Below are 115343 nucleotides of genomic sequence, written 5' to 3' on the forward strand. Positions count from 1 at the left end.
TACCACGCCTTGAGCACCTTGATGCCGTTGGCCCGGAGGGTCCACTCCTCCGCTCGCTCCGGTCGGAGCGTAGGGGGAGGCGTCCATACCATCTGTTCACGATCTCCGCGTAGCCCGCGCCGGGAGCTGTTTGCGCGCAGGCCAAGGAAGAGCGAAGGCGTGGATGTCCGTCCACGACGGAGCGATGACGCCGGCCTGTGGGCCAACAGACCCGGCCCTCCGGGTTGCCTTGCTTTGGCCGCCATGCGGCAACGCGCGGCTTGGCCTGCCAGCCAGGCAGGCCGGCACCACGCACCACCACCTGACGGCCATGCGAGGCCAACGCGAGGTGCCTGGAGATCGTGAACAGGCTCGGAGCCGAAGCCGCGCCGACGATGGGTGCGCGGCGTGGCGCATGCGCGTCCCGCGCATGCCGCATCCACCCTTGGAAGATGCAGGCGCGGTCGCTACAGTCGGCGGTCACGACTCACGCGTCCGCCGCGCGGACGCCATCGCCAAAGGACTCCCCATGCCACGCCTGCGCCTGCTCGTGATCGCCACCTCCATCGCCCTTGCCGCCTGTTCCCAGACGTCCTCCGACGAGGCCGCGAAGAACGCGCCGGCACCCGCCGCCACCGCGCCGGCCAAGGCCGCCAGCGCCGCCGCGCCGACCGCCGAGGCGAGCGCCAGCAACCCGTTCCTCGTCGCCAGCACGCTGCCGTTCCAGGCGCCGCCGTTCGACAAGATCAAGGACGGCGACTACCAGCCGGCGATCGAGGAGGGCATGAAGCAGCAGCTCGCCGAGGTCGAGAAGATCGCCGACAACCCCGAGCCCGCCACCTTCGAGAACACCTACGTGGCGCTGGAGAAGACCGGCGTGCTGCTGAACCGCGTGATGGCGGTGTTCAACGGCGTCACCGGCGCCAACACCGACGACGCGCTGCAGAAGGTGCAGGAGGAGGAGGCGCCGAAGCTCGCCGCGCACGAGGACGCGATCTACCTCAACGACAAGCTGTTCGCGCGCATCCAGAAGGTCTACGACGAGCGCGCCTCGCTGAAGCTCGACCCCGAGTCGCAGCGCCTGGTCGAGGTGGTCTACCGCAACTTCGTGCATGCCGGCGCCAAGCTGTCCGAGGCCGACAAGGCCAAGCTGAAGGCGCTGAACAAGGAGGAGTCGACCCTCAGCACCCAGTTCACCAACAAGCTGCTCGCCGCCACCAAGGACGGCGCGCTGGTGGTGGACGACAAGGCCAAGCTGGCCGGACTCTCCGATGCCGACATCGCCGCCGCGGCGCAGGCCGCCAAGGCGCGCGGGCTGGACGGCAAGTGGGTGATCCCGCTGCAGAACACCACCCAGCAGCCGGCGTTGCGCGACCTGCAGGACCGCGACACCCGCAAGGCGCTGTTCGAGGCCTCGTGGAACCGTGCCGAGAAGGGCGGCGCCGACGACACCCGCGACACCATCGAGCGCATCGCCCAGCTCCGGGCCGAAGAAGCCAAGCTGCTCGGCTTCCCCAACTACGCCGCGTGGAAGCTCGACGACCAGATGGCGAAGAACCCCGCCACGGTGATGAAGTTCATGGCGCAGCTCACGCCTGCCGCCGTGGCCCGCGCCAAGGCCGAGGCCGCCGACATCCAGCAGCAGATCGACAAGGACCAGGCCGCGCTGCACCAGCCCAGCTTCAAGCTGGAGCCGTGGGACTGGCAGTACTACGCCGAGCAGGTGCGCAAGGCCAGGTACGACCTGGACGAAAGCCAGATCAAGCCCTACTTCGAGCTGGACAACGTGCTGCAGAACGGCGTGTTCTACGCCGCCAACCAGCTCTACGGCCTCACCTTCAAGGAGCGCAAGGACATCCCGGTGTACAACCCGGACGTGCGCGTGTTCGAGGTGTTCGACAAGGACGGCAAGTCGCTGGCGCTGTTCTACTGCGACTACTTCAAGCGCGACAACAAGAACGGCGGCGCCTGGATGGACAACTTCGTCGGCCAGTCGAAGCTGCTCGGCACCAAGCCGGTGATCTACAACGTGGCCAACTTCACCAAGCCCGCCGACGGCCAGCCCGCGCTGCTGTCGTGGGACGACGTGATCACCATGTTCCACGAGTTCGGCCATGCCCTGCACGGCATGTTCGCCGACGAGCAGTACCCGACCCTGTCCGGCACCAGCACCGCGCGCGACTTCGTCGAGTTCCCCTCGCAGTTCAACGAGCACTGGGCCAGCGACCCCAAGGTGTTCACCAACTTCGCCAAGGACTACAAGACCCACCAGCCGATGCCCAAGCCGCTGGTCGAGAAGATGAAGAAGGCCGGCATGTTCAACAAGGGCTACGACATGACCGAGCTGGTCTCCGCCGCCCTGCTCGACATGAACTGGCACATGCTGCCGGCCGATGCGCCGAAGCAGGACGCCGACAAGTTCGAGGCCGAGGCGCTGAAGCAGGACGGCGTGGACCTGAGCTACGTGCCGCCGCGCTACCGTTCCAGCTATTTCCAGCACATCTGGGGCAACGGCTACGCCGCCGGCTACTACGCCTACCTGTGGACCGAGATGCTGGCCGACGACGCCTTCGAATGGTTCAAGGAGCACGGCGGCCTCACCCGCGCCAACGGCGACCGCTTCCGCGGCATGGTGCTGTCGCGCGGCAACACCGAGGAACTGGCGAAGATGTACAAGGACTGGCGCGGCCAGGAACCGAGCATCGAGCCGATGCTGGAGGACCGTGGCCTGAAGGCGGCGCCGAAGAAGTAGCGGCGGAGAGGTGAATCGATTTTCCGGCCGCGCGTCGAATCCCGATGCGTGGCCGGAGAAGGTGGCCCGGGGATCAGGGCTGCCGCTGCAGTGGAAGTTGAAGTCGAACGGGAAAACGCATGATGCATTCACTTAAGGAGAAAGTTATGCAAAAGCTACCGTTTCTACTGATGTCCGTTGCCGTTTCAGGAGCCATGGCAATGGTTGGGATCGTGCCGAAGGCGTACGCGCAGTCGCAGACTGGCGTTTCGCTCTCGTGCGGTACCAACTTCTGCCAGGCATCGGTATCCAGCCCGGGGTCGCCGTTGCCTTTCACCTACAGCTGGTCGTATACGGGCACCGCACACCTGGTGGCGCCTTTCAGCTGCAACGGGAGACTGCAACAGCACAGCGGGAGTTGCCGTTTCCTGTGCCAGCAGCCTTATTCGGACCATATCACCATGCATGTGAGTGTGTCCGACGCGAATGGCGCCTTCCTCGGCTCCGCATCGGCCAATGCCATCTGCGATGGCAGTGCCGGGGATGGTTAACCTACTCGTCGCGTGAATGCGCGGTCGATCGAACGGGCCGGCAGAAATGCCGGTCCGTTCTTCTTCAAGGCCTCAGTACGCGAACTCGCGGAACACCGGGTCCACGCTGCCGCCCCAGGCGCCGTGGAACAGTTCGAGCTTGCGTTCGGCCGGGGTCTGGCCGGCCTCGACGATCTCCAGCAGCGGCTCGAGGTAGATGCGTTCGTCGGCGCCGTTCCTGTTCAGGCGGGCGCGGCGGGCGAGGCCCTGGGCGGCGATCTTCAGCGTCTCGCGGGCCAGATCGCGCACGCTGCCGCGGCGGAACGGCAGCTTCAGCGCCTGCTTCGGCACGCCGTTGCGCAGGGTGTGGCGCTCGGCCATGGAGAAGTCCTTGACCAGGTCCCAGGCGGCGTCCAGCGCGTCGTCGTCGTAGAGCAGGCCCACCCACAGCGCGGGCAGGGCGCACAGCCGGTTCCACGGGCCGCCGTCGGCGCCGCGCATCTCCAGGTACTGCTTCAGGCGCACCTCGGGGAAGGCGGTGGTGAGGTGGTCGGCCCAGTCCTTCATGGTGGCCTTCACGCCGGGCAGGGCGGGCAGCTCGCCGGCGAGGAAACGCTTGAAGTCCTGCCCGGCGAGGTCGACGTAGCGGCCGTCCTGGTAGCTGAAGTACATCGGCACGCCGAGGATGTAGTCCACGTAGCGCTCGTAGCCGAAGCCGTCGGCGAATACGAAGTCCAGCATGCCGGTGCGGTCGGGATCGGTGTCTTCCCACACGTGCGAGCGGTAGGACAGGTAGCCGTTCGGCCGCCCGTCGGTGAACGGCGAATCGGCGAACAGCGCGGTGGCGATCGGCTGCAGCGCGAGGCTGGTGCGGAACTTCTTCACCATGTCCGCCTCGCTGGAGAAGTCGAGGTTCACCTGCACGGTGCAGGTGCGCGTCATCATGTCCAGACCGAGCGAGCCGACCTCCGGCATGTACTCGCGCATGATCCGGTAGCGGCCCTTGGGCATCCACGGCATCTCGTCGCGCCGCCACTTTGGCTGGAAGCCCATGCCGAGGAAACCGAGGCCGAGGCCCTCGGCCACCGAGCGCACTTCCTCGAGGTGGCAGTTCACCTCGCAGCAGGTCTGGTGGATGGTCTCCAGCGGCGCGCCGGAAAGTTCGAGCTGGCCGGCCGGCTCCAGCGTGATCGAGGCGCCGTTGCGGGACAGCGCGACCGGCGTCTCGCCCTCGCGTGCGATGTCCCAGCCATGGCGCGCGGCGATGCCTTCGAGCAGTGCGCGGATGCCGCGCTCGCCTTCGAACGGCGGCGGCTTCAGATCGTCGGTGCGGAAGCCGAACTTCTCGTGCTCGGTGCCGATGCGCCAGGCCTCGCGGGGCTTCTCGCCCGCGGCTAGGTAGTCGACGAGCTGCTGGCGACCCGCGATCGGGGTGCTCTTGACGGCACTGGGGATGGACACGGGCGGTTCCTCGTCGGGGAAGCGGACACAGTGGGGGCGGCTGGCGGCGATTCAACGTACCACCGGTCGCGGCCGGGCCGGATGACCGGGATCAGCCGGTGGCGGGGAACGCCACCCGCATGCGGGCACCGCCGGCAGCGCCATCGAGGATCAGCAGCCGCGCCCGGTGCGAGCGCGCGATCTCCTCCACGATGGCCAGTCCCAGCCCGCTGCCCTGGCCGTCGCCGTGGTAGAAGCGTTCGCGCACGCGCTCGCGCTCGGCCGGCGGGATGCCGGGCCCGTCGTCCTCCACTTCCAGGAACGGCACGCCGGTCTCCGTGCCGCAGCGTACCGTGACCTGGCCGCCCGCCGGCGCGTGGCGGATCGCGTTGTCCACCAGGTTCACCAGCAGCTCGTGCAGCAGCCAGTACACGCCCTCGGCCTGGGCCGGGCGGCAATCGGCGCCCAGGTCGACGCCGCGCGCCAGCGCGCGGTCCAGCATGGTGGTGACCACCGCGCCGACCAGGCCGGGCAACGGCAGGGGCGCGAAATCGCCGGGACGCTGCGCCGAGGGCTCGGCGCGGGCCAGCGCCAGCAACTGGTCGGCGGTGCGCGCCAGCCGCGCGATACCGCCATGCAGCACCGCGATGCGCTCCTGCAGCGGGCCGCCGGCGCTCTCGCGCTCCAGCACCTCGAGCTGTGCCTTCAGCCCGGTGAGCGGAGTGCGCAACTGGTGCGCGGCGTTGGTGAGGAAGTGCTGCTGTGCCTGCGCTGATTCGCGCACGGTGACCAGCAGGCCGTTGAGCGAGGCGACCAGCGGCTGCACCTCGCCCGGCACGGATTCGACCGGCAATGGCTTCAGCGCCTCCGGCGGCTGGCTGGCGATGCGTTCGCGCAGGCGTTGCAGAGGGCGCAACGCCACGGTGATGCCGAGCATGGCGATCGCCAGCACCAGCACCAGCTGCAATCCGTCGCTGAAACCGAGGGTGGTGTCGAGCCGGCGCACCACGTGGTCGCGCCAGTGCATGGTCTCGGCGGCGCTGACCAGCAGCGACTCACCGCCCACGGTGATGCGCAGCGTGGCCACGCGCACGGGCAGGCCGCGGTATTTCGCATTGCGGAAGCCGGGGCCAGCGTCGCCCGGCTGCGCCGTGGGCAGGTCCGCGGTGCCGGCGAGCGTGGCGCCGTCCTTGCCGCTCACCCGGAACAGGAAGCTCTCGCGCGGGTGCCGGTACGCGTGCGGGGGAGGCGTCAGGAAATGCGGCGGACGCATCGGCGGGCCGGGCAGGCCGTACGAACGCGGCGGCTCCGGCCAGTGGATGTCCAGACGTCCGTCCGGCAGGCGTTCGACGTGCATGGCGATCTCGCCGGCGCTGCGCGCCAGCGCGCGGTCGAAGGCGGCGTAGACCGGCGTGACCAGGGTGCGGTGGTCGAGCCAGGCGCCGGCCGCCATCAGCAGCAGCAGCGGCAGCAGCAGGTAGCCGAGCAGGCGGCCGCGCAGGCTGCGCGCGCGCGGGCGCTCAGGCGTCTTCAAGGCGGTAGCCGAGGCCACGCACGCTGCGCACGGTGGCGTCGTCGCCCAGCTTGGCGCGCAGCCGCGACACGTGCACCTCGATGGCGTTGCCGGAGATTTCCTCGTCCCAGCCCACGATGGCCTGCATCAGCCGTTCCTTGCTCACCACGCGGCCGCTGTGCAGGCTGAGGCATTCGAGGATGGACCACTCGCGCCGGGTCAGGTCCAGCGCCCTGCCGTCGCCGCCCAGCACGCGCTTGCCGGCCAGGTCGACGCGCAGCGCGCCGATGCTCAGCTCGCTGGCCCCGGCCACGCTGGCGCGGCGGATCAGCGCGCGGCAGCGCGCGGCCAGCTCCGGCAGGGCGAAGGGTTTGGTCAGGTAGTCGTCGGCGCCCAGATCCAGCGCGCCGACACGGTCGTCCAGGCCATCGCGCGCCGTGACGATCAGCAGCGGCAGCGGGCTGCCCGCACCGCGCAGCCGGCGCACCAGCTCGAAGCCGTTCATGCCCGGCAGGCCCAGGTCGACGATGGCCAGGTCGTAATGGCTGGCCGCCAGTTGCGCCGGCGCGCCTTCGGCGCGATCCAGTGCGTCGACCACATAGCCCTCCGTCGACAGGCCACGGGCGATGGCATCGGATACCAGGGGGTCGTCTTCGACGAGCAGGATGCGCATGGTGGGTCGCCGTGGCTACCGGCCCATTCTACGTGCCGCCGGCCATGCGCGAAAACAACGAGGCCGGCACGGGGCCGGCCTGTCGTGACGAGCCGCGGGAAGGCCGGGGCGTCGCCCCCGCCCGCCCGCCGCCGGTGCCTATCGCTTCATCGAATTGAAGAACTCGTCGTTGGACTTGGTGTTCTTCATCTTGTCGAGCATGAACTCCATCGCGGCCAGCTCGTCCATCGGATGCAGCAGCTTTCGCAGGATCCAGATCTTGGCCAGCATGTCCGGATCGATCAGCAGGTCCTCGCGGCGGGTGCCGGAGCGGTTGATGTCGATGGCCGGGTACACGCGCTTCTCGGCGATGCGGCGGGACAGATGCACTTCCATGTTGCCGGTGCCCTTGAACTCCTCGTAGATCACTTCGTCCATCTTCGAGCCGGTGTCGATCAGCGCGGTGGCGATGATGGTCAGCGAGCCGCCTTCCTCGACGTTGCGCGCGGCGCCGAAGAAGCGCTTCGGGCGCTGCAGCGCGTTGGCGTCCACGCCGCCGGTGAGCACCTTGCCGGAGCTGGGCACCACGGTGTTGTAGGCGCGGGCGAGGCGGGTGATCGAGTCGAGCAGGATCACCACGTCGCGCTTGTGCTCGACCAGGCGCTTGGCGCGCTCGATCACCATCTCGGCGACCTGCACGTGGCGCACGGCCGGCTCGTCGAAGGTGGACGAGATGACCTCGGCGCGCACGGTGCGGGCGATCTCGGTCACTTCCTCCGGCCGCTCGTCGACCAGCAGGATGATCAGGTGCGCCTCGGGGTGGTTGTACTGGATCGCCTGGGCGACGTTCTGCAGCATCATCGTCTTGCCGGATTTCGGCTGCGAGACGATCAGCCCGCGCTGGCCCTTGCCGACCGGCGCGACCAGGTCGAGGATGCGGCCGGTGATGTCCTCGCTGGAACCGTTGCCGCGCTCCAGCTTGAACGCCTTGCGCGGGAACAGCGGGGTGAGGTTCTCGAACAGCATCTTATTCTTGGACGCTTCCGGCGGGTCGCCGTTGATGTCGTCCACGCGCAGCATCGCGAAGTAGCGCTCGCCTTCCTTCGGATGGCGCACGCGCCCGGTGATGTAGTCGCCGGTGCGCAGGTTGAAGCGGCGGATCTGGCTGGGGCTGACGTAGATGTCGTCCGGGCCGGCCAGGTAGCTCTCGTCGGCCGAGCGCAGGAAACCGAAGCCGTCCTGCAGGATCTCCAGCACGCCCTCGGCCCAGATGCCGCCGCCGGAGCGGGCGTGCGCCTTGAGGATGTTGAAGATCACGTCCTGGCGGCGCTGGCGGGCCACGCCCTCGCGGATGCCCAGCGACTCGGCGAAGGCCAGCAGCTCCGGCGCCTTCATCCGCTTCAGCTCGGTGAGGTTGATCAGGCGGTCGTTGCTGCCGGCGTCGGCGTTCTCGTCGTCGTCCATCGGCAGCCCGTTCGGATTGCGCGGATGGCCGTTGCCCTGGTTGCCCGGGTTGCCGTTGTTGCCCGGGCGCTGGCCGCGCTCGTGGCGGCGGCGGCGGCCGCGGCCGTCCCGGTCGTTGCGGCGGTCGTTGCCCCCGCCCGGGTTGCCGCCCTGGTTCGGCTGGCCGCCCTCGCGGGCTTCCGGCGCGGGGCGCGGGCCGCCGGCGTCGCCGGCAGGCGGCGCGCTCTCGGCGGCGGCCGGGGCGGGCGTCGGGGCCGGCGCCGGGGCCTCCACCGGCAGGCTGGACTGCACCGGCGCCTCGCCGGCCGTTTCGGCGGCCTTGTCGGGGCGGGCGGTGCGGCGCGGCGCGCGCGGGCGCGGCTCGGCCGCAGGCTTGGCATCGGCGCGCTTGGCGTCGGTCGGTTCTTGGCTTTCGATATCGGACACGGGCAAACCTCGTGGGGCGCCGTTGGTAGAGAAGGGAGGGGTGCGACGTACGCGCGGTGCGCGCAGGGGGACAGGACAGTCCCGTCGGACTTGCGGAATCTAGCACCCGCCGCGCGGCGGCGTAAAGCGCGGCGCGGCGGGGCGGGCGGCGGTCAGATCGCCTTGTCGATCATCTGGGCCAGCTGGCCCTTGCTGACGGCGCCGATCTGGGTGGCCTCGACCTTGCCGTTCTTGAACACCATCAGGGTGGGAATGCCGCGCACGCCGTAGGTGCGGGGGGTCTTCTGGTTGTGGTCGATGTTGAGCTTCACCACGCGCAGCTTGCCCTGATACTGGGTCGCCAGTTCGTCCAGGATCGGCGCGATGGCCTTGCACGGGCCGCACCATTCGGCCCAGAAATCCAGCAGCACGGGGGTGCCGGACTGGAGCACCTCCTGTTCGAAGGCGTCGTCGCTCACATGGGTAATCAGGTCGTTCACCGGAGTCTCCGAAAGACGGGCGGAAGGAAGATTTGACGACCGCGCGCCCAGCATCGGCTACACTGGGGCGCCCATGAAGCGCGGGTCGGACCGGGAATGGGAGGTGGCCGTTGCGGCCCTGGCCTCCATTGCAACGTAACTCGGGGCGCGATTCAAGCGATTCAAGGGCGGCAACGGACAGTTCCGTTGACATAGGCGAGACGACTGCGCAGGCCGCCCCGTCCTTTCGCCTATGCCAGCGGGACTGCCGGTTGCGCCGCTACCGCTTCGGCGCCCTGCGTGGCTGCGGATCGCCGGCCGCGGGCTCAGGCCCGCGCCGTCGCGACCGCGCCGCCGCGCGCCGTCCACCCACCTGTCCGCGCCCGCCTCGTGCCGGCCGGGCCGGGCCGGCCGCAGGGCCCATGCCCGCTTCCCATCTGGTTTTCCATGTCGCAGACCGTACTCACCGATACCTTCTTCACCAACTTCGAACTTCATCCCCTGCTGCAGCAAGGCCTTGCCGAGGCCGGCTTCACCCGCTGCACGCCGATCCAGGAACTGACCCTGCCGGTGGCGCTGGCCGGGCGCGACGTCGCCGGCCAGGCGCAGACCGGCACCGGCAAGACCTGCGCCTTCCTGGTCGCGCTGATGAACCGCCTGCTGACCACCCCGGCGGTGGCCGAGCGCAAGGACACCGACCCGCGCGCCCTGGTGATCGCGCCGACCCGCGAGCTGGCCATCCAGATCGACAAGGACGCCCGCAACATCGGTCGCCACACCGGCCTCAGGACCGCCCTGATCTACGGCGGCGTGGACTACGACAAGCAGCGCCAGCAGCTCAAGGACGGCTGCGACATCATCATCGCCACCCCGGGCCGCCTGCTCGACTACTACAAGCAGCAGGTGTTCGGCTTCAACGGCGTCGAGGTGATGGTGGTCGACGAGGCCGACCGCATGTTCGACCTCGGCTTCATCAAGGACGTGCGCTACATCTTCCGCCGCCTGCCGGCGCGCGAGCAGCGCCAGGTGCTGCTGTTCTCCGCCACGCTGAGCCACCGCGTGCTGGAACTGGCCTACGAGCACATGCACGAGGCCGAGAAGCTGGTGGTGGAGACCGACAACGTCACCGCCGACAAGGTGCGCCAGGTCGTCTACTTCCCGGCCAAGGAAGAGAAGATGCCGCTGCTGCTGAACCTGCTGGAGCGCGAGAACCCCAGCCGCAGCATCGTCTTCGTCAACACCAAGGCCGCCGCCGAGCGCATCACCGAGCGGGTGAAGCGGCAGGGCTACCGCGTGGGGGCGCTGTCCGGCGACGTGCCGCAGCTGAAGCGCCAGAAGCTGCTGCAGCGCTTCCAGGACAGCCAGCTCGACATGCTGGTGTGCACCGATGTGGCCGCGCGCGGCCTGCACATCCCCGCGGTCAGCCATGTCTTCAACTACGACCTGCCGCAGGACGCCGAGGACTACGTGCACCGCATCGGTCGCACCGCGCGGCTGGGCGCCGAGGGCGACGCGGTCAGCTTCGCCTGCGACCTGTACGCGATGAGCCTGCCCGAGATCGAGGCCTACATCGGCCAGAAGATCCCGGTCGCCACGATCGGGCCGGAGCTGCTGGTGATGCCCAAGCCGCGCGAGATCGACCCGGAATACGCCGCCGCGGCCGCCGCCGACAGCGCCGCGTTCGGCGACCGGGTGGAGTCGCGCCACGACGACCGCAAGCCCGCCCGCGGCGGCCCGCGCCGGCGCGACGAACGTAGTGGCCGGGACGGTACGCGCGCGCCGCGCGAGCGCTCGGCCCGTCCGCCCCGCGCCGCGGAAGCGGCCCCGGCGGAAGCCGTCGCGACCGCCGTCGCCGTGGTCGACGCCGCCCCGCAGGGCGACGCCGGCGCAGCTTCGGCCGAGGGCGCGGCGAAGCGTCGTCGCCGGCGTGGCGGGCGCGGCCGGCGCCGTGGCGGCGAAGCGGCGGGCGCCGCCCCGAACGCCGCCACGCAGGCCGCGGGGGTGGCCCCGGCGGGCACTGGCGCGGGGCGGGGCGGCAATCGCGGCCCGCGCGCCGAGCGCGCGCCGCGCGAACCGGCGGCCGCCGTGTCCGGCCAGCGCCCCTCGCGGCAGGTGGAAGTGCAGTCCGGCGTGGCGTCCGCCGCGAAGAAGCCGGGCCTGTTCCGTCGCCTCAGCCGGTTGTTCACCGGCCGCTGAGCGCCCGGCCGGGGCTTGCGTGACGACGGGTCGTGCCGCCGCGCCCTGACCCGTCGTCCCGATCCGAAATGCGGGCTTGGGGACTTCCGGCCGCGATCGTGCGCGCGTTGGTTCTGGTTTCATGCGCGCTCCCGTATCCTTGGCGTCATTGCGGGCTGAACGGTTCCGGGGACGCGCGGTGATCCGCTTCGATCAAGTGAGCAAGCGCTACGAGGGCGGGCACGAGGCGCTCTCGCAGCTTTCCTTCGAGGTGGCGGAGGGCGAGATGGCCTTCGTCACCGGCCATTCCGGCGCCGGCAAGAGCACCCTGCTCAAGCTGCTGGCGCTGATCGAGCGGCCCACGCACGGTCATATCGTGCTGGACGGCCAGCCGCTGGCGAAGATCCGCGCGGCCGGCATCCCGAAGCTGCGCCGGCGCATCGGCATGGTGTTCCAGGACCATCGCCTGCTGCTGGACCGCAGCGTGTTCGCCAACGTCGAACTGCCGCTGGTGATCGGCGGCATCGCGCCGCAGGAACGCGGCCGTCGCGTGCGCGCCGCGCTGGAGAAGGTGGGCCTGCTCGACTACGAGCGGCAGCTGCCGGTGTCGCTGTCCACCGGCGAGCAGCAGCGCGTGGGCATCGCGCGCGCCATCGTGGCGCGGCCGGCGCTGCTGATCGCCGACGAGCCCACCGGCAACCTCGATCCGCAACTGGCGGTGGAGATCATGGAACTGTTCGCCGGCTTCCGGCAGGTGGGCACCACCGTGCTGGTCGCCAGCCACGATCTGCCGCTGATCAAGCGCATGCGCAAGCGCGTGGTGGTGCTGGACCACGGCCGGCTGGTGGCCGACGTGGCCGCGGAGGAGGTGCTGTGAACGCATCCGTCGAGACCCCCGCCGGCGAAGCGCCGGAAGCCGAACGCAGCCGGCACAGCCGCGCGCGGCCGGTCGCCAGCTGGCGCGAGCACCACGGCTGGAGCGCGGCGGCCAGCCTGCGCCGGCTCGCCGCGCGGCCGTTCGGCACCCTGCTCACCGTCGCGGTGATGGGCCTGGCGCTGGCCCTGCCGCTGACCTTCTACCTGCTGCTGGGCAACGTGCAGCACCTGGGCGATGCGCTGGGCCGCAACCCGGCGATCGGCGTGTTCCTGCAGCCGGGCCAGCCCGGTGCCACGGCGCAGTTGCTGGCGAAACAGATCGGCGAACGTCCCGACGTCGCCACGGTGACGCTGAAGACGCCGCAGCAGGGCATGGACGAGCTGTCGAAGATGCAGGGCTTCTCCGATGCGCTGCGGTCGCTGGACGACAACCCGCTGCCGTACGTGCTGGTGGTGCAGCCGAAGGACGGCCTCGACGCGACCGCGGTCGGCCACCTCACCGACGACCTGCGCGCCCTCCACGGCGTGGACATGGTGCAGGACAGCGGCAGCTGGCGGCAGCGGCTGGATGCCCTGCTCGGCGTGGGCGACCGCGCCGTGCTGATCCTCGCCGGCCTGCTGGCGCTGGCCGCGTTGCTGGTGGTGGGCAACACGGTGCGGGTGGACATCGCCAGCCGCGCCGAGGAGATCGGCGTGCTGATGCTGGTCGGCGCCAGCCGCGCCTTCGTGCGCCGGCCGTATCTCTACGCCGGGATCTGGTACGGCCTGTTCAGCGGCGTGCTGGCGGTGCTGCTGGCGCTGCTGGTCGAATGGTCGCTGGCGGGACCGGTGGCGCAGTTGAGCCAGGCCTACGGTGGCACACTGCGCGTGGGCGGCCTGCCGCCGTGGCTGCTGCTGGCGGTGCCGCTGGCGGCCGCGGCGCTGGGCTGGCTGGGGGCGCGGCTGGTCAGCGCATGGCAACTGCGCAAGGCCGCCTGAGGCGGCCCGGCCGCGAACGGACGGCGGTGCCGGGAGGGCATCGCGCGATGCATCGGCAGGGACGTCCGTACGAGCAGGTGGACAGGGGATGAGTGGAAGCATCAGCAATCGCCTCGCCAGCGCCGCACCCCGCGTGCTGGTGGTCGATGGCTCGAAAGTGGTGCGGCAACTGATCGCACGCGTGCTGCGCGCCGAGTTGCCCGAAGCCGAGGTGGTGGACTGCGGCAGCGGCGCCGAGGCGCAGCGGCTGCTCGACGGCGGCGTGTTCGACTTCATCACCATCGCGCTGCGCCTGCCCGACATGGACGGGCTGGAGCTGGCGCACTACGTGCGCGAGTCCGCGCCGCAGATCTACGTGCCCATCGTGGTGGTGTCCGGCGACGTCGACGCGCGCCTGCACCAGCGCACGCTGGGCGAGGACGTCACCGACTACTTCGACAAGTCGCTGGGCTTCCAGGCGCTGGCCGAGTTCATCCGCGGCTACGTGCGGCCGGAGAGCGCCGCCGAAGGTACCGTGCTGTACGTCGAGGACAGCCGCGTGGTGGCGCTGGCCACCCGCCGCATGCTGGAGAAGATCGGCCTCACCGTGCGCCACGTGGTCAGCGTGGAGGACGCGCTGGCGTTGCTGGAGACCGAGCGCGCGCTGGGCCGGGTGGGCGCCGACGTGGTGCTCACCGACGTCAGCCTGAAGGGCGACCTCACCGGCGGCGACCTGCTCGAGCATGTGCGCAACCGGTTCGGCTACGGCAAGGGCAGGCTGCCGGTGCTGGTGATGACCGGCGACGAGAACCCGGCCAACCAGGCGGCCCTGCTCAAGGCCGGCGCCAACGACCTGGTGGAGAAGCCGGTGGAGGAGCGACTGCTGGTCACCAAGCTGCTGTTCCAGTTGCGCGTGGCGCGGCACCTGCGCCAGCATGACGCGACGACATGAGCGGCGACCACATCAAGCTGGAACCTTCCTGGAAGGCGCGCATCGGCGACTACCTCGAGCGCCCCGAGATGCGCGCGCTGGCCGAGTTCCTGCGCGCCGAGAAGCGCGCGGGCAAGGTGATCTACCCGCCCGGGCCGGAGATCTTCAACGCGTTCACGCACACCCCGTTCGAGGCGGTGCGCGTGGTGATCCTGGGCCAGGACCCGTACCACGGTCCCGGCCAGGCGCACGGGCTGTGCTTCTCGGTGCGCCCCGGCGTGCCGCCGCCGCCCTCGCTGGTGAACATCTTCAAGGAGATCCAGCGCGACCTGGGCATCCCGCCCCCCGACCATGGCTGCCTCACGCCGTGGGCCGACCGCGGCGTGCTGCTGCTCAACAGCGTGCTCACGGTTGAGCGCGGCCGTGCCGCCTCGCACCAGGGCAAGGGCTGGGAAGGTTTCACCGACGCGGCCATCGACGCGCTCAACCGCGAGCGGGAAGGCATCGTGTTCATGCTCTGGGGCAGCTACGCCCAGCGCAAGGGCCAGCTGATCGACCGTCGCCGGCACTGCGTGCTGAAGTCGGTGCATCCCTCGCCGCTGTCCGCGCACCGGGGTTTCCTCGGCTGCGGGCACTTCTCCGCCGCCAACCGCTACCTGGAAGGCGAGGGGCAGGCGCCGATCGACTGGTCGCTGCCGCCGCGCGCGGAACTGCCGGGCTGAGCCTGCCCGGAGGACGCCGGGCGTGGCCTATGCCACTTCCGCCCACATCCGCAGCAGGTTCGCGTGCGAACGGCTGACGGCGTCGAAGGCCGCGCTCTTGCCCTCGCGGCCGAAGATGTCCCGCTTGGCGTTCTCCAGGTCCCACAGCAGTTCGCGGCGGGCGGGGTCGCGCACCATGCTCTGCACCCAGAGAATGGCGGCCTGGCGCGCCCCCCGGGTCACCGGCTTGACGTGGTGCAGCGTGTTGGCGGGGTAGGCGATGGCGGCGCCCGCTTCCAGCTTGAATTCGTATTCCATGCCGCCGCTGTTGCACATGACCAGTTCGCCGCCGGCGTAACTCTGCGGATCGGACAGGAACAGGGTGATCGCGATATCGCTGCGCACTGCGCTGCCCATGCCGCCCATCACGGGGGAATCGACATGCGGTCCGTACTCCATGCCGATGTCGTAGCGGTTGAACATCACCTGGGTGGCCGACGCCGGCAGCAGTGCCGCCTGCAGCATGCCGTTGCGCATGAAGGCGTCGCGCACGACGTCCGCCAGCCGGGCGTAGTTGTTCGTGTTGGGAGCGACCTGCCGGTTCTTCTTCACGCCGCGGGCGGACCAGCCGGCGGTGCTGGCGCCGTCGACATAGGGGGCGGACTGGAGCTCGGCGTGGATCGTGCCGAGTTCCCCGGCGGTCAATACGTTGGGGACGCAGATGATCAAGAGGACTCCCCCAGGGATGCGGCCGGACGGCCGGATCGCACCATTGTAATTAGCCCGGGCCTGCACGGGGAAACGGGCGTGCCGGTATGGCCAGGGCCACCCCCGTCCCTGCGCCGGGACGATGTTCCTTGGCCCGGTTCTTTTTCGGGCGCGACCTGGTGCTTATTGCAAGCCGTCGTCCGCTCTCTGGTTGCGGACGGCCGCGACGATGTCCTCCGGTGAGGGGAAATATCCCCTGGCGCGTGAGATGGCTTCCTTTCCGTTCACGCTGACGCGGAACACGCCGCCCTTCCCGGGCACGAGTCTGGCGGACACGCCCAGCTGCTGCCCCAATGCGGCCGCCGCCGCATCGGCGCGCTTCCTGTAGCCGCAGGGCAGGCAGTATTCGATTTCGACGTTCATGCGGCGACCGGCTGCCCGCGTTGCATTTCCGCCCGCTCGATCAGCGTGACCACGCCCTCGGCAATCGCCTGCGGATGGTCTTCCTGGAGGTAATGCGCGCCGGCGCCCAACTCGACCAGGTCGCAATTCTTCAACCTGGCCGCGAAGGATCGCGCGAACGCGGGGGAAACCAGGGCTCCCGGATTGCCGACGAAAAGCGTCTTCGGGTAGGTCGATGCCGCGAGTGCGGCATGGGCCTTGGTGAGGCTGTCGTGCACGTCCCGCGGGTTTCCCGCGATCGGAAGTTCGTTCGGCAGCCGGAGTGTCGGGATCCTCGACGTTTCATCCGGGAATGGCGCGCGATACACCGCCATTTCCTCGTCGCCGAGCTTCCGGTGGACCGAGCCGGGCAGGATCTTCTCGACGAAGAAATTCTCGCGCAGCACCAACTGCTCGCCGACTCCCGGGGTCCTGAGCTTCATGAAGATGTCCCGTGCCTGCTGCGTCTGGTGGAACGCGTCCCAGGATTCCATGGGGCGGATGAATTCCATGAAGCCCAGGCTGCGGACGAGCGGAGGCCGCCTTGCCGCCAGCTCGAACGCCAGGGCCGTGCCCCAGTCCTGCGCGATGAGGTGGGCCTGGTCGATGCCGAGTTCCACGAGGAAGCGGTCCAGGTAGGCGATATGGTCCGCGAAGCCGTACCGGATGCCGGGCTTGTCCGACTGGCCGAAGCCGATCAGGTCCGGCGCGATGCAATACGCGACCTCGGACACCACCGGCATGATGTTGCGCCAGATGTACGACGACGTCGGATTGCCGTGCAGGAACAGGACGACCGGCTTGCTCCGGTCGCCCATGGACCGGTAGGCCATGTTCGAGCCGTAGACGCTGACCCTGGGAAGCAGAACGTCATTCATGTCGAGGCTCCACTGTTTGAGATGGTCGAGAAGAAAATCGTCCTGAACCGGTCCAGTGGCGCGATCGAGCGCTCCACCTTCATCCGGAGAATCGCCCCCTCCCAGGAAGCGAGGAAGTACTCGGCGAGCTCCCGGGCGTCGAATCGCGCGTCGAATTCGCCCAGCGCCTGGCCCTCCGCGAGGCATTCCGCGAAGGGCTGCAGCCATTGCCTGAACACGACCTGCAGGCGTTCGCGGATGAGATCGCTGGTCTGGGTCACCTCGATGCTCAGGTCGCCGATCAGGCAGCCGCGCTCGAACCCGTCGGCCCGGAGCCGTTCGACGATCAGGTCGAGGTACCGCTCCAGCCGCGCCCGTGGACTCAGGCCGCGGTCTTCGAGGGAGGCCCCGAGGAGTTGCCGGACGTGGTCGAAGTACTGGTCCAGGACTTCCCTGCCGAACTGCTCCTTCGACGGGAAGTGGTTGGTGAACGAACCGTGCGGGACCCCGGCCGCCGCGACGACATCGCGAACGGCGGCGCCGACGAATCCCTGCTTGAACATGACCCGGAGCCCGGCGTCCAGCAGCGCTTGCTTGTTCGAGTGTCTGGCCATGGCAGAAAGAATATGTACGTACGTACATATTGTCAAGCGCGATTTTCAAGACTCCAGGCCTGATCGTCCAAGCCGGGACACCGGCCACGGAGACGGGGACATGACCCGGCGGGACGTGTCCGGCGCTTTTCAAGCCTGCCGGACAGGCCATGCTCGGCGGTGCCGGCGCGCGCGAGTATGGACAAGGCGGCCATATTTCTGTACCATATGGTTTAGAAAAAGCGGCAGGAACTCCCCGCCGCCTTTAGCACTCCAAGTACCAGAGTGCTAAGCTGACCCCTCATTCCGGAGGTTCCACATGTCTCAAGCCTTGGTGACCGCCAATCTCCCGGTACCCAGCGTCGTCGGCAGCCTGGACGCCTACATCTCGGCGGTGCATCGCATCCCGGTGCTCAGCCAGGACGAGGAGCAGGCGCTGTCGCGCCGCTACCAGGAAGAGAGCGATCTCGGTTCCGCCAGGAAGCTGGTGATGTCGCACCTGCGTTTCGTGGTGCACGTGGCGCGCGGCTATTCCGGCTACGGCCTGCAGCTGGCCGACCTGATCCAGGAAGGCAACATCGGCCTGATGAAGGCGGTGAAGCGCTTCGACCCCGACCAGGGCGTGCGGCTGGTCAGCTTCGCGGTGCACTGGATCCGCGCCGAGATGCACGAGTTCATCCTGCGCAACTGGCGCATCGTCAAGGTGGCCACCACCAAGGCGCAGCGCAAGCTGTTCTTCAACCTGCGCAAGAGCAAGAAGCGCCTGGGCTGGATGAACGCCGAGGAAGTGCGCGTGGTGGCGAAGGATCTGGGCGTGCCCGAGGCGACCGTGCGCGAGATGGAGTCGCGCCTGTCCGGCCGCGACATCGGCTTCGAGGCCCCGGCCGACGCCGACGACGACGCCAAGCCCGCGCCGGAGGCCTTCCTCGTCGACGAGGGCGCCGATCCCTACGACAACGTGGCCGACGCCGACCAGGCCGACAACCGGCTGGAAACCCTGTCCAATGCGCTGGCCAAGCTGGACGACCGCTCGCGCGACATCATCCAGCGCCGCTGGCTGAACGAGGACAAGGCCACGCTGCAGGACCTGGCCGACGAATACGGCGTCTCGGCCGAGCGCATCCGCCAGGTCGAGGCGAATGCAATGAAGAAGATGCGCGGGCTGTTTGCTTGATGGGTGCTTGACGGGTGCGTTCGTCCATGGACGCGAGGGTCGAGAAGCGGCTATCCATGGCCGCACGCTTCGGATGAAGGATGAAGCACGCTCGAATGAGCTCCGCGCGATAGCGACGCCCGTGCGGTAAACCCCGTGACTGGCAACGGCCCGCTTTGGCGGGCCGTTCGCTTTTCAGCGGTCGCGTGCGTCGTCGCCGGGTTGGTCGCGGCCGGTGATGATCCGGGCGTGCCGCGCCTGGGTCCAGTACGCCATCGCCCAGTCCAGCATCACCACCAGGCGGTTGCGGAAGCCGATCAGGAACCAGATGTGCGCGCCCAGCCATACCCACCAGGCAAACAGGCCGGACAGCCGCAGCCGGCCGAACTGGGCAACCGCCGCCATGCGGCCGATCGTCGCCAGCGAGCCGGCGTCGCGGTAGCGGAAAGGGCGCGGTCGGCGGTCGCCACGCAGGCACGCGGCAAGCAGCCCGCCCACGTGCCCGCCCATCTGCTTGGCGGCGGGCGCCACGCCGGGCACGGGGCGGCCGTCCTGCATGACGCTGGCGAGATCGCCGACCACGAACACCTCCGGATGGCCGGGCAGGCTGAGGTCGGGCTGCACCAGCACGCGGCCGGCACGGTCCAGCGGCGCATCCAGCGCGCGCCCCAATGGCGAGGCGGCCACGCCGGCGGCCCACAGCACGGTGCGCGCCGCGATCCGCTCGTCGCCGAGGGTCACGCCCTGGTCGTCCACCGCCGTCACCGCCTGGCCCAGGCGCACCTGCACGCCCAGCCGCTCCAGTTGGCGTTGTGCCTTGGCCGACAACACGGGGTCGAACGCGGCCAGCACCCGCGGTCCGGCTTCCACCAGCAGGATGTTGGCCGCGCTGGGCTGCGCGCGGCGGAACTCGCCGGCCAGGGTGCGCCGCGCGATCTCGGCCAGCGTGCCGGCCAGCTCCACCCCGGTGGCGCCGGCGCCCACCACCACGAAGTTGAGCCAGGCCTGGCGGGAGGCACCGTCCTCCTGCTCGGCGCGCTCGAACGCGGTGAGCACGCGGCGGCGGATCGCCAGCGCATCGTCCAGCGACTTCAGCCCGGGCGCGTCGGCGGCCCAGTCGCCGTGGCCGAAATAGGCGTGGGTGGCGCCGGTGGCGACCACCAGCCAGTCGTAGTCCAGCCGTTCGCGGTGCAGTTGCACCCGGCGGTTGGCGAGGTCGATGCCGGTCGCCTCGTCCATCAGCACGGTGACGTTGCGCTGGCGGCGCAGGATCTGCCGCAGCGGCGCCGCGATCGAGGGCGCCGCCAGCCCGGCGGTGGCCACCTGGTACAGCAGCGGCTGGAACAGGTGGTGGTTGTGGCGGTCGACCAGGGTGATCCGCGCCCTGGCGCCGGCCAGCGCGCGCGTGGCGGCCAGTCCGCCGAAGCCGCCGCCTAGGATCACGATATGGGGCAGGGCATCGGGCATGGCGGTTCTCCAGGCAGGGGGATTCAGTAGAGGTCGACCGGGTCCACGTCCAGCGACCAGCGCACCTTGCGCGCGGCCGGCAGCTCCGCCAGCTGCAGCGACCAGGGGCGCGCGATGCGGTGCAGCTCGCCGCGCCGGGGCGCCTCCAGCAGCAGCTGGCCGCGTTGCCGCCCGGCGCGCATCGGCATCGGCGCGGGCATCGGGCCGGCCAGCTGCAGGCCGTGGCCGGCGGGCAGCGCGTCCACCGCGGCGGCGAGGAAGGCGTCCACGGCGGCGCGCTGGTGCGCCTCGGCGCGCAGCAGGACCTGGTGGCCGAACGGCGGCAACCCGGCGAGGCGGCGTTCGGCCAGCAGCGTCTGCGCCGCGGCGGCGTAGCCCTCGGCCAGCAGCTGGCGCAGCAGCGGGTGCTCGGGATGGTGGGTCTGCAGCAGCACCCGGCCCGGTCGCGCCGCGCGCCCGGCGCGCCCGGCCACCTGCACCACGGTCTGCGCCAGCCGCTCGCCGGCGCGGAAGTCCACGCTGAGCAGGCCCTCGTCCACGCCCACGATGGCGACCAGGGTGAGCCGGGGCAGGTCGTGGCCCTTGGCCAGCATCTGCGTGCCGACCAGGATCGCCGGCTTTGCCGCGTTGCGCAGCCCGTCGAGCAACTGTTCGAAGCTGTCGCGGCGGCGGGTGGTCTCGCGGTCGATGCGCAGCACCGGTACGTCCGGGAAGCGAGCGGCCAGGGCTTCCTCCAGCCGCTCGGTGCCCTGGCCCTGCGGTTTCAGCTCGGCTACGCCGCAGGCCGGGCAGGCGGCGGGCACGGCGCTGCGGTAGTCGCAGTGATGGCAGAGCAGCGTGCGGCGTCCGGCGTGCAGGGTGAGCGGGTGCTCGCAGCGCGGGCAGTCGGCGTGCCAGCCGCAGGCATGGCACAGCAGCACCGGTGCGTAGCCGCGGCGGTTCTTGAACACCAGCGCCTGCTCGCCGCGCGCCACGGTGTCGGCCACCGCGGCCAGCAGCGTCGGCGACAGGCCGTGCTCCAGCCGTTGCGCGCGCATGTCCACGATCTGCACCTGCGGCGGCCGCGCGGCGCCGGGCCGCGCGCGCAGGTGCAGCGCGCGGTAGCGGCCCGCCTGCACGTTGGCCAGCGACTCCAGCGAGGGCGTGCCCGAGCCCAGCAGCACCGGCACACCCAGCGCCCGGGCGCGCACCACGGCGAGATCGCGCGCGTGGTAGCGGAAGCCTTCCTGCTGCTTGTAGGCGCCGTCGTGCTCCTCGTCGACGATGACGAGGCCGGCCTGCGGCAGCGGGGTGAACACCGCCGAGCGGGTGCCCAGGATCACCTTCGCCTCGCCGCTGCGCGAACGCAGCCAGGCGCGGGCGCGCTCGCCTTCGGCAAGGTTGGAGTGCAGCACCTCCACCGGCACGCCCAGGCGTTCGCGCAGGCGGCGCACGGTCTGCGGGGCCAGGCCGATCTCCGGCACCAGCAGCAGGCTCTGCTTTCCCTGCGCCAGCGCCCGGGCGATCAGCGCCAGGTAGACCTCGGTCTTGCCGCTGCCGGTGACGCCGTCGAGCAGGAACGGCTGGAAGCGCCCGAACGCGTCGGCGACGGCGGCGATGGCGGCCTGCTGTTCGGCGCTCGGCACCGGGGCGGCGGTGGCGACGGGGATTGCCGTCGCGGCCGCCGTCGTGCGCTCGATCAGCCCGGCCGCGTCGAGGCGGCGGGCGGCGGCGCGCCAGTCCGGCAAGGCCGCGGCGAGGGCGATGGCGTCCAGCGGGCCGGCGGCCAACGCCTGCAGCAGCGCCCGGCTGCCGCCACGCCGGCTACCTGCGTCCAGCGCGCTGCGGCCGGCCACGGTCAGCGCCCAGGCTTCGCCGCGGGTGTCGGGCAGCGGGCGCGGTTCGCGCAGGGCCAGCGGCAGGGCGTTGGCGTAGGCTTCGCCGGGGGCGCCCAGCCAGTAGTCGGCGGCCCAGGCCAGGGTGGCCATCAGTTCGGCATCGAGCAGCGGGGCATCGTCCAGCACGCGCAGGGCGCGTTTCAGCCGGGCGGGGGCGACCGCGCTGTCGCCGGGGGCGTCGACCACCACGCCCACCGCCCTGCCGCGTCCGAACGGCACCAGCACGCGGCTGCCCGGCGCCGCCCGGCCGGTGGCCGGGGGCAGGTAGTCGAACAGGCGGGGCAGGGGAACCGGCAGGGCGACGCGGAGTACGGCTGGCATGCGGACCTCGTGGCGCCCAGTGTAACGCGTGGCCGATGCCGGCCGGCCGGAGGGAAGCGCTGTAGGTGACGGGCGCTTGCCGGGCCTTGCTGCCGGACACGGCAGGAAGCTTGGGTAAGTGACTCTGTGCCAGTGGGTTTTCCGTTTATCCACAAGTCCTGTGGATAAGTCTGTGGATGCGCCGGGGAGAGACGTCCCGAAGGCGCATGGGAACGGCGCCCGGGACGCCTTGGGCAAGTTTTAATCAGGAATGAATAAGCTTTTCCATCAATGACTTGCAACATGTGCCGGGGCGTGGTGAAAGGGCGTCGCAAGGCTTGACAAGCCCGGATGTCAAGCACTTGCTGCTGTGCAAAACCCGTCGGCGGGCGGCCCGGCCGCCTGCCGAAATCGTGCATGGGCCACGGTGGGGGCTCTCAGTACGCGGCGCCCAGCAGCATCGCGCCGACCAGCACCCACAGCAGCAGCCAGAAGTAGCACCAGCCCACGCACCAGTACTTCACCAGGGTCATCGGCCAGCCCTGGTGGTAGATGCGCTTCTGCATCAGCAGCAGGTAGGCCATCGACCACAGCGCCAGCCCCCATTCCAGCCAGTGCAGCGGGGTCTTCACCCAGGCCGCGTGCGGCGCCAGCCCGCCGGCCAGCAGGTCCAGCAGCACGCCCAGCAACAGGCACAGGAACAGGAAGGCATGGCTGTGCAGCGCCACGATCAGGTGTTCCATGTACAGCCGCCGCTTGAACACGTAGAACAGCTTCAGCAGCAGCGCAAACAGCGGGATCATCACCAGCATGGCCTGCGGCAGGCGGCCGAAGATGCCCGCCTCGAGCCGCTCGATGGCTTGCGCGCGCTCCTCGCCGGTGCCGTGGAAGGCGGCGTGCATGTTCTCGCCCGCGCGCTGCCCCGCCTGGCTCAGCCAGGCATTGGCGAAGGCAGGCAGCCAGGGTACGTGGGCTTCGAAATGGTCGGGTTGGTCGTCGTTTCCGGCGGGGAACGGGGGCACGGGCACGACCTTGGCCGAGGCCAGCGAAGGGTCGGCGTGCAGCGCGGTCAGCCGGTCGGTGGCCTGCTTGCGCAGCGTCGTCTCGGCGGCCTGCATGCAGTTGCCGTAGATCAGGTCGCCGAGCTTGACGCAGGCCTGCTGGGCGTTCTTCAGCTGCTTGCCCAGCAGGTCCTGCACGTCGTCGGCATCGTCGGCGTGGGCGAAGTCCGCGCCGCTCGTGTGCACGTGGAGCGGCGACGGCTGCAGGCCGATGCGGTCGATCGCCAGGTGGCACAGGAAGAACGCCAGCAGGCACAGCACGAACATCAGCCGGAACGGCGCGATGTAGCGCATGCGCCGGCCGGAGAAGTATTCCAGGGTGAGGAAGCCGGGCTTGAGGAACAGCGGCGGCAGCGTGTGCAGGATGCGGCCATCGATGTGCAGGATGGTCTCGATCGCTTCCTCGGTCATGTGGTGCACCGGCTTCAGCACGCTGTGCACGGACTGCCCGCAGTGGTGGCAGAACTCGCCCTGCAACGCATGGCTGCAGTTGGCGCAATGCAGGCCTTCGTACGACACCAGTTCCTTCATTCCCCTTACCCCATGCGACGCAACGGATGATCTTGGCACACCTGGCCGGCGGCGCGGCAGTGCGCAGCCGGCTCGGCTACAATCGCGGCACCCGAGACCCTGCCCTATGAATGCCTTCCGTCCCGATCGCGCCCGCCTGGCGCGCGAGATCGGCGCCACCGTGCGCCTCGCGCTGCCGCTCATCCTGGCCCAGCTCGCCGCCATCGGCAGCAACGTCATCGACGCCATGCTGTCCGGCCACTACAGCGCGCACGTGCTGGGCGCGGTGGCGGTCGGCGCCAGCATCTGGTCGCTGGCGATCGTCAGCGGCATCGGCGTGATGATGTCGGTGCCGCCGTCGGTGTCGCAGCTCGACGGCGCCGGCCGCCGGGCCGAGGTGGGCGGGGTGTTCCGCCAGGCGTTGTGGCTGGCGGCCACGCTGGGCGTGCTGCTGTGGTATGTGGTGCGCCATGCCGAGCCGCTGATCAAGCTGATCGGCGTGGCGCCGAGCCTGTACACCTCGGTGGGCGAGTTCCTGCGCGCGATCAGCTGGGGCGCGCCGGCGCTGACCTGCTACTTCGCCCTGCGCGGGTTGTCCGAGGGGCTGTCGCTGACGCGGCCGTCGATGTACTTCAGCTTCGGCGGCCTGCTGCTGCTGGTGCCGCTGGGCTACGTGTTCATGTTCGGCCGGCTGGGCCTGCCGCCGCAGGGCGCGCGCGGCTGCGGCATCGCCACCGCCACCGCGCTGTGGGTGGAGATGCTGGGCTTCGCCACCTACGTGCTGTACCACCGCAACTATCGCGGGCTGAACCTGCTGGAACGCTTCGAGTGGCCGCACTGGCGACGCATCGGCCAGTTGCTGCACATCGGCCTGCCGATGGCGGTGACCCTGCTGGCCGAGGCCGGCCTGTTCGTGGCGGCGGCGCTGCTGATCGGCACGTTGGGCGAGGACGTGGTGGCCAGCCACCAGGTGGCGCTGAACGTGGCCTCGCTGTTCTTCATGATTCCGCTGGGCCTGGCGATGGCGATCACGGTGCGGGTGGGCAACGCGGTGGGGCGCGGCGATCCGGCCGGCGTGCGCTATGCCGGCTTCTGCGGCATCGGCCTCACCCTGGTCACTCAACTGGTGTCGGCGGGGTTGATGCTGGCGCTGCCGCATTTCATCGCCTCGTTGTACACGCACGATGCGAAGGTGACCGCGCTGGCCGCGCAGCTGCTGGTGCTGGCCGGGCTGTTCCAGTTCTCCGACGGCATCCAGGTGGCGTCCAACGGTGCATTGCGGGGGCTGAAGGACACCCGCGTGCCGATGGCGATCACCCTGTTCGCCTACTGGGGAGTGGGCATGCCGGTGGGCTGGTGGCTGGCGTTCCGCCACGGGCTGGGCGCGCGCGGCATGTGGATGGGGCTGATCGCGGGGCTCTCGGTGGCGGCGGTGCTGCTGTTCGCGCGCTTCTGGCGCAGCTCGCGGCACCCGCACTTCGTGGGCGAGAGCTGCCTGGACGAGCTGCCCTACATCCCGCCCAGCCCATGACCTGCTGACGGCCTTCACGCGAACAGGTAGGCTGCAGCCTTTCGCAAGGACATCCCATGCCGCCTCCGCCCCTGCGCCAGCCGCGCCGACCGAATGGATTCTGGGCCTTCCTGCGCGTGATCGGACGCGGGATCAATGCGGTGCGGCTGGTGATCCTGAACGTGGTGTTCTTCGCCGTGCTGTTCCTGCTGCTGTTGCTGGTGCTGGGCGTGTACGCGGGGCGCGGCGACAACGCGGTGATGGACGGCAGCGTGCTGGTGCTGCAACCGCGCGGCAGGCTGGTGGAGCAGTACAGCGTGGAGCCGCTGCAGCGCGCGCTGGCCGGCCTGTCCGGCGAAGCGCCCAAGCAGGTGCAGGTGCGCGATCTGGTGAGAGCCATCGACGCCGCGGCGAAGGATCCGCGCATCAGCCGCATCCTGCTCGACCCCAGCCAATTGCGCAGCGGCGGCTTCGCCGCGCTGCGCGAGGTGGGCGCGGCGCTGGACCGTTTCCGCGCCGCCGGCAAGCCGGTGGTTGCCTGGGGCGCCAGCCTGGACCAGTTCCAGTACTACCTCGCCGCCCATGCCGACCGCGTGCTGCTCGATCCCAGGGGCGAGCTGATGCTCACCGGGCTGGCCAACTACCGGCTGTTCTACAAGGACCTGCTGGACAAGCTGGGCGTCGAGGTGCACCTGTTCCGGGTGGGCCAGTTCAAGAGCGCGGCCGAACCCTACGTGCTCGACCACGCCTCCGACGCGGCCAAGCAGGCCGACAGCTACTGGATGGGCGGGCTGTGGGACGACTACCTGGCCGAGGTGGCGAAACTGCGCAAACTCGATCCGGCCGCGCTGCGCGCCGACATCGACCAATTGCCGGAGAAGCTTGCCGCCACGCAGGGCGACCTCGCCAGGCTGGCGCTGGACGAACACCTGATCGACGGCACCGCCACCCGTGCCCAGCTGATCGCGATGTTGCGCAAGCAGGGCGTGCCGGCCGGCAAGCAGGGGCATGGTTTCCGCCAGGTGGATTTCGCGCAGTACGCGTCCGGCCTGCCCGGTCCCGACCCGTTCGCGCCGGGCGTGACGGTGGTGGTGGCCGAGGGCGAGATCGGTTCCGGCCGCCAGCCGCCCGGCGAGATCGGCGGCGAATCCACCGCCGCGCTGATCCGCGCCGCGCGCCACGACAAGCGCACCCGCGCGATCGTGCTGCGCGTCGATTCGCCCGGTGGCGAGGTGTACGCCGCCGAGCAGATCCGCCGCGAGGTGGAGCTGGCGCGCCAGGCCGGCATCCCGGTGGTGGTGTCGATGGGCGACGTGGCGGCCAGCGGCGGCTACTGGATCTCGATGAACGCCAATCGCATCGTGGCCGAGCCGAATACCATCACCGGCTCGATCGGCATCTTCGGCCTGTACTACACGGTGCCCGGCACGCTGGCCAAGCTCGGCGTCGCCAGCGACGGCGTGGCCACCGGCCCACTGGCCGGCGCGTTCGACATCACCCGGCCGCTGGACCCGAAGGTGGGCGGCGTGATCCAGGCGATCATCGACAAGGGCTACCGCGACTTCGTCGGCGGCGTGGCCGCGGCGCGCGGCAAGAGCTACGACGCCATCGACGCGATCGCCCAGGGCCGCGTGTGGACCGGCCGCCAGGCCCTGCAGCGCGGCCTGGTGGACCAACTCGGCGGCCTCGGCGACGCCGTCGCCGACGCGGCGAAGCTGGCCGGCCTCGGCAGCGACGCGCCGGTACGCTACGAGGAGGCGCCGCTGGGCACCTTCGAGCGCTTCATGCTCAACCTCAACCGCAGCGCGACGGCCGCCACCCTGCGCGGCTACGGCATCCATCTGCCGGCCTGGGTGGCGCAGGCCGGCATGCTGGCGGCGCCGGACCTGGCCCTGCTGCGCCAGGCCGAGCCGGGCAAGCCGAACGTGTACGCCTACTGCTTCTGCACGCCGCACTGACGCCGTTGCGGCCAACCGGCGCCGCAGCGGGAGGCCGCGCGCAGCGTCAGTCGACGGCTGCGCTGTACCAGTCGCCCTGCCGCCGCACGCGGATCGGCATGTCGAACGTCTCGCCCAGCGCGGCGTCGGTGAGCGTGTCGGCCTTGCCGCCCTGGCGCAGCACGCGGCCGTCCCTGAGCAGCAGCACGTGGCCGATCTCGGGAACGATCTCCTCCACGTGGTGGGTCACCAGCAGCAGGGTGGTGCCGCCGCGGGCCAGCGCGCGCAGGCTTTCCAGGAAACGGCGGCGGCTGGCCAGGTCCAGTCCCGCGCAGGGTTCGTCCAGCAGCAGGGCGCGCGGACGGTGGACCAGGGCGCGGGCGATCAGCACGCGGCGCGCCTCGCCGGTGGACAGGCTGGCCATCTCGCGGCCGGCCAGGTGCGCGGCGTCGAGCTGGTCCAGCGCCGCCTGCGCGCGTTCGCGCATGGACTCGTTGACGTGGTGGTCCAGGCCCAGCCCGCGCGCGGCGAAGAAGCCGGAGACTACCGCGTCGAACACCTCCAGCGGCGCCTCGCTGGTGTAGTCGCGCTGCAGCGCCGGCGAGACGATGCCGAGCAGGCCGCGCAGTTCGGCCACGTTCCAGCGTTCGCGCCCGAACACCCGCACCGGGCTGCGGCCGTCCCCGTGCGCCAGCGGATAGAGCTGGCGCGCGACCAGCTTCACCAGGGTGGACTTGCCCGAGCCGTTGGGCCCGAGGATGGCGGCATGCTGGCCCTGCGCGATGCACAGGTCGAGGCGGTCGAGGATGGCGCGCCCGTCACGCAGCACGGTGGCGCGGTCGATCTCCAGCAAGGGTACGGAAGCGTCGGCGATGGCGGTTTCGGCGGTCATGCCGGCACCATGCCCGCAAACGCGGCGGCTGGCAAGGATGGACGTCCAGACGTCCGGACGTGCGGGAGGTCTACTGCGTTTGCGCCTCGATCTGCTTGCGCTGCTGCTCGGCCTGCTTGTTCACCAGCTTCTGCACGTCCTTCGCGCGCTGCTCGTCCTGCTTCAGCGCGTCCCACGGCGTGGCGACGGAAGCGGCGCGGGCCTGGCCGGTGCCGCCGGCCTGCGGTTCGGGCGGCTTGCCGGTGCAGGCGGCGAGGGCAAACAGGCACAGCAGCGGCGGCAGGGTCTTCATCGCGGTGTCCCGGTAGCGTCGATGCCGCCAGTGTCCCGCCGCGGGAGGCCGGGGGCAAGGCGGTTCGTGTAAGCTCTGGCGCATGAACAGCCGCATCGACGCGTGGCAGCTGCAAGGCCACACCGCATTGATCACCGGCGCCAGCAAGGGCATCGGCCTGGCCGCTGCGCGCGAGCTGGCCGGGCTGGGCGCGAACCTGCTGCTGGTGGCGCGCGACGAGGACTACCTGGAGCAGGTGCGGGTGGACCTGGCCGACGACTTTCCCGGCGTGGACGTGCTGGCCTTCGGCGCGGACCTGGCCGAGGCGGAGGATCGCCTCGCGGTGTTCGACTGGGTGGCCGACCTGGGCCTGCCGCTGTCGCTGCTGGTCAACAACGCCGGCGGCAACCGGCCGATGGCCACGCTGGACTACGCCGCCGCCGACTACCGCGCGATCTTCGAGCAGAACCTGTTCTCCGCCTACGAGATGTGCCGCCTGGCGCACCCGCAGCTGGTGCAGCACGCCAACGCGGCGATCGTCAACGTGGGCTCGGTGTCCGGCGCCACCCACGTGCGCACCGGCTCGCCCTACGGCATGAGCAAGGCCGCGCTGCACCAGCTCACCCGCAACCTGGCGGCCGAGTGGGCGGTGGACGGCATCCGGGTCAACGCGGTGGCGCCGTGGTACATCCGCACCCAGCGCACCGATCCCGCGCTGGCCGACGAGGACTACCTGGAGGAAGTGCTGGACCGCACCCCGCTGCGCCGCATCGGCGAACCGGAGGAGGTGGCCGCGGCGATCGCCTTCCTGTGCCTGCCCGCGGCCAGCTACGTCACCGGCCAGGTGCTGGCGGTGGACGGTGGCTTCCTCAACTACGGGTTCTGAGGCGTTTTCCACAGCCGCTGGGGAAAGCCTGGTGGCAAGCCTGTGGACAAGCGACCGGCGGCCTTGCGCATCAGGCGCTTGCCTTGCCTTGAGCAGGAAGTGATCAGCAGTTCGTCAGCTGCGCGCGCAGCTCGGCTTCGCGCTGGAGCAGGGGCGGCTGGTCGCTCTGGAAGGCGCGGCGGAGCTTGTCCTCGTTCTCGTCCCAGGCGTCGCGCAGGGCCTGGCAGGTTTCCCGCGGGCCCAGCTCGCGGCAACTGTCCTGGACCCAGGTGTAGTGGCTGGCGACCAGTCCCGCGGTGACCTTGCCGTGGCCCATGTGGTTGGCCGCGCCGTAGGTGTCGGCCAGTGACGACGGCAGTACCCCGAGCATGCCCAGCGGCGCGAGGTAGGGCGCGGGCTGGCCGTTGCCGCTGAGGTAGGTCTTGCCGTCGGTGGCGCGCACGCAGCGGTACAGCACCGGCAGCGGCGCCGCGGGTGGCGGCGCTGCCACCGGGGGCGGGGCGGACGGTGCGGGCGCCTGGGTTGCGGCGATGGGCAGCGGCGGCGGCAGCGCGACCGGCGCCGGGTCCGCGAGCTGCATGACCTGCTGGCGCTGGCCGGCGGCGCAGGCGCTGCCCTGGTAGCTCACCCGGCCGTCGGGGGTAATGCACTTGTAGACCGTGGTGGCCGCCGCGCCGGGGGCGGCGGCCAGGAGCAGCAGGAGCAGGATGCCGTGACGGGTCATGCGGCGATTCTATGCGGCCCGACGGCAGGCCGCGACGACGCGGATCAGAACTCGGCGTCGTGTTCCTCGGCGGCGAAGCCCAGCGTCACCGCGCCTTCGCCCACGTTGACCATGCCGGTGATGCTCATCGGCGCCTCCAGCAGGGCCACGTTGCGTTCCTCGCAGGCCGCGCGCAGGCGTTCGTAGCCGGGCAACTGGTGCAGCTCGGCGAGGTCGCCGCCGTAGCTGAGGCACACCACCGGCACCAGCAGGCCGGCGTGCACGCGCCGGGCGGCGTAGCCGAACAGCGCCTGGGTGCCCTGCTCGAAGCCGCGCACCTTGCCCACCGGGCCGGTTTCGCCGCGGTAGCCGCGCAGGATCGGCTTGATGTCCAGGGTGGAGCCGAGCACGGCGCTGAACAGGCCCACGCTGCTGTCGCCCTTTTTCTTGGCGCGGGCGCGCAGGTAGTACAGGTCGCGCGGCAGCATGTAGCCGTAGGCGTTGTTGGCGACGTGCGCCAGCCGTTCGCGGATGGTGGCCGGCGGCTCGTCGGCGGCCACCAGCCGGGTCGCTTCCACCACCACCGGGCCGGCGCCGGCGAACATGGTGCGGGTGTCGATCACCCGCAGCAGGAACGGCCCGGCCAGCCCCGCCGGCTCGCGCACGGCGCGGTAGCCCTTCAGCACCGCGAAGCTGGCCTTGGTGACGTTGTCGAAGATCGGGCTGCGGGTGGCGGTGATGGTGAGGCAGAACACGCAGTCCCGTTCCAGCACCAGCTTGTCCAGGAACAGCTTCTGCACGTCCTCCGCCGGGCAGGGTTCGGTCTCGGCGCTGTGGCTGCGGCTGCCCAGTTTCAGGTCCAGGAAGCGGTGGACCTCGGCGGGCGCGCGGTCGTCCTTGAAAGTGTCGCCGTCCACGCGCACGGTGATGGGCAGGACCGTGATGTCGTGCTGCTGCAGGAAGGCCTGCGGCAGGTCGCAGGACGCGTCGATGGCCACTCCCATGCGCATGGCATACCCCTCCGTCGGTCGGCGCGGCGACCATAGCACGCACGTCGGCGCCGGAAACTCGGAAAAATGGAAAGGTGGCGCGCAGGAGAGTGCGGCGGCGCCGGGCCAGGCGTTATCATGCGCGCGCATCTTTTGGCATCTCGCCGGCGTGGCGTCGCCGGTAACGCGCAGCGGAGGCCCGCCGCGCCGACCAAGAGCCACCATGAAAGACAAGCACGAGATCGTCTCCAACTGGCTGCCGCGCTATACCGGCACGCCGCTGGACCAGTTCGGCCAGTACGTCCTGCTCACCAACTTCGGCCACTACGTGGAACTGTTCGCGCAGTGGCACGGGGTGGAGGTGCGCGGGCGCGACCGGCCCATGCCCAACGCCACCGCCGACGGCATCACCCTGATCAACTTCGGCATGGGCAGCCCCAACGCCGCCACCGTGATGGACCTGCTCGCCGCCGTCGAGCCGAAGGCCGCATTGTTCCTGGGCAAGTGCGGCGGGTTGAAGAAGAAGAACCAGATCGGCGACCTGATCCTGCCGATCGCGGCGATCCGCGGCGAGGGCACCAGCAACGACTACCTGCTGCCGGAGGTGCCGGCGCTGCCGGCGTTCCAGCTGCAGCGCGGCGTGTCCACCATGATCCGCGACCTCGGCCACGACTACTGGACCGGCACCGTCTACACCACCAACCGACGCGTATGGGAGCACGACGACGCGTTCAAGGACTACCTGCGCCGCACCCGCTGCATGGCGATCGACATGGAGACCGCCACCATCTTCGCGGCGGGCTTCGCCAACGGCATCCCCTGCGGCGCGCTGCTGCTGGTCTCCGACCAGCCGATGATCCCGGAAGGCGTGAAGACCGAGGCCAGCGACCGCAGCGTCACCGCCAACTTCGTGGAGTCGCACATCCGCATCGGCATCGAGGCGCTGAAGCTGGTGCGCCGCAACGGCCGCAGCGTGAAGCACCTGCGCTTCGAGGGCGACAGCGAAGGGGAGTAAGGGGTGTTCCGGCCGCTCGCGCGACTTCGCGCGGGCGGTTGGTGCGGTGCTCCGGGTGTTGCAAGGGCATCCGTGGCGACGACACGGTATCCGTTCGCAAGATTTTGTTGCAAAAAGCAAATTACTATTGTTGATTTTTCGTTACGAGATGATCTACCCTCAAGTTAGATCGATCTAATCATCCCGGAAGATTGCGGATCGGGCGCTTGCCGGATCCGCCGGTCGATCACCTGCACGCCTCCGTCGCTCTTGCGACCGGGAGCCACGAAGTCGTCCCGCGGCCATGGTGCGTGGCCGTTCTCCCCGGCTCTTCGTGGCGTGCACAGCCACCGCACCTCCGAATTCCGGACGGTGTCACTACAACCGGAGGGGTCTCTCCCATGAGTATCAAGAAAGTCACGCGCGTGTCCCAGGGGAATGCGCAGCGCACGGTGCTGGCATTGGCCATCGCGGCAGGTTTCGCCCTGTCGGGGCAGGCTTCCGCCCAGGCCACGACCGGCACCATCTTCGGCACGGCGCCTGCAGCCAGCGGCACGGCCATCCAGGTGTCGGGTGGTTCGGGCTTCAACCGCACCGTGCAGGTCGATCCGTCGGGCCATTACTCCATCAACGTCCCGGTAGGCTCGTACACGGTGAGCCTGCTGCAGAACGGGGCGGTCGTGCAGACGCACGAGCACGTCAGCCCGGTGGCCGGTGGCGCGCTCGAGGCCGATTTCGCCGGGGCCGGCGCAGGTGCCGCCAGCGCGAACGCGAAGAACCTGGCGGCAGTGACGGTGTCGGCCAGCGCGTTGCCGGCGATCGACGTCACCTCGACCACGCAGAACACCACGATCACCTCGCAACAGCTTGCGCGGCTCCCGCTGGCCCGGACGTCCGCGGCCATTGCCCTGCTGGCTCCCGGAACCACCCAGGGCGCGGCCCGGCTGGGCAACGGCCCGATGGGCGACCCGCTGGTTTCCTTCGGCGGCTCGACGGTCGTCGAAAACGCGTACTACATCAACGGGTTCAACACCACCGATCCGCTCTCGGACACCGGCGGCATCACGCTGCCCTACGGCTCCATCGATCAGCAGCAGACGCTGACCAGCGGCTACGGCGCCCAGTACGGCCGCTCGGCCGGCGGCGTGATCAGCCAGATCGGCAAGAGCGGCACCAACGAATGGCACTTCGGCGGCCAGGTGCTGTGGCAACCGGCGTTCGCGCAATCGGACTACGTCAACTACCACTACGCGAATCCGCGGGTGACCACGCCGGGCCAGCAGTACGGCGATCTCTACCGCTATCGCCAGGCCAGCAGCACCTGGAACACGGTCTACGACGTCTACGCGGGTGGCCCGTTGATCAAGGACAAGCTGTACATGTTCGTGTCGGCCGAGGCCAACAAGACGAGCAACAGCAACGTGCAGCCGATCACGTCCGGCGGCGGCCAGGTGGATTTCTCGACGACCAAGGCGCCGAAGTACTACGCCAAGCTCGACTGGAACATCAACGAGAACAACATCCTCTCGCTGACCGGCATCCAGAACTCGTACCAGACCAGCGCGCCGGAAATCTACGGCTTCGACTACGACACGAAGCAGCAGGGCGCGTTCCAGAGCTACGGTCAGTACACCAAGGACACGTCCAAGATCTGGATCGCGAAGTACACCTCGTACCTCACCGACAACCTGACCATGACCGCCATGGTCGGCAAGATGCACAACAGCTACTACGTCGAGCAGCCGCCGGTCCCGGGGCTGGCTCCCGACACGGCGAACGTGCTCGGTTCGGGCAACGAAAACCCGCTCTATGGCGGCCCCGGCATCACCAGCCTGAACACCAGCACCAATATCGCCAACCCAAGCCACAAAGCCACCGTCACCAACTACCGCCTGGACCTGGACTGGAGGCTGGGCGACCACGACCTGCAGTTCGGCATCGACAACGACAACGACGTCGACAGCGATGACGGCAGCCTGATGACGGGCCCGGGCTTCGCCTGGGACTACCACCACGTCGATGCCGGCAAGCCGGTCGCTTCAGGCGTCTACAACGTGGCGGCACCCAATACCCAGCCGGGCGGCGAAGACGGCTACATTGTCTCCAAGTACGTCTATGTCACCAGTGCCACCGTCAAGGTGGCGCAGCGCGCGCAGTACATCCAGGACAACTGGCAGGTCACGCCCAACCTGCTGCTGAACCTCGGCCTGCGCAACGACCAGTTCACCAACTACAATCCGGCCGGCGTGGCCTACCTGCGGGAAACCAGCCCGCAGTGGGCGCCGCGGCTCGGCTTCAGCTGGGACGTGCTGGGCGACTCGAGCCTGAAGGTGTTCGGCAACGTGGGCCGCTACTACATCGCGATGCCCAGCAGTGTCGCCCTGCGCGCCGCCGGCGCGCCGCTCTACACGCAGCAGTACTTCACCTACGAAGGTATCGATCCGCAGACCGGCGCGCCGCTGGTCACGTATCCGCTGGCCACCAACGCCCCGGGCGGCGTGGTGCCGATCAACAACTCGGACGGTACGCCCATCGACCCCAAGACGGTGGCCGCCACCAATCTCAAGCCCGAGTACCAGGACCAGTTCGTACTGGGCATGCAGCAGCAGATCAACCAGTCCTGGGTCTATGGTGTCACCGGCATCGTCAACCGCATGGGACGTGCGATCGACGACTGGGGCGACCAGCAGATCATCTACGACCAGCTGATCGCCCAGGGCGCCGACCCCGCGACCCTGAAGATCGGCGACCTCAACGGTTCCTACCTGATCAACCCGGGCCAGACCAACACCATCCGGGTGAAGAACGAGGTGGGCGGCTACGACGAGGCCACCATCACGCGGGAGCAGATGGGCTTCCAGAAGCTCAAGCGCAAGTACTACGCGCTGGACATGTACCTGGAGCATCCGTTCGACGGCACGTGGTACGGCAAGGTGGACTACACCTTCTCGCGCAGCTATGGCAACACCGAGGGACCGGTGCAGTCGAGCATCGGCCAGGGCGGCAGCTCGCAGTCCGCGACGGAACAGTGGGACTTCAGCCAGCTCATGGAATACGCGGGCGGCGTGCAGGCCAACGACCAGCGGCACCAGTTGCGCGCCTACGGCTACTACCAGCTGACGCCGGAGTGGACCGTGGGGGCGCAGTTGCGGATCGCCTCGGGGTATCCGAAGTTCTGCCTGGGCGCCTACGGCACGGACGAGATATCCGGCTTCAACAACTACGGCAACACCGACTACCACTACTGCGGTGGCAAGCCGATGCCGCCGGCCGCGAACGGCCGTACCCCGTGGACGCACCAGCTCGACCTGCAGGTGGCCTATCGGCCGCTCTGGGCGGGCAGGAAGCTCGGCTTCCAGGTCCAGGTCTTCAACGTGCTCAACGAGCAGAAGGCGACCCAGTACGACTACGGCTATGGCCTGACCGCCGCGCCGGAGCCCACGTACATGCTCACCGCGGGCAGCGAGCTGCCGCGCTACGTGCAGCTCGGCGTGACCTACGACTGGTAAGCGGATCGCCCCTGGACCGGGCATCCATTGCAGTGCCCCGAAGCCGCCGGATTCGTCCGGCGGCTTTTTCATGGGGGCGATGTGCCAGTGGTCATGTCGCGGGCCGGCCGCGTTAGCAAGGTGACAAGGTCACGCCCGCCTGTCGCAGGCGGATGCGAAGCGGCTCGAGTTCGCCGGCGTAGAAGCGGCCGCGCGCGGTGTCCTTGCGCATCGGTTGCCGGACCTGGGCTGCGCTGGCGGTGCTGAGCACGGGCCGTTCGGTGGCATGGAATGCGAGGCAGGCCGGGTCGAACTCCAGATCGCAGAAACGCAGAAGCTGCCGGATCTGCCCCTCGGGATCATCCTGCAGGTCCTCGTACCGCTGGTCGCGATAGTCTTGCGGGAAGCGTTCCTTCCAAAAGCGGCTCAGCCGGTCGTAGGCCGCATAGTGCAGGGCCATGTCGTCCAGGTCGTAGCTGAAGTTCGCACCGGCGCGGAACAGCTGGCGGTAGCAGGCGAAGCAGGTTTCCACCGGGTCGCGTCGTGAATTGACGATCTTCGCGCCCGGCAGCATCGCCCTGATCGCACCGACGAAGGCCCAGTTGTCCAGGTTCTTGTCGGTGAAGCGCGGGCGCTGCCGCCGCCAGCGGCGGGTGCGCTCGAGGTATTCCCCGCCCAGCCGTGCCCAGTCTTCGGCAGTGGCCGCGGGGACCCATTGCGGGAACGGCAAGCCGCGACGTTTCGATTCCTCGCCGAGGATCCAAGGTAGATCGTCGATCTCGTTGGCCCCTTCGACCAGGGGATGCGAGGCCAGTATCTGTTCGAGCAGGGTCGAGCCCGACCGCGGCAGGCTCACGATGAAGATCGCCTCTTCGCCCAGGGAGCCGCGCAGCGGGCGGGGCGGTGTCGTGCCGAACGCGCGCATGATCGATTCGACGCGCGCCGTTTCCTCCGCGGCGTTCCATGGCGAGGAACGGCGCTTGATGCCGTTGGCCTGGCGGAGGACGTCGAAGGCGGCGGGGTAATCTTTCTGGTCCTCCAGCGCCTTGGCCAGCGCGAAGCCGAACTGGGCGCGCGCGTCGGCGGGTGATTCTTCCCGGCGGAACAGTCCGCGGAGCCTAGTCACGTCCTCCATGGCAAAGGCTACGGTCTTCAGGTTGGCGAGCGCGAACCATGCCTTGGCGTTTGTGGGTTCCTGGCGAAGGACTTCCCGGTAATGGCTTACCGTCGACGCCGTATCGCCGAGGTTGGCCAGCACGTCGGCAAGCGTGATGCGTGCCTTGACGTGCGTGGGAGCGAGCGAGAGCGCCTTCTCGAGTGCGCTCCTGGCCTCCGGGATACGGGCCGCGGCCTGCAGCGCGCGACCGAGGTTGTACCATGCCGCAGGGGCAAGCGGGGCCAGGTCGCAGGCTTCTTGCAGGCAGGCCAGCCCTTCTTCGGTGGCGCCACTGTCGAACAGGGCGCTGCCCAAGGCCATCCGGATGGTCGAATCGCGGGGTAGTGCCGCGCTGGCGTGCCGCAGATGCTCGATGGCCACGGCGCTTTCGTCGCGGACGAGCGCAATGAAGCCCAGCAGGCGATGGGCTTCGGGGTTGCCGGGTTCCAGCGCCAGCAGGCCTGTTGCGGCGCGTTCGGCGACATCGAGACGCTGCTGCCTGAAGGCGTCGCCGGCTTCGCGCAACAGGCGCGCGGCAGGGGGGGAAGCCGCCCCGGCCGCGGCGCCGCGCAAGGGCGAAGGGTTGTCTCCGATGGCCATGGTGATGGTTTCAGTGCATCGCCGGCGCCAGGCGGTGGTGGATGCCTCCGAGCGACTCAGTGCCGGGACGCATCGGGTCCGGCCCCGGCCGCCCACGCCTCCATGCCGCCTTCCACGTTGTGCACCTGGCTGAAGCCGTGTGCCGCGAAGCGTCCGGCCACGCCTTGGCTGGAGATGCCGTGCTGGCAGATGAAGGCCAGCGGGGTGTCCTTGGGCAGGGCGGCCAGCGCTTCGTAACCCTCGTCCTCCAGGATGCGCGCCTGCGGCAGCGCGGGCAGCTGGGTGCGGACGGCGGCGGGGCGCACGTCGATCAGGGTGATGCTGCCGTCGGCGAGGCGCCGCGCGAGTTCGTCCACGGCGAGCGGCTTCACTTCGTTCGCGCCGGGGAACTTCAGGCTCAGGCCCTCGCCCTGCACGGTGGAGACCCAGTCGATCACGATGCCCTTGGCGCGCTGGGCGCTGGCGGGATCGAAGTGCACTTCCAGCCCGTTCGCGTGAGCCACGATGTCGTGCTCGCCGGCGGGGGCGAGCTGGAAGCCGGCGCTGTGGTCGGGGCCGATCTCCAGGTGCAGCGCCAATCCTTCGGCGTTGGCCGTGCCCTGGCGGATCGCCTCGGCGGCCGGGTCGGTGATGGTAATGTCCGGCGGCGTGCGGTCAGGGGCGGCCAGGCCGAACAGCTGGTGCAGTTCGCCGCTGCCGTACATCTGGCGGATGATGTCGGCACCGCCGACCAGCTCGCCGTCCACGTACAGCTGCGGGATGGTCGGCCACTGGCCGAATTCCTTGATGCCTTCGCGGATCTCGGGGTCGTCCAGCACGTTGACGGTGTGGTAATCCGGCAGCAGTTCGTTGAGCGTGTTGGTGGCGGCGGCGGAAAAACCGCACATCGGCTGCATGCGGTGGCCCTTCATGAACAGCACCACGCGGTGGTCCTTGAGCAGGGTTTCGATACGTTCGCGGGTGGTGGCGTCGAGGGACATGGGAGGCTCCGGCAGGGAAACGCAATGATACCGCCGATATGCCGGCACGACGGCGTGGCTTCAAGCCGCAGCGTCAGGACGACGACAGCGCGTGCCGGGCGGCGGGCAGCGCCGCGGCGGCCCATAGGGCGTACTGCCCGGCATCGGGGTGAAGCCCGTCGTCGACCAGCAGGCCGGGATGGGAGCGCGAGATCGGCGTCACGTCGACCCAGGGGGCGCCCAGGCGCCGTGCCTCGTCGCGGGCGATGGCATTGTAGGCGTCCAGTTCGGCGGCGATGCGCGCGGGGTCGCGGTCCTGCCCGCGGGCGAACGCGGTGACGCCCCAGTCGGGAATCGACAGCACCAGCGCGCGCGCGGCGCGCCCGCCGGCGAGCGCCGCGGCCCGTTCCAGCAGGCGTCGGAATTCGCCGCGGTAGTCGTCCGCCGTGCGGCCACGGTACTGGTTGTTGACGCCGATCAGCAGGCTGACCAGGTCGTAGGGCGGGTCGAACGCGGCGGCGTCCATCGCCGCGGACAGCTCGTCGGTGGTCCAGCCGGTGGTGGCGAGGATGCGCGGTTCGGCCAGCGGCACGCCTTCGTCGCGCAGCATGGCGGCCAGGTGCACCGGCCAGCGCCCGGCCGGCTCGACGCCTTCGCCGATGGTGTAGGAGTCGCCGAGGGCGAGGTAGGTCAGGGGCATGGCGGGTTCCTTCCTGTTCTTTTTCCTGCGCCGGGTGGCGTTGGCTCGAACGGTGGACGAAGGAGCGGGGCAAGGGCGGTCCCCGCCCCCTCTCCCGCAAGCGGGAGAGGGATGCGAGTCATGCGACGGCGACGGCGCGCTGCGGCCGTTCGGCGGCCAGGCGGGCCAGCACGCGTTCCATGCGCACGAACACCTCGGCCAGGTCGGCTGGCTGGGGCAGCAGGGTCAGGCGCAGGTGGCGGCTGGCCGGCACGTTGAAGCTGCTGCCGGGCACCACCAGCACCGATTCCTCCTCCAGCAGGCGCAGCGCGAAGGCCTCGTCGTCGAAGGCGGCGATGCGGTCGGCGCGCACCTGCGGGAAGGCGTACAGCGCGCCGGCGGGCGCGACCACGTCGAGGTAGTCGCTGGCGGCGACGCCTTCCAGGACCGTCCGCCGGGCCTCGTGCAGCCGCCCGCCGGGCGCGGTGAGCGCCTGGATGGTGGGCGCGCCCTGCAGCGCGGCGGGCACTGCCCATTGCGCGGTGACGTTGGCGCACAGGCGCAGCGCAGCCAGCAGCTGCAGCGCATCGCGGTAGTCGGCGCCCGCCGCCGGGGCGCCGGACAGGCTCAGCCAGCCGACCCGGTAGCCGCAGGCGCGGTACACCTTGCTGAGGCCGCCGAAGCTGACGCAGGGCAGCTCGCCGGCCACCTCGGCCAGCGGCTGGAACGGCGTCCCGTCGTACAGCACCTCGTCGTAGATCTCGTCGGACAGCAGCAGCAGGCCGTGCCGCGAGGCCACCGCCACGATGCGCTCCAGCAGCGCGCGGGGATACACCGCGCCGGTGGGGTTGTTCGGGTTGATCAGCACCAGCGCCCGGGTACGCGGGGTCACCAGCGCCTCGATCTCGTCCGGGTCGGGCAGGTGGCCGTTCTCCGCCAGGCAGCGGTAGTAGCGCGGCACGCCGCCGTTGAGGATGGTGGCGGCGCTCCACAGCGGGTAGTCGGGGCTGGGCAGCAGCACCTCGTCGCCGGGTTGCAGCAGGGCGCGCAGGCTGAGGTCGATCAGTTCGCTGACGCCGTTGCCGACGAAGATGCGTTCCACCTCCACGTGCCGGGCGCCGCGGGCGCGCTGCTGCGCGGCGATCGCCTCGCGCGCCTGGTCCAGGCCCTGCTCGTGGCCGTAGGCCTCGCTGTCGCGCAGGTGGGCGGCGATCGCCTCGCGCAGGTGCGCCGGCGTCTCGAAGCCGTAGCGGCCGGGGTTGCCGATGTTGAGCTTGATGATCGGCCGACCGGCGGCCTCCAGCTCGCGCGCGCGGCGGGTCAACGCGCCGCGGATCTCGTAGCGCACGTCCGCCAGGTGCGCACTGGGTCTGATCGAAGCCAACGCCGGCATCCCTCTTTGGTCCCGCCGGCGCCACTGCCGGCGTGCCGATGCTAGCAGCGTGATGCACCGCAGCGCGAGGCGCACGCCGGCGCGATTCCGGGCTATCCTCGGGCAACCCTGCCGGAGCCACGAACGCCCCCATGACGGACGCCCAGACCCTCGAGCGCCTGCGCCGCATCGGCTGGCGCGGCGAGCAGCTGCCTGCCGCCGGCCTGCGCGTGGCCCGGGTGGCGGCGCAGCACCGTGCCGGCTACGAGCTCCACGACGGCGAACAGAGCTTCGGCGCGCAGCCGGCCGGGCACTTCCTGAAGCGCGGGCTGGACCCGTCCGAACGTCCGGCCGTGGGCGATTTCGTGGAAGTGGAGACCGGCCATCCGCCGCACATCGTGCGCGTGCTGCCGCGGCGCACGATGCTGTTGCGGGCCGCCGCCGGCGAGCGCTACGAGCGCCAGCTGATTGCCGCCAACATCGACTACGTGCTGGTGCTCACCGGCCTGGACGGCGACTTCAACCCGGCGCGGATCGAGCGCTACCTGTCGCTCACCGAGGATTCCGGGGCGCAGCCGGTGGTGGTGCTGAGCAAGCTGGACGTGCACGCCGACGCCGCCGGCCGCATCGACGCACTGCGCGCGCGCCTGCCTGGGGGCACGCCCGTGCACGCCGTCAACGGCAAGGACCCGGCCAGCGTGGCGGTGTTGGCGCAGTACCTCAAGCCGGGCGACAGCGCGGTGCTGGTCGGTTCTTCCGGCGCCGGCAAGTCCACCCTCACCAACACCTTGCTCGGCGTGGACCGGATGGCCACCGGCGCGGTGCGCAGCCACGACAGCCGCGGCCGCCACACCACCACCCACCGAGCGCTGCTGCCGCTGCCCACCGGCGGCTGCCTGATCGACACGCCCGGCATGCGCGAGCTGAAGCTCACCGGCGAGGAAAACCTCGACCTGTTCGCCGACATCGAGGCGCTGGCCGAGACCTGCCGCTTCGCCGACTGCGGCCATGGCAGCGAGCCGGGCTGCGCGGTGCAGGCCGCGCTGGACAGCGGCGAGCTGGCGCCCGAACGCTGGCGCAACTACCTCAAGCTGCGCGACGAGCGCGAGGAGCAGGCGGCCACGCTGGAGGCGCGCCTGCGCCGGCAACGCGGCGGCCGGCCGATCGACCGGCCGCACACCACGCGCGGCAAGCGCGAGCGGGAGTGAGGTCCTTGCCCTGCGGTTTCCATGCCCGTCATTCCGGCGCAGGCCGGAATCCAGTGCCGACAGTGCACGGTTGTCGCGAAAACCTGCCGCTCCCGCTGCTGGATTCCGGCCTGCGCCGGAATGACGGTTCGGGGCTGAGCCTGGCTCGTGCCGGAAGACTATCGGCATGAGCGTCGCCCCCGCCCTGCAACGCTACGCCGACCTCGACCGCCGCCTGCTGGCCGCGGTGAAGGGCATCCACATCCTGCCCACCGTGGCGTGGCCAGCCTCGCTGGAGAACCGCCTGATCGCGGATTACGCCGAAGGCCGCCACACCTTGCCCCGGGTGGACTACGCCCGCCCCGACCTGGCCGGGGCGCGCGCCGAGCTGGCGGCGATCGAGCGCACGGCGGACGACGGCGACCCGCTGGGCGACTACCTGCGCCGCACCGCCGAGTCCTGGCGCATCGCGGCGGAAATGCTGGAGGCAGTCGGCGGCGCCGGCGTCACCGCGCCGTCGATCGCGCTGTACGGGCGGCCGGGTGATCCGATCCCTGGCAGCGCGCGCAGCAACCTCGACGCCGCGCGCTACTTCGTGGAGCTGTCCGACGAACTGGGCGCCGACCTGCTGGCCGACGACGTCAGCGTGGACATCCCTGCCGCCGGCCTGCGCGACGAGCTGGCGACGACGCTGGACGGCTTCTTCGGCCCCGGCGTCATCGTGGTGGAGGTGGACCCGGAACTGACCGCCAAGGCGGCCGCGGGCGCCACCCGCATCCGGCTGCGCGCCAACACCTGCTTCAGCGAATACGACCGCCACCAGCTGCTGGCGCACGAGGCCTTCGTGCATTCGCTCACCGCGTTGAACGGCCGCGAGCAGCCGCTGCTGGCCTCGCTGGCGCGCACTTCGCCGCGCGTCACCGCCACCCAGGAAGGACTGGCGGTGTTCGCCGAGCTGATGTCCGGCGCGATCGACATCGCGCGCCTGAAGCGCATCAGCCTGCGCATCCTGGCCATCGACATGGCGCTCTCCGGCGCCGACTTCGTGGAGGTGTACCGCTTCTTCCACGAGCGCGGGCAGAGCGTGGCGGACAGCTTCCATTCCGCGCAGCGGGTGTTCCGCGGCGTGCCGACCACCGGCGGCGCGGCGTTCGCCAAGGACAACGTGTACCTGTCCGGCCTGCTCGACGTGCACACCTTCTTCCGCTGGGCGTTCCGCGAGCAGCGCATGGACCTGCTGCGCTACCTGTTCGCCGGCAAGCTGGCGCTGGCCGACGTGCTGAGCCTGGAGCCGCATTTCGCCAGTGGCGCGCTGGCGCCGCCGCGCTGGCTGCCGCCGTGGATGCGCCACGCGCACGGGCTGGCCGGCAAGCTGGCGTTCTCGGTGTTCGTCAACGGCATCCGCATGGGAAGGGTGGGTCCGGACGACCTGCTGCGCGAGCCGCCGGCCACCGCATAGCGACACGCGCGGCGCCCGGGCGGGGCGGGCCCGGTGCTACCATGGCGCGGCGCCGCCGAGGCGGCGGCTTCCCTCCTCACCGCATCGATCCGACACCCCAGATGGCCCACTCCGAAGACCTGCGCCACGCCGCGCTCGAATACCACCGTCATCCGCGCCCGGGCAAGATCAAGGTCACGCCCACCACCGCGCTGCTGACCCAGCGCGACCTGTCGCTGGCCTATTCGCCGGGCGTGGCCTATGCCTGCGAGGCGATCGTCGAGGACCCGCAGGCGGCCAGCGAGATGACCGCGCGCAGCAACCTGGTGGCGGTGATCACCAACGGCACCGCGGTGCTGGGCCTGGGCGACATCGGCCCGCTCGCCGGCAAGCCGGTGATGGAAGGCAAGGGCGTGCTGTTCCAGAAGTTCGCCGGCATCGACGTGTTCGACATCGAACTGGCCGAGCGCGACCCGGACAAGCTGGTCGACATCATCGCCGCGATGGAGCCCACCTTCGGCGGCATCAACCTCGAGGACATCAAGGCGCCGGAATGCTTCATCGTCGAGCGCAAGCTGCGCGAGCGGATGAAGATCCCGGTGTTCCACGACGACCAGCACGGCACCGCGATCATCGTGGGTGCCGCCATCGTCAACGCGCTGGAAGTGGTGGGCAAGAAGATCGAGGACGTGCGGATCGCCACCACCGGCGCCGGCGCGGCCGGCATCGCCTGCCTCGACATGCTGGTGGCGCTGGGCGCGAAGCCCGAGCACATCCTCGCCTTCGACCGCGAGGGCGTGATCTACCAGGGCCGCGACCAGCTCGACCCGGACAAGGCGCGCTACGCGCGCGACACCGACAAGCGCACGCTGGCCGAGATCGTGGCCGGTGCCGACGTGTTCCTCGGCCTGTCCGCCGGCGGCATCCTGAAGCCGGAGATGGTGGCCACGATGGCCGACAAGCCGGTGATCCTGGCGCTGGCCAACCCGAACCCGGAAATCCTGCCGGAAGACGCCAAGCAGGTCCGCCCGGACTGCATCATCGCCACCGGCCGCTCGGACTACCCGAACCAGGTCAACAACGCGCTGTGCTTCCCGTACATCTTCCGCGGCGCGCTGGACGTCGGCGCCACCGTCATCAACGAGGCGATGAAGACCGCCTGCGTGCGCGCCATCGCCGAGCTGGCGCGGATGGAGGCCTCGGACCTGGGCAGCGCCTACGGCGGCGACGTGCCCTCGTTCGGCCCCGACTACCTGATCCCGCGCCCGTTCGACCCGCGCCTGCTGGTGATGCTGGCGCCCGCGGTGGCGCAGGCGGCGATGGACTCCGGCGTGGCCGCGCGGCCGATCGCCGACATGGACGCGTACAGGGAGAAGCTCGGCCAGTTCATCTACCGCACCGGCCTCATCATGAAACCGGTGTACGACCGCGCCCGCGCCGACCGCAAGCGCGTGGTCTACGCCGAGGGCGAGGAAGAGACCGTGCTGCGCGCGGTGCAGTCGGTGATCGACTACAAGCTGGCCTTTCCCATCCTGATCGGCCGGCCCGACGTGATCGACATGCGCATCCATCGCCTCGGCCTGCGCATGCGCCAGGGCGTGGACTTCGAGCTGACCAACATCAACGACGACCCGCGCTTCAACGAGTACTGGCAGCAGTACCACGCGATGACCGAGCGCCGCGGCGTCACCCCGGACGCGGCGAAGAGCCTGATGCGCTCGCGGCCCACCCTGATCGCCGCGATGATGGTCAAGCGCGGCGAGGCCGACGCGATGATCTGCGGCCTGGTCGGCCGCTACCACAAGAAGCTGGGCTACGTGCGCAGCGTGTTCGGGCTGGACCCGGGCGTGCAGTGCACCTCGGCGATGACCGGCGTGATCAACGACAAGGGCGCCTGGTTCTTCCTCGACACCCATGTGCAGCTCGACCCCAGCGCCGAGCAGATCGCCGAGGCCACGCTGCAGGCCAGCTACCGGCTCAAGCTGTTCGGCATCGAGCCGAAGGTGGCGCTGCTGTCGCACTCCAACTTCGGCAGCCACGACAACCCCAGCGCCGGCAAGATGCGCAAGGTGTGGGAAATCCTCAAGGTGCGCGCGCCGAAGCTGGACATGGGCGGCGAGATGCAGGCCGACACCGCATGGGACGAGGCGCTGCGCCGGCGCATCTTCCCCAATTCCACCCTCACCGGTCGAGCCAACCTGTTCGTGCTGCCCAACCTGGACGCCGCCAACATCGTCTACAACATGGTGCGGGTGATGACCGACGGCGTGGCGATCGGACCGATCCTGATGGGCGTGGACAAGCCCGCGCACATCCTCACCTCGGCCTCCAGCGTGCGCCGCGTGGTCAACATGACCGCGATCGCCGCGGTGGACGCGCAGATCCGCGCCGCGCGCGCCTAGCGCGCGCAAAACAATGAAGCTGGCCTCGAAGCCGGGTACAGCTTCATCCGGCAGCGTCTGGCAGGCGAACCCGCCTACCACCTTCGCCTCCTCTCCCCTCCGGGGAGAGGGCGTAGCGCTTCGCTACATCGCGGCCATCGGATGAAAACCACACCCCATGCGCCGCCGCATGGACGACCATCGACGGACGTCCAATTGGCAGCCAAGCCCCGCGAGGGCTAGACTTGGCTGTCAGCCCGCTGCATCCCCGGCGGCAGGCTCCCTTCATCAGCATCTGCGCCGCACGGCGCCGCGGAGAATCTCCCATGGATCAGCTCGACGACATCCTCAACCAGGACCTCGATCCCACCGAAACCAGGGAGTGGATCGAATCGCTCGACGCAGTGATCCGCCACGACGGCACCGAGCGCGCCCACTTCCTGCTGGAACGCATGGTGGACACCACCCGCCGTTCCGGTGGCTACCTGCCGTTCGACCCCACCACCGAGTACGTCAACACCATCGCGCCGGCGAACGAGGCCAGGAGTCCGGGCGACGCGGCGATGGAATGGCGCATCCGCTCGATCATCCGCTGGAACGCGATGGCGATGGTGGTGCGCGCCAACCGCAAGCCCGGCGAGCTGGGCGGCCACATCGCCAGCTTCGCCTCCAGTGCCACGCTGTACGACGTGGGCTTCAACCACTTCTGGCGCGCGCCCAGCGCCGAGCACCCGGGCGACCTGGTGTTCCATCAGGGCCATTCCAGCCCGGGCATCTACGCGCGTTCCTTCCTCGAGGGCCGCATCGGCGAGGAGCAGCTCGACCTGTTCCGCATGGAAGTGGCCGGCAAGGGCCGCGGCCTGTCGTCCTACCCGCACCCGTGGCTGATGCCGGACTACTGGCAGGTGCCCACCGTGTCGATGGGCTTAGGTCCCATCCAGGCGATCTACCAGGCGCAGTTCTGGAAGTACCTGGAACACCGCGGCCTGATGCCCAAGACCGACCGCAAGATCTGGTGCTTCATGGGCGACGGCGAGACCGACGAGCCGGAGTCGCTGGGCGCCATCGCGCTGGCCGGCCGCGAGAAGCTGGACAACCTGATCTTCGTGATCAACTGCAACCTGCAGCGCCTGGACGGCCCGGTGCGCGGCAACGGCAAGATCATCCAGGAACTGGAAGGCGTGTTCCGCGGCGCCGGCTGGAACGCGATCAAGGTGGTCTGGGGCAGCTACTGGGATCCGCTCCTGGCGCGCGACACCGACGGCACGTTGCGCAAGCTGATGATGGAGACCGTGGACGGCGAGTACCAGGCCTGCAAGGCCTTCGGCGGCGCCTACACGCGCGAGCACTTCTTCGGCAAGTACCCGCAGACCCGCGCGATGGTGGCCAACCTCAGCGACGACGACGTGTGGCGCCTCAACCGCGGCGGCCACGACCCGCACAAGGTGTACGCCGCCTACCACGCCGCCGTGCACACCGAGGGCATGCCCACGGTGATCCTGGCCAAGACCGTGAAGGGCTACGGCATGGGCCTGGGCTCGGGCGAGTCGCAGAACCCCACCCACCAGCAGAAGAAGCTGGACGACGAGGCCGTGCGCGCGTTCCGCGACCGCTTCAACATCCCGCTCAGCGACGAGCAGATCAAGGACGTGCCGTACTACCACCCCGGCAAGGACTCGGAGGAAGTGCAGTACATGCTGGAGCGCCGCCGCGCGCTGGGCGGCTTCCTGCCGCAGCGCCGGCGCAAGGCGGACGAGAGCTTCAAGGCGCCCGACCTCAAGGCCTTCGAGCAGATCACCAAGGGCACCGGCGACCGCGAGATCAGCACCACCATGGCGCTGGTGCGCGGCATGAACCTGCTGCTGCGCGACAAGCAGATCGGCCCGCGCGTGGTGCCCATCGTGGCCGACGAGGCGCGCACCTTCGGCATGGAGGGCATGTTCCGCCAGATCGGCATCTACGCGCCGTTCGGGCAGAAGTACAAGCCGCAGGACGCCGACCAGCTGCTGTACTACCGCGAGGACCAGAAGGGCCAGGTGCTGCAGGAAGGCATCTCCGAGGCCGGCGGCATGGGCGCATGGATGGCCGCGGCCACCAGCTACAGCGTCAGCAACCAGCCGATGCTGCCGTTCTTCATCTACTACTCGATGTTCGGCTTCCAGCGCATCGGCGACCTGGCCTGGGCCGCCGGCGACTCGCGCGCGCGGGGCTTCCTGGTCGGCGGCACCTCCGGCCGCACCACGCTCAACGGCGAGGGCCTGCAGCACGAGGACGGCCATTCGCACCTGCTGGCCGGCGCCATCCCGAACGTGAAATCGTACGACCCCACCTTCTCCTACGAGGTGGCGGTGATCCTGCAGGACGGCGTGCGCTCGATGATGCAGGACCAGGAGGACCACTACTACTACATCACCGTGATGAACGAGAACTACGCGCACCCGGACATGCCGGAAGGCTGCGCGGAGGGCATCATCAAGGGCATGTACCTGTTCAGGGACGCCGGCAAGCCGAAGAAGGGCGAGCCGCGCGTGCAACTGCTGGGCTCGGGCACCATCCTGCGCGAGGTGATCGCCGCCGCCGAGCTGCTGGAGAAGGACTTCGGCGTCAGCGCCGACATCTGGTCGGTGCCCAGCTTCATCGAGCTGCGCCGCGACGGCTTCGACACCGAGCGCTGGAACCGCCTGCACCCCGAGGACAAGCCGCGCGTGCCCTACGTCGCCAGCCTGCTGGACGGCCGCCAGGGCCCGGCCATCGCCGCCACCGACTACGTGCGCGAGTACGCCGACCAGATCCGCGCGTTCCTGCCCGACGGCATGCGCTACACCGTGCTGGGCACCGACGGCTACGGCCGCTCGGACACCCGCGAGCACCTGCGCGACTTCTTCGAGGTGGACCGCTACTGGATCGCCCACGCCGCGCTGGCCGCGCTGGCGAAGGAAGGCAAGGTCAACGCCAAGGACGTGGCCCGCGCGATCAAGGAGTACAGGCTCGATCCGGAGAAGCCCAACCCGCTCACCGTCTGAGCGGAGGCGTCGTCCCTGCCGGAAAGGCCGCCGCGAGGCGGCCTTTCCTTTTGCCGCATCGGAGTCCCGGGCGGCGCCGTGGCGGGCCCTGACGTGCCGCGGCGGCGTTCACGCGGCGGCGTTCAGTCCTCGTCGCTGTCGCGGAAGACCCGGCGCAACAGCAGGAAGGCGCCGACCGTGCCGGCGACGATCGCGGCGGTGGCGACCGGGTGGCGGTTCACGTGGCGCTTCAGGCGACGGTACTGGTAGCTCGCCTCGTCGCCGAAGTCCTCCGCCGCGCGCGACAGCCGGCGTCCGTAGCCGCGGCCGTTGAGGCGCGTCGCCGCCTGCCTGCCGCGCGCGATCCAGCCCTGGGCGGTATCGCCGGCGTCGTCGGCGTAGCGGCGCACGCGCTCGCCCAGGTCCTCGACATGGCGTCCGAGCTCGCGTTGCCTGCTCATCGTCGTTCTCCTCCGGTGGGGCGGACCACGTTGCCAGCGGCGTCGTGAGCCGGGCGTAAACAGGGCCGGGCACGGGCCGGGCGCGGTTCAGCCGGCCCTCGTGCCTACAGCGCCTCGGCCACCGGTTCCGCGCCGGCCGGCTCCACGTGCAGCTTCTGGCGCCGGCGCAGGGTGGGGAACATCGCCATCCACAGCCCCACCACGACCAGGGTGCCGAGGCCGCCCAGCACGGTGGCGTTCACCGCGCCCAGCCAGGCGGCGAGCATGCCCGACTCGAATTCGCCGAGCTGGTTGGAGGTGTTGATGAAGATCGAGTTCACCGCGTTGACCCGGCCGCGCATCGCATCGGGCGTGTCCAGCTGCACCAGCGAGCCCCTGATCACCATGCTCACCATGTCGAACGCACCCAGCATGAACAGCGCCGCCAGCGACAGCCACAGCGCGGTGGACAGCGCGAACACCAGCGTGCCCACGCCGAAGCCGGCCACCGAGGCGAACATGATCATGCCCACGCGCCGCTGCAGGTCGTGCCGGGCCAGCCACAGCGACATCAGCAGCGCGCCCACCGCCGGCGCGGCGCGCAGCAGGCCCAGGCCCCACGGCCCGGTGTGCAGGACGTCGCGCGCGAAGATCGGCAGCAGCGCGGTGGCGCCGCCCAGCAGCACCGCGAACAGGTCCAGCGAAATCACGCCCAGCACGTCCTTGCGCGCGCGGATGAAATGCACGCCGGCGAACAGCGTCTCCAGCGTGGCCGGCTCGCGCTTGGGCGGCGCCTGCTCGTAGCGCAGCCGCGCCATCATCGTGGCGGCCACCAGGTACAGCGCCGCGGCGGCGAGGTACACCACGCCCGGCCCCGCCACGTAGAGCAGGCCGCCGATGGCGGGGCCCAGGATCATCGCCATCTGGAACGCCGAGCCGCTCACCGCCACCGCGCGCGGCAGGATCGCCGGCGGCACCAGCGCCGGCAGCAGCGACTGCATCGACGGCGCCTCGAACGCCTTTGCCACGCCGATCGCGAACACCAGCAGCAGGATGCCGATCTCGTGGATGCGCCCCAGCAGGGTCAGCGCGGCCAGCAGCGCGATCGCGATCCATTCCACCACCTGTCCGGTCAGCACCACGCGGCGCCGCTCGTACTGGTCGGCCACGTGCCCTGCCGGCAGCGCCAGCAGCACCGAGGGGATGAACTGCACCAGGCCGATCAGGCCCAGGTCGAAGGCGCGGCCGGTGATCGCGTAGATCTGCCAGCCCACCGCCACCGACAGCATCTGGAAGCCGAAGCCGGAGCAGACGCGCGAGAACCAGAACGCCACGAAGGCGCGGTGTTGCAGCAGCGATGATTCCGGCGCCGTGGCGCGGGGTGAGGGCGGCATGGGGGAAATCCTGGGCGGGCGGCGCATTATCGCCTGCCGCGGGACGCACGGACAGCACGGGAGCCTGGTGGACCCAGGACGCGCCGCCCGTCCGGACGCGCGCCTCCGGTCATGCCGTGCGCGTGAAGCCGTCCGCGCCCCATGCCTCGCTGCCGACGCCGTGGTGCACGAAGAACAGGCCGTCCGGGTCGTACTTGCGCTTTGCCGCGGCGAGCCGCGGGTAGTTGCCGCCCCAGAAGCCCTGCTGCCAGTCGCGCAGGAAGTAGTCGCTTTCCGAGACGTAGGAGCCGGCGCCGGGCGCCACGGCGCGGATGGCGTCCATCGCCCGGTCGATGGACGCCGCGTCGTGCCGCGCCCTGGCCAGATCGGGCTTCGCGCCGGGCATGCCGGGGAAGGCGGGTGGGCCGCCGTGGGCGCAGATCAGCAGGGCGAACGCCTCGAGCACCTGCGGATGGGTGGCGGTATCGCGGGCGCGGGCGATCGCGTCGGCCGGCGCGCCGGCCAGGCCCTTGTTGAAATGCAGCGTGACGCCCCAGTGCCGTGCGGCCTCAAACAAGGCATCCGCCAGCGACGCCTGCCGCCCCGGTTGCAGCAGCGCGGCCGGCAGCCAGGCCGACTGGTAGCCGTGGATGAACCAGCCCACCTGGTCGCGGTCGCCGGCCCACAGCATGTGATGGCGAGGCGCGCCCGGCCGGTCGTCCGACACGATCAGCGAAGGCGCGTGCTGGCGGAAGAACTCGGCGTCCCAGAAGTGCCGGGCCGGCATGGCCATGGCCTGGAAGGGCTTGGCGAAGCGGCAATCCCCGCGGGCGTGTACCCAGTCGAGGAAGGGGGCCCAGACCTGTTCGGCCTGCTGCCGGGTCAGGTCCTGGAACAGCATCATGATTTCAAGCGTGCGGCCGTAGAACCTCAGCTGTTCACCCCAGTGCGGGTTGAGTAGCGCGCGCTGGTAGAAGCCCATCGCCTGGGCGATCAGTGCACGGTAGGCGGCGTCTGAGTCGGCCTCGATGGTGCCGGCCACCACGCCGAACTCGGCCGGCAGCTCGAAGGTGCGCAGGGTCAGCCGCGTGACCACGCCGAGGCTGCCGCCACCGCCGCCCTTGAGCCCCCAGAACAGCTCCGGGTTCGTACGGGCGTTGGCGATGCGCACCTGGCCATCGGCGGTGACGACCTCCGCTTCGAGCAGGTTGCACGCCGCCGTGCCCCAGCGCTTCGAGAAGCTGCCGAAGCCGCCGCTCTGCACCAGCCCGGCCACGCCCACCGTGCTGCATCCCCCGCCCTGCACGTAGCGGCCGCCGCGGGTGGTCACGGCGTCGTAGGCGTCGATCCACATCGCGCCGGCCTGCACGCTCACCGCGGGCAGCGGCGCCGCGTGGCCGGCGCAGCCTTGCGGCACGAAGGCGTCGTGCAGGTCGACCCGGTTCATGTGGCGCGTCCACACCAGCAGCGAATCGGGCGCGTCCGAGGTGCCCTGGTAGCTGTGGCCACCGCCCTTCACCACCAGCCGCAGGCGGTGCCGGCGCGCGAAGTCGACGGCGGCGACCACGTCGGCGGTGCCTTCGGCTGCCACGGCGTAGGCGCTGGGCCGGGAGGCCCAGGCGTCGGCCCAGCCGCTGGTCTGGGTCAGCGCGGGGTTGTCGCCCACCGCGAACGGGTTGTCCAGTTGCTTGAGTGCCGGCGAGGCGTCGCCGTGGGCGAACGGCGGTTCCAGCTTCAGCAGCCGGCCGCCGACCTGTTGTTTCAGCCGCTCCCATTCCGCGGCCGCGGGCCAGCCCGGCTGGCCCGGGCGCAGCCGCGAGCGCAGGCTCGTGGCGAGCGTCCCGGCGCCATGCGCCAGGACCGTGCCGCTGCGCATCAGCAGGGGCAGCAGGGGCAGGCTGGCGGCCGCCTTCAGCAGGTCGCGTCGTTTCATGGGATGGCTCCAGGGGTGGTGGAATCGGGTCGTGCGTGCATGCCCTGCATGGCGTTGGCGGGCACGGACGCCCGCGCCCGGTACGGGGAGTCGTTCGCCAGCAGCCTTGCCAGCGCAAGGATGGACGCGCGGCTCCAGTCCTCGGCCGCCGGCAGCACGATGTCGACGTCGAGGCCGTAGCCGTTCGCGGAGCGGCCGTCGCCGTAGGCGTCGGTGAGGCTGGTCGACAGCTCGAACCCCAGGCGCGTGTGCGGCAACACCACGAAGCCGGGCTGGGTGAAGCCGATCAGCCCGTTCGTGTTGCTGCCCGCAATGACGGTGCCGGGCAACTGGGCGAGCGCGAAGGTCGTGTATTCGCAGTCGCTGGCGCAGCCGTTGTCCACCAGCACCAACAGCCGCGGGCGCCGGCCGCGCCAGTGGCGCACGAAGCGGTGCGCCGCGTAGTGCCAGCCGCCGCGGGTGGCGTCGAAGCCGACCGGGCAATGCGTGGACGACGGTGGGGCGTCGATCATCCGCATGGCATGCGCCTCGCTGCCGCGGTAGGCCGCGGTGGTGGGCGCGTGGACGTCCCGCGACAGGAACTGGAACAGGTTGAACCACAGGCCGGGATACAGGCACGAGGATTTCCGTATCTGGTCCAGTTGCGGGTGGATCCGTGCCACGGGGATCCAGCGCGGCGGCGATCGGCGCGGCCCCGCCGCTGTTGCCGCGCAGGTCGACGATCAGCAATCGTTCGTGGCCGGCCGTGGCAGGCAGGCTGCCGGACAGTTTGCGCAACGCCTCGTCGCCCGCCTCGTTGAACGCCGCCAGGCGCAGGTAGCCGATGCCGGGTGCGGGCGTGTCGTAGACGGCCAGTCCCTTGCGGTTTCCGGCGAGGGCCGCGAACGAGGCTTCGAGGGCCTTGCCGGGGCGATCCGGGCCGAGGTAGCCCGTCCACGTCGGTGTCGCCGCAATGCGCGTTCCGCCGCAGACGATGCCGTCCACCTCGCCGCGCGAGGATGGATAGGCGATGTAGCTCGCCGCCCGCAGCGCATGGCCGTCCCAGCGCCAGGCCGCGTGCGGCTGTTGCGCGGGGTCGTCCGGGTTCAGCGGATGGCGCTTGCCGTCGGCGGTGACCAGCGCGCTGCACGCGGCGGTGGGCGCCCGTTGCAGCACGGCGCTGCGCGAGACGATCAGTAGCTGGAACTGTTCCGGGATCCCGGGGCCGGAATGGCTGTCGATCTGGAAATCCTCGTAGGCGTACCACGGGGCGAAGGCGGTACCCGTGGGGATCGGCTGCGTGCCGTGGCCGGCCAGCATCGCGTCCCAGCGCCGGAACCAGTCGTCCCAGTCCCAGCCGCGTTTCGCGGCGCTCTCCCAGCCGCTGTAGTTCTTCTCCATCACGAAGTGCAGGATCGGCAGGTCGGCGCGCAACGCGGCCGCGTTCACCTGCATGTCGGTCCGGTCGGCGAGGTGGGCCATGATCCGGCGGTAGCCGTCGGCCAGCCACGCGGCGGGCACCACCAGCGAGCGCCCCGACCACGGCGGCGACCACGGGTGCGCCAGCATCACGCCACCCCTGGGCAAGGGTGCGCCGAGCCGCTGCCAATAGGCGTTTTCGGCGGCGATGTCGCTGGCCGGCACGGTCAACGCGTCGTTGCCGGCCACGGCCGCGTTTTTCTCCGGGCGCGCGCCAGTCGCCAGGCAAGGCAGGCCGGCGCCGAGGAACGCGCAGACACACAGGGCAACGAGCCGATCCACGATGAGACGCCTCCCGGTCGTCCGGATGCGGCCAGTTTCGGCCACGTGCACGCGATCGTCGCCCCGGAAGTGACCGATGGCAGGGCGGCGGGGACGAATCGCGGACGGCGGGGGCGGGCAGGGCGACGCCGGCGCCGGCGCGTAGAATCCACGCAATGGACATGGCGCTTGCCCCCGACCCTTCCCCGCGCTGGCGGCGGCCGCTCGAGGCCGGCTTCTGGCTGTTGCTCGTCACCCTGAATGCGGTGTTCAACAGCGTGGATGCGCAGCTCGGGCACCCGCAGCTGCCGGCCTGGATACCGTGGACGTGGGAGTTCAGCAGCGCGCTGCTGGTCCTGGCGCTGCTGCCCGCGGTGATCGCCTTCGAGCGGCGCTGGCCGATCCGCCTCGACGACTGGCCGTGGCGCGTGCCGCAGCACCTTGCGGCCAGCGTGGCGTTCAGCCTGGTCCACGTGGGCGGCATGGTGGGCCTGCGCAAGCTGGCGTACGCCATGGCCGGCCGGCACTACGACTTCGGGCCGTGGTGGCTGAACTTCGGCTACGAATACCTGAAGGACGTGCGCAGCTATTTCCTCTTCGTCGCCATCCTGGCGCTGTACCGGCTGTGGCGGTTGCGGCGGCAGGGCGAGGCGAAGCTGCTGGCCGCGCCGGACGACGGCCCGCCGGTGGAGCCGGTGGAGCGGCCGGTGCGCTTCCTGGTGCGCAAGCTGGGCCGGGAGTTCCTGGTCAACGCCAGCGAGATCGAGTGGCTGCAGGCCGCGGGCAACTACGTGAACCTGCACGTGCGCGGGCGCGACTACCCGCTGCGCAGCACGATGGCGGGCATCGAGGCGCGGCTGGACCCGGCGCGCTTCCTGCGCGTGCACCGCGGCTACTTCGTCAACCTCGACCACCTCGCCGAGATCGAGCCGCTGGACACCGGCGAGGCCCGGCTGCTGCTGCGCGACGGCGCCGCCATCCCGTGCAGCCGCCGGTATCGCGCCGCGCTGCGCGAGCGCTTCGGCCAGCCGGCCGTGGCGGAGTGAACTTGCGCCGCGGCGCCGCCCCGTTCCAAGCTAGGGACCTGTCTGCCAGGAGCCTGCCACCGATGACCCAGCCGACCTTCCGCCACGGTTTCCTCGTTGCCGTCGCCTGCGGCGCGCTGGCGCTCGCCGGTTGCTCGCAGCCGGAAGGCGGCGCGCCCACGCAGGACAACGCGCAGGCCCAGGCCCATTCGAAGGACGCGCAGGCGAACCGCCAACTGGCCACCTACCGCGAGCTGCTGAGGATCAAGAACGACCAGATGGCCGCTTCGCTGGGCCAGGACATCGTCGACCGCTACCCCGGCACCGCCGCGGCGAAGGAAGTGCAGCAGACCCTGCCGGATATCCGGAAGCGCTGGAAGGCGGAAAGCGAATCGCGCCGGCTGCAGGGCCTGTGGCTGTACCAGGTGGGCCCGATGGAGGGCGGTACCCAGTCCACCGCCACCATCGACAGCAGCACGCCGGCCGGCAACGACCGCGTGCGGCTGGTGCTGCGCCGGCACTCGGACTGGGGCGACAGCGCGTTCCTGTACGGCGGCGGCCACGGCTTCGTGTGCAAGGGCAACTGTCTGATCCCCGCCAGCTTCGACGGCAAGCCGCGCAAGCTGCGCGCCTACCTGCCCAATGGCGGCGAGCCGGCGATCTTCATCCGCGACGACAAGGCCTTCGTCGAGGCGCTGGAGAAGGCGAAGAAGATTACCCTCGACGTGGTGCTGCAGGACGGCGACAAGCACGAGACGCTGACCTACGAGGTGGGCGGCTTCGACCCGTCGAAGTGGCAGCCGGTGGCGCACAAGGGCGCGAAGAAGAAATAGCCCTCCGCGGTGCACGCCGCGGCCGCCGGCGCGTTGAATGCGCATGCCTCCACCGCACGGGAGATCGTCATGTCACGCCTGCGCCTGTGTACCGGTCTTGCCCTGGCCGGCCTGCTGGCCGCCTGTTCCAGCGTGCCCTACGCGCAGCGCCAGCAACAGCGGCGCGCGGCCTACGAGGCCGCGGCCGGCGCGCCGGTGCGCAGCTTCCGCTTCTTCGCGCCGATCTGGTCGTGGGAGCCGTTGGGCGAGACCGAGCTGGCGGTCTACACCCGGCCGAACCAGGCCTGGCTGCTCGACCTGGGCGGTTGCCAGCAACTGGAATTCGCCAACGCGATCGGCCTTACCTCGAACCTCGGCGAGGTGTCGATCAACTTCGACAAGGTGCTCACCGGGCGCGGCAACGTTCCGTGCACGATCAGCCGCATCCGCCCGGTGGACGTGGCGAAGCTGAAGATCGAGCAGGCGAAGCAGCGCGAGGTCGACAGCGAGCCGCGTGCCGCGCCCGCAACAGGCGCTCAGTAACCCGGCAGCAGCCGGTGGCCATAGCGGACCAGCGGCTTCTCCAGCAGGCTCTGCAGCCGCGGCGGCAGATCCAGTGGCTTGAGCAGCATGCGTGCGGTGGTGCCGGCGGCGAGGTGCGGGCGCAGGCGCGCATGCACGCGCGCGGCGGCCTGGGCGAACGCGGTGTCGTCGCGCCGGTCCGGATGGCATTGCCCGAACACGTGGCGCAGCGCGGCCTCGTGCGCGGGCACGCGGCCGGCGCGGGCCTGCGCCAGCAACGCGCGCAGCAGCGGGCGGCGGCCCAGCCCCTCCTGCTCGCGGCAGATCCGCAACTGCTGGCAGAAGCGGTTGAAGTGACGCACCTCGTCGCGTTTCAGGCAGCCGGCCAGCTGGCGCAGCACCGGCTCGCCGGCGGCTTCGCCCAGCGCGCGGTAGTGGCTGGCGGCGCCGGCGGCGGCCACGCAGCGCGCGGCCAGTGCCAGGCTGCGTTCGAGCGGAGCGGTGGACACGGGCGCCTGGGCGTCCAGCCAGGCGCGGAAGCCGGCCTGCCAGTCGAACTCGGGCCAGACGTGGCGCACGTAGGCGGCCAGCGCGTGGCCGTGCTGCCACTTCTCCGGCTGCCAGCACTGGCGCAGCCAGGCCTGCCATTCGCGGTCGCCGGCGAAGGCTTCGACCAGGTCGTGCATGCGCGGCTGCGCGGCGCTCTCGGCGAAGGAGGCGGCGCACAGCAGCAGGAACAGGTCCTCGTCGTGGCGGATGCGGGCCACCTCGACGCGGGAGAAATCCAGGTTGTCCAGCGTCCAGGGCTGGGCGTCGATGGGATCCACGGGCTTTCCTGTCGGGGCCGGCGCGGCTGTGCGGCCAGGCGGCGGGGAAGCCCCAGCATACGGCCCGCGCCGCGGCGCGGATTAACGCGAACCGACTTGCGTGGCCGCCCCGTTCAGCGCACCACCGTCACCGGCACGTGGGCGCGCGCCAGCACGTCGCCGGAAACCGAGCCCAGCAGCCAGCGCGCCAGCGCGCCGCGCGCGGTGTGGCCGATCACGATGTGGTCGATGTCGTGCTGCTGCACCTGGCTCAGCAGCACGTCGCCGGGGCTGCCGTGGGTAACCTCGATGTCCACCCGCGAGGCGGCGTCCGGCTCGATCGTCTTCAGCTCGTCGAGCAGGTCCTGGGCACGCTGGGTGCCGTTGTCGGTCATCATCAGCGCGCAGGTGTCGCCGCCCTCGGCCACCTGCAGCACCGAGACCACGCGCACGCGGCCGTCGCACGCGCGCGCCAGCGCCATCGCGAAGCGGAACGCCTGTTGCGAGGATTCGGAGCCGTCGTAGCCGACCAGTGAGTGCTTGAGCATGTGTCCTCCGTGCTGGCGCGGTGACGCCGGTTTCACGCGCAGTCTGCGCGCGGCCCCGTTAGTGAAACATCAAGCGCCGCACGCGACCAGCGCCTGCACGCGGCCGTCACGTTGGCGCGCCGGTGCTGAACGGCCACGGTGGCCCTTGTCCGTCCGTTCACTTCGGCCGCCGGAGACTGGAGGCCTTGGCGGCGATTCCGCCCAACGCAAGGAGAACCCGATGAGCAAGCGTACTCTTGGACTGACGGCTGCCCTGCTGCTGTGCGCGGGCGCGATGGCGACGCTGCCGGCGACCCCCGTCCGGGCCGCCGAGGCGGCCAACGTGAAGTGCCACCTGAAGTTCAGCCTGTCCGGCTGGTCGATCCTCTACAAGCATGCGGAAGGCCAGGGCGTGGTCACCTGCGACAACGGCCAGCAGGCGCCGGTGAAGATCTCGGTGGTCGGCGGCGGCCTCACCGCGGGCAAGTTCCGCATCGACCACGGCACCGGCGACATCACCCACGTGCGCGGCATCGACGACGTGTTCGGCGACTATGCCCAGGCCGGCGCCGAGGCCGGCGTGGTGAAGAGCGGCACCGCGCAGGTGCTGACCAAGGGCACCACCTCGCTGGCCCTGGCCGGCCATGGCGAGGGCATCAACCTGGGCGTCTCGGTGGGCAAGTTCACCATCAGCCGCCGCTGATTCCCGCACGGCATCGGCCTGACCGGAGGGCGCCCGGCATGGGCGCCCTCCGCATGTGACGGCGTACACTGGCGGTTTACCCTTTCCAGGAGAACCCCGGATGCGCCTGGCGACACTGAAGAAGGCGGCCACCTGATGCCGCTCACCTCGCGCGGGGACGCCCGTTCCCCTGGCTTCACCGTGTGGCGCATGGCGCTGTGGCTGCTCCTGCTGCTGGCCGCGTTCGGCTGCCTGCAGTACGTGCACCACGCGCAGCAGGTGTGGACGCTGCTGCACGGGCTGGCGCCCGGCGACGCGCGCATCGCGTCCCTGCGCGGGCAACTGGCCTGGGACGCCGCCTACCTGCTGGCCGCGTTCGCGCTGATCGTGCTGTGCGTCGGCGGCATCCTGCAGCAGGCCTGGTCGCTGCGACCGCTGCAGGTGGCGGCGGTGGTGCTGGCGGCATGGTCGGCGTTGAGCGGGCTGTGGCTGTTCCAGCAGTGGCATGCGTTCGTGCGGTCCGCCGGCGACATGGCCGCCGCGCAGGGGCCGCAGGCCACCGTCGCGCTGCAGGTCCTGCTCGACCCCATGCGGCGCAGCTATCACATGGGCCTGGCGCTGAAGGCCGCCGCGGTGCCGCTGCTGCTGTGGCTGGCCTGGCGGCTGGGCCGGCCGCAGGTGCGCGCGCAGTTCCACCGGCGGCGCTGAACGGTGTTACCGCGTACCCGCTGGACGGCTGAAGCGGCATTCAGCCCGGGTTGGCGCGGCGGCGGGTACCCATGGGCGATGCCGTCCACGTGGAATCCACCGATGCACCCGTTCCGCACCCTGCTGCTGTCGTTGCCGTTGCTGGCCGCCTGGCCGCTGCAGGCGCAGGACCTGGCCGCCACCTGCCACGCCACCAGCAGCTACGACCTCACCGTGGAACCGGACAGCCTGCTGTTCGACCGCGCCAACCCGGCGCCGCGGCGGGTGTTGATGCAGGGCGCCGCATTGCGCGTGGATGGCCGGGCGGTGGCGCTGAACGACGAGGCGCAGGACCGGCTGACGCTGTTCGAACGCGACCTGCGCGCGCTGCTGCCGCGGGTGAAGGCGGTGGCCGACCGCGGCGTGGACATGGCGGTGGCGGCGGTCCAGGCCGAGGCCGCCGGGCTGGACCTGGGCGCGGACACCCGCGCCGAGCTGGATCGCCGGCTGGCCGCGCACGCGGCCGAACTGAAGCGGCGCATCGCCGCCAGCCGCAGTACCCACGACTGGCACGGCACCGCCGCCGAGCAATACGCGCAGGGCATCGCCACCGACCTGATGCCGCTGGTCGCCGCCGACCTCGGCCAGCAGGCCCTGGCGGCGGCGATGAGTGGCGACCTGCAGACGGCCGCCGCGCTGCGCGAGCGCGCCAGTGCGCTGGCCACCGACTGGCCCGCGCGGCTGCAGGCGCGGATGCAGGGCCTGCGCCCGCAGGTCCAGGCCTTGTGCCCGGACATCCAGCGGCTCGCCGAACTGCAGCAGGGCCTGCGCGACGGCGCCGGCCGGCCGCTGGAGCTGCTGCAGGCCCGGCCGTGACGGCTTCTTGAACGCCTGTCGAACCGACGCAGCGGATTAATCCTGCGCTAAGTGGCCGGGCGCGAAGATGGCCACCGGTTCCACAGGACAGGAGGCGGCCCCGTGTCGCCCGCTTCGCGACATCTCTGGCGTGCATTGATCCGCCGCAGCCTGCAGCTGCGCGCGGCGTACCTGCGCGCGGCCGTCGCGGTGGACGAACCGGGCCTGCGCAGCGTGCTGGCCGAGAACGCCCAGATGCTCGACCAGCTGATCACCGAATGGCGCGCGCAGTGCCGTGAACCGGCGCCGCGACCGCGCTGGCTCGAGGCCGTGCGGCGCCGCGTCGACGCCTGGCGCTGGCGCGCGATGCCGCGCAGCGACGTGTTGTGGATCCGCCTGCTGGCGCGCGACGAGGCCGCGCTGCTGCATACCTTCGAACTGGCCCTGGCCGCCGCCTCCGGCGACCTGGTGCCGCTGCTGTACCGGCAGCGCTCCCGGCTCGACGCCATCCACCGCGACATGCGCAGCCTGGCGCAGGCGGTCGGGCATTGAGCGACGCGGCGGCCGCCGACCCGCGCGCCGCCGCGGTGCTGGCGTTCTGGTTCGCGCCCGAAAACGCCGCGCACTGGTTCGACGGCGACGTCGCCTTCGACGAGCGCATCCGCACGCTGTTCGCCGCCGATGCGGCGGCCGCGGCGGCGGGCCGTTTCGACAGTTGGGCCGCGCGGCCGGCCGACTGGCTGGCGCTGCTGATCCTGCTCGACCAGTTCCCGCGCAACCTTTACCGCGGCGATGCGCGCGCCTGGGCGCAGGACGCGGGCGCGCAACGCATCGCGTTGTCGGGCATCGCGGAAGGTCACGACGGCCGCCTGCCCGTGCCGTGGCGGGTGTTCGCCTACCTGCCGCTGGAGCATGCCGAGGACATCGCCTTGCAGCGCCGTTCCGTGGCGCTGTTCGAGGCGCTTTGCGCGCAGGCGCCGCCGGAATGGCGCAGCCCATGCGGGAATTTCCTGGACTATGCTCGGCGGCATTGCGAGGTGATCGCGCGCTTTGGCCGCTTTCCGCACCGCAATGCCGTGCTCGGCCGCGCCGGCACGGCGGAGGAACGGGCGTACCTGGCGCAGCCGGGCGCCGGGTTCTGATCGCCGCCCCCGCGGAGCGGGCGGCCTGTCGTGACAAGGAGCATGTCGTGCGCAAGCGTTTCGTGGTGTTCGTGTGGCTGGGGCTGGCCTGGGCGGCCGGTGCGTGGGCGGGCGACAGCCTGCGCGTGGGCAACCAGCTGTTGATGGTGGGCGACAGCGCCACCCACGTGCGGGAGCTGCTGGGCAAGCCGTCGTACCGGAGCGGGCGCGGCAGCCACACGCGGCGACGCCATCGCGCCGGGGGCGTGCACAACGGCGACGGCGGCGAACGCTGGCAATACCGCCGCGATGGCCACGTCATCGTGGTGACCATCGTGGATGGCGTGGTGGCCGACATCGACGAACGCACCCGTTGAGTACCGTGCCGTTGGTCCTGCCCCTGCGGGGTGACTGATGGCAGGGCATGACCGCTGGCCCATGCCGTCGCGGCGGCGCGGTTAAACCATGTGCGCATGACGCGGCATCCAAGCCGGGTCCGGACGATACCCGTCCGTGCTTACGGGAGAGAGCACATGCGCAAACGATGGATGGCGGTGGCGGTCGGCCTTGGCCTGGCCGTGGCGACGCAGGCCCCGGCCCGCGATATCCATGTCGAGGGCGACCAGTGCGGCTACAACAGCCGCTATGCCGTGCAGGTGGCGCCGGGCGGCATCGATTTCAGCAACCCGCAGGCGCATCCGGCCCACGTGTTCATGCACGACGGCCAGTTGCGCGTGGACGGCCATCCGCTGGCGGTATCCGCCGCCGACGCCGCGCGCCTGCGCGACTACGAGGCCGGCATGCGCGGCGTGCTGCCGGAAATGGCCGGCATCGCGCAGGAAGCGATCGGCGTCGCCTTCGACGCGCTGTCCACCGTGGCCGCCACCCTCGGCGGCAGCCAGCACCACCGCGACGCGCTAGTCCGCGAGCTCAACGACGCGCGTCGCACCGCGCTGGTCGGCCTCGACGCGCACGTCAGTGCGCAGCACTGGGACGAGCAGGGCTTCGAGGACGCCATCGAACAACCGGTGACCGAGGCCGCCAACGACCTGGCCAGCGCACTCACCCGCCACGTGCTGTGGGCGGTGCTGACCGGCCGCGGCGCCGACGTCGAGGCGCGCGCCGACGCGATCGACGCGTCCGTCGACAAGGCGGTGGACCAGCGCTCGGAGAAGCTCGAGGCGCGCGCGAAGCTGATCTGCCCGCGCCTGGCGGCGCTGCAGCGGCTGCAGCGGCAATTCGACTTCCGCCTGGCGGACGGCTCGGCGCTGCAACTGATCACCACGAACAAGGAAAGTGAGCCCAAGGCGAGTGCAGTCGCCGCACGCTGAACAGCGTGTTCCCCAAGCCGTGCGACGCCCCCCGCGCACGGGACAGTCGCCGCGTCGAGGCGCGTGCCCCGGCGCGGTTCTTTTTGGGTCTGCCTGGCACGGCGCGGAGCTTGCCGGCATGGGCGTAAACAAAGCCTTCGCAATCATGTACGCAGGACAAACGGGCAGGACACGTTCCTGCGCCGATCCGCGATAGCATGCGACGGCCAGCAGGGCAGCTAGGCGTGCCACCTGGTGCCGGAAGGGGACGGCAGCTCCATGTTCATGGAGGTCTCCCATGGCTTTTCGTCAGGTACGACGACTGCGTCCCGTGCTGTCTGCGACTTTCCGCCGGCGTGCGTTGGCTGGTGCCTGCGTCGCTGTCCTGTACAGCTTGGGGCTGGGCGCCATGGCCGCCGCCCAGACGCAACCCGCGCCCGCCGACCGTCCGGCGCCGGCGGCCACGCCGCAGGCGCAGCCGCCGGCCGCGAAAGGGAGGAACGGCCGGCCACCCGCGAAGCCCGCGGCTTCGGTGAGCAACCTCGACACGGTCAAGGTCACCGGCATCCTCGGCAGCATCCAGAGCTCGCTGCAGGCCAAGCAGAATTCCGACGACATCATCGAGGCGATCTCGGCCGAGGACATCGGCAAGCTGCCCGACGCCAGCATCGCCGAGAGCCTGTCGCGCGTGTCCGGCCTGGCGACGCAGCGCATGAACGGCCGCGCCAGCGTGATCTCGATCCGCGGCCTGTCGCCGGACTTCGCCGGCACCACGCTGGACGGACGCGAGCAGGCGACCATCGGCGAGAACCGCGGCGTGGAGTACGACCAGTACCCTTCCGAGCTGATCAACGGCGCGGCGATCTACAAGACGCCCGACGCCAGCCTGGTCGGGCAGGGCCTGTCCGGCACGGTCGACCTGCACACGATCAAGCCGCTGGACCTGCCGCACCGCGCGATCGTCGCCAACCTGCGTGGCGAGTACACCAGCAACGGCAAGCTCAACCCCGGCAGCGGCGTGGGCGACCTGGGCCACCGCGCCAGCTTCTCGTACATCGACCAGTTCCTGGACCATACCCTGGGCGTGGCGGTGGGCTTCGCCCAGCTCGATTCGCCGATCCAGGAGAAGCAGTACCAGGCCTGGTGGTGGAGCGTGGACAACGGCCCGGCCGGCATCGATCGTAACTGGGGCCAGCCGCGCACGCCCGGCATGCCCGACGACGTGGTCTCGCAGGAGGGCATGCAACTGCGCGCGCAGTCGCAACGCCAGTTGCGCAACGGCCTGATGGCGGTGCTGGAATGGGCGCCGGGCGAGCACTACCACTCCACGCTGGACCTGTACTACTCCACCTTCAACGAGAAGAAGTTCACCAACGGCGCGCAATGGTCCAGCAGCCCGTATGACGACGTGAGCTATTCGAACGTGGGCGTGGTGCCCATGCAACCCTATCCGCTGGTCACCACCGGCACGATCCACAACGTCTCGCCGATCCTGCAGAACGAATACACCCGCGAGCGCGACAAGCTGTTCTCGGCCGGCTGGAACAACCAGTTCGACTTCGGCGGCGGCTGGACCGCGACGGCCGACCTGTCCTACTCCAGCGCGAAGAAGCGGTTACGCGACGTCTACCTGTTCAGCGGCCTTCCCGATGGCGCGCGCACCGATGTGGACTTCCGGACGCCGACGGGCAACGGCTACCCGGGCTTCTCGACCGCGGCGAACCTGGCCGACCCGACGCAGGTCGTGTTCACCGACCCGGGCAACCCGGAGAGCCACCCGCCGGGTTACGGCTACGACGGCCGCCAGGAGTTCGACCGCCAGAAGGACTCGATCAAGGCGCTGCGGCTGGAGGTGAGCCACCCGCTGGGCTGGATCTTCAGCGATTTCGTGCTGGGCGCGAACTACTCCGAGCGGGTGAAGACCAAGCAGGCCGACGTGTACTTCGCGTGGCTGAACGGCAACGGCTCCACCGACGCCACCTACGACCCGTTCTTCAGTGCGCCCATCGGTTACCTGGGGCGGCCCACGTCACTGTCTTACGGTGGCATCCCAGGCATCGTGTACTACGACGTGACCCGGGCGCTGGCCAGCCAGTTCTACCTCACCGAGAAGAACCGGCAGGGCGACTGGAGCCGCAACTACTCGGTGAAGGAGAAGGTGCCGCTCGCCTACGTGAAGCTCGACATCGACACCTCGCTGGGCGACGTGCCGCTGCGCGGCAACCTGGGCGTGCAGTTCGTGCACACCGAGCAGTCCTCGCAGGCGCTGCAGACCCACGGCGATGCCCGGGTGGGCCGCATCGCCGGCGGCGCCACCTACAACAACGTGCTGCCCAGCCTGAACCTGGTGGCCCAGCTCACCGACCACCAGTACCTGCGCTTCGGCCTGGCGAAATCCATGGCGCGCGGCCGCATCGACGACGAGAAGGTGTCGACCTCCGCCAGCGTGGCGGTGGTGCAGCAGGGGCCGGGCGCGGGCCAGGTGCTGTGGTCCGGCAGCGGCGGCAACCCGAAGCTGAAACCCTACGTGGCGGTGGGAGCCGACCTTTCCTACGAGTTCTACTTCGGCAAATCGAGCTACCTGGCCGCGGCGGTGTTCAACAAGAACCTGCTGAACTACATCTACGACCGGACGGTGCTGGACTACGATTTCTCCGGTTACGTCAACGACAACCCCACGCTGAAGCCCACCAGCAACCGGGGCTCGTTCACCATGCCGGTGAACGGCACCGGCGGCAGGATGCAGGGCCTGGAGCTGTCCGGCGTGCTGGAGGGCGGCCTGCTGGCCGACGCGCTGGACGGCTTCGGCGTGCAGGGCAACTTCTCGCTCACCCACAGCAGCATCCCGCAGAACGCGATCTCCTCGGTACCCGGCGGTCCCGCCACGTTGCCGGGCCTGTCGCGCAAGGTCGCCAACCTGGCGCTGTTCTACGAGAAGCACGGCTGGTCGGTGCGCCTGGCCGAACGCTACCGCTCCTCCTTCACCGGCGAGGCGGTGGCGCTGTTCGACCAGCTCGGCTACACCAAGGTGCTGGCCAACCGGCAGACCGACTTCCAGCTCGGCTACGCCTTCGACGAGGGGCGCTGGAAGGGTCTGTCGCTGCTGCTGCAGGTGAGCAACCTCACCAACAGCCCCGACGCGACCGTGCAGGTGTCCGGCCTGCCCAACGGCGTGCAGCTGTCGCGCCCGCTGGAGTACGACACCTGGGGCCGCACGGTGATGTTCGGGGTGAACTACAAGCTGTAGCGGTATGGCATCACCGTACCATTGAGTCCCTCTCCCGCTTGCGGGAGAGGGGTTGGGGGGGGAGGGTTCGGCATCGCCGTGGGGCCGCGCTCCGCCCGGACCCTCACCCGCCTGCCGGCACCCTCTCCCGGAGGGAGAGGGATTCACTCGGCGGCGGCCAGGCGAATGCGGCAAGGCATCGCCACCGATCCGCCGCCGGCAGGAGCGGCGCTAATGCACCGACACCGGCATCCGGTTGTCGGTGGGCACCTGGTCGATCAGCTCGTTGTAGGGATCGATGCCGGCGCTGGCGGGCTTGCCGTCCACGGTCACGGTGACCGTGCTGTCGCCGTCGGGCAGCATGCGGCGCGCCAGGTACAGCGGCCTGCCGTCGCGGCCGGGGGCGTCGGGGGCGGCGAACACGCCGATCTGGATCGGGATATCCGGCGCGGCCGGCGTTTCCCTGCCCTTGCCGTCGGCGTACGCCATGCCGGCATGCAGCTTCATCGTCACCTCGTACCGGCCGTCCGGCAGCTTCTTCGCGCTGGCTGAGGTGATGCGGTTGTCGAACAGGGTGATCTTCCAGAAGAAGTCGTCCAGCAGCGGTCGCCATGGCGGGCCGAGCGCGCCGGACAGCGCGTCCATGAATTCCTTCGAGGTGGTGTAGGGCGGCTGCTGGAAACCCTTGTCGAGCAGGAACTGCTTCAGCACGGCGTCAAGGCGGTCCTCGCCCACGTAGTCCTGCAGCGCGTAGAACACCACCGAGCCCTTGTTGTAGTGGACGTACTGCTCGTTCTCCACCTTCGCCAGCGGCTCCTCGGCTACGGTGTCGGTGGCGCGGCCGGCCAGGTACTTGTCCAGTTCGTACTTCAGGAATTTGCGCATCTGGTCGGCGCCGTAGCGCTGCTTCATCACCATCAGCGCGCTGTACTGCGCCAGCGACTCGCTGAGCATGGTCGAGCCCTGCATGTCGGCGCCGATCACCCGGTGCGCCCACCACTGGTGTGCCACCTCGTGCGCGGTGACGTAGTAGGGATAGTCGATCTGGCTGGTGTCGCGCAGGTCGGCGATGAAGCCCAGCGCCTCGGAGAACGCGATGGTGTTGGGGAAGGACTGCGCGAAGCCGTAGTAGTTGGGCACCTCGGCGATGCGCAGCTGGCGGAACGGGTAGGGCGTGTAGTGCGCGTCGTAGTACGCCAGCGCGTCCTTCGTGCCCTCGATCATGCGGTCGACGTTCCAGGCGTGCGCCGGGTTGTAGTACACGGCGATGGTGGTGCCGTGGTCGTCCACGCGCTTCACCGCCCAGCGCGCGGACATCCACGCGGCGAAGTTCAGCATCGGATGCTGCGACACGTAGTGGAAGTAGCGGCGGCCGCCGGCGGTCCATGCCTTCTGCAGCACGCCGGGCGCCAGCGCGGTCTGGTCGGACGCGGTGGAGACGGTGGTGTCGAAGTCGACCCAGTCGGCGTCGTTGCTGATGTAGGTGTTGGCGCGCGCCTTCGCGTCGCCCAGCGGTGGCATGCGCGGCACGTCCAGCTTGAGTCCGTACTTGCGGCGATCGTTGCGGTCGGTGAGCTGGTTCGACGGCTGGTAGCCGAACTGCGGCAGCATGCCGCTGTTGAAGAAGCTGCCGTTGTGGGCGAGGAACTGGCCCCGGGGCTCGTTGGTGAAGCCGCGTGGCGCGTAGGTCAGGTCGAAGCCGAACGGCATCGAGGCGCCCGGCGCCAGCGGCGTCTTCAGCCGGTAGACGGCGAAGCCGAGGCGTTTGTCGTCGCTCACCGTCTCGTGCGGCGCGAAGTCCAGCGCGGTCCTGGTGAAGTCGGTATCGAGGTTCACGTACAGCGTGTCGATCGGCGCGGCGGTCTTGTTGACCAGGGTGTAGCGGCCGCGGATCTCCAGCCGTCGGTGGTAGGGATGGATGTCCACCTGCGTGCTGACGGCGGTGATGCGCGGCTGTGGCGCGTCGCGGTATTTCGCGTACAGCTTCTCGTAGTCCGCGGCGTCGCGCTTCTTCGCCGTGCCGTTCTCGTAGTGGTTGAGCACGTTGGTGTTGTAGAAGATCCACGCGCCGCTGGCGGCGAACGCCAACAGGCCCAGCGCCAGCGCCACGCGGGCCGGGCGGCGACAACGCGCGCGCGCCTCGCGCAGGCGCCCGCGCCACGACTGCCCGGTGCCGCGCACCCAGAACAGCGCGGCCAGCACCAGCAGCACGACGGCGAGGCAGGCCCAGTAGAAATCGAACCACAGCGTGGCCGGCAGGAAGTGGCCGAAGCCGTTGAGGTCGGAATACGGCGCCGACGGCGCGGCGGCGTAGTTGTACAGGTTGTGGTCCCAGTGCAGCAGCGGGAAGGCGATCTGGCAGACCAGCCACAGCACCGTCAGCAGGTAGCCCAGGTAGCGGTTGTTGGTGACCACCTGCAGGAACAGCGCCAGCGCCGCCAGCAGCGCGAACGGGACCGCCTGCAGCGCCAGCGTGCCCAGGTACAGCCCCGGCTCCAGGTGGGTGTAGCCGTGCGCCAGCTGCCAGGCGATGCCGACCGCCGCGCCGGCGGCCAGGAACGCCGCCGCCACCGCCAGCAGCGCGCCCAGCTTGGCGGCCAGCGGGATCCAGTCCGGCAGCGGGAAGGCGTCGCTGACCTCGGCGGTGCGCTGGCTGCGCTCGCGCCATACCAGTTCGCCGGCGTAGAACATCACCACGATGTACAGCAGCCCCTGCATGGCGCTGCGCATCATCTCCAGCACGCCGTGCGTCACCGGCCAGGTGGCGGTGCCGTAGATGCGCCCGGACAGCGCCAGCGAGAACACGAAGTTGACCAGCCCGAACAGCAGCAGCACCAGGAACGGCACGCCGCGCAGCACGCTGCGGGCGTCGAACAGCAGCAGGTGGCGCAGCTGGGCCAGCCGGGCGCGCCATCCGGCGGCCAGGCGCACTGGCGGCAGCGCGGTGGCGCCGGCGTCGGCGGCCGACGCCGGGCGCAGCAGCGGCGGCTCGGCGCGGCGCGGTCGCCGGCGCAGCCGGAGGCCTTCGCGGTCGGTGCGGAACAGCGCGAACGCGGTGCCCGCCAGTACCAACGAAACGCCCATCCACAGCAGCCGGTTGAACAGCAGCAGGCCGTCCAGCGGCGGCAGCGCGCGGTTGATCCGGTCCGGCGTCCAGTAGCGGGTGACGATCTGCAGCGTGCGTCCACCGAAGGGGTCGAGGATCGCCGCCAGCGCATGGTGGTTCACGTCCTGGGTCAGCAGCTTGGCGATTGACAGCAGCACGATGAAGGCGATCACGCCGATCAGCGTGGCCAGCAGCGAGCGGGTGGCGGTGGCGAGCAGGAACAGCATCGCGGCGATGAACAGCAGGTTCGGCAGCACCATCACGCCGAACGCCCAGGCGTAGCCGTGCCAGTCCGACGGGCCCAGCCGCGCCGCCTCGATCCACGGCATGCTGCCGCCCAGCGCCAGGCCCAGCGCGCACAGCAGCATGATCGCCACCGTCACCAGGTAGCCCGCGGCGAAGCGCCCGCCCAGGTAGGCGCGCTTGCGCACCGGCGTGGCGAACACCAGCTCGGACGTGCCGTGGTCGAAGTCGCGCAGCGCCGCGCCGGCGACGAAGGCGGCCGCCAGCAGCAGGCACAGCGGGGTCAGGTTGTCGATCAGCCGCACGATCACCAGCGGCGCGTTGCGCAGCACGTTGCCGTGCGCGCCGCCCAGGATCACCGCGTCGGTGCTGGAGAACATGAAGGCCAGCCCGGCGAACACCGCGGCGATGACCCAGAACAGCGGCGCCTTCAGCTGCTGGCGCAATTCGAAACGGAGGATCTCGAGGAACATGCGGTCCGTCCTTGTCGTGGAGGCGTCGGCCGGGCCGGGTCAGGCGGCGCGCGAGGTGGCCTGCGCGCGCAGGCGGCCGAAGTACACGTCCTCCAGGTCGGGGGCGACCGGCTCGAAGCCTTCCTCCGGGCGGCTGTCGGCCAGCACGTGCAGCAGGGTGCGCCCGCCGGCGAGGCGGGTGGACAGGATGTTCATGCGCGCGCGGTAGCCGTCCAGCGCAGCCTTGTCGATCGTGCGCCGCCACACCCGGCCTTCCAGCGCGCGGATCGCCTCGTGCGGCTCGCCGGCCAGCAGCACCTGGCCCTGGCCGATGATCGCCATGCGCGGGCACAGGTCGGTGACGTCCTCCACGATGTGGGTGGACAGGATCACCACCACCCGCTCGCCGATCTCCGCCAGCAGGTTGAGGAAGCGGTTGCGTTCCTCCGGGTCGAGGCCGGCGGTGGGCTCGTCCACGATCACCAGCCTGGGGTCGCCGATCAGCGCCTGGGCGATGCCGAAGCGCTGGCGCATGCCGCCGGAATAGGTGCCGAGCTTGCGCTTGCGCACGTCCCACAGGTTCACCTGGCGCAGCAGGGCCTCGACCAGCTCGCGCCGCTCGCCCTTGGCGACGACGCCCTTCAGCATCGCGAAATGGTCCAGCATCGCCTCGGCCGAGACCCGGGGGTACACGCCGAACTCCTGCGGCAGGTAGCCGAGCAGGCGCCGGGTGGCCTGCTTGTCGGCCAGCAGGTCCATGTCGCCGAGCCGGATGCTGCCCTGGTCGGGGTCCTGCAGCGTGGCGATGGTGCGCATCAGCGTGGACTTGCCCGCGCCGTTGGGTCCCAGCAGGCCGAACATGCCCTGGGGGATGTCCAGCGAGACGCTGCGCAGCGCGCGCACCCCGTTGGCGTAGGTCTTGGACAGCTCGCGGATGCTCAGCATGGGTTCCCTCCGCGCCGCCCCGCGCGGCGCTTGCAGGATCAGACTAAGGTATGAATCCGCCGGCCGCACCGGCCCAAGGTCATGCCTGGAGCCGTCCCGGAAGGCATGCATACGTATGCGGATGGACGATTCGGACGTCCGTGTTGCCCCGCAACGCGGACGGGTTCGCTATCATGACTGGCCTTGCGACCGCCATCCCCCGCGGCCGCCCTTGATTCGCAGGAGAACCCATGGCCGACCCCAAAGAAGCCCGCGTACCCGACATCGGCGGACACGACAACGTGCCGGTGATCGAGGTGATGATCAAGGCCGGTGACCGCGTGGAGAAGGACCAGAGCCTGATCACGCTGGAATCGGACAAGGCCACCATGGAAGTGCCCGCGCCCTTCGCCGGCACGGTGAAGGACGTGAAGCTGAAGGTGGGCGACGAGGTCTCCGAGGGCGCGGTGATCGCGCTGATCGAGGCCGACGGCGCCGCCGCGGCGCCCGCACCGGCCGCCACGCCCGCACCTGCGCCCGCGCCCGCCGCGCCCGTGCCGGCCCCCGTGGCCGAAGCGCCGAAGGCCGCGCCGGCCCCGGCGCCGGCCAGGGCCGAGCCGGCCGCTGCGCCGGCCGCCATGCCGCGCCCGCCGATCGACGCCGCCCTGGTGATGCCGGGCGACGCCCCCTACGCCAGCCCCGCGGTGCGCGCCTTCGCGCGCGAGCTGGGCGTGGACATCCAGCAGGTGAAGGGCTCGGGCCGCGGCGGGCGGATCCAGCGCGAGGACGTGGCCGGCTACGTGAAGCACGCGCTGGCCTCGGGCGCGCGGCCCAGCGGCGCGCCGGTGGCGGCCGGCGGCGGGCTCAACCTGCTGCCGTGGCCGAAGGTGGATTTCAGCAAGTTCGGCGAGATCGAGGAAAAGCCGCTCTCGCGCATCCAGAAGATCTCCGGCGCCAACCTCGCGCGCAACTGGGCGATGATCCCCCACGTCACCCAGCACGAGGACGCCGACATCACCGAGCTGGAGGCCTTCCGCAAGCAGCTCGGCGCGGAGAACAAGGACCTCAAGATCACCCCGCTGGTGTTCCAGATGAAGGCGGTGGTGGCGGCGCTGAAGGAGTACCCGCAGTTCAACGCCTCGCTCGACGAGACCGGCGAGAAGCTGATCCTCAAGAAGTACTTCCACATCGGCATCGCGGTGGACACGCCCGACGGCCTGGTGGTGCCGGTGATCCGCGACGTCGACAGGAAGGGCCTGCTGGAACTGGCCGCCGAACTGGGCGAGATCTCGAAGAAGGCGCGCGAGAAGAAGCTCGGCCCGGCCGACATGTCCGGCGGCTGCTTCTCGATCAGCTCGCTGGGCGGCATCGGCGGCACCGCGTTCACGCCCATCGTCAACGCGCCGGAGGTGGCCATCCTGGGCGTCTCCAAGGCGGCCATGAAGCCGGTGTGGAACGGCAAGGAATTCGCGCCGCGGCTGATGCTGCCGCTGTCGCTGTCCTACGACCATCGCGTGATCGACGGCGCGCTGGCCGCCCGTTTCGCCGTATTCGTGGCCAAACAGCTCGGCGACATCCGCCGCTTGTTGCTGTGACGGAGGGCGCGACCATGGCGAACACGATCGAAGTGAAGGTCCCCGACATCGGCGGCCACGACAACGTACCGGTGATCGAGGTGCTGGTGCAGCCCGGCGATACCGTGGCGAAGGAACAGAGCCTGATCACGCTGGAGTCGGACAAGGCCACGATGGAGGTGCCCTCCAGCGCCGCCGGCACGGTGAAGGAACTGAAGGTGAAGGTGGGCGACGAGGTCTCCGAGGGCGCGGTGATCCTGATCCTCGAAACCGCCGACGTTTCTTCTCCCTCCACCAAGGCCGACGCTCCGCTCCCCTCTCCCGTCGGGAAAGGGGCCGGGGGTGAGGGTTCGGGCGAAGCCAAACCTGCCGCTCCGGCCGCGGCCCCTCCCCAGCCCTCCCCTGCAAGCAGGGGAGGGAGCACAGTCGTGCCGCAAGTGGCTGCGGCCTCCGGCAGGACTCCCGACATCGAATGCCAGCTCGTCGTCCTCGGCTCCGGCCCCGGCGGCTACTCGGCCGCGTTCCGCGCCGCCGACCTCGGCCTCGATACCGTGCTGGTCGAGCGCTACGGCTCGCTGGGCGGCGTCTGCCTCAACGTGGGCTGCATCCCGTCCAAGGCGCTGCTGCACGCCGCCGCGGTGATCGACGAGGCCGAGGCGATGGCCGCGCACGGCGTCAGCTTCGGCAAGCCCAGGCTCGACCTCGACAAGCTGCGCGACTTCAAGTCCAAGGTGGTCGGCCAGCTCACCGGCGGCCTCGCCGGCATGGCGAAACAGCGCAAGGTGCGCACGGTGCAGGGCACCGGTGCGTTCGTGTCGCCGCACGAGATGGAAGTGGAGACGGCCGATGGCACCAAGCTGATCCGCTTCGAGCAGGCGATCATCGCCGCCGGCTCGCAGGCGGTGAAGCTGCCCGCCTTCCCGTGGGACGACGAGCGCGTGATGGACTCCACCGACGCGCTGGAGTTGAAGGACGTGCCAGGCAGGCTGCTGGTGGTCGGCGGTGGCATCATCGGGCTGGAGATGGCCACGGTGTACGCCGCGCTGGGCAGCGAGGTGACCGTGGTCGAGTTCATGGACCAGATCATCCCCGGCGCCGACGCCGACCTGGTCAAGCCGCTGGCCAAGCGCCTCGGCGCCCGGCTCAAGGGTATCCACCTCAAGACCAGGGTGACCGAGGCCAAGGCCGGCAAGAAGGGCATCGAGGTCAGGTACGAGGGCGACAGCATCCCCGCGACCAGCGTGTTCGACCGCGTGCTGGTGGCGGTGGGCCGTGCGCCCAACGGCCACAAGATCGGCGCCGAGAAGGCCGGCGTGGCGGTGACCGAGCGCGGCTTCATCAACGTCGACACGCAGCTGCGCACCAACGTGCCGCATATCTTCGCGATCGGCGACATCGTGGGCCAGCCCATGCTGGCGCACAAGGCCACGCACGAGGCGCACGTGGCCGCCGAGGTCGCGGCGGGGCAGAAGCGCCACTTCGACGCGCGGGTGATCCCGTCGGTGGCCTTCACCAACCCGGAAGTGGCCTGGGTGGGCGTCACCGAGCGCGAGGCGAAGGAGAAGGGCCTCAAGGTCGGCGTGGGCAAGTTCCCGTGGGCGGCCTCGGGCCGCGCCATCGGCATCGCGCGCACCGAGGGCTTCACCAAGCTGATCTTCGACGAGGCCACCCATCGCATCGTGGGCGGCGCCGTGGTCGGCGTGAACGCGGGCGACCTGATCTCCGAGCTGGCGCTGGCGATCGAGATGGGCGCGGAGGCGGCCGACATCGCGCTCACCGTGCACCCGCATCCCACCCTGGGCGAGTCGGTGGGCATGGCGGCCGAGGTCTACGAGGGCACCATCACCGACCTGTACATGCCGAAGAAGAAGTAGTTCGCCGGCCCGTCCGGAGCAGAGGAAGAAAAGCCCGGGCCTGCCCGGGCTTTTTCCTGCGGCAGATGCCCCCTGCGTGCACGGGGGCTGCGGACAGGGAGCCGAGTGGCTGGCGGGGGGTCCAGCGATCCGCGGCTTGCACGCAGGGGGCATGGATCAGACGTCCGTGGCCATGCTTTTTGAAATCGCGCGGACGAGGCCCCTCGCCACCCGACTCAGTGCGCGGCCGGCGCCGCCGCGGCGAGCCCGGGCAGTTCGCGCTCGAACGCCTTCTCCAGGGAATCGAGCGCGATCACCGCGTCGCCCATCGAGGAGGTCATCGCGCTCACCGTGTGCAGGAGCTCGGCAGGCTGCGCCGTACCGACCCGCAGGTCGGCGTCGACCCGGTTCAGCTGGGCGTCCTGCAGGTTGACGCTGGTATTGAACGAGAGGCGCCGCTCGAAGTCGCCTTGGTAGGCGTACAGGGTGGCGTAATGGCGCAGTCGTCCGGTGTCGATCCAGCCGGCCGACTGGTTGGCGACCGCCACGTCCCATGCCTCGTGGCGCAGCCGGGGCAACTGCAGGTTCAGGCTGAAATCCCCGCGGGTCTGCGCGTCGATGCGCTGCCTGATCGTGGCGGCATCGGCACCGCCCTTCACCGCCTGCACCAGATAGTCGTACAGGCCCTCCAGCACCACCAGGCGCTTCGCGTCGGCGCCGCGCATCAGGCGCACCTGGTCCAGGTTGACGCTCAGTTCCGCCTCGATCTGCGCGCTGGCCGTGGCCGCGGCGCGCTCGTGGTGGGCATGCTCGATCCACGCCTCCAGCCCCAGCGCGGTGAGGATGCTGAGCACGATCATCAGGTAATGCTTGGCGAAGTCCTTGAAGGAATCGAGGCGGACCTTGACGGGTTCGATGTGCATGGCAGCTCCGGGAAAGCGGTCGCGCGCAGGGTACCCGAATGGCGCCGGTACTAGTGGGGCAGGCGGCGCGGTCCCTGTCCCAGCAGCCAGGACAGGCCAAGGCAGCCGGCGAGGGCCAGCAGCCAGCGCAGCGCCTGCGGGTCGCCGGCGGGCGACAGGGTGCGGAACGCGGGCAGCCAGGCCGGCCCGTAGCGCACCAGCACCACGGCCGCGGCCACGGCGAAGGCGCCGACCAGCGCTGTCAGCAGCACGGATTCGGGACGCCGGCCGACCGGTGCCGGCGCGGTTGCCGCCGTCTCGAGCCGCGCGGCGACCCGCGCCGCGAAATCGGCGGGCAGCGCCGCGTCAGGCGGCTGGCGCAGCGCGCGCGCCAGCAGGCGGTAGCGCTGCTGGCGCACGTCATCGCCGGCCGGGTCGAGGCCGTGGCGCTCGGCCTGCAGCGCGCGTTCCTGCGCCTGCCACTCGCGTTCGCGGGCGTCGTCGTCGAAGGGGGGAAGGATGGGGTTCATGTCGTGGCTCCTGTCCGGGCTTCGAGCGCGTCGCGCAGGCGCAGCCGGGTGCGGAACAAGTGGCTCTTGATGGTGCCGGTGGCGAGGCCGGTGATGGCGGCGATCTCCGGTATCGGCAGTTCCTCGAGGTGATACAACGTCAGCAGGGTGCGCGGCAAGGGCGGCAGCGCCTCGATGGCCTGGTGCAGGTGGCGCAGGGTTTCCGCGTCGGCGCAGGCGGCTTCCAGGTCGAAATCGTCGCCCACGTTTTCCACCAGCGGAGTGCCGTCGCCGGTGTCGGCGTCGACCAGCGGCAGGCGCCTGCGTTGCAGGTGGCGCAGCGCGATGGAGTAGGCCACGCGGCCGACCCACGATTTCAGCGCGCATTCGCCGCGGTACTGGTGCAGGCACTGGTGCACGCGCAGGAAGGTGTCCTGGCACAGCTCGCGGGCATCCTCCGGGTGGCGCACCATGCGCAGGATGAGGTGCCAGCACAGCTGCTGGTGCTCGCGCACGAGGCGCTCGAACGCGCCCGGCCGGCTGGCCAGCACGGCGGCGACCAGCGCGTGGTCGGGGTGGTGGATGTCATCCATGGCGGAACGGATACGCGCAGGCGCGCAACGGTTGCAAGCCGGCGGCTGCAACCGCTGCGTGGCGACCGGTATCCATGTCCGTGAAACCCGGCATGTCCACCTCGCACCTGGAGCGTTCCATGAATTTCGGCATCCTGATCCCGATTTCCCTGTTTGTCTGCATCACCTATGCCATCAAGGTCTGCGTGGACGCGATGGTGCGCCGGCGCATGGTCGAGGCCGGCGGCTCGGCGGAGCTGGTCGACTCGCTGCTGCGCGACGAGGAGCTGCGCCGACGCCATTCCTCGCTGCGCTGGGGCATCGTGCTGCTGTCGCTGGCGCTGGCCTTCGGGCTGATCCAGTGGTTCGGCTGGGACGAGGTGACGCCCGGCCTGATCGCGGTGCTGGCGGGCGCCACCGGCCTGGGCAACCTGGTGTTCTTCGCCATCTCGCGACGGCTGCGCTGACACGGGCGCAGGTCGGCCCCGGGCCGGCCGAAAGGAAAAGCCCGGCCTGGCCCGGGCTTTTCCGTCGTCGCCGTCGGTCATTTGGAATGCTCTTGCTCGAGGGCGCCGGGCGTGCTGTGCTTCGCGCTCCATTCCGCAAGCGAGGAATCCGCCATGCCCCTGCAGGTCTGTCTCGCCGGCGCCACCGGCTGGGCCGGTTCGGAACTGGCGCGCGGCATCGCGGCGGCCGGCGACCTGGCGCTGGCCAGCGCGGTGTCGCGCAGCCACGCCGGCCGCAGCCTGGGCGAGGCGCTGGGCGAGGCGGCGCTGGCGGCGCCGGTGTTCGCCACCGTCGACGAGGCGCTGGCGCGTCCCTGCGACGTGTTCGTGGAATACACCCGCCCCGGCGTGGCCAAGGCCAACATCCTCGCCGCGCTGGCGCATGGCGCACACGTGGTGGTGGGCACCTCGGGGCTCGGCGACGAGGACTACGCCGACATCGACGCCGCGGCGCGCGAACGCGGGCGGGGCGTGCTGGCCTGCGGCAACTTCGCGCTCACCGCGGTGCTGCTGGCCAGGTTCGCCGAGATGGCGGCGAAGTACATCCCGCACTGGGAGATCATCGACTACGCCTACGAGGGCAAGCCCGACGCGCCCAGCGGCACCGTGCGCGAACTGGCGGGCCGGCTGGGCAAGGTGCGCCGGCCGCGGCTGGACGTGCCGCTGGAGCAGACCGTCGGCGTGCGCGAGACGCGCGGCGGCACGCTCGCCGGCAGCCAGGTGCACGCGGTGCGCCTGCCGGGCTTCGTGCTGGGCGTGGAAACCATCTTCGGCATGCCGGACCAGACCCTGACGATCCGTCACAGCGCCGGCGCCAGCGCGAAGCCCTACGTGGACGGCGCCCTGCTGGCGATCCGCAAGGTCGGCACGCTGGCCGGCCTGCATCGCGGGCTGGATGCGGTGATGGAACCGTAGCCTTTCCGCTTCAGCGGTGCGCCGCAACCGGGGTGGGCAGTGCGTCGCGCAGATGCCTCTGCAGCGTCTCAAGGTTCTGCTGTGCCTGGTCCAGCATGGTCGCCATCTGGCTGACCACGTGCAGGAAATCGCGCGGTTGCACGTCGCCCGAGCCGAGGTCGGTCAGCATGTCGATCATCCTCGGGCCGTTCATCACCAGCGCCAGGTTCATGTTGAGGCTGGTGCTGACATCGCGCTGGCTGGCGTAGGCGGCGGAATAGCGCCGCATGCGGTCCTTGTCGATCCAGCTGGCGGACTGGTCCGCCACGGCCACATCCCAGGCTTCATGGCGCAGGGTCGGCCATTTCAGGTTGAGGTTGAAGTTCTTCGTCGCGACCTGGGCCTGGATGTGCTGCACGATTGTTGCCTCGGGGACATGCGCCTTGAAGTCCTGCTGCAGGCCGTCGCGGATGGCGGCGAGACGTTCCGCCCGCCGCCCGTCCTGCGCCAGCGCCCGGTCGACTTGGTCCAGGTTGGCGCGCATCTCCGCCTCGATCCGCGCGCTGGCCTCCGCCGCTGAATGGGCATGGTGCGCGTGTTCGATCCATGCCTCCAGCCCCAGCGCGGTGAGGATGCTGAGCACGATCATCAGGTAGTGCTTGGCGAAGTCGCGGAAGGACTCCAGCCTGGCCTTGGGCAGTTCGAGGTGCACGCTATGTTCTTCCGGTGGATGGCGCGTTGCGCAGCGTAACCGATCCGCCGCTGGGCAGGCCGCGCGCGGCCGTCGGTATCCACGGGGCCGGCCGGCACGCGATCGCGTGCGGTCCGGGCCGGCTCTGCCGGGGAAACGGAAAAGGGCCGGATCGTGCGATCCGGCCCTTGCGCGCGATGAAGCTCAGTGATGATGGCCGTGATGGGCCTTGGCGTGGCCCTTGGCCTCGTGCTTGCCCTTGTTCTTGTCGCTGGCGACCGGGCTGACGGCCTTGCCGACGTTGGTGTCGTCCGTCCTCGCCATGTGGGCGGTGTCAGACACGGCATCGCCGTGGGCGTCCTGGTTCATGGGCATGGACGGATGGCTGGGCGGGGTGTGGCCGCCGGCGTGTTGCGGGGCGGCGAGGGCGTACGTGGCCGGCAGCGCGAAGGCGGCGGCGATCAGGGCGGCGGCGGTGGTCTTGGTCATGACATAACCTCGGTTGGGCAGGCCATGTAGCGCATGGCTGGGCCACCATAGGATGGTGCCGGGGCGGTGGAATGAACGGCAGGTATTCGCAAGAACATGCGTGCCCGCCGGAGGGCTTTGCACGGCGCTGCTGGGCGTTTTCCGGCCGGGGCGCCGGTGTCTGTCGCCTCAGTCGTCGAACAGGTCGCGCTGCGCGGCGTAGCTGTCGGCGTCCACGAAGCCGGACAGGCCCACGCCGACCAGGCGGTAGCGCGTGCCGGCGGGGCGTTCCACCCGCGCACGCAGCGCGCAAGCCAGGTCGGCCAGTTCGCGTTCCGAGGCGGGGCGCTGGGTGGGGGTGAGGCTGCGGGTGAGCGTGTGGAAGTCGGCGGTCTTCAGCTTCAGCACCACGGTGCGCGCGATGCGACCGTCGCGGGCCTCGCGCTGGTGCGCGGCCCAGACCTTTTCGGCCAGGTGGCGGATGTGCGGCTCCAGCTCGTCCAGCACGAGGTCGTGCTCGAAGGTGTCCTCGGCCGAGACCTGCAGGGTGGGGCGGTCGGGCGTCACCGGATGCTCGTCGATGCCCAGCGACAGCTCGTGCAGGCGCCGGCCCCAGCGGCCGAAGCGGTCCTCCATTTCCGCCGCCGGCCGCGCGCGCAGCTCGGCCACGGTGGCGATGCCCAGCGCGGCCAGCTTCGCTTCCATCACCCGGCCCACGCCGGGCAGGCGGTTCACCGCCAGCGGCGCGAGGAAATCCAGCACCTCGCGCGGGCGCACCACGAACAGGCCATCGGGCTTGCGGAAGTCCGAGGCGATCTTGGCCAGGAACTTGTTCGGCGCCACCCCGGCGGAAGCGGTGAGTTCCGTCTCCGCGCGGATCGCCGCGCGGATCGCCTCGGCGGTGGCGGTGGCCGAGGGCAGGCCGGTCTTCGTCTCGGTGACGTCAAGGTAGGCCTCGTCCAGCGACAGCGGTTCGATCAGCTCGGTGTGCCGCGCGAAGATCGCCCGCACCTGCCGCGACACCGCCTTGTAGCGCACGAAATCCGGCGGCACGAACACCGCCTGCGGGCACAACCGCTCCGCCCGCACCGCCGGCATCGCCGAGCGCACGCCGAACGTGCGCGCCTCGTAGCTCGCCGCGCACACCACCGAGCGCGCGCCGCGCCACGCCACCACCACCGGCTTGCCGCGCAGCGAAGGGTCGTCGCGCTGCTCCACCGACGCGTAGAACGCGTCCATGTCGATGTGGAGGATCTTGCGGGGCGGTGGGGCGGTCACGGGCGGCGCGGGCGATGGTGGCCCGATTCTAGGGCGGTCGCCCGGCGACGTCAGCGTGTGCCGGCCCGGGCGAGGGCCGGCAACCGTTCCGCCAGCTGCCGTGCGAAGCGCGCCGCGGCTCCGGGGTGGCTGGCCAGGTGCAGCGCGGGCTCGATCAGTTCCAGCTCCATCAGCAGGAAGCGGTCGCCCACGCGCACGCCGTCCACCCGCGCGTAGGCGGTGCCGGCGTGGCCCAGCGCGGCGACGCCGGCCAGCGCGCGTTCCGCCGCGGCGCGGGCGATGGCGTCCGGTTCGGCGGCCACGGCGCTGCCGCCGTGCTCGTGCTGCACGCGGTAGTCGCCCGCGGCCGGGCGCTTGAGCACGGCGTGGCTGTACGCGCCATCGAAGTACAGCAGCGACCATTCGCCCTCGTCCGCCACCTGCGGCACGAACGGCTGCACCAGGTAGGCCGACGTGTCCGGCAGCTGCGCCACGGCCTGTTCGAAGCCGGCCGCGCCGACCCGGCCGCGCGCCGTGCGCCAGGCGCCGCCGCTGACGCTGGGTTTCACCACCACGTCCTCGCCGTGGAATGTCCGCAGCGTGTCGCGGAGCGTGCCGGGCAGCGCGTAGCGGGTGGGGATGGTGGCGACGCCGTGCGTGGCCAGTTCGCCGAGGTAGCGCTTGTCGCTGTTCCAGCGCAGCAGGCGGCTGTCGTTGAGCATGGGCACGCCCAGCGCGTCGAGGCGGTCCAGCCAGGCGAGGAAGGCGTCGTGGTGCTCGAAGTAGTCCCAGGTGCTGCGGACCAGCACGGCGTCGTAGCCGGCCCAGTCCACCGCCGGGTCGTTCCAGATGCACGGCTCGGGGTGGATCCCGAGCGGCGGCAGGGCCGCCAGCAATGGCGCGTCGTCGTTGGTCAGGCGGGGGAAGGCCGCACAGGTGGCAAGTGCGAGGCGATGGCGGAAAACGTCGGACACGGAACACCTCCGGGATCGTGAGGTGGGCGCCCTTGGACATGGGAGTCGTCGCCGAGCGTGGCGGACCGTGCGTCCGTCGCAGCACCCCTCGGCACGGCGTGGAGTGTTGGGCGCAGGCGCGCGGCTGTCAATCAACGATCGTCATGGTCGCCGCCGGCAGCGGTCGTCTGCACCAGGTAGATGCGCACGTCGGCCTGGCCGCTGGGCAGGGCGAGCGCGGCGCCGTGGACGACCTGGATGCCGCCGGGCGGTGGCGCCATGGCCTGGCGCAGCACGCGCGCCAGTGCGGCGGTCTGCTCCCGCTGCCGCACGGCGCCGGGCAGCCAGGCGAGCGCCAGCAGCGCCAGCGCGCAGGTGCCGGCGGCCGCGGGCAGCCAGCACCATGCGAGCGGCCGCAGCGGCTTGCGGCGCGCCTGCAGGCTGTGTTGCAGGCGCGCCAGCCCGCCGGGCGGCGGGGCGAGTTCGGGCAGCAGGCGTTCGAGTTCACGCATCGACGGGTTCTCCCAGCAGGGCTTTCAGCCGCTCCATGGCGTGGTGCTTGTGCGAGGCCACGGTGCCGGCGGGAATGCCCAGCACGGCGGCGATCTCCGCCCCGCGCAGGCCGCTGAACTCGGCCAGCAGCAGCACGTCGCGCATGGCGGCGGGCAGCTCGCGCAAAGCCTGACGCAGGCGGCGGGTGGCAAGGAAATCCGTGTCGCCCGCGCCCTCCATCATGGCCTCCGCCTCGTCCAGCGGCGCCTGCCGCCACAGCCTGCGCCAGCGCAGCCGGTTCCGCGCCAGGTTGAGCGCGGTGGTCCAGACCAGCGCGTCGAGCGTGGCCTCGTCCACCTTCGCGCGTCGCTCCCACACGCGCACGAAGGCGTCGTGGATCACGTCCTGGCAATCCTCGGCCTGCCACAGCTGGCGGTACAGCACGTTGTACAGGGGACGTTCCAGCCGGCGGTAACTGGCGTACAGCGCATCCTCGCGCAGCATGCGCCAAGCTCACGCTTTGTCGTGCAGGCGGTCCACGCGGACGACGAGGAGGCGCATCGCGGAGCCATTGGCGCAGCCTGCGGGCGTCGTGTCGGTTGCGGGTTGCCGGCAAGGGCCGGGTGCCTGCGCCAGCACGATGTACTGGCCGAACGTGGCGTCGATGAAGGTGTGCAGCTTGTTCAGCCCGTGCGCGCCGGTGTCGAGATAGTTGAGCTGGAGCCTGGCGGTCTCGTTGCTCACGGCGCCGATGCGAAACGAGAAGGCGCGCTCGGGCGCTTCTTTGTTGCCGGTATCCAGCGAACCGTCTTCGCCGCTGGTCCCCACGAGGGTTGCAGCCTGGTCGAGGCGGAAATGCATCGGGCCCGATACCTGGCGCAGCGGGTCGAGGTTGCCTGCGAGTTGCTTCAACATCGGATCGTCGTCGCCGCTTCCCGGTTCGCCGTCGATCACCCAGAAATGCACGCCCACCTGGATCGGCGCCGCCTGTTTCGTCGCCGCGCCCAGTGTGTCGATCACCTTGCCGATCGAGGCCTGCGCATCGCGCGGGGCGTACACCAGCAATTTGCCCGGGCCGGCTGCGGTGATGCTGGCGCGAGCGCCGCCGAACAGCTTGGCGTCGATGCCACCCAGGGCCTTGTCCAGCGCGTCCTCGATGGCCTGGGTCCGGTCGGCCGGCACGCTGTAGATCTCCAGGGTCAGGTCGGGACTGGCCCTGCCCGACATGCCCGGGGCGACGTCGGAGGTATGGCAGCCGCCCAGCGCCAGCGCGGACAGCATGCCCATGGCCGCGTATCGGATCAGGTGATTCATGCAATTCCCTCGCGGGCGGGCCGGAGGGCCGCCTTCCCGACTGTATACACGCCAGCGCGGGTTTTCTTCACGGACGGCAGCCAAGGGGAGATTTGGACAGGCTCGAGGATGCGCACTCATCCGCGATGCCCGCCCGCACCACCGCCCGTCCCCTTTCGCTGGCGTACCCGTCGGCTCGCCGCTACCTTCCTGTGCAGCCGGATTCTCCGGTCCGGAGGGATGGCATGCGAACGACAGGCGTATGGCTGGTCCTGGCGCTGGGTTGCGCCGGGTTTGCCGTGGCGGCGGGTAGCCGTGGGGCGTCGCGCCAGCACGTGCCGCCCGGCATCGAGGCGCTGCATCGCGGGGACGTCGCCGCGACCCTCAGCCAGGATCCCGATGCGCTGGCCGCCCTGTGGACCGGGGATGGCGTGCTGCTGGGCGAGGGCGAGCGACCGGTGGTCGGTCGCGCGGCATTGCGTGCCGCCTATGCGCAGGGCGGGTGGAAGGTGTTGCGGTATGCGCCACGGGTGCTGGATGTCGTCGTCGATGGCGATTCGGCCGTGGAGTGGGGGCGTTTCGAAGTCACCATGGTGACGAAGGATCAGCCGCAGCCCACCGAGTTGCGCGGGCGCTTCCTGCGGTCCATGAGGAAGCAGCCGGATGGCGCGTGGAAGTTCGCCCGGATCATGTGGCAACCGGATCCCCGCTAGGTCATCGGGTACTTCTTCCGCGCCGTCTCTGGCCCTGGAGCCCGGGACTGGTCGAAACCCCGCCGCTCAGGCAAGGTTGCCGGATGACGACCGAAACCAGCTCCCACGCCTACCTGCGCCGCCTCGGCGTGTGGGACGGCGCGATGATCGTGATCGGCGGCGTGATCGGCGCCGGCATCTTCCGCACGCCGGCCACGGTGGCCGAGCGCACGGCCTCCGGCCTGCCGCTGCTGGCGCTGTGGGTGCTGGGCGGCCTGCTCACGCTCACCGGCGTGCTGTGCTACGCGGAGCTGGGCTCGCGGCGGCCGCAGGCGGGCGGCATCTACCTGTACCTGCGCGAAGCCTTCGGCATGCTGCCGGCCTTCCTGTTCGGCTGGACGATGGCGCTGATCAACTACCCCGGCAGCGTGGCGGCGGTGGCGACCACCTTCGCCGACTACTTCTGCCAGGCGGTGGGCCTGCCGCTGCTGTGGGTGAAGCCGGTGGGCGTGGCGGCGATCGTGTTCATCGTGGGGGTGAACCTGTTCGGCATCCGGGCCGGCGCGCTGATGCAGAACATCTTCGCGGTGCTGAAGCTGGCGGCGATCGCGCTGCTGGTGGCGGTGGGCCTGGCGCTGGCGCACGGCCACCTCGGTGGCGTGCTGGCGGCGGACGCCACGCACCCGGTGTCCAGCGGCGCCTTCGTGGGCGCGCTGCTGCCGGTGCTGTTCACCTACGGCGGCTTCCACTACTTGAACGACCTCGCCGGCGAGGTGCGCGACCCGCAACGCACGCTGCCGCGCGCCCTGCTGCTGGGCATGCTGGGTGTGGTGCTGGCCTACGTGCTGGCCAACGTGGCCTACCTCACCGGCCTGGGCCACGCGGGGCTGGCGGCCAGCCAGGCGCCGGCGGCCGACCTGATGCGCCGCCTGTTCGGCGAAACCGGCGCGAAGGTGATGGCGGTCGGCATCGCCTGCTCCACCTTCGGCTACTGCAGCATCGCGATCGCCGGCGGCGCACGGGTGCTGCAGACCATGGGCGCGGACGGCATGCTGTTCCGCGCGGTGGGCCAGATCGACCCGCGCACGCGCGCGCCGCAGGTGGCGCTGGCCCTGCTGGGCGCGTGGACGGTGGTGCTGATGCTGTGGGGCAACTTCGGCCAGCTGGTGGACTACACCACGGTGGGCGAGTGGCTGGGCCATGCGTTCGGCATCGGCACGCTGTTCTGGTATCGCTGGAAGTTCGTGGACGAGCCGGCGCCGTACCGCGTGCCGCTGTTCCCGCTGATGCCGCTGGTGTTCGTGCTCACCGTGCTGGGCGTGATCGCCGCCACCGCCATCGCCTCGCCGCACGACGCGGGCATGAGCCTGGTGATCATCGCGCTGGGCGCGCCGGTCTACTGGCTGTGGCGGCGCTGGCAACGCGCCTGAAATCCCGCGCCGGCACCACCGGGTGAGCCCCTCTCCCTCCGGGAGAAGGTGCCGGCAGGCAGGAGAGGGTACGTCCGGAGCGTGGTGCTGAACCCCGCGCCACGCCCGCAACCAGTTGCGCTTCAGCCGGCGGCGCGATACTCGAGTGGTTCCAACGTGGCGAGGTGGCGATGAAGACCATGGCGGGAGTGGCGGTGTTGTGCCTGGGTGCATGCCTGGCGGGGCATGGGCACGCGACGGAAGTGGCGGATCTCGCAACCGCGCCGACACATGTCGCCCTGCAGCAGGTGACGCGGGCGGCGACCATGGAAGCCGCGCAGGACGGCGTGGCGCAGCGGCGCTACACCTTCCAGCCCGCCGCGCAGCCGCAGATCGCGGTGACGCCGGCGCAGGCCGGCTGGGACTGGCGCGGGCAGGGCGAGCTTCGCCTGCGGGTGCAGAACGCGATGCCGTGGGCGCTGACCCTGGTGGTGGACATCGACGGCGCGGACGCGAAGTCGCACCTGCACGCCGTGGTGGGCCTGCCCGCCGGCCCCGCGCAGACCCTGGTGGTGCCGCTGCACGCCACCTCGCCGCTGGTCTTCGGCATGCAGGCGGGACCGCCGATGCCGTTCGACGACCAGGGGCGGCGCATGCTGGTGGCCACCACGGTGGAGGGCTCGCTCGATCTCTCCATGGTGCGCGCCGTGCGGCTTTCCATGCCCGCGCCGCAGGCCGCGCAGACCATCCTCCTCGGCCGGCTCGACGTGGTGGCGGGCGATGCGGCGCTGCACGACGCCTATGCCGGCATCGTCGACCGCTACGGCCAGTACACGCGCGGCACGTGGCCGGAAAAGGTCGCCGACGATGCCGCGCTGCGCGCCGCCGTGAAGCGGACGCCACCCGCGACATCGGCCGCCGGCGAGGATGCCTACGGCGGTCGCCTGGACGTCCATCTGCGGGAGACCGGCTGGTTCCACACGCAGAAAGCCGGCGGCCGCTGGTGGCTGGTTACGCCGGACGGCCACGGCTTTTTCTCGCTGGGCGTGAACGCGGTGGCGGCGGACGGCGGTCGCAGCTACGTGCAGGGGCGCGAAGGCATGTTCGCGGGCCTGCCGCCGGACAGCGGCGCGTGGGCGGCCTTCCGGGGCACGGGCGACAACCGCAGCGCGCAGCAGGGCGCCGGTGCGGGCCGTTGTTGCGACCATGGCCGCTGGTTCGACTTCTACGCGGCCAACCTGTATCGCGTGGACGGCAAGGACTGGCTGGCCGCCTGGCGCACGCGCACGCTGGCGCGGCTGAGGGCCTGGGGCTTCAACACGCTCGGCAACTGGAGCGATGCCGCGCTGGGCGCGCAGCATCGGTTGCCGTACACGCGCACGGTGAACATCGAAGGCGTGTTCGGCAACGTCGCCACCGGCTACGACTGGTGGGGCCGCATGCCCGATCCGTTCGACCCGCGCTTCGCGCAGGCGGCGGACGCGGCGGCGGCGAAGGCCGCGCAGGGCGTGCGCGACGATCCCTGGCTGCTCGGCTATTTCGCCGACAACGAACTGGCCTGGGCCGCGCCGGGTCCGCAGGGGCGCTGGGCGCTGGCCGTCGGGACGCTGCACGGCGAGGCGCGCAGCGACGCCAAGCAGGCCTTCATCGCCGAACTGGAGAAGAAGTACGGCGCGCCGGACAAGCTCGCGGCCGCGTGGGGCATCCCGCTGTCCTCGTGGCACGCCCTGCAGGCCACCAACTTCCCCGCGCCCGAGCCGGACGCGGCGCATCCCGCCATCGCCGCCGACTACAGCGCGTGGCTGCGCCGCTACGCCGACCGGTATTTCCGCGTGGTGTCGCAGGCGATCCGCCGCCACGATCCGCACCACCTGTTCCTCGGCGGACGCTTCGCGGCCAGCACGCCCGAGGCCATCGCCGCCTGCGCCGAATACTGCGACGTGGCGAGCTTCAACGTCTACGCCGACCTGCCACAGCACGGCTTCGACGCCGCGGCGATGCGCCGGCTCGACAAGCCGGTGCTGATCACCGAGTTCCAGTTCGGCTCCGACGACCGCGGCCCGTTCGGCAAGGGCGTGGTGAGCGTGTGGAACGAGGCGCAGCGCGGCCCGGCCTACGCGAAGTTCGTCGCGGCGGCGGCCGCCGACCCCGGCATCGTGGGCGTGCACTGGTTCGATTACGCCGACCAGCCGGTGACCGGGCGCCTGCTCGACGGCGAGAACAGCCACATCGGCCTGGTCGGCATCACCGACGTCCCGTTCCGCGGTTTCGTCAAGGCCGTGCGCACGGCCAATCTCAGTCTGCGAGGCATGCCGGCGAAGTGAGCTTGCGGGCGCGGCGCACCCGCGACAGCGCGATCGCCAGCGCGACCGTCGCGGCCAGCGTGGCCAGTTCCAGCGGCGCGGCGAAGCCGTGCAGGCGCTGCGCCAGCGCGGCCGCCACCGGCGGCCCCACGATCTGGCCGATGCCGAAGGCCACGGTCAGCGCGCCGATCAGCCGGGTGGGATCGTGCGGCGCCAGCCGCGCCGCCTCGCGCATAGCGTACATCACCACCGGCGTGATCGCCGCCCCCTCCAGCACGGTGCCCAGCGCCAGCCCGGCACGGCTGGGCCAGTACAGGCACAGCGCGCCGCCCAGCAACATCGACAGGCAGCAGCCGGCCAGCCCGGCGTAGTTGTTGCGCACCGCTGGCAAGGCGCCCAGTAGCAGCGTGGCCAGCACCGTGGCCACGCCGTACAGCGGCCAGAACCATTCGCGCAGCGCGGGCAGGTGCAGTTGCGCGTCGGCGATCAGCGGCAGGAAGGTCGCCGGGATCACGTAGGCGAAGCCGAACAGGCCGTACACCGCCACCAGCGGCCAGGCCGGGCCGGCCTCGCGTGCCGTGCCCTTCGCCACGGACGCCAAGGCCATGGAGGCGGGCGCGCCCAGCGCGCGCCAGACCAGCGCGGTCGCCGCGGCGCTGGCCGCGCCGAAGGCCAGCCACCAGCGTGCCGAATCCAGGCCGGGGATGCCGTGCAGCGCGGCCACCAGCGCGCCGCTGGCGATGATGCCGACGCCGGGCCCGCTGTACAGCACGGCCTCCAGGCCCGCCCGGCCGTGCGCGCGCAGGTGCGCGGTGCACCAGGCGATGCCGTGCACCATCAGCGCCGCGGCGGCCACGCCGGCCACGAAGCGGCACGCCAGCCACAGCGGCAGCGAAGGCGCCAGCCCCATGCCCAGCGTACCCAGCGCCACCAGCAGCAGGCCGGCGCGCAGGGTCGCGCGCTGCGGCAGCTTCCAGGCCGTGCACAGCAGGGCGCCCAGCAGGTAGCCGATGTTGTTGATCGAGGCCAGCCAGCCGCCGCCGACCAGGCTCAGGCCCGCGTCCGCCTGCATCAGCGGCAGCAGCGGGGTGAGCAGGAAGCGGCCGATGCCCAGCGCGAGGGCCAGCACGGCCATGCCGGCGAAGGTGAGCGGGACGGGGGATCGCATGGGTGAAGCTCCGGCGGGGGTGCGCCCATGCTAGGCGCGGCGTATCATCGTATAAAGCGAATAATTGCGAATGAATCCATCGAGAAAATCGATCATGGACCTGCGCGAACTCGAAACCTTCCAGGCCGTGGTGGCGGCCGGCGGCATCGGCCGCGCGGCGGCGAAGCTGCACCGCGCCCAGTCCAGCATCACCAGCCGCATCCACCAGCTGGAGGCCTCGCTGGGCGTGCCGCTGTTCCACCGCGAGGGTCAGCGCCTGCGCCTCACCGCGCCCGGCGAGGAACTGGTGGACTATGCGCGGCGCATGCTGGAGCTGGCCGAGCAGGCGCGTGCCGCCGTGCGCAGCGGCGAAGCGGGCGGCGCCCTGCGGCTGGGGGCGATGGAGAGCGTGGCGGCCAGCCGGCTGCCGTATCCGCTGGCGGCGTTCCACCGCCGCCATCCCCAGGTGTGGGTGAACCTGCACACGGCTTCCTCGCGCGGGCTGGTGGCGGACGTGCAGGCCGGCGCGCTGGATGCGGCGATCGTGGGCGAGACGGTGGACGCGGCGCGCTTCCGCAGCGTGCCGCTGTACGTGGAGGAACTGGTGCTGGTCGGCGCGCGCGACAGCGCGATGCTGGACGAGCCCCGGCGGCTGGCCGACGGCACCGTGCTGGTCTACCACAGCCAGGGCTGCGTCTACCGGCGCCGGCTGGAGGAATGGCTGGACCGGCAGCGCGTGGTGCCCGCGCGCGTGCGCGAGTTCGCGTCCTACCACGGCATCTTCGCCGCGGCCGCGGCCGGCGTGGGCGTGGGGCTGGTGCCGCGTTCGGTGCTGGCCGCGTACCCGCAGCGCGACGCGCTGTCGATCCGCGAGATGCCCGCGCGCGTGGCGCGCATCCAGACCGCGCTGGTGATGCTGCGCTCCACCCACCTGCCGGGGCTGGCGCGGCTGGAGGAGTTTCTGCGCGAGGATGCCGCGGCAGCGCGGGGAACGCGTGTCGCGAGGGCGGCTTCGAAGCCACGCCCGGGATGATTTCCAGGTGGTTCGTGCGCCGACACCACGCTCTCGCTCGTCATTCCGGCGCAGGCCGGAATCCAGTAGCCGTATGGCTTGGGCAAGCGTGGTCGCTACTGGATGACCCGACCTTCGTCTGTTGAAAAGCGCCTCCGGCCTGCGCCGGGATGACGACCCGGACAGGTGGTCGCCACCGGAAATGGAGTCGTCTTCTCGCTTTGCCTCGTGCGAAGCGACACGGGATTATCCCGGTCAGTAGTGGAGGGGCGAGCGTCACTCCGACGAACGGCGCTTCCGCGACTGCTCGCGCCGGCGGTGCTCGCCTTCGGTGATCGCCTTGAAGCGGTTGAGCGACTGCAGCCACAGCGGGTCGTGGCCGGCTTCGTTCTCGTCCGCCCCCGGGATGCGGTTGAACGGGATGCGCATCGGCGCGGCGTCGTGCGCCAGCGCGTCCTGCATGCCGCCGAAGTAGACCTTGTTGAGGCCGTACTTCGCGTTGATGCGGTCGATCACCGTGTCGACGCCGCGCTGCGGCATGGCCGGCGCGAACAGCGCGCCGCTGCTCTGCGCGCGCTCGGCGAGGCGGTGCAGGGTGACGCTCACCGACAGCGGCACGGCGCGTGCGGGACCGGGCAGCGGGCGGCCGGGTGCGCGCGCCTCGTCCAGCATCATGGCCAGCAGGCGCAGCAGTTCGCGGCTGTCGTCGGTGGCGGCGAAGTTGAGGTCGGCGCTCCAGCGCTGGTCCACGCCGAGGAAGCGGATGTGCACCGCCATCGCACCGGCGACCAGGCCGTCGCGGCGCAGGCGCATCGCCGCCTTGGCCAGCAGCTTCTTCAGCACCGCCAGCGCGCCCGCGCCCGTGCGCAGCTCGGGGCCGAGCACGTGCGAGTGCCCCAGCGAGCCGCGCGTGGTCTCCGCCGCCGGCAGCCAGGCGCCGCGCAGCAGGCCCCACATGCGTTCGCCCTCGATGCCGCCCCAGGCGCGGCGCAGCAGCAGCTTCGGCGCGGCGGTGAGCTGCGCCACGGTGAAGATGCCTTCGGCGTTGAGGCGCAGTTCCATCGAGGCGCCGATGCCGCACAGGTCGCGTAGCTTCAATCCGTGCAGCGCCTGCGGCAGGTCGGCCTGCTCGATCACCACCAAGCCGTCGGGCTTCCGCATGTCCGAGGCGGTCTTGGCGAGGAAGTCGTTGGGCGCGATGCCGATGGAGCAGCGGATCGCGCCGCCGGGCGCGGCCTTCGCGATCTCCTCCTTCACCTGCCGCGCGACCTGCTCGGCCACCGCGCGCTGGCGCTGGCGGCCCACCAGCTCGCAGGCCATCTCGTCGATGGAACCGACGCGGGCGATGGGGATGGCGCGGTCGATCGCCTGCTTCAGCGTGGCGTGCCAGGCGACGTAGCGCTCCGGCCGCGCGGTGACGATGGCGATGCCGGGGCACAGCCGACGCGCCTCGCGCACCATCGTGCCGGTGCCCACGCCGAAGGCCTTGGCCTCGTGGCTGGCGGCGATCAGGCTGGTGGTCTCCGCGTCCACCGGCGCCACGCCCACCGGTCGGCCGCGCAGCGCCGGCGTCTCGTGCTGTTCCACCGAGGCGAAGTAGCTGTTGAAGTCGACGAAGAGGCTGCGCAGGGTCATGGCGTGGTTCCGGGCAAGCCGGAGGTATAGCTTGCGCCTGTCGCGCCGGCGGAGACAGTGCCGGCGGAGCCGGTGCGACACGCGGCATCGGGCTTGATGAATGTCTTATTATATGTTCATGTTGGAGCCTGCCTGATCCTCACCCAACGCGGGGCCTCCACGATGAACAAGCGCCTGCTCGCTGCCCTTTCCCTGTCGCTGCTGGCCGCGCCCTGGCTTTGCGCGGCGACCGATGCCAGCCGTGCCAACTTCGGCACGATGCCCGACGGGCGCAAGGTGGAAGTGGTGACGCTGGACGACGGCCACGGCTTCACCGCCCGTGTGATCAGCCTGGGCGCGAGCCTGCAGTCGCTGATGCTGCCGGACCGCCAGGGCAGGCTGGCGGACGTGGTGCTGGCCTATCCCGACCTGCACGACTACCTGGCCAAGCCGCAGTATTTCGGCGCCACGGTGGGGCGCTTCGCCAACCGCATCGCCAAGGGCCGCTTCACGCTGGACGGCAAGGCGTACCAGCTCACCCTCAACGACGGCCCGAACTCGTTGCACGGCGGTACCCAGGGCTTCGACAAGGTGGTGTGGCAGGTGGTGAAGGTGGTGAAGTCGCCCGAGCCCAGCGTGACGCTGCGCTACGTCAGCCCGGACGGCGACCAGGGCTACCCCGGCACGCTCACCGCCACCGCCACCTACACGCTCAAGGCCGGCCACGAGCTGGACATCGACTACAGCGCCACCACCGACAAGCCCACCATCGTCAACCTCAGCAACCACACCTACTGGAACCTGGGCGGCGAAGGCTCGGGCAGCGTGTACGACGACATCCTCACCATCCCCGGCGACAGCATCACGCCGGTGGACGACACGCTGATCCCCACCGGCGAATTCCGCCCCGTGGCCGGCACCGACTACGACTTCCGCCAGGGCAAGCCGATCGGCCGCGACATCCGCGACGGCAAGGAAGCGCAACTGCTGCGCGGCCACGGCTATGACATGAACTGGGTGATCAGCCGCACCAAGGCGCCTGCGCCGCGGCTGGTGGCGAAGGTGGAAGACCCGCACAGCGGCCGCGTGCTGACACTGTACTCCGCGCAGCCGGGCCTGCAGTTCTACTCGGGCAATTTCCTCGACGGCACCAGCGTGGGCAAGTCGGGGCGGATCTACCGCCAGGGCGACGCCTTCGCGCTGGAGCCGCAGCTGTTCCCGGATACGCCCAACCATCCCGGCTTCGGCTCGGGCCGGCTGGCGCCGGGGCAGACCTACCGCAACCACCTTGTCTACCGCTTCTCGGTGGACAAGGGTGCCGCCGGCCACGGTGGGTGATACCGTTCCGGCCGGACTCCAAGACCGCCATTCCCGCGAAAACGGGAATGGCGGCGAGGCTTTTATCGTCGCTCGCGGTTCCATCGGGGAACCCGGGCCCCGGCCGTTGCCGGCCGGGGCGGTGGGCACGACGACCGCGCGGTGCGTGGTTCTAGCGGACCGTGCTGACGTCGACCGGCGAGGCGTACGAGCCGAAATCGATGAGCGAGACGGTGCCGAGGCCGCCCGGTGAGGCGTCGGTCTTCCAGACGGCGATGGTGATGTCGTTGTCCCCGTGCGGATCGATCACCCCGTCGGGAATCGGGAAGCGGTGCTGCGGACCGAGTTCGGCGATGTAGTTGCCCATCTGCCAGCCGTTGACGAAGATCATCGCGCGGTAGTGGCGGCCTGGAGGATCCTTGATCTCCAATCCCAGCGAGGTGTCCTGGCCCCTGGGCAGGTCGAGCGGAACGCGGGTGCGATACCACGTCACGCCGGGCGTGCTGTCGTCGGCCGGCAGCGTCGCGGGATGCCAGTCGGCCGCATTGCCGGGCTTGAGCGGCCAGCCCTGCCGTTCGCCGTAGAGTCCGCCGAAGTTGTAGGGACCGCGTTGCGGGTCCTCGCCGGCGATCGCCCCCTGCAGGCGCCAGGTGATCGCCCTGGCATCGGCGCTGAGCGGCTCGGCGGAGACGATGCCGCGGGCGGTGCGGTTCTCGCCGGTGCCGTCGTAGTCCTCCTCGTGGCCCATGTCGACGGTCAGCACCGAGACGACGTTGTCGCCCGGCACGAGCATGGCGGCGGGGAAGCCGAACGCGCCGGTCTCGTTGCGCGTCACGCTGCCGAGGAAATGGCCGTTGAGCCACACCGAGTAGGCGCCGCCGTTGCCGCCGCTGAACACCTTGAGCTTGAGGCCGGCGGGTGCGGCGTGGCGGGCGTCGACGGTGAAATGGCCGCGATACCAGGTGTTGCCGGTATGGAAGCCGTAGTCGTCGGCGAACAGCACCGGCAGCGTGCCGGGCTTGGTGACGCTGCTGCTGGTGGTGAGATTGGCGACGCGCCATGTCGAGTCGTCGAAGCCGCGGGCGATCTCGGGGGCGCCGGCGCGGCGCGTCCAGTGATCGAGCGTCGGCAGCGTGACCGGCTTCGGCACCGGCAGGTCAAGCGCCAGGCTCCCCGAGGCGGTCGGCGTGGCGGCGAGCGGCTTGCCGTTCCAGGTGACCTTGCTCGCGCCGCCGGCGAACACCTCCGCATGGGCATCGCCGTCGCCATCGCCGGTCAGCGCCAGGACGTCGCCGTCGTAGTGCGCGCTGCGCAGCAGGTGCGAGCCGACCATCAGCACCGGACCCTGCGGGGTGTCCTGTCGCCAGATGCGTTCGGTGGCCTGGTCGTCGCCGATCAGCAGCAGCAGCGGCCGCCTGCCGCCGTCGACCCGCACGCGCGCCAGGCCGTCGTGCCGGTAGTCCAGGCGCAGCCCGCGCTTGTCCCAGTGCTGCGCCACGTGGCCCGAAAGCACCGTCACCTTCGGCCTGGCCGCGAAGCCGAGCAGTGTCTCGCCGTCGCTGCCATGGCGACCGTAGAGCACCGCGACGTCGCGATCGCCGGTCGTGGCGTCGGTCATCAGCTCGGAGGTCGAATAGATCATCCGCGTCGCGCCGATCGCGTAGTCGGCCAGCAGCAGCTTGCTCTCGCGGCCGTCGATGGCGATCGAGGTGCCGGCCTGTTGTGGCACCTCGAAGGAGCCTTCCTTCAGCGCCAGCGCCAGGTGCGCCGTCTCGACGCTCGATGCGGTGGTGTCGCCGTGGCGGACGAGATGGAATTGCGTGCCCGTGTCCGGATTGATCCGCGCGCGGTCGACCAGGCGGGGGTTGTCGAGCCGGCCGGGCGTCATCGCGTCGGTCCGGGTGACCGGTGCGACCGCATGGAGGAAATAGCCGATCCGCTTGTCCTCGTAATACTTGGGATCGAACTGCCGGCCTTCGGTGATCGCCGCGCCGTAGTCGTAGGAGGTGTAGTTCTGCGGGATCGCCTGCCAGCCCCACGAGGTGCCGCCGAACAGCATGTAGAAGTTCTGCGCCGTCGCGCCCGCCGCGATGTTCTCCTTGTAGAAGACGCTGGCGAAGCGGTCGTTGATCAGCTGCGCGCACTTGGCGTAGCCGGGGCCGCCCCAGGGATCGAACGCGCCGCCCTGGAACTCGGCGGTGAACAGCGGCTCGCCGGCGAAGCGATGCCCGGCCATGTCGGGCGCCGGCTTCCACTGCGACGGATGCGAACAGTCGAAGGCCTGCGGGTAATAGTCCCAGCCGCTGACGTCGACCGCGCCCGTGCCGGTGACGAAGGTCGCGTTGTGGTTGCCCACCAGCGGCACGGTGATGCCGTCGGCCCGTGCCTTGTCCTCGAGGTGCTGCATGTACGCGCGGCCCGCGGGGGAGCCGTTGTAGTACTCGTTCTCGACCTGGTAGGCGATCACCGTGCCGCGGCCGTCGGTGAGCTGGTGCCGGGCGAGGACGCGGTCGATCTGCGTCATCCACTGGTCGGCCAGCTTGAGGTAGGCGGGGTCGGGGCTGCGGTTCTTGACCGGCTTGTTGGTCAGCCACAGCGGGAAGCCGCCGCTGTCGACCTCGGCGTTGATGTAGGGGCCGGGGCGCGCGATCACGTAGATGCCGGCCTTGCGCGCGTCGTCGAGCAGCCGGTCGACGTCGCGCACGCCGCTGAAGTCGTACACGCCCTCGCGCGGCGAGTGGTAGCCCCAGGAAAAGTAGATCGACGCGGTGTTGAACCCCGCCGCCTTCATCTTCTGGAAGATGTCCGGCCACAGCCCGGGGCTCGGCAGGCGGTAGGGATGGACCTCGCCCGACCAGAGGTAGGTGCGCTTGCCGTCGACCAGGAAGCTGTATTTGTCGAAGCTGACGCGGTGGGCCGGCGCCGCGGGTGCCGGGCTCCCGGTGCCCGTGCCGGCCGCGCCGGCCGCGGCGAGCGTGAGGCAGCCGGCGGCCAGCGTGGCCTTGATCCATGGGTGGCGCTTCATTGCGACATCTCCTCGTGACTCGTGGCGGTGCATCGGGTGGAGCTCAGAGGCGGCTGATGCGGTACATCGCGGTGGCGTGCGCCGGCAGCTCGATCTTGATGGAGCCGTCGCCCGTTGCGTCCGTGTGCGCCCAGAGGTCCCGCAGGCGGTAGTGTGCCCCATGCCGCAGGCCGATCTCGGTGGCGTCCACGTTCACGCTGCGCGCGGCATCGGTCTCATTGAACATCGCCACGGCCTCGCTGCCGTCGGCGAGCGGCTTGACGATGACGTGGATGCCGTCCGCGTCGCGTACCTGGTGGCCCTGCACGCCCTTCGGGTCCTGGTCCACCGCGATCACGTCCCGGTTGAGCAGGATCTTCAACGCGTCCGGCTTGATCGTGCGCAGGTCGGTGCCGATCAGCAGCGGCGCGGCCATGATCGACCACAGGCTGAAGTGGCTGCGGTATTCGACGTCGGTCATGCCGCCGTTGCCCACCTCCAGCATGTCCGGGTCGTTCCAGTGGCCGGGCGTGGCGTACCGGTCGAGCACCACGTTCTGCTTGAAGATCTTCAGCATGGAGGCGTAGGAGTCGCTGATGTCGCCGGTGGTGCGCCACGACCCGGCGCTGACCGGCGGCTTGCCGGCCCACAGCCACGGCTTGTTCTCGCCCCATTCGCAGACGCTGAAGAAGATCGGCCGGCCGGTGGCGCGCAGGGCCTCGGCCATGGCGGTATAGCGCTGGCGGGCATCGACATGCTGGTTGTTGCAGTTGTCATACTTGAGGTAGTCCACGCCCCAGGAGGCGAAGGTCGCGGCATCCTGCTTCTCGTGGCCGAGGCCGCCCGGGAAACCGCGGTTCTCCTTCAGCGGTTCGCAGGTCGACGTGCCGGCGCTGGAATACAGGCCGAACTTCAGCCCGCGCGAATGGATGTAGCCGGCCAGTGCCTTGATGCCGCTCGGGAAGCGCTTGGGATTGGGCACGAGCCTGCCGTCCTTGTCGCGTTGCCAGTTGGCCCAGCAATCGTCGATATTGACGTAGCGGTAGCCTGCATCGCGCAAGCCCAGGCTGATGAACTTGTCCGCGATGCCGCGGATCATCGCCTCGTTGAATTCGGGCCGGCAATGGGTGGAGTTCCAGTTGTTGAAACCCATCTGCGGCAATGCCGGGGCCGCCTGGGTGGCCAGGGCCGGTGCCATGCCGCCCACGATGGCCAGGATGAACGCCAACGGCGTGGCGGCACGCAGCAGATCTCCAAGGGAACGGTTCATTGACTTCTCCACTTTGATGAAGCGAGGGCGCCTGTGCGAAAGCGCCTGGGCGATGATGCCGGCGCATGTCCGGCAGGACCACAAAAAAAGCGCCGGTTCCAAGATCGTTCGAACCGGCGCACAGGGTGGGGAGCCCTTCAGAAGGTGCCGCGCACGCCCACGGTGTACACGGTGCCATCCGCTTCGGCATAGAGGAACCGGTTCGGATAGACCGAATAGTCGTAGAGGTGCTGGTGCGTCAGGTTGGTGCCGGAGACGAACGCGGACAGGTGCTTGTTGATGGCGTAGCTTGCGCTCAGGTCGAGCTGGCCGTAGGAATCACGCGTCGCCGGCTGCGCGCCGGAGCCATAGGACAGGCTCTCCAGGTACGAGCCGCGCCAGTTGTAGGCGAGGCGCGCCTGCACCGGTCCCTTCTCGTAGTACACGCTGAAGTTGGCGGAGTTTCCGATGCCGGGCACGGCGAACTTGCCCGAGGCGGCGATCACACCGGGGCTGAGCGTGGTACTGCTGGACACGTGCGTATAGTTGGCCGCGATGCCGAGGCCGTTGAAGGGGTCCGGCAGGAGATGGGTGAACTGGTAGTTGAAGGTGAACTCCTCGCCGTAGATCTTCGACGAGTTCAGGTTGATCGGCTGGGTGAGCGACCAGGTAAGCGGCTGGCCGTCGGCCTGGTTGGTGAGGAACTGCACCGGCGTGCTGACCAGGGTGCTGAAGTTGCTGACCTTCTTGTAGAACCCTTCCAGCGCGACGTAGCTGGCGTCGTTGATGTACCACTCCAGGCCCATGTCGTAGTTCTTCGACATGTAGGGCTGCAGCTGCGGGTTGCCTTGCGAGATGGTCAGCGAGTTCGGGCGCACGCCGTAGCTCTTGTTGTAGTACAGGTTGCTGAGTTCCGGCGAGGTCAGCGTCTTGGACAGCGAGAAGCGGAAGATCAGGTCGTCGAGCAGGTTCCACTTGAAGTTCATCGAAGGCAACCACTTGTGGTAGCCGCCGTCGGCCGATTGCGGCGCCAGCGGGCCGTAGGCGACCTGGCCATTGCTGGTGTCGTTGGGGTCGATGTAATAGCTGACGGGCGGGCGGTTGATCGCGACGGAGGTCGAGGTCAGGTCGAGGTAGCGGACGCCCACTTCCAGCGTCCAGGGCTGATCCCGCATCGTGCCTTCGAAGGTGGACTTGGCAAAGAACGATTTCGAGCGCTCGGTCACCTTGTTGTAGCTGCCCGGGTTGAGTGCCGCATCCATGGTGCCGCCATTGGCGGCCAGGCCGGCCAGCAGGGCGGCGCGCTTGTCGGCGGGCAGCTGGTTGTATGCCGCAGGCGAAGCCAGCCAGGCCAGATAGGCGCGCGGGTCGTACTGGATCCATTGCGCGGGCAGGTCCGGCGACGATACGCCGTGGACCTTGTCCGGCGCGGTGTAGACATAGGCCCCCACCGCGTCGGGCGGCACGGGGACGGTGTAGCCGCAGTAGGCGTTGCAGAGGATGCTGTTGGGCGTGCCCCAGCTGTCCGACTTGTTCTGCTTGTCCTCGAATTGCACGCCGAACTCCAGCTGCGAAAGCACGCCGTCGACGAAGTTCTTGGTCAGGTTGAGCTGGTACTGGTTGATCCGGTTGGTGACGTTGTTGCCGCTGCCGGCGTTGCAGCAGTGGGCGGCCAGCGTACTCGGGTCCGTCGACGAGATGATGCCGGTATAGCCGGGTGGCTCGTTGTCGCCATTGTTGGTCCACACCGGGTTGGCGCCGAAGTTCTTCGAGCCGATCACAAGGAAGTAGCCGTAGGGGCTTTGCTTGTTCCAGGCCTTGGAATCGGAGACGTCCAGGCTCAGGTTGGTCGACTCGTCGATGTCGTAGCTGAAGTTCAGGCCGTTCTGGTAGCTCTTTTCATAGACCGGCGTATACGACATCACGTAGTCGTTGGCCATCACGCCCGGGCCCGTGCCGCTGCGCGTGAAGCTCGTCACGGTGTTGTTGGCATCGGTGGTCAGCGACTGGATGTTGCCGGTGTTGCCGTATTCCCCGAACTCGTGTTCCAGCGGATCAACCTGGTAGCTCGAATACAGGGTGTCGGCGCGTATCGTCAGCTGGTCGATCGGCTTCCAGTCGACCGCGCCGCTGAAGCCCTTGCGCGTGCGCGTCTCGTCGATGACATTGCTGGCCAGGGTTTCGGGCACCGCGACGTTGGTGTAGCCGGCCGTGCCGGGACCGGGAGACAACTGCGAAATGTCCTGGTCGACATACCAGGAATTGGCCTGCGTATTGAGTTGCGTGTCCTTGCGCTTGTAGTACATCGCCGAGGCGGTCCAGCCGAAGGTGTCGTCCGCGTTCGTCCAGCCGAACACGGCCGAGGCCTTGGGCGTGGTCTTGCCCTGCCAACTGCCGGTCAGGTTGCTGTTGACGCCGGCCGCGCTCCAGGCGCCGTGGTAGCCGTGGAAATCCAGCGGGCGAGCCGTCTGGATGTTGACCACGCCGCCGATGTCGATCTCCGGGATGTCCGCCGACGCGGTCTTGTTGACCTGCGCGACGCTGATGATTTCCGAAGGCAACACGTCGAAGTTGAAGGCGCGCGAGCCGGATGCCGTCGCCATCTGGCGATTGTTGATGGTCACCGCGACGAAATCCGGACCGAAGCCGCGCACCGCGATCTGGCTGGATTCGCCGCCGCTGCGATTGACCGATACGCCGGGGACACGCTGCAAGGCATCGGCCACGTTGGGATCGGGGAACTTGCCTGCCTCCTCCGCGGAGACCGAGTCCACGACATTGACGGCGTCGCGCTTGATCGACTGCGCGCGGCGGATGGCGGAAAGCTGGCCGGTGACCGCGACCGCCGTCAGGTCGACGACTTTCTTGCTGCCCGGTTTTTTCCTGGTGCCTTGGCTGGCACCGGGCGCGGCCTGTGTCGATGGCGCCGCGCCGTCCGCCGGTGTCGCCGTGCTGGTTTGCGCATGCACCTGTGCGCCGTAGCCCAGCAGGCAGGCGGCCGCCATGGCCGCAAGCGCCTGACTCACCGAAAGTGCCATCTTGGTTCGTTGCATGGAATGCCCCTTGCTTGAATGTGGAATGCACGTCGGACATGAGCCAGGAAGCAGGACACGTTGCCCCTCGTGTCCCCCACTCATGTTGGTTCCGCACCTACCCACTGACCATGCCGTTCAACTGCTCGTCCATCATGGGCATGGGCGATGCCTTGCCTTGAAGCGATCTGTACCGATGGTCTGCACGAGTCCAATATGGCTTTAATCATATTGTCGTATTTAATGATGATACTATTCGAGAGTGTCGCTGCAAGTTGCATCGCAGCATGGGCGCTTCCGCCCGCGCTCCCCGGGAAGCGCGAGGCGGAAGCGCGCTGCAGCCGGTGCGGCGCAAGGTGCGCAGGCGGTCGGGACATTGGCGTTGCCAGTGGCGGCAACCTGACCCTGCGGCGGTCTTTCGAGGCCGGTCGGTGGTGGCTGCCGTTTCGAAATGCCCGGGCGGCTCGGGGCCGGGATCGTCATGGAGCCCTGGATCCGGCAAGCGCGGGACGCGGCGCATCGTCGCCGACCCGTGCCCGGCGTCGTGGTCAGCGGCGGACGTTGCCCGCCGTGCCGATCCGCTCGAACACCGCCGCGGCGGCATCCATGTCGTTGCGCAATTCCAGATCGATGCCGTGATGCATCCAGTACGCGCCGCTGGCGACCGCGGGGGTGCCGGCTGCGGCCTTGCCATGAATGAGGCGGTAGCGATAGCGCGCGGTTTCGTCCAGGCCCTGCAGGTAAAGCGTGGGGTAGGCCTGTGCATCCTGGCCCTGGCGCAGGAATGCGAACAGCACCGCCTGCCGGCCGTCGATGGCCACCGACTCGGTGGCCGAGCGCGGCGCGTGCCCCTGCGGCGACAGCAGCCGGTACAGCCGGCCGAGTTGCACCGTGGCGCGGATGTCCTTGTAGGCGGCGATGTAGCGCCGCGCCACGGCGTCTTCCGCCGGCGTCCATTTGAGGATATCCGCGCCGATGCCGAGGCCGCCCTGCATCGCGGACAGGAAGCGGAAGTCGAGCGAGCTGCTGCGGCCGTTGACCCAGTTGGGCGACCCGGTGACCCAGGCCATCATCACGGCAGGGGCGTAGGCATAGGTGAAGCCGTCCTGGATCGACAGCCGGTCGGAAGGATCGGTATTGTCCGAGGGCCAGACTTCGTCGGTCAGGCCCATGATGCCGAGGTCGACGCGCGCGCCACCGCCGGAACATGATTCGATCTCCAGGCCCGGATGGCGTTCGCGCAGCCGGCGGATGATGTCGTACAGGTGCCGCACGTAAGTGACGTAGACCTGCTGCTGCCGGTCCGGCGCCTGTTGCGGCCAGCCCGGCTCGGACCAGTTGCGGTTGTAGTCCCACTTCAGGAACTGGATGTCGTTGCGGCTGAGCAACTCGTCGAGCACCTGGAACACGTACTGGCTGACGTCGTCGCGGGCCAGGTTCAGCACCAGCTGGTTGCGGCCCAGGCTGCGCGGGCGGCCCTTGAAGTTGAGTACCCAGTCGGGATGCCGGCGATACAGGTCGCTGTCGGGGTTGACCATCTCGGGTTCCACCCACAGGCCGAAACTCATGCCCAGCGCATGCACCTTGTCGATCAGCGGCTTCAGGCCGTGCGGGAATTTCTCGCGATTGACCGTCCAGTCGCCCAGCCCGGCATGGTCGCTGTTGCGGGCGCCGAACCAGCCGTCGTCGACCACGAAGCGTTCCACGCCGAGTGCCGCGGCCTTCCCGGCCAGGCGCTCCTGTTCGGCTTCATTGACCTTGAACCCGGTCGCCTCCCACGAGTTGTAGAGCACGGGCCGCAGCTTCGGGTGCCCGTGTGCGGGCAGGATGCGGTCGCGCTCGAACTGGTGCATGAGGCGCGAGGCTTCGCCGATGCCGTCGTCGGTGTAGCCGGCGTAGAACACGGGAGTGTCCAGGCCTTGCCCGGGTTCCAGCCGGTAGGAGAAGTCGAACGGATCGTAGCCGCCGGTGACCCGCACCTGGTTCAGCACGTCCTGGTCGACATGGATGCTCCAGGAACCGCTCCAGGCCAGCGCGCCGAACCACACGCGGCCGTGCGATTCATTCCATTGGGCACCCCGTTCGATCGCGAACCAGGGGTTGTTTTCGTCGCCGGTCGAGCCGCGGCGGCTTTCCAGTTCGGTCGCCCCGGGCGTCAGCGGCCGCGTGCGCACATGCCATTCGCTGGCCCACGTGCCGGTGAGGTAGCGCAAGGAGTAGTCCGTGGCTGGCGGCAGGTTCCAGCTGGCGGAGGCGGCGCGGTCGAGCGTGACGGCCTGGGATGCATGGTTCTCGATGCGCGCCGAGCGACCGATGATGCCGGTGGCCGCATCGACCGAATAGTTGAGCATCACGTCGATGCCGGCCCGGCGGTCGTGCAGCATGACCTGCAGCTTGCCATCGTCGATCCGATAGCTGTCGTAGCGCAGTACCAGGTCGCGATTGCCGTCGGCGAAGTGCACCTTCAGGTCCGGCATCACGGTGATCGGGCCGCCCCAGCCGGCGTATTCCTGTGGGGTATCGGCGCCGACCGGATCGAAGGAGGAGCGCGGTGCCGGCGGCACGGCCACGGGAAGCGGATCGCCCGCCATCAGCCGGCTGCCCCAGTACAGTGTCTGGAGCTCGCCATCGGCATTGACGCCGAATGCGTAGGTGACCTTGCCGGCGTCGATGCGGAAGACCCGCCGGGCGGCGTCGTAACGGATGGGGGCGGCCTGCGTCGCGGCGGCGAGGGCGGGCACATTGCCGCCCAGCCCGGCGACGAGCGCCAGCATGATGGTTGCCAGGTACGCGTTCGCCTGCTTCATCGGTGGCTTTCCCCATGTCACGCGGGAGGCGTCGTCGGTGCCCGATCCGCTTGATCGCATTGCTCAAGCCATATAATAATATTTTTACTGGTCGCTCACGCTGCGACGCAGCACGTGGGCACTGGCCCTGCCGTCGCGCCCGGGGTCGGTGGGTCCGCAGCCATGCCGGGCTGTCGCGGGAGAACGACGTCAATGAATGCGCACGCCGAAGCCAGGGCCCATGCAACCAGCCCGCTGTACCTCTGGCTGATCTGCCTGGTGGCGGCATTGGGAGGCTTGCTGTTCGGTTATGACTGGGTCGTGATCGGTGGCGCCAAGCTGTTCTACGAAGCGTATTTCTCGATCCACGATCCGGCGATGTCGGGCTGGCTGATGAGCTCGGCCCTGATCGGCTGCATCGGCGGTGCGATGGCCGCAGGCCAACTGGCCGACCGATTCGGGCGGCGTCCCCCGCTGGTGCTCGCGGCGGTGCTTTTCGTAGCCTGCGCGGCAGGAACGGGGTTGGCCACCGGCGTGACGTCGTTCGCGGTGTTCCGTATCGTCGGGGGTGTCGGCATTGGGCTCGCTTCCGGGCTCTCGCCGCTCTATATCGCCGAGGTCAGCCCAGCGCAAAGCCGGGGCCTGTTCGTGGCGATCAACCAGCTGACGATCGTGGTCGGCGTCTTGCTGGCGCAACTGGTCAACCTGTGGATCGCCCGGCCGGTGCCCGCCGGCCTGGGCGCCCAGGCGATGCTGCACAGCTGGAACGTGCAAAGCGGCTGGCGCCTGATGTTCTACTGCGAAGGCGTGCCGGCGGCCTTGTTCCTGCTGCTGGCCCTGGCGATACCCGAATCGCCGCGCTGGCTTTACCGGGAGGGCCGGGCGGCGGAGGCGCGGCGCGTGCTGGAACGCATCGGCGGCGCCGCCTATGCGCAAGAGGTGCTCGCCGCGATCCACCGCAACCAGGCCGGCCCGGCCCGCGGGGCGTCGCTGCGCGCGCTGCTGGCGAGGAACGTGCGCGCGGTGGTGGTGATCGGCGTCGTGCTGGCGGTGTTCCAGCAATGGTGCGGCATCAACGTGATCTTCAACTACGCGCAGGACATCTTCGCGTCCGCCGGCTTCGACATCGACGATTCGCTGAAATCGATCGTGGCCACCGGCTCGGTGAACCTGGTCTTCACCCTGGTCGCCTTGCGGCTGGTCGACAGCTGGGGCCGGCGCCGGCTGATGCTGCTGGGGGCGGGCGCGCTCGCCGTGATCTACCTGCTCATCGGCGCCGCCTATGCACTGCACGTGCTCGGCCTGCCGGTGCTGCTGCTGGTGCTGGCGGCCATCGCGGTCTACGCGACGACCCTGGCGCCGGTGACCTGGGTGCTGCTGTCGGAAATCTTTCCCGAGCATATCCGCGCGCAGGCGGTGGCGCTGGGCGTGTTCGCCCTGTGGGGCGCGTGCTTCGTGCTCACCTACAGCTTTCCCTGGCTCAACGCGCATCTGGGCCCGGCGGGAAGCTTCTGGTTCTACGGCGCGATTTGCGCGGCGGGTTTCGTCTTCATCCTGCGCAAGGTGCCGGAGACCGCTGGCGTCTCGCTGGAAGAACTGGAGAGGCGCCTCGGCGGCGGCTGATCCCGGTTGCGTTGCCGGCACGGGCTTCCCGCATGCGGGGTGCCGGGCTCAGGCGTGGTAGAGCTGGCTGCGCCCGCCGTCGATCAGCAGGTCGGTGGCATTGATGAAGCGCGCCTCGTCGCTGGCCAGGAACAGCGCGGCATAGGCGACTTCGGACGGCTCGCCGATGCGCTTGCACGGCAGCAGCTCGGCCTGGCGCAGGCGTTCGGCCGCGGGATCGGCGCAGCTGTCGAAGTAGCGTTCGGCCGCCGGGGTGAGGATCAGCCCGGGCGAAATCGAGTTCACGCGGATGCCGCGACCGGCATACTCGATGCCGAGCGAGCGGGTGAGCCCGATCAGGCCGTGCTTGGCGACGGGATAGGGGAAGCTCCCCGGGATAATCTTGTGGCCGTGCACGGAGGCGATGTTCACCACGTGGCCGTAGCCGGCGGCGAGCATCGAGGGCAGCGCGGCGCTGATGCAATGCCATGCGCCGCGCAGGTTGACGTCCAGGCAGCGCTCCCAGTCGCCGGCCTGCAGTTCCAGCGGGTCGCGGAATACGTTGATGCCCGCGCAATTGACCAGTATGTCGAGGCGCCCCAACGCATCGATGGCGCGCGCGAAGCGGGCGTTGACCATTGCTGCATCGGTCACGTCGGCCTGCAGGGGGAGGCAGCGCTGGCCGGTACTGGCCTGCAGCCGCCCGGCGAGCCGTTCGACCGCATCGGGTTCGAGGTCCAGCAGCGCGAGGTCGGCGCCGTGTCGCGCGAACAGTTCGGCGATCGCGCTGCCGATGCCGCTGCCTGCGCCGGTGATCAGGGCCGTCTTGTGCTGGAGCCTGGGTTGCATGGGCAAACATCCGTCGGATCGGCGCGTCCGCGTGTGCGGCGGCCTGCCATGTCATGTGCCGGGAAGCGGGTGCGCCGCCTCGTCGAGCACGCGAAACGCAAAGCGACGCGCCAGTCCGGATCGTGGCGCGAGCAGGGTCATGCCGTTGGCGGCGGCCCCGCCGGGAAGGTGCACCGCATTGATGGCATGGTCCACCGGTTCGAAGCAGAAGAAATCCTCGCCGGCCGGCGTGTAGAGCACGAACGCGTCGACATCGGCCGCCACCTGCAGGCGCAGGCCGTGTGCCGGCCATCCGATCACGGCGTCGCCGCTCCACGCATGGAAGCCATGGTTGAGCCCGTCGGGCAGGGGCCTGGCGTTGTCGAAGTTCCATGCGGGGGGCACGTCCACGCATTCCACCGGCAAGGGCGAGCGGCCGTCGTTGAGCCAGACCCGCGCCGCCGGCGCGCGCAGTGTCGTATCGCGGTGGCGGGGAAAGAACGGGTGCAGGCCGAGGCCGAAGGGCAGTGTGTGCTCTCCCGTGTTGGTCACCTCCAGCATGACCTCGAGGGCATCCGCATGCAGCAGGTAGTGCAGGTTGGCCCGGTAGGCGTAGGCATCCTTCGCTCGCTCGTCCAGTACGAGCCGCGCCTCGCGCCCATTGCACGAAAGCACCTGCCAGGCACGCTGCCAGCCGCTGCCGTGGATGGGATAGGGATCGTCGTCGCGGTTCGCCTCCAGCGTGACGCGACGCCCGTCCACGACGAAGCCGCCATGGGCGATGCGGTTGCTCCATGGCAGCAACGGGTAGCATGCCAGCTGGTTGGGATCGGGTTCCTTGCCGCGGAATGTCGCCGACGGCTCGAAAGGTCGCATCAACGGTACCCGGTCGGCGCCCTTGCGGTAGTCGAAGCCCGTGAGCGCACCGCCCGCCTCGGGAAGGATGCGCGCACGCAGCCGTCCATGGGTCAAGTGCAGCATGCGTCCCGGCCCCTGCCGCGGACTGGTGTTGCCGGGGGCCGGTACGCGCCCATGCTCAGCGCCCGATCCGCCGCAGCGGTTCGCCGGCCATCAGCTTGCGCTCGATCTGCTCCAGCGTGACGCCCTTGGTCTCCGGCACCAGCCAGAAGGTGAACACGATGAACACCGCGTTGAAGGCGGCGTAGAGCCAGAACGTCTGCGCCTGGCCGATGCCGTTGAGCAGCGGCAGGAAGGAATAGCCCACCAGGCTGTTCGCCACCCAGTTGGTGAAGGTGGAACAGCCGATGCCGAAGTCGCGTCCCTTCAGCGGCTGGATCTCCGAGCACAGCGTCCAGATCAGCGGGCCGGCCGACATCGCGAAGCCGACGATGAAGACCAGCAGCATGCCCACGGTGAAGATCTGCTGGCCGTGGTCGTGGATGCCCAGGTGCATCATCGTGCCGACCACGCCGAGGCCGATCGTCATCACCACGAAGCCGATGTAGAGGATCGGCTTGCGGCCCAGCTTGTCGACCAGGCCGATCGCGATGAAGGTGGCCAGCACGTTGACCAGCCCCACCACCGCGGTGAACCACATCTGCGCGGCGGTGGCGTAGCCCATGTCCTGGAAGATGCGCGGCGCGTAGTACATCACCACGTTCATGCCGGTGAGCTGCTGCATCACCTGCAGCAGGATGCCCAGCCCCACCGAGCGGCGGAAGTTGCGGTTCTGCAGGAACATGTGCCAGCCGCGCTGCGGCGTCTTCAGCTGCTCGCGGATCTCGCCGATCTCGCGGGCCACCGCATCGCGGTCGCCGACCAGCTTCTGCAGCACCTGCTCGGCCTCGGTGTGGCGGCTCTTCATCATCAGCCAGCGCGGGCTTTCCGGCAGGAAGGCCACGCCGAACAAGAACAGCGCGCCGGGGATCGCGATCACGCCCAGCATCCAGCGCCAGTTGCCCGAGTAGCTGAAGGCGGTGTCGGAGAGGAAGGCGACCAGGATGCCGATGGTGATCATCAGCTGGTACAGCGAGATCATCGCGCCGCGAATCGATTCCGGCGCGATCTCGGCCAGGTACAGCGGCGCGGTGAAGCTGGCGATGCCGATCGCCAGGCCGAGCACGATGCGGCCCACGATCAGCACCCCGGGCGTCCAGGCGCAGCCGCACAGCACCGAGCCGGCCACGAACAGCACCGCGCCGAGGATCAGCGTGCGCTTGCGGCCCAGCTGGCTGGACAGCCAGCCGGCCGCCAACGCGCCCACGGCGGCGCCCATCATCATCACGCTGACGATCCAGCCCAGGGTGTCGTCGCCGATGCCGAAATCCTTCTGCAGGAACTGCTGCGCCCCGGAAATGACGCCGACGTCCAGACCGAACATCAGCCCCGCCAGCGCGGCGAGGAGGCAGGTGAACACGGCGGTGGCCTTGCCGTGCGTGATCGCGGGTGGTGCGGTGGTGGCGCTCATGAGTCTCTCCCCGTGGAATGGCATGCGACTTCAGCTGGAAGCTCTTCCGGATTCGTTTGCCCTGGGCGTAGCGCCGAAGGCGCGAAGTCGAAGGGTCCAGAGTCCGGGAGGCAGCGGTGTTTCGACTTCGCAGAACTGCGTTCCGCTTCGCTCAACGCGAACGGCTTTCGATCATGCGTCATCTTTCGACGACGTTCACGGCGTGCCGCCCGCGGGCGGTACGCCGGCAAAACGTGGCTCCGGCAGGCCGCGTACATCGACGCATGCGGCGAACAGCGCGCCGGCCAGTGGCTCGCGCGCCAGTGTGGCAGCGTCGAGCCCGTCGCGGGCGCTGGTGACGTAGAGCGTGTCGAGCGCGGCGCCGCCAAAGGCAGGCCGGGTAGGCTGCGAGGACGGAAGCGGCAGGATGCGATCCATGCGGCCGTCGGCGCGGTAGCGCACCACGCGGCCCAGGCCCCATTGCGCGTTCCACAGGCCGCCGTCGGTGTCGACGCAGGAGCCGTCCGGCTCGCCCACGGTGTCGCGCAGGTCGGCGAACAGGCGCGAGGGACCGGGCGCGTCGCCGTAGCCGCAGCAGCGGATGGTGCGCGTCAGCGAGTCGCAGTAGTACATCGTGCCGCCGTCGGGACTGAAGGCGAGGCTGTTGCTGATCGCCACGCCTTCCAGCGGCAGGCGCTCGAGCGAGAGGTCGGCGTGCAGCCGCCAGAAGCCGCCGATCGGGCGTTTCTGGCCGCCGTCGACGGGTTCGTGCAGGGTGCCGAAGACGAAGCGGCCCTGGCGGTCGCAGGCGCCGTCGTTGCAGCGCGTGGGCAGCCCGGGCTCCACCTCGCGAATGGTGTGCAGCGCGCCGTCGTCGAGGCGGAAGAACGCCAGCTTTGATGCCAGCGCCAGCAGCAGCCAGCCGTCCGCCTCGCACAGCGCGAACGAGGCCAGCCGCTCGGGCAGGGACCACTGCCGCGTCTCGCCATTGGATGGCGTGTGGCGCCACAGCGTGGCGGCATGGATGTCGGTCCAGTACAGTGCCTGCGCGCGGTCGCACCAGACGATGCCTTCGCCCAGCGTGTTGCGTGCCTCGAGCACCGCCTGCATCGCCGCACCTGCCGTGCTCACACCCAGCCACCGTCGACGATAAAGGGCTGGCCGGTGCACATACGGCTGTCGTCGGCGGCGAGGAACAGCGCCATGCGCGCCAGGTCGTCCGCCATCAGGTAGCCGGGCATGCACTGCACGCGCGCGATCTCGGCCTCGCCTTCGGCGTCCAGCCACAGCGCGCGCTGCTTTTCAGTGATGACCCAGCCGGGCACCAGCGCGTTGATACGGATGTTCTGCCGCCCCAGCTCGCGCGCCATGCCGTTGACGAAGCCATGCACCGCGGCCTTGGCCATCGCGTACAGCGGATAGCCGGCGTTCTTCTTCATCCAGCCGGTGGAGCCGAGGCAGATGACCGAGCCGCCGCCGAGCCGCTGCATGTCCGGCACCACCGCGCGGGTGGCGAACACCTGGTGGCGCAGGTTCACCGCCACGTTGCGTTCGAACGCCGCGGCGTCGACGTCGGCCAGCGCGTGGCGAACGTCGTTGGCGGCGTTGTTGACCAGCACCTGGATCGGGCCGATATGTTCGCGCGCGGCGTCGATGGAGCGTCGCAGCATGTCGAGGTCGGTGACGTCGCAGCGCAGGAAGCACGGCGCGTGCGCCACGCCGTCCAGGCCGGCGAGCAGCGCCTGCGCACCCGCCTCGTCCACGTCCAGGAAGGCCACCCTGGCGCCCTGCCGCGCGAAGTGCTCGACGAAGGCGGCGCCAATGCCGGTGGCGCCGCCGCTGACCAGCACGGCGCGGCCCTGCAGGCTGGGATAGGTCGCGTACGCGGAAGCCATCGCGCTTACCACTCCGCCACGCTGCCGTCGTCGTGGCGCCACACCGGGTTGTGCCACTGGTGGCCGATCCTGGCGCGCTCGGCCACGTAGGCCTCGTTCACCTCGACGCCGAGGCCGGGGCCCTTCGGCATCGCCACGTAGCCGTCGGCGTAGGCGAACACGCTGCGGTCGGTCACGTAGTCGAGCAGGTCGTTGGCGGCGTTGTAGTGGATGCCCAGGCTCTGCTCCTGGATGAAGGCGTTGTGGCACACCGCGTCCAGCTGCAGGTTGGCGGCCAGCGCGATCGGGCCCAGCGGGCAGTGCAGCGCCAGCGCCACGTCGTAGGCCTCGGCCATCGCGGCGATCTTGCGCGTCTCGGTGATGCCGCCGGCGTGCGAAGGGTCGGGCTGGATGATGTCCACGCCGCCGGTGGCGAACACGCGCTTGAAGTCGTAGCGCGAGTACAGCCGCTCGCCCAACGCGATCGGCGCGGGCGAGATCGCGGCCAGTTCCGGGATCGCCTCCAGGTGCTCGGACAGCACCGGCTCCTCGATGAACATCAGCTTGAACGGCGCCAGCTCGCGCATCAGCACCTTGGCCATCGGCTTGTGCACGCGGCCGTGGAAGTCCAGGCCGATGCCGATGTCCGGACCCACCGCGTCGCGGATCGCCTGCACGTTCTCCAGCACGCGTCCGACCTTGGCGTGGGTGTCGACGTACTGCATCTCCTCGGTGGCGTTCATCTTCACTGCGGTGAAGCCGCGCGCCACCGCCTCCTTCGCGGCGCGCGCGGTGTCGGCGGGGCGGTCGCCGCCGATCCACGAGTACACGCGGATGCGCTCGCGCACCGGACCGCCGAGCAGCTCGTGCACCGGCTTGCCGAGGTCCTTGCCCTTGATGTCCCACAGCGCCTGGTCGATGCCGGCGATGGCGCTCATCAGCACCGGGCCGCCGCGGTAGAAGCCGCCGCGGTAGAGCACGCTCCAGTGGTCCTCGATGTGGCGCGGGTCCTTGCCGACCAGGTAGGTGGCCAGTTCCTCCACCGCAGCGGCCACGGTGTGCGCGCGGCCCTCGACCACCGGCTCGCCCCAGCCGCTGGGGCCGGTGTCGGTGTCGATGCGCACGAACAGCCAGCGCGGCGGGACGAGGAAGGTGGTGATCGCGGTGATCTTCATGCGTGCTTTTCCGGGGCGTGCTTTTCCAGGGCGTGCCATGCCTGCGCGAAGGCGCGGGCGCGTTGAATCGTGTCGTCGAGCGGGCGGCTCGGGGCGTACAGCGCCGAGCCGATGCCGAAGCCGGCGGCGCCCGCGGCGACCCAGGGCGCCATGCTGTCGGGCGCGATGCCGCCCACCGGAAGCACCGGCACGTCGCGCGGCAGCACCGCGCGCCAGGCCTTGAGCACGGCCGGCGCGGACTGCTCGGCGGGGAACAGTTTCAACGCGTCGGCGCCGGCGGCCAGCGCGGCGAAGGCTTCGGTGGGCGTGGCCACGCCGGGCACGCAAAGCAGGCCGGCCGACTTGGCGGCGCGGATCACCGCGACGTCGGCGTGGGGCATCACGATCAGCCGTCCACCCGCGGCGGCCACCGCGTCCACGTCGGCCGGCGTCATCACCGTGCCCGCGCCGACCAGCGTCTCCGCACCCAGCGCATCGGCGAGCAGGGCGATGCTGTCGATCGGCTGCGGCGAATTGAGCGGCACCTCCAGCATGCGGAAGCCGGCCCCGGCGATGGCGCGGCCGGTGGCCACCGCCTCGTCGGGGCGCAGGCCGCGCAGGATCGCCATCAGCGGCAGCGGGGTGAGCCAGGGAGTCAGCATGCGCGGGTTTCCTCGGAAGCAGGGACGGCCAGGCCGGCCTGCACGGCCAGCCGCCACAGGCCGTGGGCGGCGGCGTCCTGCAGCGGTGGCGGCAACTCGATGTCGAACAGCGCGGCGGTGCGGCGGTAGCGCGCGCACAGCGCGTCGTCGCCGACCAGCTGCAGCGGCGCGTCGCGGCGGGCGAGGCCGTCGGCCAGCGCGGCGCGGAATTCCTCGCCGATCAGCAGGCCGGAAAGGTAGTCGGGCACGGATGCGGGCGCCAGCGCGCCGTCCAGCATCAGCGCGCGGGCGGAGAACAGCCGGCTCAGCGCGCCGGCCGCGCCGCTGTCGCGGGCGGTGGCGACGCCGCGGGCGAAGGCCTCGTCGTCGGCCGCCGGCACGTGGCCGCCGAGGATCGAATGGCGCTGCAGCACCGCGTACAGCTCGCCGGTCATCAGCGTGCGGAAGCCGGTCACCGCGCCGTCCCGCACCATCGCCCACTTGCTGTGCGTGCCGGGCAGGATGAAGCAGGACGCCGCCGCCAGCGCGGGTCGCAGCGCCAGCGCGCCGGCCAGCTGGGTTTCCTCGCCGCGCATCACGTCCGGCCCGAGCGGGTCGCGCAGGCCGGGCACCAGGTGGACGTCCATCCCGTCGGCGGCGCGCAGGCGGGCGAGCGCCTGGCCTAGGCGCGTCGCGTCGGCGGGCAGGTCGAGGTAGGGCACCTCGTGCCAGCCGCCGCGGCTGCCGACCATGCCGCAGGCCAGCCGCGGCAGCGCCGGCCAGCCGGCGGTGACGTCGGCCAGCGCGGCGTCGTAGCCGCCCTCCGGCAACTGGCGGATGCCCCACGGTCGCGCGCGCGCCTCCGCGATGCGGCCCGTGCCGTCGAAGCGGTAGGCGCGCAGGCTGCTGGTGCCCCAGTCGAGTCCGATCAGGCCACTCATGCGCAGGCTCAGGATTTCCCGCGGCGGCGGATGTTGCTGCGCGAATCGATCACCATCCTGGTCATCGCCTGGCGCGCCACTTCCGGCTGGCGGCGGCGGATCGCATCGAGCACCTTCTTGTGGTGCGGCAGCGAGTACTTGAAGTCGCCCGCGGTGCGCGCGGACAGCACGAAGTAGGTGCCCAGCGCGGTCTCGATCACCGAGAACAGCGAGATCATCAGCTCGTTCTGGGTGGCGTGCAGCACCGCCTCGTGGAAGGCCAGGTCGGCCGTGGTCCAGTCGTCCAGGCTGGCGGCGGCGGCCATCGCCTCGTAGGCGGTATCCACCCGCGCCAGCTGTTCCGGGCTGCGCCGCCGCGCCGCAGCGGCCGCGGCGGCAGGCTCGATGATCTCGCGCATCTCCACCAGCTTCTCGACGAAGTCCTCGGTCGGCATGGAGGCGCAGCGCCAGGCCAGCACGTCGGCGTCGAGCTGGTTCCAGTGCACGGTGTCGCGCACGCGGGTGCCGGTCTTCTGGCGCGACTCGATCAGGCCCTTGGCCGACAGCACCTTCATCGCCTCGCGCAGCGCGGTGCGACTCACGTTCATGCGCTCGGCCAGCAGCTCCTCGCGCGGCAGGTTCTGGCCGGGGGCGATCTCGCCGCCGACGATCAGGCGGCCCAGCTCGTGGACCACCTGGCCGTGCAGGTTGCGCACGGTGACGGGCTTTACCATGCCTTTCTCCTTGTCCCGCCCGGCGGCCCCGGCCGCCCGGCCTTATTTGTAATACATAATTACCTTATAGCAGGTTGCGCGGAGGGCGTCATCCGTCCCGGCAGGCGATGACGGCCGCGCGCACGGCCACGATGCGCCGTGCGCGGGCGCGCGGCAAGCACGGGGCGCCAGGGTATCGGGAACAGGCTCTCAGGCCGCCGACAGCAGGGCGTCGAGCTGGTCCGGATGGGCGGCGAGGGCGCGGGCGCCGGCCTGGCACAATTCCTCGCGGCTGCCGAAGCCCCACAGCACGCCAATGCCGGCGACGCCGTTGGCCAGCGCGCCCTCGATGTCGAAGCGGCGGTCGCCGATCATGGCGGCGTCGGCCGGCGCCACGCCGAAATCGGCCAGCGCCGCGGCGATCATGCCGGCCTTCTCGCTGTGCGCGCTGTCCGGCGCGGGACCGTAGAGCTTCTCGAAGCCGGCGCCGAACGGCAGCGACTCGAGGATGGGCGCGGCATGCCGTACCGGCTTGCTGGTGACCACGGCCAGCCGGTGCCCGGCGGCGCGCAGGCGGTCGACCAGCGCGGCCACGCCGGGATAGACCGCGTGCTCGCGCCAGCCCAGGGTGGAAAAGCGCTCGTGGTAGTACGCCACCGCGGCCTCGATCCGTGCGGCGTCGTGGTCGAGCAGCGGTGCGAAGCTGTGGCGCAGCGGCGGGCCGATCCACGGGCGCAAGTCGTCGGGCGCGGGCACGTCCAGCTTCGCCAGCGCGTGGCGGACGCAGGCGGTGATGCCCGGTTCGGAATCGATCAGCGTGCCGTCGAGGTCGAACAGGCAGAGCACGGCGTGGTCAGCCGTTCGCCCGTGCCTTCAGCGCCGCCACCGCGGGCAGTTCCTTGCCTTCCAGGAATTCCAGGAAGGCGCCGCCGCCGGTGGAGATGTAGGAGACGTCCTTCTCGATGCCGTACTTGTCCACAGCAGCCAAAGTATCGCCGCCGCCGGCGATGGAGAACGCAGGCGAGGCGGCGATGGCGCGCGCCAGCGTCTCGGTGCCCTTGCCGAAGGCGTCGAACTCGAACACGCCGACCGGGCCGTTCCATACCACGGTGCCGGCCTTGGCGATCAGCGCGGCGTAGCACGCGGCGGTCTCGGGGCCGATGTCGAGGATCATCTCGCCGTCCAGCACCGCGTCCACCGGCTTCACCGTGGCCGGCGCGTTGGCGGAGAACGCCGGCGCCACCACCACATCGACCGGCAGCGGCACGTCGGCGCCGCGGCGCTTGGCGTCGGCGAGCACCTTCTTCGCGGCGTCGACCAGGTCCGGTTCGACCAGCGAGTTGCCGACCGGGTAGCCCAGCGCGGCGATGAAGGTGTTGGCGATGCCGCCGCCCACGATCAACTGGTCCACCTTGCCGATCAGGTTCTCCAGCAGGGTGAGCTTGGTGGAGACCTTGGAGCCGGCCACGATCGCCAGCAGCGGATGCGCGGGCTGTTCCAGCGCCTTGCCCAGCGCGTCCAGCTCGGCCGACAGCAGCGGGCCGGCCACGGCGACCGGCGCGTGGCGGATCACGCCGTGGGTGGAGGCCTGGGCGCGGTGCGCGGTGCCGAAGGCATCCATCACGAACACGTCGCACAGCGCGGCGTACTTCTTCGACAGCGACTCGTCGTCCTTGCCCTCGCCCACGTTCATGCGGCAGTTCTCCAGCACCACCACCTCGCCGGCGGCGACGTCCACGCCGTCGAGGTAGTCGCGCAGCAGCCGCACCGGCGTGCCCAGCCTGTCGCCGAGCCAGGCGGCCACCGGCGCCAGCGAGGACGCCTCGTCGAACTGGCCTTCCTTGGGGCGGCCCAGGTGCGACAGCACCATCACCTTCGCGCCGGCGTCGCGGGCGGCGGCGATGGTGGGCAGGGCGGCGTCGAGGCGCTGGGTGGAGGTGATCCGGCCGTGCTCGTCGATCGGCACGTTCAGGTCCTCGCGGATCAGCACGCGCTTGCCGTGGAGGTCGATATCGCTCATGCGCAGGACGGTCACGTCGGGGCTCCGGTGATTGGGCCGCAGCGGCGGCAGGAATCGCGCATTGTCCCGCCCGCCCTAAGGCGATGCAAATTACACTGCAGGCTTTCCATCGTCCGGGAGCGACGCATGACCTCCGGCCTCGTGCTGTACGGCTACTGGCGCTCCAGCGCCGCCTATCGCGTGCGCATCGCGCTGAACCTGAAGGGCCTGGCGTGGGAGAACCGCCCGGTGCACCTGGTGCGCGACGGCGGCGAGCAGCATGCGCCGGGCTATGCCGCGCTGAACCCGCAGCAGCTGGTGCCCTGCCTGTGCGACGGCGAGCGCGTGCTGACCCAGTCGCTGGCGATCATCGAATACCTGGACGAGACCCGCCCCGGCCCGCCGCTGCTGCCCGGCGACGCCGCCGGCCGCGCCCGCGTGCGCGCGCTGGCGCAGGCGGTGGCCTGCGACATCCACCCGATCGGCAACCTGCGCGTGCTGCAGCGGCTGGGCGCGCAGTTCGAGGCGGAAGAGGGCGACAAGGCCGCCTGGTCGAGGCACTGGATCGCCACCGGCTTCGCCGCGCTGGAAACCCTGCTGTCGCGCGATCCCGCCACCGGTCGCCATTGCCACGGCGACGCGCCGGGCCTGGCCGACGCCTGCCTGGTGCCGCAGTGCTACAACGCCCTGCGCTGGGGCGTGCCGCTGGAGGACTACCCCACGATCCGGCGCATCCACGAGGCGTGCAACGCACTGGAGGCGTTCCGCGCCGCCGCGCCGGAGGCTCAGCCCGACGCGCCGCGCTAGCGGTGGATCCGGGGGGAGGGATTTTGCGTGCTACGCACGAGTACTTCACTGATTCCAGCTTGACCGGCCTTCGGCCGTTGAGAGCCGCTGGAATGACGGTGAAGGGGATGAAGTGCGAGGCCAGCGTGGAGCGGCACGCTGCGTTGGAGCAGGCGGTCGGCGACGTTGGAGCAAGCGGAGAGCCGCAGTTTGCAGCGGTCCCTCCCCGCCCTCTCCAGCGAAACGGTGCGAGTCACGCGTGTCAGCGAGTTATCTGAGAGCCTGTTCAAAGTCTCCCCGTGGCCCGCGCCGGGAGCTGTTTGCGCGCAGACCAAGGAAGAGTGAAGGAGTGGACGTCCGTCCACGACTGAGCGATGACGCGAGGATGCGGGCAAACAGACCCGGCCCGAAGGGTTGCCTTGCCCTGGCCGCCAGGCGGCAGCGCGCGGCTTGACCTGCCAGCCAGGCAGGCACTGCGCCACGCACTCCCACCTGGCAGCCAGGGCAAGGCAACGCGAGCTACGGGGAGATTTTGAACAGGTTCTGAGCGGCAGCGAGGCACGAGGCATCAGCCCCGCACCCCGCCAGGCGCCAGCCTCAGAACCCCATCCCGTACGGGTCGTTGCTCAGCTCCGCCCCCGCGCCGGCCTCGCTGCCGCCCTCGGCCAGGCGCACCTTCAGCGCCAGTCCGTCGCGCGAGTCGGCCTTGCTCAGCGCTTCCTCCAGCTCGATGCGGCCGGCCTTGTAGAGGCGGTACAGCGACTGGTCGAAGGTCTGCATGCCGTCCTGCAGGCTGCGGTCCATCGCCTCCTTCACCTCGTGGATCTGCCCGCGGCGGATCATGTCGCGGATGAACGGCGTGTTGAGCAGCACCTCCACCGCC

95 protein-coding genes and 1 riboswitch (1 of these 96 running past the window's edge) are annotated in these 115343 nt (G+C 70.2%); of the genes, 39 read left to right on the forward strand and 56 right to left on the reverse strand.

Going from position 1 to position 115343, the window contains the following annotated elements; translation table 11 throughout:
- Positions 1-508: 508 nt before the first annotated feature.
- The gene (gene dcp / locus QMK61_RS01645) at positions 509-2731 is read left to right on the forward strand and encodes a peptidyl-dipeptidase Dcp (RefSeq protein WP_302069980.1); all 2223 of its coding nucleotides are present in this window, start codon (positions 509-511) and stop codon (positions 2729-2731) included.
- Between the two features lie 146 nt (positions 2732-2877).
- Entirely contained in the window at positions 2878-3261 is a 384-nt protein-coding gene (locus tag QMK61_RS01650) for a hypothetical protein (protein ID WP_302069981.1), read from the forward strand.
- A 72-nt stretch (positions 3262-3333) separates the two neighbouring features.
- Here the strand turns inward: QMK61_RS01650 and QMK61_RS01655 are convergent, their stop codons facing one another.
- From QMK61_RS01655 to trxA, 5 genes are all read right to left on the reverse strand, one after another.
- Positions 3334-4701 carry a glutamate--cysteine ligase gene (locus QMK61_RS01655; protein WP_302069982.1) on the reverse strand — a complete coding sequence of 456 codons (1368 nt, stop codon included), beginning with the start codon at positions 4699-4701 and terminating at the stop codon, positions 3334-3336.
- 91 nt (positions 4702-4792) lie between these two features.
- Positions 4793-6214 (reverse strand): sensor histidine kinase, encoded by a 1422-nt coding sequence (locus QMK61_RS01660; protein ID WP_302069983.1) that lies wholly within the window; start codon positions 6212-6214, stop codon positions 4793-4795.
- Positions 6201-6866: a response regulator gene (locus tag QMK61_RS01665; protein ID WP_302069984.1), complete on the reverse strand. Its 666-nt coding sequence runs from the start codon at positions 6864-6866 to the stop codon at positions 6201-6203. Before QMK61_RS01665 ends, QMK61_RS01660 begins: the two co-directional genes overlap by 14 nt.
- Before the next feature lie 138 nt (positions 6867-7004).
- On the reverse strand, positions 7005-8735 hold the full coding sequence (gene rho / locus QMK61_RS01670; protein ID WP_302069985.1) for a transcription termination factor Rho: 1731 nt from the start codon (positions 8733-8735) through the stop codon (positions 7005-7007).
- Positions 8736-8887: 152 nt separating this feature from the next.
- Positions 8888-9214 carry a thioredoxin TrxA gene (trxA, locus tag QMK61_RS01675; protein WP_302069986.1) on the reverse strand — a complete coding sequence of 109 codons (327 nt, stop codon included), beginning with the start codon at positions 9212-9214 and terminating at the stop codon, positions 8888-8890.
- Positions 9215-9640: 426 nt separating this feature from the next.
- On the opposite strand from trxA, the gene QMK61_RS01680 reads away from it, so the two are divergent.
- The 5 genes from QMK61_RS01680 (at position 9641) to ung (ending at position 14854) form a co-directional block, all read left to right on the forward strand.
- On the forward strand, positions 9641-11389 hold the full coding sequence (locus tag QMK61_RS01680) for a DEAD/DEAH box helicase (RefSeq protein ID WP_302069987.1): 1749 nt from the start codon (positions 9641-9643) through the stop codon (positions 11387-11389).
- 121 nt (positions 11390-11510) lie between these two features.
- Positions 11511-12245, forward strand: coding sequence for a cell division ATP-binding protein FtsE (ftsE, locus tag QMK61_RS01685; RefSeq protein ID WP_302069988.1), 735 nt, complete (start codon positions 11511-11513; stop codon positions 12243-12245).
- Positions 12242-13222 (forward strand): permease-like cell division protein FtsX, encoded by a 981-nt coding sequence (ftsX, locus tag QMK61_RS01690; protein WP_302069989.1) that lies wholly within the window; start codon positions 12242-12244, stop codon positions 13220-13222. Before ftsE ends, ftsX begins: the two co-directional genes overlap by 4 nt.
- A gap of 88 nt (positions 13223-13310) precedes the next feature.
- Entirely contained in the window at positions 13311-14153 is an 843-nt protein-coding gene (locus tag QMK61_RS01695) for a response regulator (RefSeq protein ID WP_302069990.1), read from the forward strand.
- Positions 14150-14854 carry a uracil-DNA glycosylase gene (gene ung, locus QMK61_RS01700; protein ID WP_302069991.1) on the forward strand — a complete coding sequence of 235 codons (705 nt, stop codon included), beginning with the start codon at positions 14150-14152 and terminating at the stop codon, positions 14852-14854. Before QMK61_RS01695 ends, ung begins: the two co-directional genes overlap by 4 nt.
- A gap of 27 nt (positions 14855-14881) precedes the next feature.
- On the opposite strand, the gene QMK61_RS01705 is transcribed toward ung, so the two are convergent.
- The 4 genes from QMK61_RS01705 to QMK61_RS01720 form a co-directional block, all read right to left on the reverse strand.
- Positions 14882-15562 carry a Fe2+-dependent dioxygenase gene (locus QMK61_RS01705; protein ID WP_302069992.1) on the reverse strand — a complete coding sequence of 227 codons (681 nt, stop codon included), beginning with the start codon at positions 15560-15562 and terminating at the stop codon, positions 14882-14884.
- 162 nt (positions 15563-15724) lie between these two features.
- A complete protein-coding gene (locus QMK61_RS01710) occupies positions 15725-15964 on the reverse strand; it encodes an Rdx family protein (protein ID WP_302069993.1) in 240 nt (79 codons plus the stop codon).
- On the reverse strand, positions 15961-16860 hold the full coding sequence (locus QMK61_RS01715; RefSeq protein ID WP_302069994.1) for a haloalkane dehalogenase: 900 nt from the start codon (positions 16858-16860) through the stop codon (positions 15961-15963). The genes QMK61_RS01710 and QMK61_RS01715 overlap by 4 nt, the downstream gene beginning before the upstream one ends.
- Complete coding sequence (locus QMK61_RS01720; protein ID WP_302069995.1) at positions 16857-17453, reverse strand: TetR family transcriptional regulator C-terminal domain-containing protein; 597 nt, start codon at positions 17451-17453, stop codon at positions 16857-16859. Before QMK61_RS01720 ends, QMK61_RS01715 begins: the two co-directional genes overlap by 4 nt.
- A 298-nt stretch (positions 17454-17751) precedes the next feature.
- On the opposite strand from QMK61_RS01720, the gene rpoH reads away from it, so the two are divergent.
- On the forward strand, positions 17752-18606 hold the full coding sequence (rpoH, locus tag QMK61_RS01725; RefSeq protein ID WP_302069996.1) for an RNA polymerase sigma factor RpoH: 855 nt from the start codon (positions 17752-17754) through the stop codon (positions 18604-18606).
- Between the two features lie 174 nt (positions 18607-18780).
- Here the strand turns inward: rpoH and QMK61_RS01730 are convergent, their stop codons facing one another.
- The 3 genes from QMK61_RS01730 to QMK61_RS01740 all read right to left on the reverse strand — a co-directional run bounded on the left by QMK61_RS01730 (position 18781) and on the right by QMK61_RS01740 (position 23821).
- Complete coding sequence (locus tag QMK61_RS01730; protein WP_302069997.1) at positions 18781-20052, reverse strand: NAD(P)/FAD-dependent oxidoreductase; 1272 nt, start codon at positions 20050-20052, stop codon at positions 18781-18783.
- Between the two features lie 23 nt (positions 20053-20075).
- Complete coding sequence (locus tag QMK61_RS01735; protein WP_302069998.1) at positions 20076-22250, reverse strand: primosomal protein N'; 2175 nt, start codon at positions 22248-22250, stop codon at positions 20076-20078.
- Positions 22251-22666: 416 nt separating this feature from the next.
- Positions 22667-23821, reverse strand: a complete 1155-nt coding sequence (locus QMK61_RS01740) for a DUF3667 domain-containing protein (RefSeq protein ID WP_302069999.1) — start codon at positions 23819-23821, stop codon at positions 22667-22669.
- Positions 23822-23927: 106 nt separating this feature from the next.
- On the opposite strand from QMK61_RS01740, the gene QMK61_RS01745 reads away from it, so the two are divergent.
- Both QMK61_RS01745 and sppA read left to right on the forward strand, forming a co-directional pair.
- Complete coding sequence (locus QMK61_RS01745; RefSeq protein ID WP_302070000.1) at positions 23928-25331, forward strand: MATE family efflux transporter; 1404 nt, start codon at positions 23928-23930, stop codon at positions 25329-25331.
- Between the two features lie 56 nt (positions 25332-25387).
- Positions 25388-27268, forward strand: coding sequence for a signal peptide peptidase SppA (gene sppA / locus QMK61_RS01750; protein ID WP_302070001.1), 1881 nt, complete (start codon positions 25388-25390; stop codon positions 27266-27268).
- Between the two features lie 46 nt (positions 27269-27314).
- Here sppA and QMK61_RS01755 read toward each other — a convergent pair whose 3' ends face one another.
- Both QMK61_RS01755 and QMK61_RS01760 read right to left on the reverse strand, forming a co-directional pair.
- Positions 27315-28139, reverse strand: coding sequence for an ATP-binding cassette domain-containing protein (locus QMK61_RS01755; RefSeq protein ID WP_302070002.1), 825 nt, complete (start codon positions 28137-28139; stop codon positions 27315-27317).
- A 70-nt stretch (positions 28140-28209) separates the two neighbouring features.
- On the reverse strand, positions 28210-28431 hold the full coding sequence (locus QMK61_RS01760) for a hypothetical protein (protein WP_302070003.1): 222 nt from the start codon (positions 28429-28431) through the stop codon (positions 28210-28212).
- Between the two features lie 82 nt (positions 28432-28513).
- Here QMK61_RS01760 and QMK61_RS01765 point away from each other — a divergent pair, with 82 nt between their 5' ends.
- Positions 28514-29296, forward strand: coding sequence for an SDR family oxidoreductase (locus QMK61_RS01765; RefSeq protein ID WP_302070004.1), 783 nt, complete (start codon positions 28514-28516; stop codon positions 29294-29296).
- A gap of 103 nt (positions 29297-29399) precedes the next feature.
- On the opposite strand, the gene QMK61_RS01770 is transcribed toward QMK61_RS01765, so the two are convergent.
- Both QMK61_RS01770 and QMK61_RS01775 read right to left on the reverse strand, forming a co-directional pair.
- A complete protein-coding gene (locus QMK61_RS01770; RefSeq protein WP_302070005.1) occupies positions 29400-30020 on the reverse strand; it encodes a DUF4124 domain-containing protein in 621 nt (206 codons plus the stop codon).
- A gap of 44 nt (positions 30021-30064) precedes the next feature.
- Positions 30065-31009 carry a DegV family protein gene (locus tag QMK61_RS01775; protein ID WP_302070006.1) on the reverse strand — a complete coding sequence of 315 codons (945 nt, stop codon included), beginning with the start codon at positions 31007-31009 and terminating at the stop codon, positions 30065-30067.
- 202 nt (positions 31010-31211) lie between these two features.
- On the opposite strand from QMK61_RS01775, the gene QMK61_RS01780 reads away from it, so the two are divergent.
- Positions 31212-32003, forward strand: a complete 792-nt coding sequence (locus tag QMK61_RS01780; RefSeq protein ID WP_302070007.1) for an AMP nucleosidase — start codon at positions 31212-31214, stop codon at positions 32001-32003.
- A 380-nt stretch (positions 32004-32383) separates the two neighbouring features.
- Complete coding sequence (locus QMK61_RS01785) at positions 32384-35491, forward strand: carboxypeptidase-like regulatory domain-containing protein (RefSeq protein ID WP_302070009.1); 3108 nt, start codon at positions 32384-32386, stop codon at positions 35489-35491.
- Positions 35492-35603: 112 nt separating this feature from the next.
- Here QMK61_RS01785 and QMK61_RS01790 read toward each other — a convergent pair whose 3' ends face one another.
- The 4 genes from QMK61_RS01790 to QMK61_RS01805 form a co-directional block, all read right to left on the reverse strand.
- The gene (locus QMK61_RS01790; RefSeq protein ID WP_302070011.1) at positions 35604-37226 is read right to left on the reverse strand and encodes a tetratricopeptide repeat-containing sulfotransferase family protein; all 1623 of its coding nucleotides are present in this window, start codon (positions 37224-37226) and stop codon (positions 35604-35606) included.
- 56 nt (positions 37227-37282) lie between these two features.
- Positions 37283-38206 (reverse strand): Grx4 family monothiol glutaredoxin, encoded by a 924-nt coding sequence (gene grxD, locus QMK61_RS01795; RefSeq protein WP_302070013.1) that lies wholly within the window; start codon positions 38204-38206, stop codon positions 37283-37285.
- Positions 38207-38279: 73 nt separating this feature from the next.
- On the reverse strand, positions 38280-38885 hold the full coding sequence (locus QMK61_RS01800) for a GDSL-type esterase/lipase family protein (protein ID WP_302070015.1): 606 nt from the start codon (positions 38883-38885) through the stop codon (positions 38280-38282).
- A gap of 118 nt (positions 38886-39003) precedes the next feature.
- On the reverse strand, positions 39004-40248 hold the full coding sequence (locus QMK61_RS01805) for an aminotransferase class I/II-fold pyridoxal phosphate-dependent enzyme (protein ID WP_302070016.1): 1245 nt from the start codon (positions 40246-40248) through the stop codon (positions 39004-39006).
- A gap of 140 nt (positions 40249-40388) precedes the next feature.
- On the opposite strand from QMK61_RS01805, the gene rsgA reads away from it, so the two are divergent.
- The 4 genes from rsgA (at position 40389) to aceE (ending at position 48265) form a co-directional block, all read left to right on the forward strand.
- The gene (gene rsgA, locus QMK61_RS01810) at positions 40389-41444 is read left to right on the forward strand and encodes a ribosome small subunit-dependent GTPase A (RefSeq protein WP_302070018.1); all 1056 of its coding nucleotides are present in this window, start codon (positions 40389-40391) and stop codon (positions 41442-41444) included.
- Between the two features lie 166 nt (positions 41445-41610).
- Entirely contained in the window at positions 41611-42882 is a 1272-nt protein-coding gene (locus QMK61_RS01815; RefSeq protein ID WP_302070019.1) for a flavohemoglobin expression-modulating QEGLA motif protein, read from the forward strand.
- A 101-nt stretch (positions 42883-42983) separates the two neighbouring features.
- Positions 42984-45263 (forward strand): NADP-dependent malic enzyme, encoded by a 2280-nt coding sequence (locus QMK61_RS01820; protein ID WP_302070021.1) that lies wholly within the window; start codon positions 42984-42986, stop codon positions 45261-45263.
- A gap of 305 nt (positions 45264-45568) precedes the next feature.
- Positions 45569-48265: a pyruvate dehydrogenase (acetyl-transferring), homodimeric type gene (aceE, locus tag QMK61_RS01825; protein WP_302070023.1), complete on the forward strand. Its 2697-nt coding sequence runs from the start codon at positions 45569-45571 to the stop codon at positions 48263-48265.
- A gap of 122 nt (positions 48266-48387) precedes the next feature.
- Here aceE and QMK61_RS01830 read toward each other — a convergent pair whose 3' ends face one another.
- The 4 genes from QMK61_RS01830 to QMK61_RS01845 form a co-directional block, all read right to left on the reverse strand.
- Entirely contained in the window at positions 48388-48705 is a 318-nt protein-coding gene (locus QMK61_RS01830; RefSeq protein WP_302070024.1) for a hypothetical protein, read from the reverse strand.
- Between the two features lie 104 nt (positions 48706-48809).
- Positions 48810-50078 (reverse strand): MFS transporter, encoded by a 1269-nt coding sequence (locus QMK61_RS01835; RefSeq protein WP_302070026.1) that lies wholly within the window; start codon positions 50076-50078, stop codon positions 48810-48812.
- A 109-nt stretch (positions 50079-50187) separates the two neighbouring features.
- On the reverse strand, positions 50188-51990 hold the full coding sequence (locus QMK61_RS01840) for an FAD-binding oxidoreductase (RefSeq protein ID WP_302070027.1): 1803 nt from the start codon (positions 51988-51990) through the stop codon (positions 50188-50190).
- Complete coding sequence (locus QMK61_RS01845) at positions 51987-52652, reverse strand: hypothetical protein (RefSeq protein WP_302070029.1); 666 nt, start codon at positions 52650-52652, stop codon at positions 51987-51989. Before QMK61_RS01845 ends, QMK61_RS01840 begins: the two co-directional genes overlap by 4 nt.
- A gap of 1239 nt (positions 52653-53891) precedes the next feature.
- Here QMK61_RS01845 and QMK61_RS01850 point away from each other — a divergent pair.
- The 3 genes from QMK61_RS01850 to QMK61_RS01860 all read left to right on the forward strand — a co-directional run bounded on the left by QMK61_RS01850 (position 53892) and on the right by QMK61_RS01860 (position 56089).
- Complete coding sequence (locus QMK61_RS01850; protein WP_302070030.1) at positions 53892-54755, forward strand: LytTR family DNA-binding domain-containing protein; 864 nt, start codon at positions 53892-53894, stop codon at positions 54753-54755.
- A gap of 62 nt (positions 54756-54817) precedes the next feature.
- Entirely contained in the window at positions 54818-55567 is a 750-nt protein-coding gene (locus tag QMK61_RS01855; RefSeq protein WP_302070031.1) for a hypothetical protein, read from the forward strand.
- A gap of 69 nt (positions 55568-55636) precedes the next feature.
- Positions 55637-56089, forward strand: a complete 453-nt coding sequence (locus QMK61_RS01860) for a DUF6491 family protein (RefSeq protein ID WP_302070032.1) — start codon at positions 55637-55639, stop codon at positions 56087-56089.
- On the opposite strand, the gene QMK61_RS01865 is transcribed toward QMK61_RS01860, so the two are convergent.
- Both QMK61_RS01865 and QMK61_RS01870 read right to left on the reverse strand, forming a co-directional pair.
- The gene (locus tag QMK61_RS01865; RefSeq protein WP_302070033.1) at positions 56083-56895 is read right to left on the reverse strand and encodes a ferritin-like domain-containing protein; all 813 of its coding nucleotides are present in this window, start codon (positions 56893-56895) and stop codon (positions 56083-56085) included. The two genes, QMK61_RS01860 and QMK61_RS01865, sit on opposite strands and share 7 nt — an antisense overlap.
- Positions 56896-57008: 113 nt before the next feature.
- On the reverse strand, positions 57009-57422 hold the full coding sequence (locus QMK61_RS01870) for a universal stress protein (protein ID WP_302070035.1): 414 nt from the start codon (positions 57420-57422) through the stop codon (positions 57009-57011).
- Between the two features lie 220 nt (positions 57423-57642).
- Between QMK61_RS01870 and QMK61_RS01875 the strand changes: the two genes are divergently transcribed.
- From QMK61_RS01875 to QMK61_RS01910, 8 genes are all read left to right on the forward strand, one after another.
- Positions 57643-58104, forward strand: a complete 462-nt coding sequence (locus QMK61_RS01875) for a hypothetical protein (protein WP_302070036.1) — start codon at positions 57643-57645, stop codon at positions 58102-58104.
- Positions 58105-58239: 135 nt separating this feature from the next.
- Positions 58240-58791: a hypothetical protein gene (locus tag QMK61_RS01880; RefSeq protein ID WP_302070038.1), complete on the forward strand. Its 552-nt coding sequence runs from the start codon at positions 58240-58242 to the stop codon at positions 58789-58791.
- A gap of 102 nt (positions 58792-58893) precedes the next feature.
- Positions 58894-59646 carry a DUF2884 family protein gene (locus QMK61_RS01885; RefSeq protein ID WP_302070040.1) on the forward strand — a complete coding sequence of 251 codons (753 nt, stop codon included), beginning with the start codon at positions 58894-58896 and terminating at the stop codon, positions 59644-59646.
- A gap of 102 nt (positions 59647-59748) precedes the next feature.
- Entirely contained in the window at positions 59749-60177 is a 429-nt protein-coding gene (locus tag QMK61_RS01890) for a hypothetical protein (RefSeq protein WP_302070041.1), read from the forward strand.
- Between the two features lie 35 nt (positions 60178-60212).
- A complete protein-coding gene (locus tag QMK61_RS01895; RefSeq protein WP_302070319.1) occupies positions 60213-60767 on the forward strand; it encodes a DUF924 family protein in 555 nt (184 codons plus the stop codon).
- Between the two features lie 47 nt (positions 60768-60814).
- A complete protein-coding gene (locus QMK61_RS01900; RefSeq protein ID WP_302070042.1) occupies positions 60815-61123 on the forward strand; it encodes a DUF2845 domain-containing protein in 309 nt (102 codons plus the stop codon).
- Positions 61124-61279: 156 nt separating this feature from the next.
- Positions 61280-62077, forward strand: a complete 798-nt coding sequence (locus QMK61_RS01905; protein WP_302070043.1) for a DUF2884 family protein — start codon at positions 61280-61282, stop codon at positions 62075-62077.
- 277 nt (positions 62078-62354) lie between these two features.
- Complete coding sequence (locus QMK61_RS01910) at positions 62355-65303, forward strand: TonB-dependent receptor (RefSeq protein ID WP_302070044.1); 2949 nt, start codon at positions 62355-62357, stop codon at positions 65301-65303.
- A 210-nt stretch (positions 65304-65513) separates the two neighbouring features.
- On the opposite strand, the gene QMK61_RS01915 is transcribed toward QMK61_RS01910, so the two are convergent.
- Positions 65514-69104, reverse strand: a complete 3591-nt coding sequence (locus tag QMK61_RS01915) for a M1 family aminopeptidase (protein ID WP_302070045.1) — start codon at positions 69102-69104, stop codon at positions 65514-65516.
- Between the two features lie 39 nt (positions 69105-69143).
- Positions 69144-70028: an ABC transporter ATP-binding protein gene (locus tag QMK61_RS01920; protein ID WP_302070046.1), complete on the reverse strand. Its 885-nt coding sequence runs from the start codon at positions 70026-70028 to the stop codon at positions 69144-69146.
- Between the two features lie 230 nt (positions 70029-70258).
- On the opposite strand from QMK61_RS01920, the gene aceF reads away from it, so the two are divergent.
- Both aceF and lpdA read left to right on the forward strand, forming a co-directional pair.
- Entirely contained in the window at positions 70259-71602 is a 1344-nt protein-coding gene (aceF, locus tag QMK61_RS01925) for a dihydrolipoyllysine-residue acetyltransferase (protein WP_302070047.1), read from the forward strand.
- Between the two features lie 14 nt (positions 71603-71616).
- Complete coding sequence (gene lpdA / locus QMK61_RS01930; RefSeq protein WP_302070048.1) at positions 71617-73455, forward strand: dihydrolipoyl dehydrogenase; 1839 nt, start codon at positions 71617-71619, stop codon at positions 73453-73455.
- Positions 73456-73670: 215 nt separating this feature from the next.
- On the opposite strand, the gene QMK61_RS01935 is transcribed toward lpdA, so the two are convergent.
- From QMK61_RS01935 to QMK61_RS01945, 3 genes are read right to left on the reverse strand one after another with little or no spacing between them, the layout of a single operon-like run.
- The gene (locus QMK61_RS01935; protein ID WP_302070049.1) at positions 73671-74357 is read right to left on the reverse strand and encodes a hypothetical protein; all 687 of its coding nucleotides are present in this window, start codon (positions 74355-74357) and stop codon (positions 73671-73673) included.
- 50 nt (positions 74358-74407) lie between these two features.
- Positions 74408-74866 carry a hypothetical protein gene (locus QMK61_RS01940; protein ID WP_302070051.1) on the reverse strand — a complete coding sequence of 153 codons (459 nt, stop codon included), beginning with the start codon at positions 74864-74866 and terminating at the stop codon, positions 74408-74410.
- Complete coding sequence (locus tag QMK61_RS01945; protein WP_302070052.1) at positions 74863-75438, reverse strand: sigma-70 family RNA polymerase sigma factor; 576 nt, start codon at positions 75436-75438, stop codon at positions 74863-74865. Before QMK61_RS01945 ends, QMK61_RS01940 begins: the two co-directional genes overlap by 4 nt.
- A gap of 119 nt (positions 75439-75557) precedes the next feature.
- Between QMK61_RS01945 and QMK61_RS01950 the strand changes: the two genes are divergently transcribed.
- Together QMK61_RS01950 and dapB are read left to right on the forward strand one after the other, a co-directional pair.
- Positions 75558-75884 (forward strand): DUF6249 domain-containing protein, encoded by a 327-nt coding sequence (locus QMK61_RS01950; RefSeq protein WP_302070053.1) that lies wholly within the window; start codon positions 75558-75560, stop codon positions 75882-75884.
- Positions 75885-76037: 153 nt separating this feature from the next.
- Positions 76038-76838, forward strand: a complete 801-nt coding sequence (gene dapB / locus QMK61_RS01955; RefSeq protein WP_302070054.1) for a 4-hydroxy-tetrahydrodipicolinate reductase — start codon at positions 76038-76040, stop codon at positions 76836-76838.
- 10 nt (positions 76839-76848) lie between these two features.
- Here the strand turns inward: dapB and QMK61_RS01960 are convergent, their stop codons facing one another.
- The 7 genes from QMK61_RS01960 to QMK61_RS01990 all read right to left on the reverse strand — a co-directional run bounded on the left by QMK61_RS01960 (position 76849) and on the right by QMK61_RS01990 (position 81992).
- Positions 76849-77529 (reverse strand): hypothetical protein, encoded by a 681-nt coding sequence (locus tag QMK61_RS01960; RefSeq protein WP_302070055.1) that lies wholly within the window; start codon positions 77527-77529, stop codon positions 76849-76851.
- 183 nt (positions 77530-77712) lie between these two features.
- Positions 77713-77997, reverse strand: coding sequence for a hypothetical protein (locus tag QMK61_RS01965; RefSeq protein ID WP_302070056.1), 285 nt, complete (start codon positions 77995-77997; stop codon positions 77713-77715).
- 168 nt (positions 77998-78165) lie between these two features.
- On the reverse strand, positions 78166-79254 hold the full coding sequence (dinB, locus tag QMK61_RS01970) for a DNA polymerase IV (RefSeq protein WP_302070057.1): 1089 nt from the start codon (positions 79252-79254) through the stop codon (positions 78166-78168).
- A 50-nt stretch (positions 79255-79304) separates the two neighbouring features.
- Positions 79305-80207 (reverse strand): hypothetical protein, encoded by a 903-nt coding sequence (locus QMK61_RS01975; RefSeq protein ID WP_302070058.1) that lies wholly within the window; start codon positions 80205-80207, stop codon positions 79305-79307.
- A 17-nt stretch (positions 80208-80224) separates the two neighbouring features.
- Positions 80225-80303: riboswitch (S-adenosyl-L-homocysteine riboswitch) on the reverse strand.
- Positions 80304-80338: 35 nt separating this feature from the next.
- The gene (locus QMK61_RS01980; RefSeq protein ID WP_302070059.1) at positions 80339-80698 is read right to left on the reverse strand and encodes a hypothetical protein; all 360 of its coding nucleotides are present in this window, start codon (positions 80696-80698) and stop codon (positions 80339-80341) included.
- Positions 80691-81182 (reverse strand): RNA polymerase sigma factor, encoded by a 492-nt coding sequence (locus tag QMK61_RS01985; protein WP_302070060.1) that lies wholly within the window; start codon positions 81180-81182, stop codon positions 80691-80693. Before QMK61_RS01985 ends, QMK61_RS01980 begins: the two co-directional genes overlap by 8 nt.
- A gap of 9 nt (positions 81183-81191) precedes the next feature.
- Positions 81192-81992, reverse strand: a complete 801-nt coding sequence (locus QMK61_RS01990) for a hypothetical protein (RefSeq protein WP_302070061.1) — start codon at positions 81990-81992, stop codon at positions 81192-81194.
- A gap of 224 nt (positions 81993-82216) precedes the next feature.
- Between QMK61_RS01990 and QMK61_RS01995 the strand changes: the two genes are divergently transcribed.
- The 3 genes from QMK61_RS01995 to QMK61_RS02005 all read left to right on the forward strand — a co-directional run bounded on the left by QMK61_RS01995 (position 82217) and on the right by QMK61_RS02005 (position 86396).
- Complete coding sequence (locus QMK61_RS01995; protein ID WP_302070062.1) at positions 82217-82684, forward strand: nuclear transport factor 2 family protein; 468 nt, start codon at positions 82217-82219, stop codon at positions 82682-82684.
- 83 nt (positions 82685-82767) lie between these two features.
- Entirely contained in the window at positions 82768-84093 is a 1326-nt protein-coding gene (locus tag QMK61_RS02000) for an amino acid permease (RefSeq protein ID WP_302070063.1), read from the forward strand.
- 305 nt (positions 84094-84398) lie between these two features.
- Positions 84399-86396, forward strand: a complete 1998-nt coding sequence (locus QMK61_RS02005; RefSeq protein ID WP_345783609.1) for a beta-agarase — start codon at positions 84399-84401, stop codon at positions 86394-86396.
- On the opposite strand, the gene QMK61_RS02010 is transcribed toward QMK61_RS02005, so the two are convergent.
- Entirely contained in the window at positions 86368-87543 is a 1176-nt protein-coding gene (locus QMK61_RS02010) for a YbfB/YjiJ family MFS transporter (protein ID WP_302070065.1), read from the reverse strand. The two genes, QMK61_RS02005 and QMK61_RS02010, sit on opposite strands and share 29 nt — an antisense overlap.
- A 94-nt stretch (positions 87544-87637) precedes the next feature.
- Here QMK61_RS02010 and QMK61_RS02015 point away from each other — a divergent pair, with 94 nt between their 5' ends.
- Positions 87638-88555 (forward strand): LysR substrate-binding domain-containing protein, encoded by a 918-nt coding sequence (locus QMK61_RS02015; RefSeq protein ID WP_302070067.1) that lies wholly within the window; start codon positions 87638-87640, stop codon positions 88553-88555.
- A gap of 255 nt (positions 88556-88810) precedes the next feature.
- On the opposite strand, the gene QMK61_RS02020 is transcribed toward QMK61_RS02015, so the two are convergent.
- Positions 88811-90169 (reverse strand): hypothetical protein, encoded by a 1359-nt coding sequence (locus QMK61_RS02020; RefSeq protein WP_302070069.1) that lies wholly within the window; start codon positions 90167-90169, stop codon positions 88811-88813.
- A 162-nt stretch (positions 90170-90331) separates the two neighbouring features.
- Here QMK61_RS02020 and QMK61_RS02025 point away from each other — a divergent pair, with 162 nt between their 5' ends.
- A complete protein-coding gene (locus QMK61_RS02025) occupies positions 90332-91486 on the forward strand; it encodes an aldose epimerase family protein (protein ID WP_302070070.1) in 1155 nt (384 codons plus the stop codon).
- Between the two features lie 151 nt (positions 91487-91637).
- On the opposite strand, the gene QMK61_RS02030 is transcribed toward QMK61_RS02025, so the two are convergent.
- From QMK61_RS02030 to QMK61_RS02045, 4 genes are all read right to left on the reverse strand, one after another.
- Positions 91638-94490 (reverse strand): beta-galactosidase, encoded by a 2853-nt coding sequence (locus QMK61_RS02030; protein WP_302070071.1) that lies wholly within the window; start codon positions 94488-94490, stop codon positions 91638-91640.
- Between the two features lie 43 nt (positions 94491-94533).
- Positions 94534-95739 carry a glycoside hydrolase family 27 protein gene (locus QMK61_RS02035; RefSeq protein ID WP_302070072.1) on the reverse strand — a complete coding sequence of 402 codons (1206 nt, stop codon included), beginning with the start codon at positions 95737-95739 and terminating at the stop codon, positions 94534-94536.
- A gap of 137 nt (positions 95740-95876) precedes the next feature.
- Positions 95877-98771 carry a TonB-dependent receptor gene (locus tag QMK61_RS02040; protein ID WP_302070074.1) on the reverse strand — a complete coding sequence of 965 codons (2895 nt, stop codon included), beginning with the start codon at positions 98769-98771 and terminating at the stop codon, positions 95877-95879.
- 527 nt (positions 98772-99298) lie between these two features.
- On the reverse strand, positions 99299-101557 hold the full coding sequence (locus QMK61_RS02045; protein WP_302070075.1) for an alpha-galactosidase: 2259 nt from the start codon (positions 101555-101557) through the stop codon (positions 99299-99301).
- A 192-nt stretch (positions 101558-101749) separates the two neighbouring features.
- On the opposite strand from QMK61_RS02045, the gene QMK61_RS02050 reads away from it, so the two are divergent.
- Complete coding sequence (locus QMK61_RS02050) at positions 101750-103159, forward strand: sugar porter family MFS transporter (protein ID WP_302070078.1); 1410 nt, start codon at positions 101750-101752, stop codon at positions 103157-103159.
- A 48-nt stretch (positions 103160-103207) separates the two neighbouring features.
- Here QMK61_RS02050 and QMK61_RS02055 read toward each other — a convergent pair whose 3' ends face one another.
- From QMK61_RS02055 to QMK61_RS02105, 11 genes are all read right to left on the reverse strand, one after another.
- Positions 103208-103987 carry an SDR family oxidoreductase gene (locus tag QMK61_RS02055; protein WP_302070080.1) on the reverse strand — a complete coding sequence of 260 codons (780 nt, stop codon included), beginning with the start codon at positions 103985-103987 and terminating at the stop codon, positions 103208-103210.
- A 51-nt stretch (positions 103988-104038) separates the two neighbouring features.
- Entirely contained in the window at positions 104039-104947 is a 909-nt protein-coding gene (locus QMK61_RS02060) for an aldose 1-epimerase (RefSeq protein ID WP_302070082.1), read from the reverse strand.
- Between the two features lie 55 nt (positions 104948-105002).
- Positions 105003-106394 carry a sugar porter family MFS transporter gene (locus QMK61_RS02065; RefSeq protein ID WP_302070083.1) on the reverse strand — a complete coding sequence of 464 codons (1392 nt, stop codon included), beginning with the start codon at positions 106392-106394 and terminating at the stop codon, positions 105003-105005.
- 195 nt (positions 106395-106589) lie between these two features.
- Positions 106590-107504 carry an SMP-30/gluconolactonase/LRE family protein gene (locus QMK61_RS02070; RefSeq protein WP_302070084.1) on the reverse strand — a complete coding sequence of 305 codons (915 nt, stop codon included), beginning with the start codon at positions 107502-107504 and terminating at the stop codon, positions 106590-106592.
- Positions 107501-108268 (reverse strand): SDR family oxidoreductase, encoded by a 768-nt coding sequence (locus tag QMK61_RS02075; RefSeq protein WP_302070086.1) that lies wholly within the window; start codon positions 108266-108268, stop codon positions 107501-107503. The genes QMK61_RS02070 and QMK61_RS02075 overlap by 4 nt, the downstream gene beginning before the upstream one ends.
- 5 nt (positions 108269-108273) lie before the next feature.
- Positions 108274-109422: a galactonate dehydratase gene (dgoD, locus tag QMK61_RS02080; RefSeq protein WP_302070087.1), complete on the reverse strand. Its 1149-nt coding sequence runs from the start codon at positions 109420-109422 to the stop codon at positions 108274-108276.
- Positions 109419-110063, reverse strand: a complete 645-nt coding sequence (locus QMK61_RS02085; protein WP_302070088.1) for a 2-dehydro-3-deoxy-6-phosphogalactonate aldolase — start codon at positions 110061-110063, stop codon at positions 109419-109421. Before QMK61_RS02085 ends, dgoD begins: the two co-directional genes overlap by 4 nt.
- A complete protein-coding gene (locus QMK61_RS02090; protein WP_302070089.1) occupies positions 110057-110983 on the reverse strand; it encodes a 2-dehydro-3-deoxygalactonokinase in 927 nt (308 codons plus the stop codon). Before QMK61_RS02090 ends, QMK61_RS02085 begins: the two co-directional genes overlap by 7 nt.
- An 8-nt stretch (positions 110984-110991) precedes the next feature.
- Positions 110992-111696: a FadR/GntR family transcriptional regulator gene (locus QMK61_RS02095; RefSeq protein ID WP_302070091.1), complete on the reverse strand. Its 705-nt coding sequence runs from the start codon at positions 111694-111696 to the stop codon at positions 110992-110994.
- A 189-nt stretch (positions 111697-111885) separates the two neighbouring features.
- Positions 111886-112521: an HAD hydrolase-like protein gene (locus QMK61_RS02100; RefSeq protein ID WP_302070092.1), complete on the reverse strand. Its 636-nt coding sequence runs from the start codon at positions 112519-112521 to the stop codon at positions 111886-111888.
- A 7-nt stretch (positions 112522-112528) separates the two neighbouring features.
- Positions 112529-113710: a phosphoglycerate kinase gene (locus tag QMK61_RS02105; RefSeq protein WP_302070093.1), complete on the reverse strand. Its 1182-nt coding sequence runs from the start codon at positions 113708-113710 to the stop codon at positions 112529-112531.
- A 111-nt stretch (positions 113711-113821) separates the two neighbouring features.
- Between QMK61_RS02105 and maiA the strand changes: the two genes are divergently transcribed.
- Positions 113822-114481 carry a maleylacetoacetate isomerase gene (gene maiA / locus QMK61_RS02110; protein WP_302070094.1) on the forward strand — a complete coding sequence of 220 codons (660 nt, stop codon included), beginning with the start codon at positions 113822-113824 and terminating at the stop codon, positions 114479-114481.
- Positions 114482-115057: 576 nt separating this feature from the next.
- On the opposite strand, the gene QMK61_RS02115 is transcribed toward maiA, so the two are convergent.
- On the reverse strand, positions 115058-115343 hold the end of the coding sequence (locus tag QMK61_RS02115) for a PilT/PilU family type 4a pilus ATPase (protein ID WP_302070095.1). It continues 833 nt past the right edge of the window; only the last 286 of its 1119 coding nucleotides appear in the window; its start codon lies off the right edge, out of view; the stop codon is at positions 115058-115060.

It is taken from the genome of Fulvimonas sp. R45 (assembly GCF_030504985.1).
Classification (GTDB): Bacteria; Pseudomonadota; Gammaproteobacteria; order Xanthomonadales; family Rhodanobacteraceae; genus Rhodanobacter_A.

Excerpts from the sequence above, each read along its gene's own strand:
- dapB (WP_302070054.1), top strand. The coding sequence starts at position 76,038 with ATGCCCCTGCAGGTCTGTCTCGCCGGCGCCACCGGCTGGGCCGGTTCG.
- QMK61_RS01755 (WP_302070002.1), bottom strand. The coding sequence starts at position 28,139 with ATGACCGCCGAAACCGCCATCGCCGACGCTTCCGTACCCTTGCTGGAG.
- QMK61_RS01940 (WP_302070051.1), bottom strand. The coding sequence starts at position 74,866 with ATGAACCCCATCCTTCCCCCCTTCGACGACGACGCCCGCGAACGCGAG.
- QMK61_RS02010 (WP_302070065.1), bottom strand. The coding sequence starts at position 87,543 with ATGCGATCCCCCGTCCCGCTCACCTTCGCCGGCATGGCCGTGCTGGCC.
- QMK61_RS02095 (WP_302070091.1), bottom strand. The coding sequence starts at position 111,696 with ATGGTAAAGCCCGTCACCGTGCGCAACCTGCACGGCCAGGTGGTCCAC.
- aceF (WP_302070047.1), top strand. The coding sequence starts at position 70,259 with ATGGCCGACCCCAAAGAAGCCCGCGTACCCGACATCGGCGGACACGAC.
- QMK61_RS02030 (WP_302070071.1), bottom strand. The coding sequence starts at position 94,490 with ATGAAGCGCCACCCATGGATCAAGGCCACGCTGGCCGCCGGCTGCCTC.
- QMK61_RS01965 (WP_302070056.1), bottom strand. The coding sequence starts at position 77,997 with ATGACCAAGACCACCGCCGCCGCCCTGATCGCCGCCGCCTTCGCGCTG.
- QMK61_RS02085 (WP_302070088.1), bottom strand. The coding sequence starts at position 110,063 with ATGCTGACTCCCTGGCTCACCCCGCTGCCGCTGATGGCGATCCTGCGC.
- QMK61_RS02035 (WP_302070072.1), bottom strand. The coding sequence starts at position 95,739 with ATGAACCGTTCCCTTGGAGATCTGCTGCGTGCCGCCACGCCGTTGGCG.
- QMK61_RS01790 (WP_302070011.1), bottom strand. The coding sequence starts at position 37,226 with ATGGCCATCGGAGACAACCCTTCGCCCTTGCGCGGCGCCGCGGCCGGG.
- QMK61_RS01905 (WP_302070043.1), top strand. The coding sequence starts at position 61,280 with ATGCGCAAACGATGGATGGCGGTGGCGGTCGGCCTTGGCCTGGCCGTG.
- QMK61_RS01885 (WP_302070040.1), top strand. The coding sequence starts at position 58,894 with ATGCACCCGTTCCGCACCCTGCTGCTGTCGTTGCCGTTGCTGGCCGCC.
- rsgA (WP_302070018.1), top strand. The coding sequence starts at position 40,389 with ATGACGGACGCCCAGACCCTCGAGCGCCTGCGCCGCATCGGCTGGCGC.
- QMK61_RS01815 (WP_302070019.1), top strand. The coding sequence starts at position 41,611 with ATGAGCGTCGCCCCCGCCCTGCAACGCTACGCCGACCTCGACCGCCGC.
- QMK61_RS01785 (WP_302070009.1), top strand. The coding sequence starts at position 32,384 with ATGAGTATCAAGAAAGTCACGCGCGTGTCCCAGGGGAATGCGCAGCGC.
- QMK61_RS02025 (WP_302070070.1), top strand. The coding sequence starts at position 90,332 with ATGAACAAGCGCCTGCTCGCTGCCCTTTCCCTGTCGCTGCTGGCCGCG.
- QMK61_RS01775 (WP_302070006.1), bottom strand. The coding sequence starts at position 31,009 with ATGCGCATGGGAGTGGCCATCGACGCGTCCTGCGACCTGCCGCAGGCC.
- QMK61_RS01650 (WP_302069981.1), top strand. The coding sequence starts at position 2,878 with ATGCAAAAGCTACCGTTTCTACTGATGTCCGTTGCCGTTTCAGGAGCC.
- QMK61_RS02000 (WP_302070063.1), top strand. The coding sequence starts at position 82,768 with ATGACGACCGAAACCAGCTCCCACGCCTACCTGCGCCGCCTCGGCGTG.
- QMK61_RS01995 (WP_302070062.1), top strand. The coding sequence starts at position 82,217 with ATGCGAACGACAGGCGTATGGCTGGTCCTGGCGCTGGGTTGCGCCGGG.
- QMK61_RS01870 (WP_302070035.1), bottom strand. The coding sequence starts at position 57,422 with ATGCTCAAGCACTCACTGGTCGGCTACGACGGCTCCGAATCCTCGCAA.
- QMK61_RS01735 (WP_302069998.1), bottom strand. The coding sequence starts at position 22,250 with ATGCCAGCCGTACTCCGCGTCGCCCTGCCGGTTCCCCTGCCCCGCCTG.
- lpdA (WP_302070048.1), top strand. The coding sequence starts at position 71,617 with ATGGCGAACACGATCGAAGTGAAGGTCCCCGACATCGGCGGCCACGAC.
- QMK61_RS01760 (WP_302070003.1), bottom strand. The coding sequence starts at position 28,431 with ATGAAGACCCTGCCGCCGCTGCTGTGCCTGTTTGCCCTCGCCGCCTGC.
- QMK61_RS02065 (WP_302070083.1), bottom strand. The coding sequence starts at position 106,394 with ATGAGCGCCACCACCGCACCACCCGCGATCACGCACGGCAAGGCCACC.
- QMK61_RS01910 (WP_302070044.1), top strand. The coding sequence starts at position 62,355 with ATGGCTTTTCGTCAGGTACGACGACTGCGTCCCGTGCTGTCTGCGACT.
- sppA (WP_302070001.1), top strand. The coding sequence starts at position 25,388 with ATGCCGCCTCCGCCCCTGCGCCAGCCGCGCCGACCGAATGGATTCTGG.
- QMK61_RS02020 (WP_302070069.1), bottom strand. The coding sequence starts at position 90,169 with ATGACCCTGCGCAGCCTCTTCGTCGACTTCAACAGCTACTTCGCCTCG.
- QMK61_RS01920 (WP_302070046.1), bottom strand. The coding sequence starts at position 70,028 with ATGCTGAGCATCCGCGAGCTGTCCAAGACCTACGCCAACGGGGTGCGC.
- QMK61_RS01770 (WP_302070005.1), bottom strand. The coding sequence starts at position 30,020 with ATGACCCGTCACGGCATCCTGCTCCTGCTGCTCCTGGCCGCCGCCCCC.
- QMK61_RS01695 (WP_302069990.1), top strand. The coding sequence starts at position 13,311 with ATGAGTGGAAGCATCAGCAATCGCCTCGCCAGCGCCGCACCCCGCGTG.
- dcp (WP_302069980.1), top strand. The coding sequence starts at position 509 with ATGCCACGCCTGCGCCTGCTCGTGATCGCCACCTCCATCGCCCTTGCC.
- grxD (WP_302070013.1), bottom strand. The coding sequence starts at position 38,206 with ATGTCCCTCGACGCCACCACCCGCGAACGTATCGAAACCCTGCTCAAG.
- QMK61_RS01980 (WP_302070059.1), bottom strand. The coding sequence starts at position 80,698 with ATGCGTGAACTCGAACGCCTGCTGCCCGAACTCGCCCCGCCGCCCGGC.
- QMK61_RS02075 (WP_302070086.1), bottom strand. The coding sequence starts at position 108,268 with ATGGCTTCCGCGTACGCGACCTATCCCAGCCTGCAGGGCCGCGCCGTG.
- QMK61_RS01855 (WP_302070031.1), top strand. The coding sequence starts at position 54,818 with ATGACCCAGCCGACCTTCCGCCACGGTTTCCTCGTTGCCGTCGCCTGC.
- QMK61_RS01935 (WP_302070049.1), bottom strand. The coding sequence starts at position 74,357 with ATGCACATCGAACCCGTCAAGGTCCGCCTCGATTCCTTCAAGGACTTC.
- QMK61_RS01835 (WP_302070026.1), bottom strand. The coding sequence starts at position 50,078 with ATGCCGCCCTCACCCCGCGCCACGGCGCCGGAATCATCGCTGCTGCAA.
- dgoD (WP_302070087.1), bottom strand. The coding sequence starts at position 109,422 with ATGAAGATCACCGCGATCACCACCTTCCTCGTCCCGCCGCGCTGGCTG.
- QMK61_RS01985 (WP_302070060.1), bottom strand. The coding sequence starts at position 81,182 with ATGCTGCGCGAGGATGCGCTGTACGCCAGTTACCGCCGGCTGGAACGT.
- QMK61_RS02040 (WP_302070074.1), bottom strand. The coding sequence starts at position 98,771 with ATGCAACGAACCAAGATGGCACTTTCGGTGAGTCAGGCGCTTGCGGCC.
- QMK61_RS01950 (WP_302070053.1), top strand. The coding sequence starts at position 75,558 with ATGAATTTCGGCATCCTGATCCCGATTTCCCTGTTTGTCTGCATCACC.
- QMK61_RS01880 (WP_302070038.1), top strand. The coding sequence starts at position 58,240 with ATGCCGCTCACCTCGCGCGGGGACGCCCGTTCCCCTGGCTTCACCGTG.
- QMK61_RS02055 (WP_302070080.1), bottom strand. The coding sequence starts at position 103,987 with ATGCAACCCAGGCTCCAGCACAAGACGGCCCTGATCACCGGCGCAGGC.
- QMK61_RS01945 (WP_302070052.1), bottom strand. The coding sequence starts at position 75,438 with ATGGATGACATCCACCACCCCGACCACGCGCTGGTCGCCGCCGTGCTG.
- ftsE (WP_302069988.1), top strand. The coding sequence starts at position 11,511 with ATGCGCGCTCCCGTATCCTTGGCGTCATTGCGGGCTGAACGGTTCCGG.
- QMK61_RS01915 (WP_302070045.1), bottom strand. The coding sequence starts at position 69,104 with ATGTTCCTCGAGATCCTCCGTTTCGAATTGCGCCAGCAGCTGAAGGCG.
- QMK61_RS01730 (WP_302069997.1), bottom strand. The coding sequence starts at position 20,052 with ATGCCCGATGCCCTGCCCCATATCGTGATCCTAGGCGGCGGCTTCGGC.
- QMK61_RS01710 (WP_302069993.1), bottom strand. The coding sequence starts at position 15,964 with ATGAACGTCGAAATCGAATACTGCCTGCCCTGCGGCTACAGGAAGCGC.
- QMK61_RS01765 (WP_302070004.1), top strand. The coding sequence starts at position 28,514 with ATGAACAGCCGCATCGACGCGTGGCAGCTGCAAGGCCACACCGCATTG.
- QMK61_RS01740 (WP_302069999.1), bottom strand. The coding sequence starts at position 23,821 with ATGAAGGAACTGGTGTCGTACGAAGGCCTGCATTGCGCCAACTGCAGC.
- QMK61_RS02050 (WP_302070078.1), top strand. The coding sequence starts at position 101,750 with ATGAATGCGCACGCCGAAGCCAGGGCCCATGCAACCAGCCCGCTGTAC.
- QMK61_RS01800 (WP_302070015.1), bottom strand. The coding sequence starts at position 38,885 with ATGCCCCTGACCTACCTCGCCCTCGGCGACTCCTACACCATCGGCGAA.
- QMK61_RS01745 (WP_302070000.1), top strand. The coding sequence starts at position 23,928 with ATGAATGCCTTCCGTCCCGATCGCGCCCGCCTGGCGCGCGAGATCGGC.
- QMK61_RS01720 (WP_302069995.1), bottom strand. The coding sequence starts at position 17,453 with ATGGCCAGACACTCGAACAAGCAAGCGCTGCTGGACGCCGGGCTCCGG.
- QMK61_RS01820 (WP_302070021.1), top strand. The coding sequence starts at position 42,984 with ATGGCCCACTCCGAAGACCTGCGCCACGCCGCGCTCGAATACCACCGT.
- QMK61_RS02015 (WP_302070067.1), top strand. The coding sequence starts at position 87,638 with ATGGACCTGCGCGAACTCGAAACCTTCCAGGCCGTGGTGGCGGCCGGC.
- QMK61_RS01830 (WP_302070024.1), bottom strand. The coding sequence starts at position 48,705 with ATGAGCAGGCAACGCGAGCTCGGACGCCATGTCGAGGACCTGGGCGAG.
- QMK61_RS01680 (WP_302069987.1), top strand. The coding sequence starts at position 9,641 with ATGTCGCAGACCGTACTCACCGATACCTTCTTCACCAACTTCGAACTT.
- QMK61_RS01875 (WP_302070036.1), top strand. The coding sequence starts at position 57,643 with ATGAGCAAGCGTACTCTTGGACTGACGGCTGCCCTGCTGCTGTGCGCG.
- ung (WP_302069991.1), top strand. The coding sequence starts at position 14,150 with ATGAGCGGCGACCACATCAAGCTGGAACCTTCCTGGAAGGCGCGCATC.
- rpoH (WP_302069996.1), top strand. The coding sequence starts at position 17,752 with ATGTCTCAAGCCTTGGTGACCGCCAATCTCCCGGTACCCAGCGTCGTC.
- QMK61_RS01990 (WP_302070061.1), bottom strand. The coding sequence starts at position 81,992 with ATGAATCACCTGATCCGATACGCGGCCATGGGCATGCTGTCCGCGCTG.
- QMK61_RS02045 (WP_302070075.1), bottom strand. The coding sequence starts at position 101,557 with ATGAAGCAGGCGAACGCGTACCTGGCAACCATCATGCTGGCGCTCGTC.
- QMK61_RS01715 (WP_302069994.1), bottom strand. The coding sequence starts at position 16,860 with ATGAATGACGTTCTGCTTCCCAGGGTCAGCGTCTACGGCTCGAACATG.
- QMK61_RS01860 (WP_302070032.1), top strand. The coding sequence starts at position 55,637 with ATGTCACGCCTGCGCCTGTGTACCGGTCTTGCCCTGGCCGGCCTGCTG.
- maiA (WP_302070094.1), top strand. The coding sequence starts at position 113,822 with ATGACCTCCGGCCTCGTGCTGTACGGCTACTGGCGCTCCAGCGCCGCC.
- QMK61_RS02060 (WP_302070082.1), bottom strand. The coding sequence starts at position 104,947 with ATGCTGCACTTGACCCATGGACGGCTGCGTGCGCGCATCCTTCCCGAG.
- aceE (WP_302070023.1), top strand. The coding sequence starts at position 45,569 with ATGGATCAGCTCGACGACATCCTCAACCAGGACCTCGATCCCACCGAA.
- QMK61_RS01840 (WP_302070027.1), bottom strand. The coding sequence starts at position 51,990 with ATGAAACGACGCGACCTGCTGAAGGCGGCCGCCAGCCTGCCCCTGCTG.
- QMK61_RS02090 (WP_302070089.1), bottom strand. The coding sequence starts at position 110,983 with ATGAGTGGCCTGATCGGACTCGACTGGGGCACCAGCAGCCTGCGCGCC.
- QMK61_RS01780 (WP_302070007.1), top strand. The coding sequence starts at position 31,212 with ATGAAAGACAAGCACGAGATCGTCTCCAACTGGCTGCCGCGCTATACC.
- QMK61_RS01665 (WP_302069984.1), bottom strand. The coding sequence starts at position 6,866 with ATGCGCATCCTGCTCGTCGAAGACGACCCCCTGGTATCCGATGCCATC.
- QMK61_RS02005 (WP_345783609.1), top strand. The coding sequence starts at position 84,399 with ATGGAAGCCGCGCAGGACGGCGTGGCGCAGCGGCGCTACACCTTCCAG.
- QMK61_RS01850 (WP_302070030.1), top strand. The coding sequence starts at position 53,892 with ATGGCGCTTGCCCCCGACCCTTCCCCGCGCTGGCGGCGGCCGCTCGAG.